This is a genomic window from Parapedobacter sp. 2B3 (assembly GCF_041925275.1).
GTDB classification, from domain to species: domain Bacteria; phylum Bacteroidota; class Bacteroidia; order Sphingobacteriales; family Sphingobacteriaceae; genus Parapedobacter; species Parapedobacter pyrenivorans_A.
In genome coordinates this window covers 346,028-461,370 of sequence record NZ_JBHEUZ010000001.1, presented here as the reverse complement: position 1 = coordinate 461,370, position 115,343 = coordinate 346,028, and the positions used below count along the sequence as shown (strand labels likewise).

Below are 115,343 nucleotides of genomic sequence, written 5' to 3'. Positions count from 1 at the left end.
TTGGAAGAGTTGAAAGGGCGCATGGGTGATGAAGCGGTCATCATCAAGGTAGATGTGGATAGAAACCCGCAGGCGGCCGCCAAATTTGGCATACGCGGCGTACCTACACTGATCATTTTCCGCAAAGGGGAAATAAAGTGGCGGCAATCGGGCGTTTTCCCTACGAATGAACTTGAACGCCTGCTAAAGGAAAATCTGTAATACCTTCACCGATAAAAAAAGAAGTATCCATGACTATACCAACAAACACTTTGGCCTGCGGACTGCTGGCGGTGGCACTTTTGATAGCCTGTAACCAAGAACCCGATGTGCAACGGACACAATCGGGACTGGACAAGCGCGATTTCCAAACCGTGGTAAACGGCGATTCGACCAATTTGTACGTCATCTGCAACGCCAATGGGATGGAAGTGTGCATTACCAACTACGGCGGCCGTATTGTTTCATTGATGGTACCCGATGCAACCGGTGCCTTCCGCGATGTGGTGCAGGGGTTTGCCAACATAGACGGATATACCACCGAACCTTCTTCTTTTGGGGCCACCATGGGGCGATTTGCCAATCGTATCAATAACGGACAATTCGTGCTGGATGGCGATACCGTGCAATTGGACCGCAATAACGGCGCGCATACCATCCACGGTGGCGGTGATGGCTGGCGGGGGCAGGTGTTTGCGGCCCGCCAACCCGATGATAGTACGTTGGTGCTCACCTATACCTCGCCCGATGGCGAAAGCGGGTTCCCCGGTGAGGTGACCGCAAGCGTAACATTTGCGGTAAATAGCCGCAATGAGCTGGCCATCAACTACGAAGCGGAGACCACGGCAAAGACCATCATCAACCTGACCAACCACAGCTTTTTCAACCTTTCTGGAAATCTGGCCGAAACGGTGCTTGACGATATCTTGTACGTAAACGCAGCAGGGTATACCCCGTTGGATAGTACACTCATCACCACGGGCGAAGTAAGCCCCGTGGCCGGTACGCCTTTCGATTTTACCGAACCGGTAAGCATACGGACCGCATTAGCACGCGATCCGGCAAACACCCAACTGCAGATGGCCAGCGGCATTGACCACAATTTCGTGCTGAACACCGGTGGAAGCATCGATGAATTGGCTGCCCGGCTGTATGCACCCGGTAGTGGCATTGTGATGGAAGTGTATACCGACGAGCCGGGTATGCAGGTGTATACCGGTAATATGCTTGATGGCTCCCGTACCGGAAAGGGGAATGCGCGTTATGGCAAGCAAACGGCAATTTGCCTGGAAACCCAGCATTTTCCAGACGCACCCAATAAGCCGCAATGGCCAACCACCGTGCTGGAGCCGGGCGATCGCTACACAAGTACCTGTATTTATCGGTTTTCGTTGGTAAAATAATCGCTATCAACGATATCGGCGACAGCTCAAAATGTAAAAAAATGTTAAAAATTAAAACTTTTTAAACAAAAATGCGTTACTTGCGCTTTCGCAGCGTGTGACAGATTTGTGGTGGTGGCGGCGGCTACTGATTAACTTAGCGATATTCAGAATTGACTTTTGGAGATTCGAACTACCTGTAATAAGAAATGACCTCAAGAAAAAATGTACTTGCACTTGTTGTGCTTGGTGTGATTGTTTTGGGCGCCGGTTTTATTTCCCTTTCTTCTTTTGATGCTACTCCGGAGCAGCCGATGGCCTTGGCCGAGTCTGCCACCGCCGCCGATAACAGTGCGCTGCTGTTTGGATTGGCCATCGATGGGTTCGATATCGAAAAGGAAACCGTGAAGCGTAACGAGTTCTTATCGGATATCCTGCAACGCTACCAGATAGACCTGCCAAGCATATCGGTTGCTGCCGAAAGGTCAAAGGGAGTGTTTGACGTGCGGAAGATTGCTGCAGGACATGGTTATACAGTTTTCAAAGACCAAGCGGGCAAGGCCCATTATTTTGTGTACCAGCCCAACCCGATTGATTATGTGGTGTATGATTTGCGCGACGGCATTTCGGTATACAAGGCGCAGAAGCCAGTGGATACAAAGTTGGAAACCGTGGCAGGCGTGATCCAAAGCTCGCTCTACGAAACATTGGAAGCAAATGGTGCCAGCCCTGACCTGGCTGTACAATTGGCGGAGATCTATGGATGGGCGGTCAATTTTTACCGCATCAATAAGGGCGACTGGTTTAAGCTGGTGTACGAACGTAAGTATGTGGATGGCCAACCTGTTGGACCGGGACGGATCGAATCGGCGGTATTCGGGCACAACGGCAAGGAATACCAAGCTTTCTATTTTGAAGGTGCCGACGACGAGCGCGGATCCTATTATGATGAGAACGGGAAAAGCCTACGGCGCACATTCCTCAAGGCACCATTGAAATACAGCCGCATTTCATCGCGGTACACCATGCGGCGGTTCCACCCTGTGCAACGCCGGTGGAAGGCACATTTGGGTACGGACTTCGCAGCGCCACACGGCACACCCATCGTGGCAACGGCGGCGGGTGTGGTGACCGAATCAAGCTACGGAAGTGGTAATGGCAACTATGTGAAAATACAACACGATAACGTGTATACCACGCAGTACCTGCACATGAGCAAGCGCGCTGTAAAACGCGGCCAACGGGTGAGCCAGGGACAGGTGATCGGCTATGTGGGAAGCACCGGGTTGGCCACCGGCCCCCATGTTTGCTACCGATTTTGGAAGCATGGCAAACAGGTAGACGCGCTGGCGCAGGTCTTTCCGCCCTCGGAACCCATCAATGAGAAATACCGGGTGGCTTTTAACCGCACCTTGAATACCCAACAGCAGGTGCTGGCATCGATAGGTTTCGAGAAGCAGAGCAACTTGGAAGTGTATAGTGCGTTGGCATTTCGCATCGATCAGCTTTTTGAACCCGTTGAAAAAGATAGCCGCTTGTTGGAGGGGTTCTCCGCACAGATGCTCTAGCTTGGAGCTTACTAGCTATTGCGTTTTCTAATCAAGATTTTCTTTCCCTTTACAAGCATCCGCATGCTCGACCGAATGATGGAAATGTTGGTTTCCCGTTGCTCATTCAGCGTGTCGGCCGCATCGTAGGCAGCCAGGATATTTTTGTAATGCAGCAACCCGACTACCGTGCTGCCCCGGGCAGCAAGTACCGGCAATACGTCTACATTCTCTTGCGTCATCTTACGGATGGCTTCTTTCAGGCTGTTTGTTGCTCGCAGGTATGCCGGTTGCCTTTTGATAAGTGATTTGATGGTCTTTCCACGGTCCTGATGGTGGGCCAATATACTGGATGAACTCACAATGCCGATGTATTGGTAATCCGAATCGACCACGATGTAATAGTTTTCGGCCAGCCCCTCCGCGGTCGACCAGTTGCGCAGCTCTTCAATCGTATTGTCGCCCTCGATAACCGTTCCGGCCTGCTCGATGGCTTGACCAACGGTTAGCTGGTTAAGCTGGTCGGGCTGGTACGAATCGGGGGTGTGGATACCCCGCCGCGTGATTTTCTCCGTCATGATGGTGGTATCCATAAACAAATAGGACACGAGGTATGCGCCCACGCACGATCCCAGCAACGGTAGCATGGCATTGAACTGTCCCGTGGTCTCCAGCGCAAAGATGATGGAAGTGAGTACGGCGCGGGAGGCACCGGCAAACATGGCAGACATGCCTACCAGCGCCGCCAGCGGAAGGCTGATGCCACATGCAGGGAAGAGGGTAAGCAATACGTGGCCGCATAATAAGCCAATGGCGGCCCCGATGGTAAGCAATGGCGCCAGCGTACCGCCCGATGTGCCGCTGCCGAGGGCGATGACCCACGATAGGAACTTGAGCAGACACAACGACAATACCACGGCCAAGGGGAGACTGTTGTTGAGCAGATCGGTGATGTTTTCATAGCCTACACCTAGTGTGCGCGGGGCAAAGTAGCCAACGATACCTACCGCAAGCCCACCGATGGCCGGCCACCACATCCAGTGGAGCGGTAAGCGCTCAAACGCATCTTCTACCCAATAAACCGCTCTGGTGATGCCGATGGATAGAAACCCGATAGCGATGCCAATGACGCTATAACTGAGGATAGCTGGATTGGATGCCGTAGGTATCACATGCTCCAACGCAAAAACAGGCGTGGCACTGAACAGGAAGTGATGCCCTGCGGCACCGGTGATGCACGCCAACGATACCGCAATAAGCGACTTGGGGGTGAATTCGAAAAGCAATAGCTCGATGGCGAGGAAAATGGCTGCGACCGGGCTACCGAATATGGCCGTCATACCCGCCGTGGCACCGGCGGCAAGCAAGATTTTGCGCTCGGAGTGTGAGATTTTGAGGAGCTGGCCCAACGTAGACCCCAGCGCACCACCGGTAGCAATGATGGGCCCTTCGGCACCGAATGGTCCGCCGGTTCCGATGGCGATAGCTGATGAGATGGGTTTCAAGTAGGTGATGGAAGGCCTGATTTTACTTTGGTTGGTCAGTACCTGCTCCATGGCTTCCGGAATGCCGTGGCCCCGGATGGCCTTGGAGCCATATAAGGCCATTAAACCCACCATCACCCCCCCGATAGCTGGCACAGCAATAACCCATATACCCAAATTGTTAGCCCAAGGGGTGCCTTCGTGAACGGAAAACGTACCGTAAAACGATAGGTTGGTAATCATGTTGATAAACAGTACCAGAAACTTAGCGATAAAGCTGATTAGCGCTGCGATGGCTACCGCGTAAGCGGCGATAACGATGATTCGGGTCTTGTTCGGTAGGGCTGATGAATTGATCCCTTCCGAATCGAGGGTGTCGTTGAGCGACATCGAGATGGGGATGCCCGCTTGATTTTTTGAAGCCATAGTTGGCTACAAAAGTAGGATTTATGACGTTTAAACCAAATAAAAAACCCCGGCGATTCACATCGGCGGGGTTTTACTAACTAAACTAAACAACTATATAAACAAACCATATATAGACTTTATAAATCGTGTGACTGCTTCAAAGATATAAATTATTTAGAAAGATTATAAATTAAATAAAAATCAGCCCGCAAGAGGCTGATTCATAAATACATAATTTAATGATATCGACTAAATGGTGACACTGTAATCTGCTACAACCTGCCGCCAATCTTCGCGTTCGGGAATGTGGGGTTTGCGTTTGCCGAAAAATTGGACGATGAGGTCGCCGTCGGCGTCAAATGCCTCAAGGCTGGTTACGATGCCGTCTTCGGTCGGTTTTTTGACCAGCCACACATCGGCGATGGCGTCCTCGCGCAGGTGCATGTTGAACTCCGGATCCAATACGTTGAACCAAGGGCCTGTCTGTAGTAATTTCTTCGTTTTTCCCGTATGGATCTGGATACAGCCACGGCTTCCGATAAACACCATAATATCCAAATCGCGCTCGGATGCACCTTCTATGATGCGTTTCAGCGATGCGACAGACAACTGCGTGGCGTGCCCTTCGGGTGCTAAACGCATGGACTGGTGGCGGGCCACGCCGAATTTCTGAAGCATGCCGAAGAAGGCGTGTGTATCTTTCAGCGCCAGCCATGCCGCTTGAAAACCGGCCACATCGATCTCGCTATCGGGCGTTTCGCTAATGGCCTTGTCGATCGGTGCGGTTTGGAGTGCTTGCCCTTGTACTTCAGCTTTGTATTTTTCTATTAAGGCGTCGTAGGCCGCAGTGTCACTTTGTTCAGTAAGGTAAATCTTGTGTACGGCTTCGCCGTCCTTGTCGAAGAACTGGAGGCTGCGACGGTCGCCTTCCTGCACGGCGAAACCGAAATGCCAGGCGTTCATAAACAAGCGCAAATCGATGTCGGGGTTGGCCACCAAGCCCACATGGCCGTGGAATGTAGCTTTGGTGTACACGCCTTTGCGTTCATGCACGGCGTGGTCGTTGCGTGTAAGCGCCATGACATAACCCAACGAACCGATTTCTTTGAGGATCTCCCGGAATTCGGACTTAAGGGCGATGTTCTGGTTGCCCGTGGCCACGAGCTCGGCCTCCGAAACCCCTAACTGTTTGGCCGCGTCGCGGATACGGGTTTTGGGATTTTCGGCTTTGAACGCTTCGTATTGTTCTTTAAGTGATAAGGTGGTATGTTCCATATTGTTTTTAGTTTTATGTTTGTTCAGCTAATATCATTGACGGGATGACGAGTGGGCACTTGAACTCATCGTCGTTGATCAACCGTACGTGGATGTTGAAAACCCGGTGGATATTGTCGCACGTAACCACTTCGTGTGGCTTGCCAAACGCGATGCGTTTTCCTTTTTTGAGCATCAGCACCTTATCGGCATAACGTGATGCGAAATTGATGTCGTGCAGGATGCTCACCACACAATAACCGCGATCGGCCAGGTTTCGCGCCAGTACGAGGATTTGCTGTTGATAGAGGAGATCCAGACCGTTGGTCGGTTCATCTAAAAAGAGCAGGCCCTGTGGTTGATCATAGATTTGGGCAATAACCCGAGCCAGTTGCACCCGCTGCTGCTCGCCCCCGGAGAGTGTATTGTAATCGCGGTGGGCAAATGCTGTGGTGCCCGTCTCTTCCATCACCGTTCGGACAATATCGATATCGGTATCGGTCGGGTTGTTGTCAAAATGCGGGTACCGCCCCATCATGATCAACTCGTGCACCTTGAAGGATATGGATAAGGTATTGCTCTGCGCCAATACCGCGCGGAACTTAGCGAGTTGGTTGAGCTTATAACTGGCGATGGGTTGTTGGCGGATATGAATTTCGCCAGCGGAGACCTGGATTTCCTTGCAAAGCAATTTGAGTAACGTACTTTTGCCGGCGCCGTTTGCACCGATGATGGCCAGCAGCTCACCGGGCTGGACGTCGAAACTTACGTCATCAAGTAGCTTGGCCTGACCTGCCGAATAGTGAATATGGTTAACTGTTATCATTTGCAATGATATTAGACGCTAAGCATTAGCATTGGGCGCCATCTATGGACTATGGTATAAAATTAATGATTTCTGACGAGAACCCGTAATCGCTCATTTTGCTTATTAACGTATTCCTCTTTTCCGTCGCTCTACCAAAATGATGTAAATAAATGCCGGAGCACCGATGATGGCTGTCAATATGCCAATAGGTAACTCCGCCGGCGCAAAAATGGTACGCGCCACCACATCAGCAAGTACCAGTACGGTTGCACCCAGTAGGGCAGACCCTGGTATAACAAGACGGTGGTCGGCAGAAAAGGCCATCCGGAGGATGTGTGGGATGACCAGGCCAATAAAGCCGATCATGCCCGATACCGCTACGGATGCGCCTACGCCCAACGTGGCCGTAATGATGATGAGCCTTTTAATCAACCCCACGTTGATGCCCATGTGTCCGGCCTGCGACTCGCCCAGGGACAACGCATTCAGCGGCTTGGCAAAAAAAGGCAATACGACCAGCGAGACCACCACGAAAGGCAAGATGCCGCCTAATGTGTGCCAGCTGGCGCCACCGAGACTGCCCAGCGTCCAGAACGTAATGTTGCGCAGCTGGTCATCAGTAGCCATATAGGTGAGTAGGCCGGTAAACGAGCCGGCCAGTGCATTGATGGCGATACCGGCCAGCAGCAGGGTGGTGATGTCTGCCTTGCCGTTTCCCACGGCGAGGCGGTAAACCAAGAAAGTGGTGATGCACGCACCCACAAAAGCCGCTATCGCTAACGCGTAATAGCCGAATGTGGCCGTTAGAAAGCTGAAATACCGTTGTTCAAGTACAATCACAAGAACAGCAAAGAGCGATGCACCCGATGAAATACCGATGAGCCCCGGTTCGGCCAGCGGGTTGCGGAACAGCCCCTGCAGCGCGGCACCGGCAATGGCCAGCGTACCCCCAACAAGCGCCCCGAGTAGTACCCGGGGTAAACGGATGTTGAGGAAAACAGCTTCCTGCTGCGGGGCAAAACCGATCTGGTCGCTTATGCCGGTGCGGTAGGCAATAATCGACCAGAACTCCGATGCGCTGATTTTTACCGCGCCCACGCAAATGGATAGGATGCAAGCAGCGATCAGCAGCAAGAGGAGGGCGGTAAGCAGGAGACTGTAGCTTTTCATTTCGCGTTGCGACCTGCCTTATTTATGGATTTTTTCGGCGAGTTCCAGAATGGCATCGCCCAGACGCGGACCAAATCCGGTGAGGAATTGCCCATCCATTTCGACCACATTGCGGTTTTTACCCGCATTGGTCTGGCTGATTCCCTGAACTTCCAGCAAGCCATCGATGCCACCGAGGCTCGATAAACCGCTATCGAACAGGAGGATCACATCCGGGTTGGCGGCAACCAGCGACTCGGCGGTGAGCGGTTTGAAATCTTCAAACCCCGACACGGCGTTTTCGCCACCGGCCAGTTTGATCATCTCGTCCAGCTGGGTGCGTTGGCCGGCTACCATCATGGTACCTGTTCCACGCGCATAGATGAACAGTACCTTGGGCTTTCCTTCCGATTGGGCAACGATGGAATCGGCCAATGCCAGGTCGTTGTTTAGGGCCGTGAGCAACGAGTCGCCTTTGGCAGACTGCCCCAGGCTATCGGCCACGGCACGGATAAGCTGTTTGGCGCCATCTACCGAATACTCGTGGTCGAAAAGCAGGAGCCGGGTACCGGCCCCCCGAATCTGCTCACCCACTTCGGGTTTCACCATGCCGGTGATGCCCAGTGCCAGGTCGGCATTCAACGCCAAAACGCCCTCGGCCGAAATTTCGCGATTGTGCCCGATCTTAGGCTTCTGCTGCAGGCTGGCGGGGTAGGTGCTCGCCACATCCACGCCCACGATGTTGTCTTCAAACCCCAGCGCAACCAATATTTCCGACAGGGTACCGTTGGTCGATACGATGTTGGTCGAATCGGTAACGCCCGACTCAGCTGTGGTAGAAACGTTGCACGAGCTGAGCGCGCAGATGACCAAACCAATAAGACCAAAGAAGCATGTGTTTTTAATCATGTTATCCTTGTTTTACAAGCTGGTACTCCAGTTCGGGGTAACCCCGTTGACCGCCGTCATCGCCAGCACCCATCGCGTTAAAACGTAATTTATATACATTGCCTGCGGCATCCTTGATGACGTAATAACGATCAGTAAATGCGCCAACTGCGTTAGGAGGGCTCGTTCCTCTCCATGTGGAACCGATTATGTTTCTTGAGTTACTAAACGTAATGCTATTGATATCAGACGTCGAAAAATCGGCGTACGTGGGTTTTCCCGTACTGCTTCCGTCTTCTTCAACGATTACCTCTGCGGTCGTCACCCCAGCGAGGTGGTTGACGAAAACCAAATCTGAAAAGCCGTAAGGGTAGGCCGTCTCACCTGCTCCGCCGAAATAAAGACTCCATGTCCATTGGATGTCCCAATCCGCTTTAGACGGCTCCACCGTTGCCGGACCGGTCGCAAAGGAAACGTATTTGAAGTTATAATCTGTGTCCTTTTGTATGGTCAACGTTTCAAAAGTAGAGGCGCTTAGTTTGGCATATTGTAGTGTGTAGTCATTCCCTGACCTTAATATTCGCACCTTGTAAAGGTTTTCTTCCAAAAGCGCATCACTATGGCTTCCGCCCTTGGGGTTAATGACATAAACTTTGTTTTCGGCCTCGGACGCAGCGATTTCTGCAATCACTGTTTTGGAGAGGTCCCCTGTCACATCATCGATATTATCGAATGCACCGGGCTGTCCCAAAGGTATCGCCAAATCATCGATGTTAATGTCACTGGCAGAAACCGCGTTAATATCTGTTTTATCAACCGCGATGGCTGACGAACCGTTAGTACTATTCAGGATAACGCGGAACTGGCTGCCTGAGTAAAAGCCTAGGTTCCAACTATCTCGTTTTACGGCAGATTGTTGCTCAGCGCTTAAGTCGACATATACGGAGTTTTCAGCACTTGAACCGCCTTCGCCTCCATTGAGTGTCATTTCCGTTCCCTCCGAAGGCGGGATAACCGGATCGGGATCATTGTCGCGCGTGCACGACATGCTTACAAGGGCAACACCCAAAGCTAGGCTAAGGTATGCTAATGTGTGGTGTTTTGTTTTCATTTTTGTTCGGATTTCTGTGAATTAAACGCTGTGTTTTTATCGTGTTTTGTTTTTTGACCATTGGAGGTTCAGCCCGAGAAAGAACGAACGCCCATAGCTTACGGGCAACGAACTGACTGCCGCGCTGTGTGCACTGCCATCGCCTACGAGCGAAGTGCTTTCGATACGGGTTACATCGAACAGGTTGCGCACGCCGCCTACGATCGTGACATACCGCGTGATGTTTTTATTGATGCTGATATCGGCATTGTGATACGCGTTAATCTCGGTTCGGCGTGGTGCGATGGTACCGTCAGTCTGCGTTACCGCTTCGTAATCCGGCCGTTTACCGTTGAACTTGTAAAAGAGACTCACCCCGGCACCCCATTTCGGGATGTAATACATGATGTTGGCGTTTGCTTCGGGCGACCATACCATGTCGGGAATGTTCGTTTCGGTTGCGGAGAGGCGGTTGTACCGGCCGATGTACGAAAAGCCAATCAGTGCTTCGACATTTTTCCAATATAGCGTGTTTTCCCAGGTGCTCCCCGCAGTACGGAATTTATCGATATTGATGTAGGTGTTTGCCGCCGGATTATCCGGGTGGGGACCGATGGTAATCAGGTTGTTAAACGCGTTGTAAAAGCCACCAATGGTGCTGCTGAGTTGCCAGACACCGAGGTCTACGCCATACCAGGTAAGGTACGTATTGAAGCTGTTGGAATACTCGGCTTTCAGGTTTTCATTGCCCGAAATGGAATGGTTGGCATCATAGAACGTAAAATAGAGTTCGCGTAATGCCGGCGAACGGAATCCCCGAGCGTAAGCGGCGCGGACATCAACCGAGGGGCTTAACTTGAATTTCGTATTGAGCGAGGGGATGACCGGCGGCGCATCGTATACCGAATTTTTGATGAAACGCAGGCCTGGCCTTATATTCATCCAAGCCGTGGGTTTGATTTCGGACGACAGGAAAAAAGCGTAGTCATTGATAGATGGATGGCCAACGATACGTTGGCCCGTACCACTGTTGCTGCTGATTTCGATACCCGGTTGCAAAGAAACCATGTCGGATAACCGGTATTGCAGCGTGCCGCGGAACATAGCCGACGTAAATCCCGCCGTATCCTGCTCGCCGGAGCCCGTGGTGAGCTCGGATGTACCCGTGCGGAAATCGTGGCGGACGGTCCGCGTGCGCCGTTCGTAATCCTGATAGGAAGCGGACCCCGAGAAACTGAGCCGCTCGCTGACGCCCCACTGGGCTTGCAGTGTATGGGTATATCGGCCGGAAAGGTAATTTTTGTCTACCGCCACACCCGTGTTTGGATTCATGGAACCCGGCGTATATATATCCTCATCCAGGAAATCCAACCGGTACCACGTATCTATCGAGCCGTTACGGTAGCCGAGTGTGCCCGATGCGAGCCATTGGTCTTTTGGATTCCAATCTAATGTACGGCCACTACTGAGGCCCTGCCAACCCCCGAAATTGTTGCGGCTTCCCGACGCTTTTACCAGCCAGCCGTGATGTTGCCAGTTGACGGCCAAGTTGCCATTGTGGGTACCTTCGTCATAAAAGGCACGGTATTCACTGCCGGCACTTTCTTCCTGGATACGGGCTGTAATCAGCAAGTTGTCGTCGGCCGGTCCTTTTTGGGTGATAATATTGATTACGCCCGCCAATGCATCGGTACCATAAGTAACGGACATCGGGCCCTCAACCACTTCAATACGATCGATGTTGTTTACATCGATCTGACTGAGGCTTTGTTTGGTCGCACCACGGTCTATCAGTGGTATCCCATCTACCAGCACTTTTACATTTTGTCCCGACATCCCCATGAGCTGGATGTCGGATTCGCCCAGCGTTAAGTCGTTCGAAAACCGCATACCCAACTGGGTGTTCAGGATGTTCTCTACAGAAGTCGACGCCCGCAAACGGATTTGCTCATTGCTGATGGTGCGCACCCGATAAACCGAGTTTTTGATAGACTGCGGCTCATACTGGCCAGTTACGACCACTTCTTCCAACGCCTTTGTTCGCAGGGAATCCCAGGCGGTGCTGGTTACTTGCGCGAGAGAGACGCCGGGGATGGCTAATACACACAGCGAAAAAAGAACCCGTCTATCCATTTATTTAGACTCTATATAAATAAAGGGGCAAACTTATGAGTTATTAAGACTAATTACAAATAATTTTCAGGCTTTGTGCGTGCATGCTTTGTAAAAAAGCTATTGAAAGTGCAACGAACCCGACTTGATTAAAATAATCATTAAGCACACAGGGCAATGATTATTGACAAGTATTCAAAATTAATAGGTGTCAATGAGCTTCGCTTTCGCTTCGGTTATTTTGATCATCAAAGGCTCCATCTGACAAATGGAAAACAAAAAATAAACAGATGAAAGCGATAAGGTTTTTTCGTGGGGGGCAAAGAAAAAGGCCCTGCCATCGCCATGACAGGGCCTGTTGTCGTATAATAAACGGGTGTTAATCGAACATGATATTAAAAGTGGTCCCGATACCTACCTGCTGCAGATTACCACCGTTTTCATCTTTCCGGAAAATGCCGTTGTAGAACCCGAAAATGTTCCACAACCGATTGTGGTAACCGATCTGCGGCCGTACATACATGCCGCCGTTGCCATTGAGGTCGCTCCCCGTCTGGAAACTGTAGCCCACGTCGGTGCCGACGAAAAACCCTTGGCTGGCCGGGTAATAACGGGCAAAGATGCCAACCGGCACCGACCCGAAGTTTTCGTGCCCCTCTTTTGGGAAGTAGTGCGTATAGCCAGATGCGAGGCCGAGCCCCCAATTGGGCGTAGACATGAGCTGCCCCTTGATATCGGCCCCAAGTGCAAAGCTGCTTTGGTCGGCCTGATCGGCAATTGGCAGGCCTACATTGATGCCGGCCTTTATCCAGGAGTTTTTTGGATTGATTTCAGTAGCGCGCTGTTGGGCATAGACACCCGGTGTAAATGCCATCACCATAACGGCGAAAAAAAGCGCTCGATTTGTATGTTGTTTCTGTTTCATACCCGTTATTATGCAAAGGGTATACCAAATTTACAATAATCGGTGACTCTTAAACCAGGAAATCGCGGCATCAATACCGTTTTCGATAGGAGTGAACGCCGTGCCCAACTCCGCTTTTGCTTTCTTATTGGTATAATAGTTATTGACACACAGAATTTTCATGTTTACGCTTGACAGGGCGGTATGGACACCAAGCCAGCGGAGCAGGTCGCCGAGGTACCCGGCCATGCGCAGTAATAGGGGAGGGACGCGCACCAGTAGCGTCTGCTGTCCGGTTTGCGCACTTAGCTTTTGGAAAAATGCCCGATAGGTGAGATTTTCGCCCGCCAACAAGTAAGCTTCCTTATGCTGGCCTTTCTCCAAAGCGTCCACCACGCCATTGGCTGCATCTTGGGCGTTGACAAAGTTTTTTCCACCCGGTGGGTGGAAAACCACCCGCTTGCCATAACCCATGCGGATGATGGTGCCTGAGCTGGGTTTCCCATCATACGGCCCGATCATGAAGGTGGGGCTCACGATGGTAGTGACGATTTTATCGGCAGCGGCGAGTATGCGGCGTTGCCCTTCGAGCTTGCTTTTGGCGTACCACGCATCGGCAAAAGGCGCGCTTGGGGGGAGGGCTTCGTTACCCGGTGCTTCCAAGGTGCCGTACCCGAAGGTATTGGCCGTGCCCACGTAGACGATTTTTTTGACACGGTGCTTAATCGCGGCCTGAATGATGTTCTCGGTGCCCTGTACATTGATGCGGTGATAGTCATCGTAACGGAGTAGGCGTTGGTCTGTCGTAGCGGCGCAATGAATGATATAATCGCAGCCGGTCACGGCCTGATCCAACGATACGGCATCGGTGATGTCGCCGACGGCCAACTCCAGGCGGTCATGGACGGGCAGGAGAAATTTGCGGGTGTCGCGGATAAGCCCTCGCACTTCGTAACCGCGGGATAGTAGGATGAGTATGGTATTGGTGGCGAGCAGGCCATTTGCACCGGTAACCAATACCTTCATACGCCTTTAACCTCCTTTTTCATCGCCCTGGTAAGTAGCGGAAGCCGGATGTAGATAGGAAGGAATTTCATGACCATCCATGTCAGTTTATTTACCCAGTTGAGCATGATCAGTGTATCCCGTTTGAAAAGCTGCCGAATGGCTATGGCGGCGACCTCTTCGGGGGTGAGCAAACCCATGGTGGCAAAAAAGCCCTGCTGCTGCAGGCGGGCTGATGAATCGGCGTTTGTCATCATGGGACCGGGATTGACCACACTGAAAAATACATTGCTATCGGCAAACTCTTGGTAAAGGCCGCGGCTGAGGCTGTGTACAAAGGCCTTAGACGCCGGGTACACGGTTTTGAACCCAATAGGGCTGTATGCAGCTACGCTGCCCACATTAAGCACATAAGCCTGATCGCTTTTCATGAGATTGGGCAGCAATTGGTGGGTGAGCAGGGCGGTGGCTTTGACGTTGAGCTGGATAATGCGGTCGAGGTAGTCGACGTCGACGTCCTGAAACCGCCGGGTGCCGCCGCAGCCCGCGTTGTTGACCAAGATCGATAGCGGGAACCGTTCGTTGACCCAATTGGCCAGCGCCACAATGCTCGCTTTCTGCGTGAGGTCAGTCTCATAGCAATAGGCCTCTTGGCCTAATTCGGCCACTTGTGCCGCTACGAAATCAAGCCCCTCACCTGGCAAACTAACCAGGATGATGTTGATTTGGCGCTTAGCCAATTCCAGCGCAAAAGCTTTGCCCAACCCTTGGCTCGCGCCCGTTACCAATGCATATGTTTTGCCCATCGCCGGTACTTAGATAAAGTTGCTTCGAAAATACGATATTTTTTGATAGGAGGCTTATTTACGCACCGCCTTTCTCCCTCGCCAGTTCGGCACAGAAGAGCGCAGCTGAAATGGCCACATTGAGCGACTCGGCGTGACCAACGCGCGGAATGGTGACGCGGTGGGTAATGTGTGGCAATACCGCCGGGCCGATGCCATTACCCTCATTACCGAGTACCACCAATCCCCGCACACCGAAATCCGTGTCGTAGATGGGGTTGCCGTCAAGTACAGCGCCGAAAACCGGTACCGGCGAATGGGCCACGAGCTTGGCAATATCTGTATAGTGTACTTCCATGCGTGCCAATGACCCCATGGTGGCTTGCACGGTTTTGGGATTGTAGGCATCCACGGAACCCATCGAACAGATTACGCGCGTGAGGCCGAACCAATCGGCCGTACGGATGATGGTGCCGAGGTTGCCGGGATCCTGGATATCGTCCAGTACCAAATGGAAATTTTTCCGCAGCATATCGCCGGTTAGAGGTAGATGATCGGGTATGGCCACCAATGCCAGTACGCCCTGTGGGGTCTTAAGGGCGCTGATGCGTTGCAACGCCTGTTCATCGATTTCGACCGATTTTATATTTTGCGGGATTTTAGGCAATTTTGCAGCCGCTTGGGCGGTATGGTAAATCGTTTGGACGCGATAGTCGGAACGGAGGAATTCCGTGACGGATTTTGCGCCTTCTACAATGAACAACCCGTGCTCCCGGCGGAATTTTTTTTGCTGAAGCGACGTAACGGCACGGATTTGCGGTTTTGAAAGCATTGTCAATGGTTAAACGGGATTGTCTTTTTACGTATGCAAGTATAATGCTTTTGCTGGTATTATTTGCATCGTGCCGTTCCACACGTTTGCTCGAGGCCGACCAAGCACTGGTAACCAAAGTAGAAATTGATGGCATCGACTCCCGGTTTGCTGAAGAGGCCCAGGCATATATTCCACCCGCAATACGTCCCAATTCGCACATAAATCTGTTTATATATAACCTAGCAAATGCCCGAAAAGGGCAGTACCGGACAACGAATATCCGCAACGTGGGGGAGCCGCCGCATATCCTTGATAGTGCCCTTGTCGATTTCTCTACCCAGCAGATCAGCCGCTACCTGGCATCGAAGGGTTATTTCAATGCTGCGGTAAACCAGAAGATCGTACGGCGGGGTAAACGCGCGCACCTGTATTTCCATGTGGCTCCCGGCGAACCGTTTACCCTTAGGGGCGTGGGGGTCGATATCGCCGATACGGCACTGGCGCGCCTGTATACCGAGCAGCTTAGTGCATCGAGCCCTATCAAGCCCGGCGTGCGCTACGATGCGGATTCGCTGGTGGTCGAGCGCGAACGGGTTTACCAGTTGATGCGCCAACGGGGGTATTACGACTACCTGCGGCAGTATATGCGCGTGGATGTCGATTCCGCCCTTCAACGCAACCAAGCCGATGTACGGCTTATCGTAGATAATCCTGAAGGACGGGCTAACCACGCCAAATTTTACATCGACAGCAGTTTTGTGGTCGTGCGGCATGATCGGCAGCACCTTAACCAAACAGTACCCGGCGAGGCCCGATTGGAGGGGCAGATCGCTTTTAAGGACTATACCGGCCGCTTCAGACCCGCCCCTATTGCGCGGTATCTGTTCCATCGGCAGGGAGATACCTACAATGCCAATTCGGAAAACCTTACCTACGATCGCCTCTATGAACTGAATGGCTTCCGCAATGTGAAAATCAATTATGAAAAGATAGATTCTAATCGGCTGAACGTACACTACGAGCTGGTACCAAGACCCTACATGGGCAACCAGATAGAAGGCGAGTATACGTTCAATGCCGGTATGAGCGGTTTCAACATGGGAAATACCTTTACCCACCGTAACCTTTTCGGCGGGTTGGAGCAACTGGAAGTGAAGTTGCGCTACGGTGTGTTGTTTGACTCACGGTTACCCGGTGGTCTGCTCGACAGGGTATTCAACAACGATTTCCAAGTGGGCGTAAACATTACCGTGCCCCGGTTGATTACACCATTCGCTGTGCCCCCTGTTGGTAGGAGCGGATTGCCACGGACGGTGTTTTCATTAAACGTACAGGCATTCGATCAATTCCAGACCTATTCAAATCGGTATTTCAGCGGCACGCTATCGTATAATTGGTTTGACACCCGGTACAAACAACATAATTTGACCCCCGTGGTGCTCGAATATCGCTATGGCCGGCTAGCCGGTGAATTTGCCCAGCGGCTGATTGACCAGGGTTTTTTGCTTTATGTGCGTAGCAACAACAGGGCTTATTTTGGGTTGGGCTCGCAGTATGCTTATACCGTAAATGCCATCCGGCTTTCGAGGCTCGAAAGTTTTCTCTACTTCCGCGGCGCCTTGGACTTGAGTGGTAATCTGCTGGGACTGGCGGGGAAGGTAATCGATTTCAAACAAAATGTAGACGGTGAGAAGGAAATCATGGGGGTGCCCTACCTGCAGTATGCAAAGGTGGAAACGGATATTCGGTATTATCGCTACCTGGGTGGCGATAGGCAACTTGTTGTGCGGCTCAATCCGGGGGTCGCCATCCCTTATGGCAACAACTCGAGCCTGCTGATTTTCGAGAAAAGTTTCTTTGGCGGAGGTATGAATGGTATAAGAGCATGGCAGGCGCGTACCCTGGGACCGGGCAACTATAACCGAGAGGTGCTTGATCCGAGCCTTCGCCTCAATTTCCGCAACCTTGACCAATTGGGCGAGATTAAGCTCGAAGGAAACGTGGAATATCGATTTAAGGTGGTAAACGATATTTTTGGTGCCAAACTGAAAGCTGCAACCTTTGCCGATTTCGGTAATATTTGGCGGATCAATGAAAATGAATTGAACCCGGGGGGCGAATTTAAGTTCGACCGCTTTCTCAGGCAGCTTGCCATTGGTGCCGGCGCGGGCCTACGGTTTGACCTGGATTATTTTGTTATCCGGCTGGACGCGGGGATAAAGGTGCGCGACCCGCAGTTTAGTGGGGCACGGCAATGGGTAATCTCGGAATTTTTCAATAGCCGGGTGTTTAAAGAACAATATCGCCTTACCAATGCTCCCGACCGGTACAATTTCATGCAGTATAATTTCGGGATCGGGATGCCGTTTTGATTTTAGTCGTAAGTCTTTTTTAGTCGTAAGTCTTTTTTAGTCCAAAGTGCTTATGACTTATGACTAACGACTTATGACTAAATGACTTATGATTAAATGACTAACGACTTAATCCCGTGCGCAATCGTTTCAAAGATATTCTCTAAATCCAACCCTTTACTATAATTATAGATAAACAAGCCAATCAACACCACCATTGCCAACACCATGATCCGTTTGAAGAGGTAGGCGATAAGGAGGATAATCGCTGGGATGATGATAAGGAAATACCAATTGATAGCGATAGGATTAAGACCTTGATCGCGTTTCAGCACATAGTAGAGTCTGCCATGCGAACCCTGCTGGTTGCGGTGTTTGATGAAAACGAAGGCCGACGTTTCAATGGGGTGCTGGGTCACGGCGACACCATCGCGGAACTGCAATTCCTGCTTAAAACCATTGATGACAAACTGATAGGTGCCCGAAATGGCCTCGTTCGGATGCTCCTCCGCGTCCGTGGCGATAACGGCTAGCTTGCCATTCTTAATCAGGTTTTCCCTCACTATGAAATGGTCTATATCGCCTGTTTCTTGTGCACGCACAACCAGGGCCGTAACCAAGGCAACCAGAAGGCAACCGAGCTTCAACATACTTTTTAGTTGATAATGAATGATGCAATGTTAGCGAAAAAATGTAAAAGTTGGTTGGGTATATGCATTTCCGCTGCAATTTATCTATGTTTGCTAGGTAACTACCCTCCCCATCAATGGACATCATTATCGGTGTAGACATCGGAACTTCAGCGACCAAGGCCGTGGCCTTCCGCACGTCAGGAAGTGTGCTGGCACACGAACAGGTCGATTACGAATTGTCGAACCCCCAACCGGGATGGTTTGAACAGGATCCGGCAGTGTTGTTTGGAGCGGTAACCAAAGCGATTAAAGGCGTGGTTAGTAAAGCCAAACAGAAGGAAGCCGACATCCGGCACGTTGCCATCGGGTTCAGTAGTGCCATGCACGGACTGATTGCCATGGATGCGAACCACCAGCCGCTAACCCACTGTATTACTTGGGCCGATACGCGCAGTGAACCGTTTGCCGCGGCCCTCAAACGTACGTCCGCGGGGCTTGATACCTATTCGAAAACGGGAACCCCCATCCACCCCATGTCACCGCTTGCCAAACTAGGTTGGCTGCGGAAGCACATGCCGGAAGTATTCAAGGCGGCTAGGAAATTTATTTCCATAAAGGAGTACGTTTTCCAGCGGTTATTTGGCCGCTACATCGTGGACGAGTCTATCGCATCGGCCACGGGACTATTTGACATCCACACGTTCCAATGGTATAGCCCGGCGCTCGAATTGGCCGGTATTTCGGCGGCACAGCTTTCTGAACCCGTGCCGATTACTCACATTGTATCGGGCCTGACTGACCGGCTGGCCAACGAAATGGGCATAGCGGCAGATACGTCATTTGTGGTGGGCGGCAGCGATGGTTGCTTGGCCAACCTGGGCGCAGGTGCTGTGAACCCCGGCGACGCGGCGGTGAGTATCGGTACCAGTGGAGCGATACGGATGGTGGTCGAAACGCCGCAGACCGACAACAAAGCGCGTACGTTTTGCTATGTGCTCACCAGGCGGCTATTTGTAATGGGCGGGGCCGTGAATAGCGGCGGTGTGGTGTTTCGGTGGTACCTGGACAACTTCGGTCCGGAAGGGGCATCGCGTACGGAAGCATATCGATCGCTCATCGCTGAGGCTTCGGCCACCCCGCCCGGTGCCGACGGCTTGCTGTTCTTGCCCTATCTTGCTGGTGAACGGGCACCGCATTGGAATGCGAATGCAAAAGGGCTTTTTTTCGGTGTACAGCTGCACCACACCAAAGCGCACTTTACGAGGGCCGTGCTGGAAGGTATTATATATGGGTTGTACAGTGTAGGAAAGGTACTCGAAGAACTTGCGGGCCCTATCCGGATTGTCCATGCCAACGGTGGGTTTGCGCAAGCCCCTTTTTGGGTACAGCTATTGGCCGATGTTTTCAATAAGCGCGTGGTGGTATCGGAAGAGAGTGTGCAGGATGCGGCAAAGGGGGCCTATCTCGTGGCGCTTCATGCATTGGGGAAGGCTACCGGGTTTGACGTTGCCGATAACCCATCGGCCAAAACCACGTACGAACCCGACGCCGTTGCCCATCGCCGTTATATGGAGAATTTTGAATTGTTCGAACGGTTGTATGTCCGGCTGAAAGATGAATTTTAACTAATTATATATCGTTGAATTATGGTGCCAATTGTTATTGTAGCGGGCAGTGTATTGTTGTTATTGCTGCTGGTAATCGTTTTTAAATTGAGTGCTTTTTTTTCACTCGTCATCACATCGCTGGTGGTGGGGGTTGCATTGGGCATGCCGGCCTCTGGTGTGGTTGTTTCCATCGAGAAGGGGATGGGTAGCACACTGGGGTCGTTAACGATGATCCTGGGCTTCGGCGTCATGCTCGGTAAGTTGATTGCCGATGGGGGTGGCGTACAACAGATATCAACCCGGCTGGTGGATGCCTTCGGTCTTCGGAATATACAATGGGCAATGGTTGTTATCGGGTTTGCCGTGGGCATTCCCATGTTTTATAACGTAGGTTTCGTAATTTTGGTGCCTTTTATTTTCGCGATAGCGGCACAAACGGGCCTGCCGCTTATTTATGTGGGGTTGCCCATGTTGGCCTCGCTATCGGTAACGCACGGATACCTGCCTCCGCACCCCGGGCCTACGGCTATTGGTACGTTGTACCAGGCAGATATGGGCCTCACATTGATTTATGGAATCGCTGTTGCCATCCCGGCCGTCGTGTTGGGTGGCGTGGTCCTTTCACGCATGTTAAAAGGCATACACCCCAGTCCCCCGGCACAGTTTATGGAGCTGGCAACACCCCCCATGTCCAGACCTCCTGGTTTTTTTGTTAGTTTATTCACCGGATTATTTCCTGTATTGCTCATTGCGCTGGCGTCTTTATTGTCGCTCGCTTTGCCGGCCGATTCGGCCATCATGGGTGTCGTATCCTTTGTGGGCAACCCGGTTATCGCCTTACTGATAGCCGTATTTGTAGCGGTTTTTACCATGGGTCTAGCGCGCGGGCGGACCATGAAAGAAGTGATGGATAGCGTGGAAGAATCCGCACGCAGTATCGTCATGATCCTGCTTATCATCGGGGCTGCGGGCTCATTCAAACAGGTGCTGGTTGATAGCGGCGTAGGCGACCACATTGCCGCATGGGCTGGGGCACTTTCGCTTTCGCCGTTGGTCTTGGTGTGGGTCATTGCGGCCATCATCCGGGTGGCGCTGGGCTCTGCGACCGTAGCGGGGCTCATGGCCGCAGGCATTGCATTGCCGTTGATCGGTACCACCGATACCAACGCCGAATTGATGGTGCTGGCCACGGGTGCGGGCTCGCTGATGTTTTCCCATGTCAACGATACCGGGTTTTGGATGTTTAAAGAGTATTTTGGCCTCAGCATCCGCGATACGATCGTATCGTGGTCGCTTATGGAGAGTATTGTGTCTGTGGTGGGGCTGCTGGGCGTGTTGGTATTAGATATATGGGTGTAGTTTCCAGGTAAAAAAAGTGATACAGCTACGAAATACTTGGGGATTCGAGTAGTTTTGGCTGGCAAAAGACCGTATATTTATATCTTTTGAGGTTGCGGGCATGGGCCAGCGCCTGGTTTTCAAATACTAGAATGAACAAAAAATACCTATATATTGCGATAGCCGTCGTTGCTGTGGCGTTTGTGAGTTATTGGCTCACGCGTGATACGAAACCCAAGGTTGCCGCGCCGGAACAAAATCAACGTTCGGGAACGATGGAAGTGAATGCTATTGTGGTGGCGCCCCGGGCATTTTCGAACACCATTACACTGTCGGGCTCGATTGAGCCGAATGAGCAGGTTCAAGTCCGCAGTGAAGTATCGGGCATCGTGAGGGCGTTGTCGTTCCGTGAAGGGTCCGCCGTGCAAAAAGGCCAGGTGCTGCTGCGTATCGACGATTCGGAATTGCAGGCCCGCCTCATCCAGGCCCAGAGCAGTGAGAAACTGGCGGAAGATAACGAAAAGCGGGCGCGGCTCCTTTTGGAAAAGGAAGCCATCAGCCAACAGGAGTATGACGTAGCACATGCCGATTATGAATCGGCCAAAGCCCAAACCGAGCTTATCCATGCACAGATAGCCAAAACTACCGTTCGTGCACCGTTCGGTGGTAAGATTGGCCTCCGTTCGATTTCCGAAGGCGAATACCTCACGCCATCCACGGTGGTAGCCAACTTGTTGAGTATCGATCCGGTCAAGATATTGTTCTCGGTACCCGAAAAGTACAGCGGACAGATTGAAGTAGGGCAGGGGCTGACCTTCGGTGTCAGCGGATCGGAAGCGCGGTACCACGCAGAAATTTACGCGATCGAGCCCGGTGTGGATGCGGCAACACGGACCATCAGTATCCGCGCCGTTGCAGACAATCCGGAAGGCCGGTTGTTTCCCGGTGCCTTTGCCCGCATCGAACTGGCACTGGACCACACGGAAAATGCAGTGCTCGTTCCGACCGAAGCTGTTATCCCGGTGCAAAACGGCAAACAGGTGTTCTTATTGAAAGATGGCAAGGCGACGGCCACCCCGGTGGAAGCGGAAAATCGGACCCGAACGGATGTGTTGGTTACCAGCGGTGTAGCTATGGGCGATACGGTGCTGACCTCGGGCATCATGTCGCTTACCGATGGAATGGCAGTCACGGTGAAGGTTGATGAATAGGACTAAATGACAATCGCATGAGTCTCTCCACTACCAGTATAAAAAGGCCGGTTCTCACCATCGTGATGAACCTGATGCTTATTCTATTTGGCATAATCGGGTACACATTTCTGGGTGTCAGGGAGTTTCCGTCCATTGATCCGCCCATCGTATCCGTACGTACCAATTATGCCGGGGCCAACCCCGACATCATCGAATCGCAGATTACGGAGCCGTTGGAGCGTTCGATTAACCAAATCGATGGAATCCGTAACATATCGTCATCCAGCAGCCAAGGGTCGAGCCGGATCAACATCGAATTTGTGTTGAGCAAAGATTTGGAAGAGGCCGCCAATGACGTACGTGATAAGGTTTCGCAGGCGATGCGCAGCCTGCCGCAGGATATCGACGCACCGCCGGTAGTGTCAAAGGCCGATGCCGATTCCGATCCGATTATTGTGATGACGGTGCAAAGCGATTCGCGGTCGCCCCTTGAGCTCGGTGAAATTGCCGATAATGTGATTGCCCAGCGGCTACAGACCCTGCCGGGGGTGAGTTCCGTACAGATTTGGGGTGAAAAGCGTTATGCGATGCGGCTGTGGATCGATCCGATGCGGCTTTCGGCATACGGGCTTACGCCATTGGATGTACGCAATGCGCTAACCCGCCAGAATGTAGAATTGCCATCGGGCAAGATCATGGGAGAGAATACCGAATTGGCAATAAAAACCGTGGGCAACCTCACCACCGAAGAGGAGTTTAATGATTTGATAATCCGGTCGGAAGGTGATCGGATTATCCGGTTTGGCGACATCGGCACCGCTGTGCTGGGCCCGGAAAATCTGGAAAGCGAGTTCCGGGAATCCAAATCGATTATGGCGGCCATGGCGATCATTCCCCAACCCGGAACCAATTACATCGATATCGCCAATGCGTTTTACGACCGGCTCGACCAACTCAAAAATGAAGTTCCGTCTGACATAGTGATGGATGTTGCGATAGACAATACGCTGTTCATCAAACGATCGGTCATCGAGGTTGCCGAGACCATCGTCATTGCGCTGATACTTGTGATTCTGATTATTTTCCTTTTCTTCCGCGATTGGGCCATTGCGTTCCGGCCGTTGATTGACATACCCGTATCGCTGATTGCTACATTTTTCGTGATGTACTTGTTTGGCTTTTCGGTCAATGTGCTGACATTGCTTGCGATCGTGTTGGCTACGGGATTGGTGGTTGACGATGGGATTGTGGTAACGGAAAATATCTATAAGAAAGTGGAGGAAGGCATGTCGCCGATTATGGCGGCCATAAAAGGGGCAAATGAGATTTTCTTTGCCGTCATCTCCATCTCGGTAACGCTGGCCGCCGTGTTTTTACCGGTTATGTTTATGGAGGGTTTTGTGGGGCGGCTATTCCGGGAATTTGGGGTGGTTATTGCCGCTGCCGTATTGATTTCGGCGTTTGTGTCGTTATCCCTTACACCCATGCTCAATGCGTATCTCATGCGCCGGGGGGCGAAGCATTCGTGGTTTTACACGGTTACAGAGCCCTATTTTGTTAAGATGACGAAAGGCTATGCCCACTCGTTGCGGCGGTTCATGCGTGCCAAATGGGTGAGCTTTCCGATTTTGGCGGTTTGTTTCGCCTTGATTGCTTGGTTTTGGGTGCATTTGCGTAAAGAGACAGCCCCCTATGAAGACCGTAGCTTGTTGCGGGCGAGCATTACTGGCCCTGAAGGGAGCACCTTTGAGTACATGGATCGGTTCATGCTGGAACTTATCCAGCTGGTAAACGACTCCGTTCCGGAGAAAAAGGTCAATATGGTCAATACGTCGCCCTCCTGGGGAGGATCTGGCTCGGCCAATACCGGCATGATGCGGATAGGCTTGGTGCCGCCGGAAGAACGCGAGCGCTCGCAGGATGAGATTGCCGAAGTGCTGTCAAGGCAAACTGGCCGATACACCGAAGCGCGTACATTTATTTCCCAGCAACCTACCATATCGGTAGGAAGGAGAGGGGGGATGCCCATCCAATACATCATCCAAGCCCCAAATTTCGCGAAGCTGGAAGAGAAAATCCCCGAGTTCATGGATCGTGCCGTGGCGGATCGGACCTTTGCCAACGTGGATGTCAACCTCAAGTTTAATCGCCCGGAACTGAATGTGAGCATTGACAGGGACAAAGCGCAAAGTCTGGGTGTTTCCGTACTGGATGTTGCGCAAACCTTGCAACTTTCGCTGAGTGGGCAGCGGTTTGCATACTTTTTGATGAATGGCAAGCAGTACCAGGTAATTGGGCAGTTCGCTGATCAAGATCGGAGCTCGCCGCTCGATTTGGCTACCATTTTCGTGCGTAGCAGTACGGGCGAGCTGATCCAGCTGGATAACCTGGTGGATATGGTTGAACAAAGTAGCCCCCCGCAGTTATACCACAACAACCGATTTATGTCGGCCACAGTCTCAGCATCGCTGGCCCGCGGACAAACCATCGAGGATGGCATCAATGCGATGGACCGCATTGCGGATGAGGTGCTCGACGATAGTTTTTCTACCGACTTAAGCGGCGAATCCCGCGATTTTCAGGAAAGTAGTTCAAATGCCCTATTTGCTTTTGGGTTGGCGCTATTGTTGGTATACTTGATCCTTGCCGCCCAGTTTGAGAGCTTTCTCGATCCAGTGATCATTATCCTTACCGTACCCATGGCCGTAGCGGGAGCAATGCTGTCTCTTTGGCTTACGGGGCAATCGTGGAATATTTTTAGCCAGATCGGCACCGTGATGCTCATCGGGCTGGTGACTAAAAACGGCATCCTTATCGTTGAATTTGCAAACCAGCTCAAGGAACGGGGTAAGCCTGTTCGGCAGGCCATTGTCGAAGCCGCTGAGGCTCGGCTTCGCCCCATCCTCATGACCAGCTTGGCCATTTCACTGGGGGCATTACCCATCGCCATGGCGTTCGGGGCGGCCGCCACGAGTCGCATCGGAATGGGGGTGGTCATCGTAGGCGGCACGATGTTTTCGCTGATACTTACCTTATACATCATCCCGGCGGTGTATGCGATGTGGTCGCGCGAATATAAGCCCAATGCCGATTTGGAAGAAGCGAAACGCGTAGAGGAAGTAATGGCCGGTGAACATTCGTTATGAACCGAGAGGTAAATAATATTGACACACAAGGCAATCATTATTTACTTCGAGCTCTCATCGGCCGATAAAAGAAAAATAGTTAGATGAAACGATTGATTGTTGTTGTCTTGTTTTTTATTCCCTTTGTGGGGGTAGGTCAGCCGGTGCTCACCATGGAAGAAGCGGTGGCGATTGCGCTGGAGAATAATTATGACATCCGGTTGGTAGCGAAAGATGCCGACGTGGCCACGAACAATGTGCATGTAGGCAATGCGGGGATGCTACCGTCGGTAAGTGGCGATGTGTCTGCGGCGGCAAGCATCCAAAATACTACGCAAACGCTGCTGAGTGGAGAAACCCGTGCACTACGTGGCGCGCGGAGCCGATCGATGGCTTATGGCGTGAGCTTGGATTGGACGATTTTCGATGGCCTCCAGATGTTTACCCGGTACGATCAGCTTAAGGCACTGAAGGCCCTGGGCGAAGCAAACCTGAAAGCCGCGATCCTCTCAACCGTGTACGAAGTAGTGAGCGGGTATTTTGACCTCGTGCAGCAACAGCAGCTTATTAAAGCCACACGGACCGCGTTGGAACTGTCGGCCTTTCGGCACCAAACAGCAGAAAACAGGTACCAGATTGGCCGGGCCTCTAAGCTGGAGGTACTGGCCGCCAGTGTCGATCTGAATACGGATACCACCAACTTATTGCGGCAGCGCGACCTTTACCGGACCACCCAAATTCGACTGAACGAGTTGCTTGCACGTGATGTAACGACCGACTTCAGGGTTGCCGACACCATCTTGATCGCTAACGACCTGCACTACGAGACATTGGCCGCACAGGCGAAACAATTGAACCCCTCCCTGCAGTCTGCATTGGTAAACCATCGGATCAGCCAGCTGGAATTGAAGCGCGTCAAAGGCGAGCGGTACCCGGTAGTGAGTGTTTCTTCGGCCTATACACGTTCGCGGTCTGCAGCGGAATTGGGCTTTTCCACCCAATCGCGAAACAACGGGCTCAACTATGGGATTTCTGCCTCGATGAATATATTCAATGGATTTATGCAACGTAGGAATGAGCGGAATGCCGAGTTGCTATTGGATGCCGCAGCCATCGAGGTGGATAGAGTCGAAGGGAATATCGGTGCCCAATTGTCGGCGGCATACCAAACATATCTGATGAATCTGGAGTTAGTAAGGTTGGAGGAACGGAACAAGGATATTGCCAGAGAGAATATGGATATTACGCTGGAGAAATTCAAGCTGGGCAGCATTGCCCCGGTAGAGTTCCGTGAAGCACAACGTAATTTCGTGGATGCCAGTACCCGCTATAGCGGTGCACAGTACCAAGCGAAACTGGCCGAAATAACGTTGAAACAGATAGCAGGCGTATTGGAAGCGGAATGAGGGTTCTTATTTTACGCAATTATAGTTGCATATCAATCCAGCTTTAGCTAAATTTGATACCCCCAAGTAAACTAATAAAGTGATTCAATGATATTGGTAGCAGATAGCGGTTCGTCACAATCGGATTGGATGCTGGCACTTCCCGATGGAAAGCGGTTGGCATTTACAACGAAGGGGTTGAATCCCTTTTTCGTGAACGAAAAGGATATCGCGAAGATTATCCAGAACGCGAATGAGATCCTTCCCCATGCGGAGCAGGTTACGGAGGTTTATTTTTTTGGCTCGGGTTGCACGAGCCCGGATAGGCGCGAAATGGTCTCCAATGCATTATCCCAGCTATTTACCAATGCATTCATTTCGGTAGAAACCGATTTGGTCGGCGCGGCATACGCCACGTGTGGCAATAGAAAAGGATACATCGCAACATTAGGTACCGGCTCTGACGTGAGCTTTTTCGATGGGGAGGAAGTGCTCCCCACGCGGCAAGGGATTGGCTATGTGCTCGGTGATGAGGGTTCGGGCGTCTGGTTCGGAAAGCAATTGGTAACAAAATTTTTGTATGGCGCGATGCCTACCGAGCTTGCCGCCAAGTTTGAGGCAAAATATCGGCTCAACAAGGAAATCGTTATCAAAAATGTGTACCAACGTGCTTCTCCAAACGCTTATCTGGCCTCGTTTGCCCCTTTTATGGCGGTGTATAGTGACCACCCTTTTATAGACGAATTGCTAAAGCGGGGTTTCACAGAATTTATTACGACGAACATCAAGCCCTTCCCTGACCATGGTGACTACGTGTGCCATTTCGTGGGGTCCGTGGCTTATTTTTTTGTTGAGCAATTGCGGGAAGTATGTGAGCAACGTGGTGTGAAGATGGGCAAGGTGTTGAGCAGACCCATCACGGAACTGTTCAATTACATTGTTCAGCGCGAAAAGAATTACGAAATACATGTTTGAACAATAAAACAATTATTATATGAACGTAACGATGTTAATATTAGGTGCGATGCTGGTTGGTGCTCCTGCAGACAACGTGTATCAGTTTACCATCACGTCGATAGATGGAAAGGAAATCAGTCTCTCCGAGTTTGAGGGAAAAAAATTGCTGTTGGTCAATACGGCTTCGGAATGTGGGTTCACGAAGCAATATGCCGGATTGCAGGAATTGTCTGAAAAATACGGTGACAAATTAGTGGTTATCGGTTTTCCGGCAAATAATTTCGGTGGGCAAGAACCGGGCAGCAATACGGAAATACAAGGGTTTTGTGAAAAGAATTTCGGCGTGACGTTTTTGCTGGCAGAAAAAAGCAGCGTAAAGGGTGAGGACATATCACCCTTGTTCGCGTACCTAACGACCACCGAAAACCCCGATTTTACCGGAGAGATCAAATGGAATTTCGAGAAATTCCTGATCGACGAACACGGTAACCTTGTTCATCGTTTCCGCTCGAAAACAGAACCGATGAGCAATGCCATCATCGGTAAGCTGTAGGCCATTCATGGCACCCGGTAGAAGCAGGGGCGGCACCGGGGCTCATAACGGTCTTTTTCGCCTACGAGCAACTGCTGGTCATCTGCAGTAATCCGGTAAGAGTAATTGGCAGGTGCGCCGCAGCGTACGCACACGGCATGTACCTTCGTCACATGCTCGGCAATGGCCATGAGGGCCGGCACCGGACCAAAGGGTTCTCCCTTGAAATCCATGTCTAGGCCGGCTACGATCACCCGGATTCCCGCGTTGGCCAGTTTTGTGCATACGTTGGGCAATTCGTCATCGAAGAACTGTGCTTCGTCAATACCCACCACTTTTGCCACACTTCCGAGCAGCAGGATGGTAGACGAATGGTCTACCGGTGTGGAAGCGATGCTGTTGCTATCGTGCGATGTGACATCTTTATCGTGGTAACGTGTGTCCATGGCGGGCTTGAAGATTTCCACGGGCAGCTTGGCAAGCTGCGAACGCCGTACCCTACGGATGAGTTCTTCAGTTTTACCCGAAAACATCGATCCGCAGATCACTTCAATACTTCCATATGAAGCATCCCTATGTACCAACCTATCTTCTGAAAAAAGCATGGTATGTATCGCTATCTGTATGCGGAAATCACAATAAATTGTGGTCCCGGGGCCCGCTAATATCAGAATTTAATGTTAATTTTGAATCATCTTTATCGGCATACGTTTTTATAGCATGGCAACAAAGCAGCAGGTTTTAGGAAAAATAGCGGAATTACTCAGGGATATTAATAGCCAATTTGATGAGCTGGAAAACGCTGCGGAGGCGGGGGACGGTCTGCAGGCCGATCTCTTTGAGGCTACGGTCAACTATTTCGCGGCGAATGTGACTGTTTACAATAAATTGCAGAAAGCGGAAAGTGAAGTGCCGGAAGAGCCGATACACGACGCCGAAGCCGACAATGCCGAATCGGAGACTGATGTCGATATGGATGAATCGGAAGAAATTGTTTTCACACCGGGTATCGACGCTGCGGAAACACATACGCCATCGGTAGACGGAACGGGAGCAACCGAAGGTCTACCGGCCGATCGTGACGATGAGGAACAAGATGAGCATGGCATGGTTGACGATGCTGTCGCAGCAGCCGATGATGAAATAGAAGCGGATGAAGTGGAGGGCGATGACACAGACACGGAGAGTAATGACAACGATACTTTTATGGAATGGGGTGAAGCTACGGAAAGTGATGCGGAGTTCGTTGCAGAGGAGGAAGTAGCGCCCAATGAAGAACCCGAGGAGGGTCCATTGGCTGAGGCTGAGCCTATTGCGGATGATGAGGAGGGTGAAGAAGCCGGAAGCGAATCGATTGCAGAGGAGATCGTGATACCGGAAAAATCCGTGGAAGTAGAAAATGAAAAGCCAGCACGGCCCCTTTCGCTCAACGAGCGCCTATCGGCACAACGGAAATCGGGCGGCGGCAACCCACTCGCGGCAGTGCGGGGTGGAGGCGAACGGATTTCCGATATCAAATCGGCCATTAGCCTCAATGATAAATTGCTTTTTATCAAAGACCTTTTCAATGGATATAGCTTGGCGTATAGCGAGGCGATCGAACTGTTGAATAGATACGATGATTTTGTTTCGGCCGACGGTTTCTTGCAGACAAACTATGCCCAGAAGAATAATTGGGCGGACAAGCCAGAAACGGTGGATAAACTATATGCGATTCTGCGGAAGCGGTTTGGCTAGCGAGGAGCAGCACGCTCTTCTATTTCAAGCTCACCGCACCATACCGTGCACTAACGCTTACCACATTATCCACGGCTTTGTTCCAATAACCCGAATAGCTGGCGGAAGTATGGCTCTCGGACTTACTGCCGATATTGATGTGGTTGCGATCATAATCAAACCCACCATAGCTCACTGCAACATCGAAATTGAAAGCGGCATCACTTGCCGGACGGATATGGATATTGGAGTAAGAAGCTGCTACACTTGCTTTTTGTATGGCGGGGCCAAGGCCCATCTCAAACCCGCTGCTGTACCGCAGGCTGATGTCAGCTCGTTGGTTGATTTTGCCGATTTTTCCACTACTCGAGTAGCTCATAGCCAATGTGAGTTTTTCGGCTTCGGATAAAGTAAATCCCCCATAACGCACGCTGACGTCTCCTTCGTTCAAGTATTCAACCGCCGCTTTCGAATAGGCAACTGACAGCGAATTACCCACTCCATTCAGGTGGCCGGCATGCAGGCTTCCATAGCTCACGGACACGTCTACTTTGCCGTCGCGATCGGAAAGTTCGATGGCACCGTACCGGTTTGCAAGTACCAGTTCATTTCTCTTGGGTAGGTAAATGTCGTAGTCCACGCGCAGTGCCCGGTCGCCCCCACCGCTGGTCAGCATCGACCACCAATTCGAATCACCCGATTCAATAGCCGTTTTGAAAGAAATAGCATTACCCGATTGGGATTGGTTGATGTGCACGCGGTCCAGCGCTTCCTGTGCCCGCCGCTCGGAATCTTCAGCCGTACGTATGGTAACGACTACCTTCACCTCATTTTTTGCCCAGTTATTGATCGTGATTTTGCCATAGCGATTATCGATGTTTACCGATTGGCGGCTATTGATCGGATAGGAATATTCGGTTACCTTTTCCTTCTGGTATCCAAAATTCATCATTGCATCCGGTTGTTCCAGCAATCGCTGCCAATCAAGCTGTGCAATTTCCTGCGCTAGCGACTCACTCTCTCGGATAAGTGGAGTCAACTCCACTTGTTCAAGCTCCCGTGTTATTTCGCGTGTACGCTGTTCGGATAGGGACGCCAGCTTTTCGGCATCCCGTGCCAAGGCTTCCACATCGATGGACTTCAGCACATTGCCGAGCTCATCGCCCAGGTCCGTTACCAACTGACCGATACTCCGAACGGTGGCCTGCAGCTCCCCTTGGTCTACCGACTGGGCCGATACAGTCATTGTAAACGATAACGGCAACACCGAAAGAGCAAGGTATGTCTTAAATCTGTTCATCTCTGGTCTGTTTTTTTGAGGCGCTGTTGATATAGTTCAGTACGTCTAGCTGCTGACTGAGTATGTCGATTTGTGCTTGTAGGTTACGTATCATAGCCTCCAAAGTCAGTTCCCTGTTCGGGCTTTTGGCGAATTCCTGTTTCAACATATCATAATTTGATTCCATTTGGTCGATCACTTTCGAAAATTCGCCGTATAGCGCGGGGTTTGACGTGGCGATAAATGCGATAGAATCTTTCTTTTGCATAACCAATTGGGCATATACCTGCTGCTCCGCAGCCAAATCGGGGTTTACCCGGCTATAGTCGAGGTAAGCATCCCTTTTTCCATAAAAGTAGATGAGGATACCGGCCATGCCCACTAGAAATGTCACGGCCGCTACTTTCAGTACCTGGGTAATCCATGCCGTCTTACCCCCCGGTTTTTTCGTGCTTCTTTGGTATCGGCTATCCAACTCTTCGGCAATCCCCTGCCAAAGGTATAATGGAGGGGTAGCCTCATCAAAAGCCTCCCGATTTTCTTGAATGAATGATTTCAAATCCTTTTTCATGTCAACTCCTATGCTTTTCCATTCAGTTTGTTAAATAATCCAATAACTTCCGCTTTCCCCGTAGGTATTGGCTCCGAGACGTCGCCTCACTGATTCGCAGGATGTGTGCGATTTCTTCGTGGTCATAGCCTTCCAGCAGGTAGAGCGTAAGCACCAGCCGATAACCCTCGGGTAACTTGTTGATCGCTTGTTTGATGGCGGCAACCTGTAGCTCGATGTCGTTCTCACCATCCTCCACGTCGGCGGGTTCTTCGCCGTCTCCCAGTGATTGCAATTCCAGCTTCCTTTTGCGCAACGTCGAGATGGACTTGTTTACCACTATTTGTTTCATCCAAAGACCAAATGTGCTCTCTTGGCGGAAACTATCCAAGCGGGAAAACGCATCGATAAACGCCTCTTGCAACACATCGGCGGCTTCAGCCTCATCCTGTACAATACGTAAGGCGGTATTATACATCGCTTTTGCGTATAAATTATACAATTTGAACTGCGATGGGCGGTCGCCTTGTTTGCAGGCCACTACCAATTCGTAATGCTTGTCAGTGAATGAGGCTTCCAACGAGTTTCTTATTATGATGCGCTAATTGTACAATTCGATCAATTCCTCCTATTAGTTTCCCTTTCCCTTTGTCAATAGACGCGGGTAAGCCTCGCAATGTTGCATCATGCGTGTAAATAAATCGGCGGTGCGTTGAAAACTATGCCGTGCTGGCGTAACGGTTATAGGTGGTCAAGCGCGTCCAAGATTACGCTGCAGGCCGCTGCTATGTCATCGTCTTTGATGATAAGCGGCGGAGAAACGCGCAAGGCAGTAGCGCAATGCAGAAACCAATCGATAATCACCCCGTTGTCCGCACAATACTTACTTACGTATGCCACCTGCTCAAAGGTGTCCAGCTGGATGCAAAACATCAGGCCGATGCCCCTTATTTCGCGGATCGACGGATGTTGCAATTGCCGGCGGAACAGGTGGGCTTTTCGTTCCACATCTTCCACGAGGCGCTCGTTCAGGATGACGTTGAGCGATGCGAGTGCAGCAGCACAACTTACGGGATGGCCACCAAAGGTAGTAATGTGGCCCAGCATCGGGTTGTCTTTGATCACGTCCATCACGGCTTTGTTGGCTACAAATGCGCCGATGGGCATGCCGCCACCCATTCCTTTAGCGAGGAGTAGGATGTCCGGTTCGATGCCGTAGTGTTGAAAAGCGAATAGCTTGCCGGTACGGCCGAACCCCGTTTGGATTTCGTCGAAGATAAGTAGGGTACCTGTTTCGTCACAGCGCTTGCGTATGGCACGCATGTATGACAGGTCGGGCACACGTATACCCGCTTCGCCCTGGACTGCTTCAAGAATCACCGCGGCGGTTGATGTGTCGATTTTACCGATATCATCGGGGTTGTTGTAGCGGATAAACGCTATCCCAGGCAATAGGGGCGCATAGGCTTGGTGGTACTCGGGGTTACCAATGAGGCTGAGGGCCCCCTGTGTACTGCCATGATAGGCTTTTTCGGCAGCGATGAGTTGGCGCCGCCCGGTAAATTTCTTCGCGATTTTCATGGCACCCTCGGTAGCTTCGGTGCCCGAATTCGTAAAATAGACGGAATCGAAGCGCTCCGGGAGGACAGCAAGGAGCTGCGTAGCCAAAGCGACCTGCGGCGCCTGCACAAATTCGCCGTACACCGTTACGTGCAAATACCTGTCGAGTTGATCAGCAACCGCTTCGAGTACCCGGGGATGGCGGTGGCCGATATTGCTCACCGCAAAGCCGGATACGAGATCGATGTATCGTTCGCCATTTGGGCCAAATAGGTATACCCCTTCGGCGCGGTCTATTTCGATGAGGCGGGGTGAAGCCGAGGTCTGCGCGGTATTAGCGAGAAAAAGTTGCCGGTTACTAAGCATGCGCGAAGTTACGGAATATTTTATGGATGGTCGCGGTCACGCCGCCGGTGCTGTAACTCGCGCAGCAGGTAGTTCCGAAACTCCTCTTCGACTTCGAAGAACCGCGATGCGCGAGCCTGGCCCACGATGGCAGCAAAACTTTTCCGGTAGGTTTTCTTCACCTCCAGTTCCTTGGCGTCGAATGCGAGGACATCCCGGTCGGAGAGGTTAAAGTTGTTTCCGGGGATGGTCTTGTTCTCCAATTGGGACTTATTGCCGAGTCGTCCCATTGAACGCCGTTCCTGTTTCAGTTTGGAAATTTCCCGATGGTATTGGTTATACACCGGGAAAAATTTCTGTGCTTCCGACGGGGTGAGGTTCAATTCCTTGGTGATAAAGGCGATTTTTTCCGATTCGATTCGTTCAAAGCGCTCGGCCCTGCTTTCCTGTGCCACCACGATGGTGATAGGAAGCAACAACGCTAATGCGATGAGATGGAATCGTTTTGCCACGGTCATTGTTATAACGTATGATTAAGGTATGCTTCAATATCTTCCTCGCTAATCCCTTCGCCGATGGTACGCTCATCGAAGTCGTCGAATTGCTCGGAGATATACATCATATCGTTCGGTGCCCCATAAAGTTCCAGGTAATCGAGGATTTGTTGGTCCGATACAGCGGCCAACGGACTCTTGGTTTCGGATGTGCCTGGAGCGATGCTGAACATGCCGACCCATCCCAGCACCACCGCAACACTGGCGGCGGCAGCGTAGGCCACCCATTTGGGGCGGCCGAGCCTGCGTGCGGGTATAGATGGCTGTTGGGCACGTTGCTTGATTTGATCGGACAGCCTGTCAAAATAATGCTCGGGGGCAGTGAATCCGGCGTCGGCCACGTGTCCATTGATTTTGTGATGGGCCATTAACAGCTGTTCCGACTCGCCGAAATAACCTTCGGGCACAGCAAATCCGGGGTCATTGACGACCGCTTTCAGCTTCTCTTCAGCGATTTTCGCCGTTATGCTTTCCGTCAATTGTTCAAAATAGCCCGCCGGAACGCCAAAAGTAGCCTGCATATCGCCCTGCTGACATCGTTGGATAGTATGGTGATACAAGCTTTCGAAGTAACCATTGGGCACGGTATACGGATTCGCACGCAATGCCTGGGGCAATTGTTCCGCGGCATCAGCGTGGTGGTATGTGTGTTTCTCCTTCATGGTACTTCCTTAGATGATTTTGTTACGTGAAGGTTTAATCGTTTTCTTCAAAAAAGTGGGCTATTTTCTTTACCGCTAGGTGGTATGACGCTTTCAGTGCACCCACGCTGGTGCCCACGATCTCTGATATTTCCTCGTATTTCAAATCGTCAAAATATTTCATGTTAAACACGATACGTTGCTTCTCTGGCAGTGTAAGCAACGCCTGCTGTAATTTCAGCTGCGCCTGGTCGCCGTTGAAATACGTTGTATCCGTCAGTGTCTCGGCCAGGTAAGCAGCGTTTTCGTCGTCAAGCGATACCTGTTGCCGTTGCTTCTTCTTATTCAAGAACGTGATGCATTCGTTGGTGGCGATGCGGTATAGCCACGTGTACAACTGCGCGTCTTCCCTGAAATTCTCCAGGTTTTTCCACACCTTGATGAATATATCCTGCACCAGATCGTCAGCATCATCATGGTCTATAACCAAACGCCGCACATGCCAATAGATTTTTTGCTGATACTTTTTTAGGAGCTGCCCGAATGCGTCATCCCGCGTACGTTTATCAGCAAAAAGGGCTAGTATTTGAGCGTCTTCCATAGGGTGCTGTGCGGCGTTCGTGTTTAGCGTTCTATTTCCGTTTGATTACACGCTGCGCAGCGGCCACGATATTGGCAGCATTAAGTCCATATTTTTCCATAAGCTGGGCTGGCGTGCCACTTTCCCCGAAGCTATCGTCAACAGCTACATATTCCTGTGGCGATGGGTTGTTCTTTGCCAGTACCTGTGCAATGCTATCACCGAGCCCCCCTAGCCGGTTATGCTCTTCTGCAGTAACCACGCATCCGGTTTTGGCCACCGACCTCAACACTGCTTCTTCGTCCAGCGGCTTGATGGTGTGGATATTGATGATTTCGGCATCGATACCCAATTCGGCCAATTGTTCGCCGGCTTGGATCGCTTCCCAAACCAGGTGGCCGGTCGCAAAGATGCTCACATCGGCGCCTTCATTCACCATCCATGCTTTGCCGATTTCAAACTTCTGGTCGGCATCGGTGAAGATAGGCACTACCGGGCGCCCGAAGCGCAGGTATACGGGACCATGATGGTCGGCAATAGCGATGGTAGCTGCCTTGGTTTGGTTATAGTCACATGGGTTGATCACCGTCATTCCCGGTAGCATTTTCATCAGTCCGATGTCTTCCAAAATCTGGTGGGTGGCGCCGTCTTCACCCAGTGTCAAACCAGCGTGGGAGGCACAGATTTTGACATTCTTGTCAGAGTAAGCGATTGACTGGCGGATTTGGTCATATACCCGGCCGGTGGAGAAGTTGGCGAACGTACCTGTATAAGGGATTTTCCCACCGATGGTCAGCCCTGCTGCAATCCCCATCATGTTCGCTTCGGCAATGCCGATTTGGAAAAAACGTTCCGGAAATTCCTTGATGAAGTCGTTCATCTTGAGTGAGCCCACGAGATCTGCGCAGAGTGCAACGACATTTTCGTTGTTTCTGCCTACTTCCAGCAATCCCGCACCAAAGCCCGAACGTGTGTCTTTTTTATCTGTATATGTGTACTTTTTCATTTTTGTCAGATTTGAGAGGTGAGATTTGAGACATCAGACGGTTGAGTAAAAAAACACGTGGCTGATAGTCTAAGTCTCGTGCCTGAAATTAATAGTCGCCCAATGTTTCTTCTAACTGGGCAAGTGCGGCAGCTAGTTGTTCGTCGTTGGGCGCCACACCGTGCCATTTATGAGATCCCATCATAAAGTCCACACCATTTCCCATTTCCGTTTTCATAAGGATCATGACGGGTTTGCCCTTGCCGGTGCGCAATTTAGCTTCGGCCAACCCCGCCAGCACTTCGCTCATCACATTGCCATTCATCTCAAGCACGTCCCAGCCAAAAGCCTCCCATTTTGCCTTCAAGTTGCCTAGTCCAAGCACTTGTTCCGTGGCACCGTCTATTTGCTGGCCGTTGTAATCGATGGTGGCTATGAGGTTGTCTATTTTATTGTGGGGTGCATACAAGGCCGCTTCCCATATTTGACCCTCTTGTTGTTCGCCGTCGCCCATCAACACATATACCAAATGGTTATCTTTGTTGAGTTTTTTGGCACGTGCGGCTCCGATCGCTACGGATAGGCCCTGGCCCAACGAGCCTGATGCAATCCGGACGCCGGGAAGCCCCTCATGCGTGGTGGGGTGCCCTTGGAGCCGTGAATCGATTTTCCGGAAGGTGGCCAATTCGCTCGCCTCGAAATAGCCCGAACGTGCCAGCGTACTGTAGAACACCGGTGAGATGTGTCCATTGGAGAGGAAAAATAAATCCTCACCGATACCGTCCATGTCAAACCCGGCCTTCCGCTCCATGGCGCTGAAATACAGGGCCACGAAAAAATCCGCGCAGCCCAGTGATCCCCCGGGGTGCCCCGATTGGCACGCGTGGACCATCCGGACGATGTCTCGTCTTACTTGTGATGCAACTCGTTCTAATTTGTTAATTTCTTCGCTCATTATAAAGTGGTTATTAACGATTTTGGCGCTAAAGTTAAGGATTAATTATGAAATTCGTAGTGATTTGAGTCGTGCGTTCTCGTCTTCGCGTCTATTTAGCTCTAACGTTGGCATTCTCCGTCTTCAGAGCATGGGCCGCAGCACCTCCCATACATGCTTAGCCAAGATTTGATGGCCTTCTTCGGTAGGGTGAATGCCGTCCTGTTGGTTTAGGTCGGGCTCACCGGCTACATCGGCCAACAGAAAGGGTACGAAACCCATGTCGTTCTCTTTGGCCAACGCCGGGAATACCGCCGTGAATGCTTTCCCGTAGGAACCCCCCATACTGGGTGGCACCATCATACCCGTAAGCACCATCTTACAGTCGGGGTATTTCGCTTTCACTTTGTCGATGATTTCTTGTAAATTTTTGCGGGTTTCTTCGGTTGGTATTCCCCGCAGTCCGTCATTGGCACCCAACTCCAACACGAATATATCAACCCGCTCCCGCAGCAGCCAGTCGATACGTGCTTTCCCGGCCGCCGATGTCTCGCCGCTCAATCCTCCGTTTATGGTCCGGTAGGGGAGATTCAGCGAATCTATCCATTGCTGGATAATGCCGGGAAACGCAAGCTCCTGCCCTTCGAGCCCGTAGCCGGCGGTGAGGCTATTCCCGAAAAAAAGAATGTTTTTGGTCTCTTCTTTGACGGGAGGGGTAGCGGCTTCTTGTCTTGCCTCGGTGTTTTCTTGGCTCGCCTGGTCCGATGGGCTACCGCATGCTGCAGCCAAAACAAAAAAAACCAGAAAAAATCCCCACTTCAAACACATCATTACATGGCTTCAGCTACGACTTCCTGTACTTCGGGCACCATCCGCTTAAGCAAGCCTTCGATGCCTGCTTTGAGGGTAATCATAGAAGAAGGGCAGCCGCTGCACGACCCCCGCAGTTCTACCAGTACCCGTCCGTCTTCGAAAGCGACGTAGCTGATTGCTCCACCGTCTTGTTCAACGGCTGGCCGCACATAATCGTGCAGGATCTGTTGTATCTTGATTTCCGTTTCCGATCCTTCAAATGCGACGTCCTCGTCTTTGGCCACTTCTTGCACTTTCAACTCGGACTCAACGGCGCCTTTGACGAAGTCTTTCAAGAGGGACTCTATATCTTCCCACTCGGCATCCTCCGTTTTCGTGATCGTTACGAAATTACTGGCGAAGAATACACCATTTACGAAATTGAACTTGAAGAGTTCACGGGCAAACGGAGATTCCTGCGCTTTTTCCCGGTCGGGATAATCCAAGCTGCCATTGACCAACAGTTTGTTGACCAAAAACTTCATTGTTGCCGGGTTGGGTGTATATTCGGTATATACGTTTATCGTTGCCATTGCTTCGTCGTTTTTACAAAAATATCAATATTTCCCCAAAAGTAGGGTCAGCGTACCGTCAAAGGTTAAACGCCGGTATAGTTCCATGGCGTTATCGCCTTCAGTTCCGCCTTTATTTCCTCGCTTACATTGAGGGTTTCTACAAACGCTGCAATAGTGCCTTGGCTCACCGCTTCGTTGGTACGGGTTAAGGCTTTCAATGCTTCATATGGTTTGGGATACCCCTCACGCCGCAGGATGGTTTGGATCGCTTCTGCTACCACTGCCCAATTTTGCTCCAGATCTGTTTTCAATGCCCCCTCGTTGAGGATGAGCTTCTGCAAGCCCCTTATTGCCGACTTGATGGCTACTAGGGTATGGGCCACTGGTACGCCGGTATTGCGGAGCACTGTAGAGTCGGTGAGGTCACGTTGTAAACGCGATATGGGCAGTTTGGATGCGAAGTGCTCCAATAGCGCATTCGCGATACCCAGGTTTCCCTCGGCATTTTCAAAGTCGATCGGGTTGACCTTATGCGGCATGGCCGACGAACCGATCTGCCCTTTGGTTATCTTCTGTTTGAAGTAATCCATCGAGATGTAGGTCCAAATATCCCGGCACAGATCAATCAAGATGGTGTTGATGCGCTTCAGCGTATCACACTGTGCTGCGAAATGATCGTAATGTTCAATCTGGGTAGTGGTTTGCGAACGGGTTAATCCCAAGGTTTCGTTAACGAACGAATTGCCGAAAGAGATCCAATCCAGGTGTGGGTAGGCTACGTTGTGAGCGTTGAAATTGCCCGTTGCTCCGCCGAATTTCGCGGCGTGGGGAATACGCTCAAGGAGTTCCACTTGGTTGTTAAGCCGTTCGGTAAATACCGTGATTTCCTTACCCAGCCGCGTAGGGGATGCGGGTTGGCCATGGGTACGGGCCAGCATAGGAACAGCCACCCATTCAGCTGCCCGTTGTTCCAGTGCGGCAATGAGACTCTTGAGTTGGGGGAGGTATACGTTCGCAAGCGCTTCCTTCCAGGCATACGGTATAGCGGTGTTGTTGATGTCCTGCGATGTCAATCCAAAGTGGATAAATTCCAACGAATCGGTTAGTCCCAGCGTTTCAAACCGATCTTTGAGGAAATATTCAACGGCTTTTACATCGTGGTTGGTTTCTTTTTCCTTTTCCTTGATCCACTGCGCGTCGGCTAAACTGAAATCTATATAAATTTCGCGGAGTTTTTCATTGAGGCTTCCGTCAAAATGGCGTAGTTGCGGTACACCATACCCACACAAGCTGATAAAATATTCTACTTCCACGAGTACCCGATATTTAATGAGCGCATATTCCGAGAAATAGGGGGACAGTTCTTGGGTAGCTTGATGGTAGCGGCCATCGACGGGAGAAATCGCAGTGAGTGGTGAAAGTGCCATATAGTTACTTTTGGGCAAAGGTAACTATTTGGCGCGCCAAATGCGAACTTAGAACAACTTAGCATTCGCGAACGTCGATTTGAGATTTCTCAAACATTTTACGTCGTTATTTGTCGTCTATAGCACATACACAGACAAAACCGCGGCCCGTCCCGCGGCGCCCTACAGCCGGGGGACGGTAGCCGGGCACATGCCGATATTGGAGAATCAGAAAAACACACAAAAAAGTAATACTGGCAAAATATTATTATGGATACGTTTGTACAATCTTTTTGAATGCATAGCGTTATCATGATAACGAGCGACCAGCGTAAGTGAGTAGACTTGATAGATCGTTGCCAGCTCATTAATTGACCTTTGTAGACGCCTGATGAGGAAAAAAATATTATATATTGAAGACGACCCTGATATGGCAGACATTGTCTCGGAAATTATGCAGTTTGAGGATTATGAAGTCCTTACCGATAGTGGCAAGTCCATGCACAGGCTTTTAAAAGATAACGATATCGGTCTTATTCTAATGGACGAAGGACTTAGCTGGTGTTGGGGTAGCACCCTCTGTAAAGAGCTGCGCTCGAATGAAAAAACGGCAAGTATACCGATTGTTATGATTTCTGCTGTTCGCGAAATCGATAACATCGCGGAACACTGCGGCGCCAATGCCTATATCCGCAAGCCATTTGAAATATACGATGTCATCGATGTTGTAAATGACCACTACCCGCATGGGTAACTGTTGTCGAATATTAAAATATTATGAAGAGAGCAAAAGTAAACGGCGGACCAGCGCTGGGCACTGGCCACCAAAACGAGATTCTTTCCGATAAAACGGATGAGGGAGGTACGAGCGATGGCAAAGGCCATGAAGTATCGCGCATGAGGATGCTTGAAAACCTAAAGCTCGCATTGTTTTTTTGCCGGGCCCAAGGCCGTATGGCGAGGGGTGAGCAGTAAACAGCTTCATGGCACATAACGCGTGGCAACTATCGCATTGGATCGAGATGCCACTGGAACTATCTTCAGGAATTTCAGTGTCCAGACGGTTGTAAATCTGTTCCATCGAGTTCAATATCCGTAGGCATATCGCTGTATCTATGGTTTTTACGAAAGTTGTTTCTGAACCTGCATCAGCAAGCTGTCTATTCCAAAGGGTTTGGCAACATAGCTGTCCGCTTCGCATGCAGATGCCATGGTATGCAGGTCGTGTTCGGCAGAAAAAAGGATTACAGGCATGTGCCGCGTATGTATGTTGGCTTTAAGGTCTTTGCAGATATCGGTTCCTTTCTTCTTTGACCCACCGATGCGGACATCCAACAGCACAATATCCGGGTGCAGTACGCTGATGAAATCGGCTTCGAGGCCTACCTTTGACAGGATAACCTCAAAGCCGGAATCTTGGAATACAATGTTGAGTATTTCCAAGATGTCTTCATCATCGTCAATAATCAGTATCGATTTTGCCATGGTACTAACTTACTTCGCTAACAAACGTAGTCCTCGTATTGTTTAGGCGAAGTGGTGTTGGGGCGGCCGGCCCGTCTACCTGTCAATGGCCTCGATGGCAAAGCCCGCCTGTTGTACGGCTTCGATAACTTGTTGGGCCGAAGCCCCGGTGGCTGCCACGGTCAATATTTTGTCTTTATCGTCGGTGTCTACCTTCCAATGTGCAATACCATCTAACCGGTCGAGGTATGGCGTCACGGTTGCCACACAGCCACCACAGTTGATGTTCGTTTTGAATTGCAAATGTTGATCGTTGTTTTCCATCTTGTTTGAATTTATTGTCGTTAATGAATGGTTTGTTTTTTTCCATTTCAGCCGCAAGCTGTTGCTCACTACGCTCACGCTGCTCAAGGCCATCGCCGCGCCGGCTATCATGGGATTCAGTAAGAAACCAGTTATGGGGTATAATATGCCAGCGGCGATGGGGATACCAATGAGATTGTAGATAAATGCCCAAAACAGGTTCTGTTTGATGGTCGCTACGGTTTGCTTAGATAACCGGATGGCCTGCGGTATTTTGGTCAGATCGGATGAGATAATGGTCATCTTGGCCACATCCATCGCAATATCGCTGCCTTTGCCCATGGCGATGCTTACGTCTGCCGTAGCCAATGCGGTACTATCATTGATGCCATCGCCCACCATCGCTACGGTTTTACCCTGCCGTTGGAGTTCCTTCACAAAATCCGCTTTATGTTGTGGCAAAACCTCCGCTTTATAATGCCCAATGCCGGTTTGCTGCGCAATGGCCTTGGCCGTAGCCTCATTGTCGCCCGTAAGCATGTAAAGCGCGATACCCATTTCCTGCATTTGTTTGATGGCCGATACGGAAGTCTCCTTAATCTTGTCCGAAATGGCCAATACGGCCAGCGCCTGTGTGCGGTTTGCAAACCAGATGACTGTTTTCGACTGTCTACCCCATTCGTCGGCATGCTGTTGCAGTTCGTCGGCAATGGAAACACCATGCTCCATTAAGAGCCCTTTGTTCCCAGCAAAATAGGTTTCGCCGTCGTAGGCCGCTTTCACGCCCTTGCCGGTAATGCTCTCAAATTCCAGTAAGTCCACGGCGTTCGTTCCGGCGAGCTGGTTGGTCACCGCAGCGGCCAATGGGTGCTCGGATTGTTTTTCCAAGCTAAACAAAACCCGCTTTGCCGTATCGTCGTCGTTCAGCCATTTCGCACCGGTTACTTCCGGTTTACCTTCGGTGATGGTCCCGGTTTTGTCGAGCACCATGGCGTTTACTTTTTTTGCCAGCTCCAGGCTTTCAGCATCTTTGATGAGTATCCCGTTTTCGGCACCTTTGCCCACACCCACCATGATCGCGGTGGGGGTGGCCAGTCCCAAAGCACAAGGGCATGCGATGACCAATACCGTAATGGCTGCCAAAAGCCCATGTACTACACCATGGTCGCCGCCCAATGCCATCCACAGTATGAACGTAAGCAGGGCGATGCCCATCACAATGGGAACGAAAATGCCAGCAATCTTATCAACTAGTTTCTGTACCGGGGCTTTGCTGCCCTGCGCATCCTGTACTGTTTTAATGATTTGGGCAAGCATGGTTTCCTTGCCAACCTTCACCGTTTTGAACCGGAAGCTCCCTTTTTGGTTGATGGTGCCCGCAAAAACCTTTTCGTCTGCCGCTTTAAGCACAGGCAGGGGTTCTCCACTCAACATGCTTTCGTCTACATACGAGCTGCCCGACAAGACCATTCCATCCACCGCAATCTTTTCACCCGGCTTCACCAAAACCACGTCGTCCACATGCACATCTTCAATGGGTGTTTGCTGTTCACGGCCGTCAGGCAGTACCAATGTTACTGTTTTCGGTTGCAAGCCCATCAGTTTCTTGATGGCTGATGAGGTGTTGCCTTTTGCCCTTTCTTCCAATAGTTTTCCAAGCAGTATAAAGGCAACGATGACCGCCGCTGCTTCGAAATACACGTGGGCCTCAAGGCCCCGTTGGTGCCAGAACTCGGGCATCAGCATATTAAAAACACTGAATACGTACGCGATACCTGTGCTCAATGCCACCAAGGTGTCCATGTTGGCTTTACGGTGCTTGGCCTGTTTCCAGGCATTACGGTAGAAATCCCGGCCCAGCCACAGCACCACGGGCGTGGTAAACAACCACATGATTTCATTGGCGTAGGGTATGGTCATGAAAAACATACCAATAGCCACCACGGGTAAGGAGAGGGCAACGGCCCAAATCGTTTTTTGTTTTAACGACCGGAACTGTTGTTCGTGGAGGGCTTCCAACGTTTCCTGCCGTGTATCCTCGCTTTCGAGGAGTAAATCATAACCCACGGAGCGGATGGCTTTCTGCAGGGCAACCGGGGTAGTGATGCCTGGCTGGTATTCTACCGACAGTGTCGCCGTAGCAAAATTAACCGACGCATCGACCACCCCATCGGTTGATTTAGCCATGCTCTCCACGCTGGCTGCGCAGGATGCACAGGTCATGTTCAGTACCGGGAAAGATTGTTTTACCGAATTTTTAGCTGCTGTTGCCATTGCTTATGCTTTTATTGTACCCTACAAAGGTGGCAACTATATCTGTGCAAGTCGTTGTGGAATTCTGGAATTGTTTTGTAAGATTTATACCTTATCCAGCGGTTTTCGTTTGTCTTCCTTGATTTTCTTGAAATGGCTAGGGGTAAGCCCGGTTACTTTTTTGAACTGGTTGCTTAGGTACGCCACACTGGAGTAGTTGAGCCGGTAGGCTATCTCGCTAAGTGTCAGTTCATCATACACCAATAGTTCCTTCACCTTTTCGATTTTCTGGGCAATGAAGTATTTTTCAATCGTGATACCCCCCACTTCTGAAAACAGATTGGAGAGGTAGCTGTAATCGTGGTTGAGGGCATGGCTGAGCACATCCGATAGGTTGTATTTGTTATCACTCTCCCGGTGATGCACCAGCTCAATAATGACCGTTTTGATCTGCTCGATGATGCGGCTCTTCCTGTCGTCGATGAGTTCAAACCCCACATTGGTCAACGCGTTATCCAGTGCCGTTCTTTTTTTGTCGGATAAGTTGTGGTTGAGTGTAACCTCCCCCAGTTTGATGTTGCTTATGGGGATGCCAAGTTTATCCATTTCGTTCTGTACCACCATGATACAGCGATCGCAGACCATATTTTTTATAAATAGCTTATCCATCGTCTTACGCCAATCAAAGGTACGAAAAGAAATACCATTTTATTACCTTGATATAACTCCGTGTTGCGGCAACTGCTATCGCCATTTGGATGCTTGTCTATTAAAAAAAGGGCCGGAAATTCGGTCTGCTGGTAAATGGCGAAAATGCCCAGGGAATCGATGCCAGGATAATCAATAGGCCTATCGTATACCAGATGGCCATGGTTTTAAATTTTTCATTGTCCGTTGCTTTCCGCTTGGCTTTGGCCGAACCGACGGTAATCAACACGACGGCTACGACCATCATTAAACTGTGCTCCATGCCGAAGAAACGGAAATGCCGCTGATGGACTGTCTCCGGGAGGTGTTGTAGAAAATGATTGGAAAACGGGCTGATGACGTAGAGCCAGAGACCCAATAGCAGCTGGATATGGATAATGGTTGCTGTCCAATGGCGTACGGCATTATCAAATCGGGAGAATGTCCTTTTAGAAAACCAACCGGTGTAAGCGCAGGCAATGGAAATAAGCAATGCAGCCAGCACAAGCCACCGGACCAATGAATGCGTTGCTAATAGCGTAGGGTACATGATGTACCGGCAATAGTACGAAATTTATTTTTTTACAGTTTAACACATCTTAACAAATTAATTGCAACAAAACAGGGGCGGCGTGCGTTAAAAATGATTTTTATCACCTAAAGCAATGGCCCGAAGAAAGGGAGGGTTACAGAAGTATATCGGCAAATAGTGGAAATATTCAAGATCCAAAAATCTATTCTTGGCGTACCAATATGGGCACGGAGCGAAAAGGATAGATTGCCCTTGGGCAGGACAGTGCAGTACGGAACATCGATTATTGTATTTATATTAGCGGCGCCGTTTAACCAATTTGCATGATCTTGAACAAACCCATATTTCAATACCGTACGTTATTTCTGGTCGCCATTACGGCTAGCCTAGTGATTAGGCCTGCGCTTGCACAGCAACACGACTATTATGCGCTGCGCTGCGAGTACCTAATAAATCCCTTAGGTATTGATGAGACGAATCCCCGCCTTACGTGGAAATTAAAAGACTCGGAAGAAGGGGCGCGGCAAACGGCATACCGTATCATCGTTGGAACAGATTCCATCGCGGTGGCCAACGGAACGGGCAACCAGTGGGACAGCGGAGAGCTGCTATCCGACGCTAATTTAATCCGTTATGATGGTGTGCCGCTAAAACCATTTACCCGTTACTATTGGAGTGTGGCGGGACGGGGCATGGCGGGTAGTCAATACAGCCGGGCACCGGTCGCGTTTTTTGAGACCGGAATGATGAGCTCCCGATGGCATGGTGCCTGGATTTCGGATGGCCATGGGATAGACCATCGCCCTGCTCCATTTTTTCGCAAAGAATTTCAATCCAACAAGCCAATCAAGTCGGCCCGGGCTTATATCGCCGCCGCTGGACTTTACGAATTATACCTGAACGGTAGGCGCGTTGGCGATCACCGGCTTGATCCGATGTATACCCGTTACGATCGGCGTATATTGTACGTCTCCCACGATGTGACAAGCGTGGTCCAACAAGGTGCGAACGCCGTAGGCGTTGTGCTTGGCAACGGATGGTATAATCACCAAGCCATGGCCGTGTGGAACTTTGACAAGGCACCCTGGCGGAATCGACCCGCCTTCTGTTTAGATATCCGCATCACTTACGAAGACGGTACAGTAGAAACCATCAGCTCCGAGCGCGATTGGAAAACAAGTGGCGGAGCGATTACATCCAACAACATTTATACAGCCGAACATGTTGACGCCCGGTTAGAGCAAGCAGGTTGGCATGCGGTCGGCTTCGATGACAGCGATTGGCGGGGTGTCTCCTATAGGTCGGCACCAGCTAAGCATATCGTGACACAAGCACTTCATCCCATTCGGAATGTGGAAGAAATCCAACCGGAAACGTTAACACGCGTGGATGATACAACCTACCTGTTTGATTTGGGCCGGAATATCGCAGGCGTAACCAAACTTACGGTTGCGGGGCCTGCCGGTACGGTGCTGCGTCTTAAACACGGCGAGCGCTTAAGCGAAAATGGCCTTGTGGATCTTTCAAATATCGATGTGTATTACCGGCCAATAGACGATTCGGATCCATTCCAAACCGATATCGTGACGCTGAAAGGGGAGGGAACAGAGACGTTTATGCCGAAATTCAACTATAAAGGTTTCCGATACATCGAAATCACCAGCAGTCAGCCCGTGCAGCTCGACCGGACCAGTTTGGTAGCGTATTTCATGCATAGCGATGTGCCTGCTGTCGGTGCAATCCGCTCGTCAAACCCGCTTCTGGATCGTATCGCTTGGGCCACGAACAATGCTTACCTTTCCAATCTCTTTGGCTATCCCACCGACTGCCCGCAACGCGAGAAGAACGGCTGGACGGGCGATGGCCATTTTGCTATCGAAACGGCATTGTATAATTTCGATGGCATCACCATCTATGAAAAATGGTTGGACGACCATCGTGATGAACAACAACCCAACGGTGTGCTGCCCGATATCATACCGACAGGCGGATGGGGATATGGAACGGCCAATGGAACCGATTGGACAAGTACCATTGCCATCATTCCATGGAACCTGTACCTTTTTTATGGCGATACCAAACCGTTGTCGGAGAATTACGAAGCGATTAAGCGGTATGTGGATTATGTCACCCAAATCAGCCCTAATGGATTGACCACTTGGGGGCGGGGCGATTGGGTGCCGGTGAAATCCCAATCATCGCTCGAACTTACATCGTCTATTTATTACTACGTAGATGCGGTCATCCTGTCTAAAGCTGCCCAATTGCTTGGAAAACAGGAAGACCACGAACAATACAGCCGGTTGGCCGGGTTTATAAAAAAGGCGATCAATGATAAGTACCTCGATCAGGAAACCGGGGTCTACGCTTCCGGTACGCAGACGGAACTTAGCATGCCGTTGATGTGGCACGTCGTTCCCGAGCCATTGATAGCTAAGGTTGCCCAACGGTTGGCGGAACGTGTGGAAGCGGATGGCAGCCACATTGATGTGGGCGTATTGGGGGCAAAGGCCATTCTCAACGCGCTGAGCGAAAATGGATACGCGGATCTTGCGTATACGTTGGCTTCCCGCGATACGTATCCCTCTTGGGGAGCATGGGTTGCCGCTGGGGCGACCACCCTACTTGAAAACTGGGACCTTAATGCCACGCGCGACATTTCCGACAACCACATGATGTTTGGCGAGATCGGTGCCTGGTTTTTCAAAGGGTTGGGGGGCATCAAGCCCGATGAACGGCAGCCGGGATTCAAACACGTGCGGCTGGAACCGCATTTCGTGCAGGGGCTGGACCACTTCGAGGCAACGTTCGACGGGCCTTATGGAAAAATTGAGAGCCGTTGGACGCGAAATGGCAGGCGCGTGGACATCGACGTTGTCATCCCCGCCAACAGCACCGCCACATTGATGCTGCCGGATGGTGAGCAACGGGAATTGCCCGCCGGTAATCATGCGGTGCAATGGCGGAGCAGGCAGTAGCCCTGAAATGACAAATGGCAATATGATGATCGGTCTTCAATGAAACAGCAAACAGACAACGAACTTCTCGCATTGCTTGCCACAGGCGATGAATCGTCTTTTGAAGCCCTCTATCAAAGGTACTGGAAAAAAATGTTTGTCATCGCCTCCAATCGTCTGGATCATCCGGAAGATGCCGAAGAAATCGTACAAGACATCTTTGCTTCGTTGTGGCATAGGCGTGCAACCCTCAAGCAGCACCTCAATTTGCCCGTGTACCTGGCGGTTTCCGTGAAATATCGCATCATAAAAGTGTTGGGAAAGCAACGCCTGCAACAACGATATGTCGATTCGCTGCCGGCAGACAATCGGACGGACGATTCAACGCAAGAATGGTTGGCGTTCGATGAACTTCAGGAACAGCTTGCCGTATATGTAGCACAGTTACCTGAAAAATGCCGTTTGGTGTTTCGCCTGAGCCGTGAGGAAGGCCTTTCCCAGAAGCAGATTGCCGCGAAGCTCGGTATCGCTGAAAAGACGGTCGAATCGCATTTGGCTAAAGCCTTCAAAGTTCTACGTACAAAGCTAGCCAGCTTTATGTTCACGTTGCTCTGAACGTGATTTTTTTCTTTTTTTTCTTCTGGGGATAGGGGATTGCTCTTCCTGCGGGTATCTATTAATAAAGGGCCCTAAAAATGAGCGAAAAGGAACGGTACGAAAAACTAGCGTTAAAGTGGCTTGACGGCACAATCTCTGCTGATGAGAAAGACGAGTTTGCCGCATGGTATAATAGCCATGATGATAGTGAATCGATACTTCCTGCATCTTTTGTAGAGAGCGAGCAGGCACTTGAAGCTCGGATTTACGCCCGTGTGAAATATTCGGTAGCTCATGCCGAGCCGATAGCCACTACCAGAAAAAGTAAAAAGCTGAAATGGGTATTCCCTGCTGCTGCGGTGCTGCTGATGGGCCTGTCGATGGGGTTATACGTTTGGCTCTCTTCCGTGGATAATGCGGAACGTTCACCGTATGACATAGCGCCCGGCAGTAACAAAGCAATGCTGACTTTCTCCGATGGCCGGTCGGTTGAACTCAGTGAGGCACAAAACGGCATTGTTATCGCCGATGGCGAAATCCGATATCAAGACGGAGAACAATTGGTCAACTCACAGCAAGACGGGGAGAAGGGCTTGATTACCATGCGCACACCGAAAGGTGGCATGTACCGCGTTACGCTATCTGATGGTAGCATAGTGTGGTTGAACTCCGCTTCCTCGCTCCGGTACCCTGCCCGATTTACATCGGCCAAGCGTGTGGTGGAGCTGGAAGGTGAAGGCTATTTCGACGTGTCACGTAACGAAGAACACCCATTTGTTGTGAAATGCGACGGCCAGGAAATCGAGGTACTTGGTACAGCTTTCAACGTGAACGCTTATGCCGACGAGGGCGGAGCGCGGACAACGCTTGTAGAAGGAAAAGTGCGGCTCACGGCCCGTGGCCCCAACCTGGCGAGCCGTATACTGCACCCCGGCCAACAAGCAAGCCTACAAGACGCCGATTTTACAGTCGTGGACGTGAATACCGATGAATTTACTGCTTGGACGGAAGGGTACTTCCATTTCAACGATACCGATATGCATACCGTGATGAAGCGGTTTGCACGCTGGTATGACATCGAAGTAACGTATGAAGGAGCGATTGAGAATGCGGCATACGGTGGTAGGATACCGATGAATATGCCACTGGGTTCGGTATTGAACGTTTTGAAAATGGCAGGAGTGGAATACGAAATCAAGGAAGACCGTCAGCTCGTCGTCAAAGGGAAATAAGTAAACCAATTTAATAATCCAAAAACAACAGCGTTATGAACACAACATTCACTTAATCATTAAATCAGGATGCTTAAGAAATGGTCGGAAGTGCTGGTAACACATCCGACCGGGCCTGGTATGCCTGAATCCGCCAAGAGTAGTTCGAATAATCTTATTGAATGACAACCAAACAATGCAAAAGTATGCAATTTAACCGATTATTTAGATTTAGCAAAGGAGATATCATGCGCATAAATCTGACCGTTGCTATGTTAACATTATGTTGCGTGCAGCTTTCGGCCGAGGTATTCGGCCAACGTGTAACGCTAAACTTACGCGAGGTACCTTTTCTGGATGCGATCCGCAAGATAGAGAAGCAAAGTGGATATACCTTTTTCTATAAAATGAAGGATATCGATGGCCTTAATCCGGTGACGATTTCCGTAAAGGACAAACCGCTTACCGACATGCTGCACGACCTATTTGGCGATGCCTACAGCTTCAAGATTGAGGAGAACGTCATCGTCCTTACCAAAAATCCAGCTACGGCAAGCGCTGCGGGCTTCCATCCATCCAAACCCCGAGCGCGCAACGTGCTGCAACGGGAGGTTCGCGGCGTGGTCACCGACTCGCTGGGGGCACCTATAGCGGGTGTGTCCGTGCTGATTAAGGGTACGACAACGGGTACCGCCACCGACAACGACGGCCGTTTTCAAATCCTAGCCGTAGACGGCCAAGTGCTCGAGTTCAGCACGGTGGGCTACGTCTCGCAAGATGTATCTGTTTCGGGCCAGACCGTGGTAAATATCGTAATGAGACAGCGAGAAACAGGGTTGGACGAAGTGGTGGTGGTTGCCTTTGGCGAACAGAAGAGGTTGACGACCATCGGGGCCCAAAGTACCGTGAAAGCGGAAGAACTGAAGCAGCCCGTGGCCAACCTCACCAATGTTATTGCCGGGCGCATCGCGGGTATTGTGGGGGTGCAGCGAAGTGGTGAACCTGGTTATGATAATGCGGAAATCTACATCCGGGGTATCTCAACGTTTACCAGCAGTTCGCCATTGATATTGGTTGATGGAGTGGAGCGGTCGTTCAACAACATCGACCCGGAAGACATCGCTAGTTTCAGCGTGTTGAAAGATGCATCGGCAACGGCCCTCTATGGCGTACGTGGTGCGAACGGCGTTATTCTCATCCAAACCAAAAAGGGCAGAGCCGGCAAGCCTACCATCAATGTACAGTATGACCAGGGGCTCACTGAATTTACCCGACTTCCAGCATTTGCCGACGGGGTTACGTACATGGAAATTGCAAACGAAGCTTACAGAAGTAGCAACCCTTCAGACCCGAATCCACGCTACTCACCCGATCGCATCCAGCAGACCATCGAGCAGACGGACCCCGATCTCTATCCAAACATAGACTGGTTTGATGTCGTATTCAATCCCTACGGGCATAACCGCAGGGGGCGAATCAATGCCAATGGCGGGTCGGAGAAAGCACAGTATTACTTGTCGGTAGGCTATTACGACGAAACCGGGATGTTCAAAACCGATGAATTGGCCAACTACAACTCAACGATGAAATTCAGCCGGTTCAATTTCACGTCAAACCTCACGCTCGACGTCACCAAAACCACCAAAGTGGATTTCGGTGCCTCTGGCTGGATAAGCAATGGGAACTATCCCGGCAATTCCACCGGCTCGGTGTTCAACGCGGCTTATGTACTGCCCCCCATTACCATACCGGTACGCTACTCGAATGGCTTGTTGCCGCGGATACGGACGGGTGACGTGTCTAACCCGTACACGCTCCTGACACAATCGGGGTACGCCACCGAGTTCCGTAACCAACTCTGGAGCAATATACGGCTCACCCAAGATTTCGGTTTTTGGTTAGACGGCCTGTCCGCTACGGGGATGTTCGCCTTCGATACGTATAACAACCACTATATCCGGCGAACGAAATCGGTGGATAGCTACCTCGCATCCGGGCGCGACGAAGATGGGAACCTCATCCTGGAACAAACGCAGATCGGTACCAACTTTTTGGGGTACAGCCGAGAAAATGGGGGCTCCCGGCAGTTCTACCTCGAAGGGGCCATTAACTATACGAAATCCTTCGGCCCCCATGACATTACCGGCATGCTGTTGTACAACCAATCGGATCGTGTTGAAGCCTTCGCCGGAGATTTTGTCGGGTCAATCCCGTTCAGGTACATGGGGTTGGCAGGGCGCTCTACCTATGCGTATGCTAACAAGTACCTGGCAGAAGTCAATTTCGGTTACAACGGCTCAGAGACCTTCGAACCGAGTCAGCGTTTCGGCTTCTTTCCATCGTTCGGCTTGGGCTGGGTCGCTTCGGAAGAACAGTTTTTCGAACCCGTAAAAGACTACCTTTCCTTCCTGAAGTTCCGCTTTTCGTACGGTATGGTGGGGAATAGCAGCATCGGCGGAAGGCGGTTTGCTTACATTTCTACCATCGACGTGGATAGAGGCGCAGGCTATGGTTACGGAAATAATGTCTCCAATGACATTGACGGGCTGAGCATTGGCGATTATGCTGTATCGGTGTCGTGGGAGCGCGCCAATAAATATAACCTAGGGCTCGAATTCAAGACCTGGAGAAATGCCATATCATTTACCGCAGACGTTTTCCGCGAAATCCGCACGGGCATATTTCGTCAGCGGGGCGACGTGGCTACCTTTGTGGGGATACCCAACCTGCCCTGGGCCAACCTTGGCCAGATCAATAATACGGGCGTTGACGCTACGCTCGACATCCAGAAGCAAGTCGGCCCAGATCTTCGATTGGGTTTCCGCGGCAACATCAACTGGAACCGCGCCATCATTATCGACGACGCCAACGCGCCCTGGCCATACCCGTGGCAGCAGCGCATAGGCCGAAAGTACGGCCAACGCTTTGGTTACATCGATCTGGGCTTGTTCCATAGTGAGGAGGATGTGTTGAACAGCCCCTATCAAACCGGTACCAACAAACCGGGCGACATCAAGTATAAGGATTTGAACGGCGATGGAAAAATCGATTCGTACGATCAGGCACCTATCGGCTACGGCAGTATGCCGGAAATCGTTTATGGATTCGGGCCCACCATCAATTGGAAGAATTGGACGATAGCCGCATGGTTCAAGGGAATCAGCAATGTCGATATCATGCCGAATGGGGACGGCTTTAGGCCGTTTATGTATGGTGGCGAGCGGGGTAACCTGTTATCGAAGATTACCGACCGCTGGACACCGGATAATCCCGATTCACGGCCATTCTACCCTAGGATTACCTACGGAAACGACAATATGAATTTCGAGGGAAGCTCCTGGTGGGTGAAAAACGGTGCTTTCCTGCGGCTACAAACCGCCGAGCTCAATTATAACTTTGCCGGCCAGCAATGGCTCTCAAAAGTGGGTGTAACGAACCTTAATTTATATTTTATAGGTTATAACTTGCTTACTTTTAGTGAGTTTGATCTTTGGGATGTGGAGTTGGGTGATGGCAGGGGGTCGCAGTATCCGCTGCTAAAAACCTATAACCTGGGGTTGAGGTGTACGTTTTAAATGCGTAATACATTAAATAGAATAAGCATGAACAAGCAATTGTTAGTTACTATAGGAGCCGTTATATGCGGTGTGTATTTTACTGCCTGCGAAAGTTTTCTGGACCAGGTTCCGGACGATCGGATCACCATCGATGAGGTGTTCCAAAAGAAGGCTACATCCGAACAATTTCTGGCCAACGTTTATAATTTCGTCCCAGATGAGTCTAACGCCATCGACGGCTTTCCGTGGGTAGGAACCAGTGACGAGGCTGATCTAACGTGGTCGGGTGGCCCCAATTACCCAGTGAATATCGGGAATCTTGGACCCGCAAACCAGCAGTTTGAAAAATGGGGGCATTATTACCGCGGTATACGGGCAGCTACCTATTTCATGAGTCGCATCGATGAGAACGAGGAAATCCGTACGTTGGATGGTCAGCAGCGTATAGATCAGTACAAGGCGGAAGCCCGCTTTCTGCGGGCGTATTACTATTTTCAACTCATGCAGCAATATGGCCCCGTTATCTTACTTGGCGACGAGGTCATCAGCCCCGATGCGCCAGGCAGCGAGTTGCAGCTTCCGCGCAGTCCGTTTGATGATTGCGTGGACTATGTAGTGAGCGAACTTGACCAAGCGGCCACGGTGTTGCCTTTGGTGCCGCAGCGCAATGGGCAGGAGAGTGCTGCCGAGTACGGGCGGGCCACCAAGGGTTACGCACTGGCGGTCAAATCCCGGTTGCTCTTGTATGCGGCGAGCCCGCAATACAATGGCAACACCGAGGTGTCTGATTTTACCACATCGGATGGCGTGCCTTTGATTGCGCAGTCATACGACCAGGCGAAATGGAAACGGGCAGCCGATGCTGCGAAAGACGTCATCGACCTGGGTATCTACTCGCTATATAAAGATCCCAGCGGCGACCCGGTCAAATCGTTGGATGGCGTTTTCCTGCAACCGTGGAATTCCGAGCAGATTATGGTGCGCAAATGGAATGATGTGGCCCGCTGGGATGTACACTGCATGCCGCGACAGGCAGGCGGTTGGAGTGGCCTTGGGCCCACCCAAGAAACCATAGACGCATACTTTATGGCGGATGGGCTGCCCATCACGGAGTCGCCACTGTATGTAGAGAATGGATTTACGAATGTAGACGGCTTGGAGATTTATAACATGTACATGAACCGAGAACCACGGTTTTACCATGGTGTTACTTACAACAACAGCGTATGGCAGGGCGGCCGAATGAATGCGCCGGCGCCGATTACGTTCTATCGCTCCGGCCCCAATGGGCGGGAGGGGCACCCGACCGATTTCTCCAAAACGGGTTACCTTGTGCGAAAGAACGTTGGGCCGGGCACCAACGTGGGGTCGGGTGGCAACGGCCAGCGCCAAGAGCGGCCTATCATATTGTTTCGATTGGGGGAGGTATACTTAAACTATGCGGAGGCGTTGAATGAATATGAACCCGGGCATCCAGACATATTGGTATACTTGAACCTGATACGTGACCGGGCTGGAATCCCTACCTACGGGCCGGGAGAAGACCAGATACCCGTGCCGGCCAGTCAGGCGCTGATGCGTGAAAAAATAAGGGCCGAGCGCCGTATTGAGCTAGCATACGAAGGAAATCGTTGGTTCGATATCCGCCGTTGGAAAATTGCCCCGCAGGTAATGGGCGTCCTACACGGCATGGATATCAACCAAGATGGCAATGCATTCTATAACCGGGTACCCACCATGACACCGCACTTATTCCGGCCATCGTATTATTGGTGGCCCATCAGCCAATATGAGCTGGATAGGAATAGGAGTATCGTACAAAACCCCGGATGGTAACTTAAATCAAAAGAAAATGGATAGGAAAAACAATATGATAGCGTGCGGGTTGGCTGTGGCTTTGCTCGTAAGCCTAGGAGGCTGCGAAGACGAAGTGCAGTTGCCGAACCAAGACGAGTCGCAATACAATCAAGTGTATATGCCCTTGGCCGTAAACAATCCGGTTGCCCATACCCTTACCGTAGCTGATGAGCCGCAGGAACTTATATACGGTGCAAATTATGGCGGCCGGGGATACCCCGAAGCGGATATTGCCGTTCGTTTTTCGGTAAACCAAGCTTTAGTGGCCAGTTTCAATGAAGCAAACGGTACCGATTACGAGCTGCTACCCGAAGGAGCTTATACATTGGAAGCCGCCGAAGCGACTATACCCAAGGACGAGTTAGCTACGCAACCGTTATCCTTGTCAGTCAACACCACCGGTGAAGGGGCTGTGGCCATGTTCAAGACGTATTTGCTTCCACTCACGGTCCAATCGTCGTTTAAGGTAAATGAACAGCTGCAGACGACCTATTATTTGGTTACCGCCGAACCCGACATTGCCGATTATCCAGACTATGATCGGTCGGCATGGGAGATTGTCGATTTCTCATCGGAAGAGGCCAATGGCGAGGGCCCCAACAACGGGAGGGCCGTTTTTGTGCTCGATGGCGATAACCAGACGTTTTGGCATTCCCAGTGGCAGGGGGCAAGCCCGCCACCGCCACATCACCTCTCCGTGGATATGGGCGAGGTGACCACCTTGCATGGCATCAACACCATCGCTCGGCAAGTGTCTGGAAGTGGGGGGAAACCCGAACAGGTCCGCGTGGACGTAAGCCTGGACAACGAGCATTGGGATGAAATCGCCGTCTTAACGCTCTCCTCATCCAATAGCCAACAGAAAACCTGGCTGCCGGAGTTTGTGGAGGCGCGTTATTTCCGGCTGGTCATCCTCTCGGCGAATGGTTCGTCGCACGCCCATTTGGCCGAGCTAGGGGCTTATTAGTAGCTATTTGTAAGTATGAAGTAAAAAGTAGTTGTATGTCGTTTAACAATGTTGCATTAAAAAAAATAGGTGTATCAGTTAAGTGGGGTGTTTTGTTGGTTGTTTGGTGTTTTTTGGAGCTGGCTTTTCTGCCAGCCCAAAGCACCGAACGGCCGAAGCCGAAGGTGGTGAATATCGTTAATTTCATTCGGCTATTGGAGCCTAGGGATGCGCAGATTACCGAACAAGTATTGTATGAAACGGTCGTAAGCCAGGTGAAATTGATGGATGCGTATAACCTGAAAGGCACATTCCTGCTCCAATACGATGCGTTGATGGACGGGCGCTACCAGACGCTGTTGGGTGGGTTGCCCGGCGACCGCTATGAAATCGGTGCCTGGTGGGAAATACCGCAACCGCTGGTAGAGAAGGCGGGCTTGGAGTGGCGGGGCCGCTACCCGTGGGATTGGCATGCTGATGTTGGTTTTTCCACGGGATATACACCGGCGGAGCGCGAAAAACTCGTGGACGTATACATGGCCGACTTCAAGGCCATCTTCGGGGACTACCCGAAATCCGTGGCTTCTTGGTTCATCGACGCTCATACGCTCAATTACATGTACGAAAAATACCACATTGTAGCATCGGCCAATTGCAAGGACCAGTACGGTACCGATGGCTACACCTTATGGGGTGGCTATTGGAACCAGGCATACTACCCCAGCAAAATTAATTCGTATATGCCTGCCCAAACGGTCGAAAACCAAACTCCGGTACCCATTTTCAGGATGCTGGGCAGCGACCCCGTGCGGCAATACGATACGGGTGTGGGCCATAACCGGCAGGGGGTGATTACGCTGGAACCTGTTTATAGTTTTGGTGGCGGTGACCAGGCGTGGGTCGATTGGTTTTTCCGCGAATTGATCGAAGGGGAATCCATGGAGTTTGCGTATACACAGGCCGGCCAGGAAAACTCGTTTACATGGGCCGGAATGGCAAAGGGGCTCGAATACCAGTTCCCGCTTATTGCAAAATTGCGCGACGAAGGGAAGTTATCGGTGCAAACACTTGGTGAATCGGGCGCATGGTTTAGAGACACCTATGAGGTGACGCCGGCAACGTCGATGACGGTGAATGACGATCTTGGCGAAAGCAAGCTCAGAACCGTGTGGTTCAACAGCCGGTTTTATCGTACGAATCTGTTGTGGGAAGAAGACGGCAGCCTGCGTATCCGAGACATCCATCTGTTTAACGAACACTTTCCATCGGTTTACACCACGGGGGTAACTAAGACCAATGAATGCCATTTCTATACGCTGCCCGTGGTTGATGGCTACCTGTGGAGTGATGATGAATCGTTGGCAGGGATGCGATTGAAAGCATTGGTAGACGGTGAGGAGGTATTGTTGAAAGGGGGCACGCCCAAGATTACCAGCGCGAGGCGCGGCAGGCTGGATGTTTCGTGGCCGCTGACAAACGTAGCAGGCCAATTAGAAATGAGGTTTGTCGAAGACCAGCTAACGGTCAGCGTGAAGGGAAACAGCCAGCTTGATTGGTACTTCGATATGGAAGTGCCCAAGTATAATCAAGTGCCATTTACAGATGTGCTGGGTAGCGTGGTTCAGGCGGAGTTTGACGACTTTCGTTACGAGCTCCGGGCCCATAGGGGCACTTTTACGGTCGGTAAAGGGAAGGATGTCCTGCGTATATCGCCGCACCGTAACCGCATCCAGTTGGATATGGCAACACCGCTTGAAACGACTGGACGGTAATATTGGTTGTAAAAATATCGTGATCGGCCTTTTAGGGCTATTCGCTGGCGATACGGCGCAGCAAGCATATACATGAACACGGCGGTGCCACTTGGGGATCTATATGAAATTATCTGCTGGATGAAACAGTTGTTGGGTGAACGGTATTAAATTAAATGTTAGGACCATGATTTTAGCAAAATGTTTTTTCAAAATCTATCCCTATTTTTCATTGGGGGTCGCTTTGGTGTTTACGACATCTATGGGATACGGTCAAATTGATCATGATGTAAATGCAAAGGTTGTTCGTATTACCACGACCGATCAGCGGCTTTCTTTGCTTATAGATTATGCATCGGGAGCAAAGGTCACTAAACTCTTGTTAAACAATGGTAATACCTTGGCTCCTAAAGGGATTTTCACCGCACTACGCACCGCTAACAACGAATGGGTATCGGGGAAATCAGCGAGTGAGGTCCAGGTGTCAATTAATGACAATAAGGTGGAAATCAGTGGTATATCTCTTGGGGAGGCTGTCGAATCGTGGTCATTTTCGTTAACTGGTGATAAGGTGATGTGGACCATTAGTCGTACCTATCTTCGCGACATCGTGATAGAGGAAATGGGAATGCCTACGTGGCAGTTTGTAGACCTCAACACATGGAAAGGCGGAATATTGGACAATGGCGGGATGGTTTGGTGTAAGTACCTGGCCTCGCCCAACGATACGTATGGAGTGCATACCGGTGGGGTTACCTTTTGGAACGAAGACAAGGTGGACGCCTTACGGATAGCGGCTAAGACGGGTGCTCATCAAGAAATAGCGGCGAAGTTCACCCACGATGAGAGCGGTGCGTTTTCATACATGCACATTGTGTCTGAGCAAACAATGCAGCAGCGCCATAACTTGAGCCGCTTTGTTCATGGGAAGGATGATGTGTTCGCGCCGTTCGAAGCATCGCAGGGCACGGTGCGGGTAACATACGAGCTTTCTTATGTCGATTACTTAAAAACGTATGACCGTGGCCATTTGCCCGGTATTGATGTATCGGCCGTACGCGAACTGCTCAACACGACTGGACGATACGGGGTGGTTGACAATAACATCGTGGGAGCCAATGGATGGATTACGAATTGGAAATGTCTGCACGAACCTTTTTTTGCACAAATCGGGTTGGCGCTGAATGATAATAACTATACGGAAAACCTTGCCGCTACGTTAGACCGCGAGCGTGACTTCGCTATGCTGCCCAATGGGCGTGTGTTGTCCCGGTGGCACGATGTTCCCGGAGATGAGATTCCTGGAACGTATAACGCTGAAACAGGCTATTATGAGGCGATGTGGGGGTATACCGTCGATTCGCAGACAGGCTACGTTATCAATACAGCGGAACTGTTTCAGCAAACAGGCGACCTGAATTGGCTGCGCGGGCACAAAGCATCTGTTGAGCGAGCGTTAGACTGGGTAATAAAGCGAGATAGCAACGGGAATGGCGTTTTTGAAATGGTTAATAACAACGTTGCTGAAGAGAAGGCCAGCGATTGGATTGATATCGTGTGGGCTGGTTTTGAGAATGCTTTTGTCAACGCGCAACTGTACGAAGCTCTCCGGCTGTGGGGCGAATGCGAGTGGATATTGGGGGATACCGGAAAGGCCACGCACTATTTGGATATTGCCGAGAGGTTAAAAGAGGCATTCAATAAAGATGTGGCCGACGGTGGCTTCTGGTCGTCCGATAAAAAGCAATACGTCTATTGGCGGGACCAGGATGGTACCATACGTGGCGATAATTTGGTTACACCGGTCAATTTTGCCGCCATTGCTTTTGGTATATGCGATGATGAGCAACGAATCGACACGGTATTGGGACATATCGAGCAACGTATGGAGGCAGAAGATTTATTCCATTGGCCGCTGTGCTTCGATTCGTTCGAGCGTGAGGAGGTGCATGACAACAATTGGCCGTTCCCTCGCTATGAAAATGGAGATATTTTTCCAACCTGGGGCTATTTAGGCATACGTTCTTACGTGAAATATAATAAGAGCCTCGCCCTGAAATACATCAGAAATATTCTGGCCCAATATCGCAGGGACGGGCTTTCGTCGCAACGGTACAGCCGTATCGACCAGAAAGGCTTAGGGACGGATATTTTGGCGGGAATCAGTACGACCGTTACCGCACTCTACAGCGATATGTATGGCATCCGCCCCAAATGGAACCGGTTGGGGCTTGAACCGAATCTCGTAGCCGACCTCAACGGCACTCATTTTACCTATAGCTTGCGCGATACGGTATATGAGGTTTTACTAAATGCAGATGCCTATGAATTGCGCACATCGGAATATTCGGTAAAGAGCACGCAGGCGTTCGGTGTAGGTAAGTTGGGAAAAGACATCGTTTATTATCCCGGAAACAAAGAGTCGAATCGGCTGGTGATGCATGCTGACCGAGGTGGTTTTGCTGATTTGTCTGTGACTCGCTGGGAATCAGGTGTTTTTCAATGGTCTGTGGGCGACAAGCACAAGGGCGGGTTTACGATTCGAGGACTGAAGCCACAGGTGAGGTATCGGCTTATCACAAACCATGGGCAAAAAGAGCTGGTTGTGGGGAATGATGGAACGCTATCCATTCCTACACCCCGCACAGGTTCCCCTACCCGTCAGTATGAATTACGTTGCTGTGGTGCTTGAGCGGATAACTTGTTTGTGTCTTTGAATTTAAACCCACTTTATTTTGTCCGCTGTCTGGCTTGCAAAACAAGGAAGTCCGGCTGAAACCGGGCTTCTCTGTAATTGTATGGTGTTTGCCAATCTGCACCGAGGATTAATTGCCCGCCGGTGAATAGGATTTTAGTTTTTTCTTCAATTGCTGCCGTGCCACGTGAATCCGGGTTTTCACGGTACCGATGGGTATTTGGAAGTAGTCGGCAATCTCGTGGTATTTATAGCCTTCGTAATACATGGAGAACGGCGAATAGTATTCCTCGGATAACTTCGATAAAGCACGCTCTATATCATCCATCACAAATTTTCCTTCGGCATCGTTACGCAACGAACTTTTATATAAGTCAGACGATGAGATGGTATCGGATTTAAGGATGATGGAGTTTGTTTTCACCTTCCTCCGATAATAATTGATGAAGGTATTTTTGAGTATCGTGTAAAGCCAGGCTTGGAGATTGGTGCCCGATTTGAATTTGTTGTAGTAGGAAAACGCCTTTAGCATGGTGTCTTGTACAAGATCATGTGCGTTTTCCTCGTCGCGCGTGAAATACAGCGCATAACTGTTTAGCGAATTTACCTCTTGTACGACCCTGGTGTTGAATTCAATCTTATCCATAATCCATCGAATTTATCGTTTATGATATGCTTATGCTACATTTGGTGCGCCATTATCAGACCCGCGCCCGTGGTGCGGTAGTCTGTATGGCGTGTGATAAGAATGGAAACCCAGCACCTGCCAATACCATTTGGCTATTGGTGCGGTCAAGTTAATCGGTGTTTACAATCCCATCATTAATGATTCAAAGAAACAATAAAGCAAGTAGTCATTTTTTCCATAGTATAGTAGTAATAATCGTTGCTTCTTTATGATGGACTGTCTGTTTTAGTGTTAGTCGCAATCGCTTCGCAGTGATGCTAACATAGGACCACGTTATTTTGTTTGAAAAAAAATCAAAATAGTTCCGAAACCCCGTCTTTTCGTAGTGGCTCTGAAATACTAACGAATAGGATAGTCTTGTATTGCGTTGATTTTGAAAAGTATAGTGTTCTGGTTGTCTTTTATGGCTCATTTGTTAGTGTTTTTCGAGTTATGGTGTACGGGGGGTATTGATGGCGCTTACCCATTCGTGGTGTCCACAATGCTCACAACGGTACCGACCGGGCGCCAGCTGATTTAATGTCCCGCAGACGATACAGGCATACAAACCTGGGTCTACAATGGTATCTGAGTATTTATTATATAGATGAGGAAGGATCGGCAAGCCATATTTGACATCTTGATTAGGATAGAAAAAGATACTTAGGTTACCCTCCGTCTCTAGAATAGCAGTGCGTACCTGCCCAAGGTGCTCGACACCCTTCTCGCGCAGTTCGGCAAAAAATTCGTCTTTGGAAAGACTATCTTTCTGGTCGTGTTTGATAACCATTACACTATCTTCAATGATGTATACCGGCCTTCCTTCCAGCAATTGCTCCAAATAGCCGCTCTTCGCCATCACCCATGTAATTAGGCGATATATCCCAATGGCGATGAAGCACACAAGCACGGTAGCCAATAATGGCACGTCTTTATAAAACATTGCGTCGCCTGCTGCCGACCCCAATGTAAGGATGATGGCTAGTTCAAACACTGACAATTGCCGCACGCCGCGCTTGCCCGATAACCGAAGGACAACCAATACCACGATGAACATGAATGCGGTACGAAAGACGATTTCGAGAAAAAAAAGACCGTCCAGCTCGTGCAGAAAGATTCGATTCCAATCCAAGGAGTCTATAATTTACAGGTGGATAACTTACCAACCTATATACAATTGACTGCCCCAAAGGTTTTATAGCAACAACCTACCGGATGCCTGCCGCTATTCTTCCTGGATGCCTTCCACATGCGGCAAGAAAAGCCGGCATAGCAGACAGCTGAAATTTTTGAAACAATAAACGGCGATTGATTGTCAATAGCAAACACGCCCCAGCGACAGGGGACGAGAAAAAGATTTTTCAATATAAAAAGAGAACATGATGGACCAGATGAAAAAAACAGCCGAAGTGCTAAATGATCTTATCAAAATCAACAACGACAGGATTGCGGGCTATGAGAAAGCCATTGCCGAATTGCCGGCTGTGGACGTAGACTTGAAGGCCCTTTTCAGCAGCTTGATAGAACAAAGCCAAATGCTGAAAGACGAGCTGCAACAGCATATCAGTGCCTGGGAAGACCGGGTGGATGACCAAACCACCGCGGCTGGCAAAATCTACCGAGCATGGATGGACGTTAAGCAGGCATTTGCGGCCGATGACCGCAGAGCGGTGCTGGAGAGCTGCGAGTACGGGGAAGACGCTGCACAAAAAGCATACCGGCAGGCGGAGGAGGAGGTCGAAATATCTACGGCTGCCAAGGCGCTTATCTCAAGCCAGAAGACCCAACTACGGGCATCGCACGATCAAATAAAGCAGTTGCGGGATCGGGAGAAGGCGCTGTAGGCAAAAGATTGCCTAGCTCGTAATCAACAATGCATCATATACGGATGGAAATATGGGAGACCTAAAAATAACTGTGGAATGCCTCCGGGATTTGGCGGCATTCCACAATGAACGAGTGGCCGGTTATCAAGCCTTGATAGACAGCCTCGCAGACCACGACCGGCAATTAATCACCTTATTCAGGGCGTTTATCACCCAAAGTAAGGCAATGAGTGAAGAATTGAGGCAGGCAGCGGGAACATGGGGGTGGAGCGATGGGCAATTGCGCGACGAGGGCAAGTACGGACTGGCATGGTCGGTAGTCAAAGCCGTATTTTCAAGTAAAATGCCTTGTTACCCCGTAGATAGATGCCGCTCGGGTGAAAACGCGTTGCTCATCGCTTATCATAGTATTGAAGGTACCGACGGCCTCGCCGAGCCGGTTCGCTTGTTGATAAACAAGCAAAAACGGGCAGTAATTGCTGCGAGGGACTGGATCACTCATTTTGAAGCGCTGCCCGTGGACCAACCACAGCACGTACAGCCGCCAATCTTACACGTGCTGTAAAACTACCTGAAAAACCTGCTGAACCGCATAGCGGATTTTTTCTTGTGCCAACTGGTACACTATTTTGCGATATTGTGATAAAACAATTGTAATTTCGCTAGTAATCCAGTGAAAAACAACGAATGACTTAGCCCCTGGGCGAAAGAGGCACCTGAAAAATGAAAGAATCACACATCGGGGTTGATAACCGTATATACAAGGAGTTGTTTTTGGCCTCACCTGTGGCGAGTTATATATGTGATAGCGAGGGCTACATTGTTGGATTCAATGAAGCTGCTGTGTCGCTTTGGGGGCGTCGGCCACAAATCGGCAAAGAAAAATGGTCGGGTGCTATCGCAGTCTATTACGCTGACGGCCAGCCGATGCCAAGCGAGGCGATGCCGATGGCGAGGGCGATGTGCGGGCACACCGATGCGGGCGGTCAAGAGTTGATCATCGGCCGCCCCGATGGTACGCGACGCATTGTATTGGTTTTCCCGAAACCGATGCGGACAGACTCCGGTAAGGTAATAGGCGCATATAGTACGCTGGTAGATATTACCGAGCATAAGCAGTACGAAGAGAAACAGACGATCCTTACAGAGATTGTCCAATCGTCAGACGACGCGATTATCAGCAAGAACCTCGATGGCATCATCATGAGCTGGAATCATGGCGCGGAACGGATTTTCGGGTATAGTGAAGCCGAAATCGTAGGTAAGTCCATAAACACGCTTATCCCACCTTACCTCCATGAGGAGGAGCATACCATTATCAGCGAAATCAAAGGTGGTCGGACGGTTGATCACTATCAGACCATCCGCATCACCAAAGCAGGCAAAGAGATTCCCATCTCGCTCACTATTTCGCCTATGCGTAATAAGGCTGGGCAAATTATCGGTGCTTCCAAAATAGCACGTGATATTTCCGAAAAAATCAGGCGGGAGCAAACGATCAAATTCCATGCGAAAAAACTCGAGACCCTCCATGCGATCGGTAAAATCATTACCGAGAAATTAGATACACCCTCACTCATTCAAACAGTCATCAATTCAACGACCCACCTGGTTGCGGCCGACGTGGGCCTTTGTTTTTACAGAGTCTCTGATGAACAAGGGCATTCCACACTTTCAACGGCGGTGGCAGCGATGGGTGAGCTGAACGGTGATGCTACCCACCTTCAACTGGAAGAAGGATTAATCCATACCTTTTTTGTTGGAGAAAGTTCCATTAAATTCGATGATGTGGAGGCTGTGCCTCATATCCACGCCCTATTCGAACCGTGCCAGCCTGCGGGGGGGGCTGCCATTCGGCACAGCTTGGCCATACCGATCCGGTCTGGTGACAAATTGTTGATCGGGGCCATGTTTTTTGGCTATGCGCAAACGGACGTCTTCAATGCAGCGGATGAAGACATCATACACAGTATTGCCTCGTTGGTTGCCGTGACATTGGATAATGCACGCTTATTTGAAGAGGTGAACGTATTAAATCTACGGAAGAATGAATTTATCGCCTTGGCAAGCCATGAACTAAAAACGCCGCTTACTACTACCAAAGGCTATCTTCAGATATTGGAACGGTCAGAAATCGACCAAGTGGGGCGCCGCTTTTTGACCAAAGCACTCAAGCAGCTGGAACGGATCAACGCCTTGATTGCCGAGTTGCTGGATATTTCGAAAATAGAGGCAGGTAAGCTTAGTTTCCATTTCGAAACATTCGATATGAGTGAAATGATATTGGACGTAGTGGAGACATTCCACTTCAGCAGTCAAACGCATACTGTTTTCGTAAATAATATTCACGGTAACTATGTTGTAGAAGCTGATCGGCAACGGATGGAACAGGTAGTTATAAATTTGATTACCAACGCGATAAAATATTCCCCGGATGCGCATCAGGTACACGTGATGCTTGAGTCGTCGCCCGATGAGGTCCGCGTGCAGGTGATCGACGAGGGGGTGGGATTGACGCGTGAGCAACAAGAGAAGGTATTTACAAGGTTTTATCAAGTCGAAGGAACTTCCAAGATGACCGGACTGGGCCTGGGATTGTATTTGAGCAAGGAAATCATTGAACGGCACGGTGGTAGAATAGGTGTAAACAGCCATGTGGGAAAAGGATCTACCTTTTATTTTGCCATGCCACGCATCCCCCCTGCTTAACTCAGTACGCCTTGCTGGAGTGCCATCCGGATGACCGTGCCAATATCGGGGGCACCGGTCTTCTGAAGTAGGCTTTCCCTGTATTTCAGAATGGTACGTTTGTTTGTAAAAAGCTGATAGGCAATCTCTTGATTGGAATACCCTTCTAGAATGAGCTTTAGAATTTGCTCTTCCCTGGGAGAAAATTCCACCGCGGACCCTTTTTTCTTGAGTTCCAACACCGCAATCGATTCCAGTACTTGGAGGTAGAGGGCCGTGCAGATATAAGTGTTGCCCGCGAGGATATGTTTAATGGCGAAAATGAGCTCGTCTTTATTCGCTTCATTGACGATGTAGCCATCCGCGCCCGATTTCATCAAGCCGAGGATATCTTCGTCATATTCGATGCCCGACAGCACCAAGACTTTCATCAGAGGTGCAATTTCCTTGAGCGACAACAGTAGCCGTTCCCGGTTGCTAAGCAAAAGATGATCAACAACTAATAGGTTGGTGGTAGGTGCTGCATTGACTGCATCCTTCAGGTCTTCTTGTTCGGAAACAATCTCCGCAAAAGTGAAATCGGGCTCTTGATCCAAAAGAGCAATGATACCGTCGCGCGCGAGCGATTGAGGGGAAGCCCAAATAATTTTTGCTGAATTTTCCATATGCCTGACTAGCTAAATTTTATGGATGCTTTCGCTAATTGCATCGTAAGGGAATACGCTTCAACCGACAGAAAGGTTTTAGTTATTTTCAGATTCTTCGTTTTTTGGATACAGGATGTACAGTGTTTAGTACAATGAGCGAGTCGCCAGCAGCGGTACAAGAAAAGGGGCTAGTAGGGGGATTCCTATCTACGGCTGTTTGCGGTTTCGCCATCCAAGCATCAGCGATATCGCGCAGATAAATAATACTTGGATGCTCGCGTCTAAAAGGTAGATTCGATCGATTTTACCACGCATCACATACACGACATCCATGATAAGAAAGCTAAGCGAGGTGGTATAGCCGAGCAAAATAGGCAAGGGTTTCCGTCGGAGGTTTGCCGAGATATACGTCAATCCAATCGATGCGGATAAAAGGCCAACCATCTCAACGAGCCAGGTATCTTGCTTTGGCCCCGTTGCCGTAATGAAGCTAGCCATGTTGAGCAAAGGCCATATGCCGGTTACGACAAAATAAATCCCCTGTATAAGGAATGCATTGCCCAGCGCTTTGCTATGCTCCACAGTTGCCATGGTATTTTCCCTTTTAAAGCAGTCGTTGCGTACACCGTACCAAGGTAATCGGGATTGAAATATTGAATGGCTTTGGGTGGTTTTTTGCGCGATGCATGCCATTCAGACCCTGAATTGGAGGTGTGCATTTTTCCAAACAATAAACCCACAAAAGTAAACAGCGTGTCGGGAATAGTTGATGCACGGAAGGCAAAGCAATCCGGAAGGGGGCGATTGGTACATCGTAGGCATGCAAACTTAAATGGCGCAATATGTGGAGCTATTTGATCTTTAAAAAAGAAAATATATGGACACTAATAAGTATGTCACTAAATTGAAATGTTATGAAACCTCTACAGTTTTTTTGGGCAGTAGCCTTGGTATCAAGCGTGATGCTTGCATGCAACAACACCAATCGGCGGGCCGCAAGCGACAGTATCGAACAAGCACAGGGTGTAAACGATACATCGGCCATGGTTAATGAGCAAGATGCCGATTTTGCCGTTAAGGCTGCGGACGCGAACCATGCGGAAATCGAATTGGGTAAACTGGCATTGAAGAAAGTAACCGACCAGCGCCTCAAGGATTTCGCGCAGCGAATGGTTACGGATCATCAGCGGGCAAACGATGAACTCCTGGCAATCGCCACACGCCTCAACATTACGCTTCCGCCCGCCATCAGTGAAGACCACGTAGACAAGCAACGGAAACTCCGGGACAAATCGGGCGATGCCTTTGCAAAAGAATACATCGACATCATGGTGAAAGATCACGACCGGGCGGTTTCGTTGTTTGAGGATGCTGCTTCAGGCGCACGCAATACCGATCTGCAGGCGTTCGCCGCAAAGACACTTCCGGCATTGAAAAAGCACTTCGAAGAGGCAAAAATATTACGGGATTCGATAAGCCCGATGGATACAACGACGATACAGCGGGTGTTGCCTTAAAGGAAAAAGGAGCAGCTGTTGTAGCGTGCTATATCATGCGGTATCAGTGATGTGGTAGACCATGCCGTTAAAAGCGATCTCGTCGCGCGTTTTTACGCCGATGAGCCGTTGGCCCAATGGCGATGCCGGTGAAATAATCCAATAAGACACGCCGTCTATTTGCACGTGGCCCATGCTGATGGCAATAAAAAAGTTGCCATGGTTTGTCAGTACGAGGCTGCCGGGCTTCACAGGGCCTTCGTGCACGTTCACGTCCAAGTTGGTCAGTACCTGTTCCATACGCTTGGCGTCTGCCAATAGCTGTTGATGTCGGCTTAGTTCCTGTTGCATCATCTCGCGAGTCGTCTCAAATTTGTCACCTGCGCTGCTTTTTGTGTCATCGGCGGCCGCTTCGCTTGCCGAAGCGATGGCTTGCCGCACGTTGGCGAGCCGCTGGTCTACATATTGCTTGCACGTAGCTAGCAAAGAAGCCTTCTTGGTTCCATATAGTACCGCTTTTTTGTCCATGAGTGGATTTTCCTATCAATGACTTCCGACTATCCGGAATTGGATGTAAATATAAAAATCACCCGCTTACCTCGCATCCGAATAGCGCCTATTTAAGGAATTTAAACACCGTTGGGACTGCATAACCTTAAATTTTAAAATAATTTAAGCTTTTTTTAACTGTAAAAAAATTTTAAGTAATCGAAATATAATATATATTTGTCTACGACAAGCCGATGAAACAAACCAATTGATGGAGCGTCATCACTTGCTAATTAAAATAACCAAATATGAAGAAAAACAGACACATTTCAGGCCGTGTATTGCCTTGGCAACTATCGGTTACCATTCCCAAAATCAGAAACTTTAGCGGTTAATTGCCGGGGCGCCCCACCTCATTTCATTTGACGGGGCGTAGTGCTTTTCAACCAGAGAATCAGCAGGTGCTATTTGGGCAGTCGCCCGGTGGTGCGGTGCTTAGAATGTTGTAGTTTGCCCCTGTTTGCGGCAAGCCAAGGACGTATTCACTTTTTTAATAACCATTTAGATACCATGAGAATTATTGTAGTTTTGTTTTTGCTGCTAGTGCATGGCGTGTGCGTAGCCCAAACCAAGCGCGTTTCCGGGGTTGTGAAAGATGCGAGCGATGGGTCAGCGCTGGCGGGAGTCAGCTTATCGGTGCAAGGAAAAGCCATCGCTACCCAGACCGATGTCAATGGGGAATTTTCCATTGAGGCAGCCATTGGCGACTCGCTGGTTTTCTCTTTTGTAGGGAAACTCCCGGCACGTGAGGTTGTAGGGGAACGCAATGTATTGGAAATCCTGTTGTATGACGATGCCAGCCAATTGGATGAAGTTACCGTTGTGGCGTTCGGTACCCAGAAGAAAACCAGTGTAGTTGGGTCGATCACCACGGTGAAGGCTTCCGACCTGAAAGTTGCATCCGCCAACCTGACCAGCTCATTTGCCGGTCGCATCCCGGGGATGGTTTCGTTCCAGACCACGGGTGAGCCAGGTGCGGATAATGCCCAGTTCTTTATACGGGGCGTCACCACGTTCGGTTACCAGACCTCCCCCCTTATCTTGATCGATGGGTTCGAAGCCACGACAGATGCGTTGGCACGGCTAAGGCCAGATGATATCGAAAGCTTTTCCATTCTAAAAGATGCGTCGGCCACGGTGCTTTACGGTGCGCGTGGAGCGAACGGTATCATCATGATCACGACGAAGTCGGGCCGTGAGGGGCCAGTTCAGGTAAATGCACGGGTCGATTTCAATGTGAGTACACCTGTGCAGATGACCAAGCTGCTCGATGGGGTGGAGTATATGCAGCTTTACAACGAGGCGAGGATTACCCGCGATCCCCTATTGGGCGCTCTCTACTCACAACAAAAAATTCAATCTACCATCGATGGCGTGAGCCCCATGCTATTCCCGAATGTGGACTGGCAGGAAACATTATTCAATAAATCAACGAATAATACCAAGGCCAATGTGAATCTTTCGGGTGGCGGGCAGGTAGCCAATTATTATGTGTCTGCCGGTTGGGAGAAAGAAACAGGCTTGCTGAAGGTGGATAACCGCAATAATTTCAACAATAACATTGATATTAACCGGGCATTTATCCGGTCGAACGTTATTTTCAAATTGACACCTACGACCACATTAGATACTCGGATTCAGGGCCAATTCGAACGCTATAACGGCCCCTGGGCGTCGGCGACTGATATCTTCTACCAAATCATGCAAAGTAATCCGGTTGATTTCCCCGCAGTTTATGAGCCCGATGCAGCCAACCAGTTCGCCGACCATACGCTGTTTGGCAACACCTGGGTGGGTGGTGGTATGAAGGCCAACCCCTATGCGTCTATGGTAAGGGGGTACAACGATCGGAACGAAAGTAGATTGACTACCCAAGCCACATTGATGCAGGATTTCGATTTTATTACACAAGGGCTTAAATTCCAAGGCCGTATCTCGGCCAATATCTGGAGCCAGTACCAGAGCCTGCGTACCTATAGTCCGTTCTTCTATTCGTTACAGGATTACAACCAGGTAACGGGTGACTATACACTGTATTCACTGAATCCAAATTCAGGGTCGGTCTTCCTAGGTAATGTTGAACCCGGACGGAATGCCGATGGGCATTATTATTTCGAAGGCCGTTTTAATTGGGATCGTGTATTCGGTAAACATTCCGTAGGCTTGATGACCGTGGGAATGATGGAAGAGAAACTGCTGACTGCCGGTAACAGTACCTCGATTTACGAAACGTTGCCCGAACGCAACATGGGTAACTCCGGAAGGGCTACCTACGATTACGATAATCGGTATTTCTTCGAATTTGCCTACGGGTATAACGGCTCGGAGAAGTTCGACGGTTCCAAGCGCTACGGGTTTTTCCCTTCGGTAGGTGGGGGCTGGATGGTTTCCAACGAGAAATTCTTTGAGCCTGCAACGGATATTTTCAGCACCTTGAAGCTCCGCGCTACTTGGGGGCTGGTGGGCAACGACGCCATCGCTCAACGTGCAGACCGGTTTTTCTACCTATCTGATATCGGCCTTACCGGTGGCACCAATACAACAAATAACGGATACCGGTGGGGTACCAATTTCATGAATGCCTACAGTGGCTATTACATCAATCGGTATGCCAACGCCGACATTACCTGGGAAGTCTCCGAAAAATACAATTTAGGTGCCGAAATCGGGATGTTCAACGAAGCGCTGAAAATCGAGGGTGATTTCTTCAGGGATATCCGGAGCAACATTTATATGGTACGTCAGAACTTTCCTTCAACGGCGGGCTTGGAAGCCAGCATCAGCGGCAATGTAGGCAAAGCGATGTCGCAGGGTTTTGATGGTTCCATCACCTACCAGCACTTCTTCAACAACGAATTTTGGCTCAATGGCCGCGCCAATTTCACCTATGCCTCCAATGAATACCTGGAACTCGATGAACGTGATTATGCCGATGAGTACCTGAGCCGATTGGGCCATAACATCAACCAGCAATGGGGGCTGGTAGCCGAACGGTTGTTTGTGGACGAAGCTGAAATCGCTAATTCGCCTCGCCAAGACTTTGGTGAGTACATGGCTGGCGATATCAAATACAAAGATGTCAACGGCGACGGTGTGATAAACGGGAATGACCAAGTGCCACTGGGCTTTCCGACGGTGCCGGAAATACAGTATGGTTTCGGTTTGTCTGCCGGTTACAAGCGGTTCGATTTCTCGTTCTTTTTCCAAGGCAACGATCGGGTGTCGTTTTTTATCAATCCCGGTGTAGGTGGCGGGGATGATAATGACGAAGGCATTGCGCCATTTGTTAACCGTCGGAATGCGCTGGAAGTGGTGGCAAGGGATTATTGGACGGAAACCAATCCGAATGTGCACGCGTTCTGGCCCCGTTTGTCTACCGAGCCGGTTGTGAATAACCTCCAGCAGTCGTCGTGGTGGTTGCGTGATGGTTCATTCCTCCGTTTGAAAAGCGTGGAAATAGGCTACAGTCCCAAAGGGCTTAAACACATTGGCTTGGGCGAGGGAACGCGGATTTATGTGAGTTCGGAAAATCCATTGGTGTTCAGTAGCTTCAAGCTGTGGGATCCGGAGATGGGTAGGCGTGGATTACGCTATCCGCCGAATAAAAGGTTTAACATAGGAATTCAGTTGTCGCTTTAATATAAAATGAAGATGAAGACGTTTTTGAAAGTAGGGTTAGTGGTGTGTGCAACGCTGTTATCACAGTCTTGTACCAAGTACCTCAATGTGGTTCCAGACAACACCATGACCCTGGAAGATCTATTTGATACGCGGGAGACAGCCTATGAGGCATTGGCACGGGTATATAATTACATTCCCCGGGTAGACGATACGCACTTATCCACTTGGTCGTTGGGCGATGAATTTGTAGGTCGGCTCGACCTCAATAATAACCTGGGTAACCTGCGGGCCATTCGCATTATGCGCGGTCTGCAAAGTGTTACCAGTCCGCAGTTGGGCACTTGGTCCGGTACCGAGGGCGCGAAGAGCCTGTACGACGGCCTTCGCCAATGCGATGTGTTCCTGCAAAACATTAACAGTGTACGGGATATGGGTGATTTGGAGAAGGCTGAATGGGCTGCTCAAGTTACATTCTTGAAAGGATACTATGCGTTTTTGTTGGTACGGCAATATGGTCCCATCGTACTCCCAACCGAGATGGTCTCGCCCGAAGCCTCGAAAGAGGAACTGTTCCTGCCGCGTTCTAAAGTGGAAGATTGCTTCAATTACATCCTTGCGCTGATGGATGAGGCAATCCCTAACCTCACGGAAAGGGCCACCGAGAGTAACATGGGGCAAGTGGATCAGGTGGCGGCAAAAGCCATTAAGGCCCGGGTATTGTTTTATCGTGCCAGCCCGTTCTTCAACGGTAACCAGGAGTACTTCGGCGATTTCGTGGACCACGACGGCCAGCCTTTCTTCCCGCTCCAATACGATAACGAGAAGTGGAAGCAAGCCCTTGATGCCATCAATGAGTCCATTGCGATTGCCGAGCAGAACGGTTTGGGGATTTACCACTTCCAGAAAGAACCGTTTATATATGATCGTCCGGCCTTCGAAGCAAATGGGGAAAACATGCGTACGCTCTACGATCTGCGCATGGTCGTATGCGATCCTTGGAACAATGAGCTGGTATGGGGTTATTCCAATCACAATTACTATGACCAGGGAGAACTCGCCCATTCTACGAATATCCGCCTTCCGGCAGGTTATGGCGATGGGGTTATCAATACCGCGGCGTATTCTTGGCAATGGATGGCCGCCACCTACAAGATGGTTGAGCGCTATTACACCCGCAATGGGCTACCCCTTGACGAGGACCTTACGTTCAATATGAGTACCATGCATGAGCTTACCCAAACACCCGGGTTGCTTGATCCCGAGTATGCCGAGTTGAATGGCATCATGCAGCCGGGGGCCGAGACCATCAATATGTACCTCAACCGCGAACCCCGTTTTTATGCCAACTTGGGGATTACCGGTGGATTTTGGCGGGCACACACCGTGCGGATAAATACCAAGATGTACAACGGTTCCGACGGTGGGTACAATTCGTCTACACATGCTACCGATTTCCTGGCTACTGGCATCGGCGTTCAGAAGTTGGTGCACCCCGAGTCGCAATCGAATGCGTGGCAACGGGTTATCCGTTTCCCATACCCGCTGGTGCGCATGGCCGATCTTTACCTCATGAAGGCCGAAGCACTCAACGAGTACAGCGGCCCTAGCCAAGAGGTGTATGATGCTGTCAACTTGGTGCGCGAGCGCGCAGGTATCCCAGACGTTGAGGCTGTATGGTCCGATGCCAGCTTGGCAAAGACAGTCAACAAACACCTCACGAAAGAAGGGATGCGCGACATCATTCTCCAGGAGCGGTCGGTTGAACTTGCCTTTGAAGGCCAGCATTTCTGGGACATGTGGCGGCATAAGCGGGCCGTTGCCGAGTTTTCGTCGCCCGTGTGGGGGTGGACGCACACCGGCTCTACGGGTGAGTCGTTCTTCGTGCTTGAAGTTAAACAAGCTCGACGGTTTACCATTACCGATTACCTGTGGCCCATCGATTTGAATGAATTGAATACAAACGGAAATCTGATCCAAAACCCAGGATGGTAACCATCCACAACATAAGGAGAGTTATGAATAAGAGAAAATATGTTGCAATGCTAGTGGGCACCCTGCTTATCATCGGGGCCTGTAAGGAGGAAAACCGCTATGCGAGCCACGTTGGTGATAGTGACGCGCCAGGTAAGATCACCATCGTAAATCAGAAGCCCTTGTATGGCGGTGCGCGGTTCTTTTATGACCTGCCAGCAGACGAAGACCTGCTGCAGGTGGAGGCCGTGTATAAGGCTAAAAATGGAAAAGCGTATACGTTTTCGTCGTCTTATTTTGTCGATTCGCTGGACGTATATGGATTCGGTAGCACCGACCCGCATGAGGTTACGCTCTATGCAGTCGACCGTTCCGGCAACCGTTCGGATCCGGTCACGGTATCGATCACGCCGCTGGAGCCCGCCTTTAGCCGGGTGGCCTCTTCCATCGAAGTCAAATCGGGATTCAGCTCGTTTTTCCTCGATTGGACCAATGAGTTGGAGCAGAATGTCAATGTGTATGTCGATTACAGCTTCACCCTCAATGGCGAGGCGCGTCAGTTGACCACGGTATTCTCGTCCAATTTGGCGGAAGACCGACGGTTCATCAATGACCTTTTCCTTTCGCCCCAAGATCCGGTAAAGGTGAGCGTACGCGTAGAAGACCAGTTTGGCAATATCACCGACCCGGTTGATAAGGGTTCCCTCACGTTGTACGAAGATATCGAGATACCCAAGGCGAACTGGGTATTGCCAAATGCGAACGACAGCGTCGGAGGCGTGCCTATGGTTTTTGGGGATGGTCTCGAAGGGCGCTCGGCGAAAGTCATCGATGGGATCATTGACCGAGGGGATAACCTCAACTTCATGCATACCCACAGCCGTGGGCGTACCGGCCGGACGGCCGACGGAAATATGCCGTGGAACTTCATTATTGATTTGGGCGGCTATTATGAACTGAGCCGTATCGTTACCGTGCAACGGCACTCCGGCGGGTTGGCCAATATCAGCAGGGGGCAGTTCTACCAATCAGAAAACGTAGGGAGGTATAACATGTATGCGTGGGATGACGATACCGATGAGTGGGTGTTTATTTCCCAGCATACGATACCCGTTCCGGTGGGCCTCAGTGAGTTGGAATACGTACAGGCCGGTGAGGCAGGCGATGAAGCGTATATGTACCCGAATGATCCGCAGTATACCAAGCCCACACGTTGGTTCAGGTACGAAGCAATCAAGAGTTTTAACGGAAATTATACACTTGAAGACGCAAACTGTTTGTCGGAAATCACCCTCTTTGGGCGTAAGGTCAATTAGTAATCCGTTTTTTGAGTAAAAACACAGTTGATATGTTGAACAGAATATTATTTTTCTCCGTGCTATCTGTCGTCTTGTTAGGCGCGTGTGATGGCATGTACGATAGCCTGGACGAATACTCGGGCGAAGTCGTTTACCCCGCTAAATATGATACCATTGTGGGGCATATCGGATATGAGCGGGTTGAGATCGATTTAATGAAGGCCGGCCGCATACCCGCCAGCCAGATCAAACTAGGTAAGGCAAAAAAGACGGTGGTGGAATATGACGACCAGCAGATTGTCATTGACGGACTGGTATCGTGGGTGAACATAACGGGGCTTACCCAACCCAAACTTTACCGTTTCCAGGTTTATACCATCGATGAATTTGAAAATAAATCGGTGCCCCTCGAGATTGCGCTCATCCCGTATTCAGCTAGCGACGTGGCAGGTTTGGCAGTCAGTACGCCACGCGTACTCACTTCTCCTACCTCTGCGGTGGTTGATTGGCCCAACGGTCTCTCATCTGTATTGCTCGACTACAAAAACCTATCGTTCAGTTATACGGACAAAGACGGTGAGACGCGGACCGGGGAGCGGGAGGCAGATTCCCGTTTCTTTATGGCCAATTTGCAATCGGGGCAACCTACCACCGTAACGGTGACCTACAACGTCGTACCCAAGGTCAACAACGTGCCGATTCTCGATGTTATTACAATTGAAAAGGATTTGGTCATCAATATGCCTACGGGAAGCACTCCATTTGCGCCATCTGAACGGACCATCTTGGAAGCCAACGGCGTTACCACATTTACCGCAGACGGTGTGTCGGCAATCACTAAGCTCGTCTATCCCGTCCATGCAAATTCGTTGCAGGATATGTTTTACTTCCCCAACCTGAAGGAAGTCGACCTGACGGGCGGCGGCTTGTTTGCGATGCCCACCCTGGGCTATGACCGCAACGGCGTTCAGGCAACGGTGGGCGGAGGTGAATGGGTTCCCTTTGCACGGAAGGTGTCCAACGTACCGTCGGCAAATGCACAGACACTTAAGGACATGCTAGAGGCTGGCCTCCTTGAGAAAGTGCGTTATGCGCCAAACAGCATGGGCTTGGACGATCTGTTGAATCCCTATGTAGAAAGTGGTGTGGTTGAATTGGTGACGATGCCTAATGATGCGCTGATTCCCATGAATTATTTTCTTGATGGTGTGGTGCAAGATAACAATTGGCGGATAGATTTTACCGTTCCAGCAACAGATGCTCCTGCCGGTACCGGATTGCAAAATGTGTTGAAGACGGTATTGCGTAATCGCAGTGCATCTTTCGTATTTGCGCTACCGCGCGAATACCGATTTAATATACAAGAGTATAAATACCTGAAATTCAAGGTGTACGCGCCCACCAAGAGTACGTTTGCCGGGGCTTATGCACCTTATCAGCGGCTTTGGCCCCGGTTTATGAATTCCATGTGGTCGTTTGGGCAAAACAGTGATTTCGGGCAGGAGTATTGGGCGCCCAATGCCGATGATTTCCGGATTAACGATGCGGACTTGGAAAAATGGACAGACGTTACTGTAGACTTGTCGCAGGCATTGAACCGACACAACCGGGTCATCGTAATGAATATCGGCGGCGAACCATCGCTGACATTCGAGCCCGATGAAGACATTGTGTATTACTTTTCCAATTTCAGGTTCGCCAAAGAATAGGTTGCGGACCATCGTTGTTTCGATCGGCCATCCCTGCACCAAGCAAGGATGGCCGATTTATTTACGCCTTGCCAAGCCGATAGATATGCCGAAGGTGCGATGCAAACGCGCGCGACATGGTGCGGTGCTCGAGGTAGGTCACCCCGAATTCCTTGCAAGTAGCCTTGACCAATTTATTGATGGCGGGGTAGTGCACATGGCTGATGCGGGGGAAGAGGTGGTGCTCTACCTGGAAATTAAGCCCGCCAAGCAGCCAGGAAACCGTGCGGCTACCGGTTGCAAAATTGGCCGTGGTACTTAGTTGATGGACCATCCACTCCTGTTCGATCTTGCCGCTATCTTCGTCAGCAACCGGAAACTGGGTTGCCTCCACGACGTGGGCGAGCTGGAAAACAACGGCCAAGCAGAAACCGCAGGAAACCCCGGCGATCAGCCAGCCAATCACCGCCGGAACCCACCCTGCTGCCATAATGGGAATAATGAAATAGACCGCGACGTAGCTGATCTTTGTAGTCCAAAAGATCACGTGCTCACGTAACGGCATGGTTTTCCTTTCTGCCTGCTGACCCATCTTGCCCGAGAAATATTTCTCAAAATCCTGAAATAATACCCAAGCGATATAGGAAATACCATACAATACAAACCAATAGGCGAACTGAAACCGATGAAACCAACGGTGGGGCTGATCGGCATGCATACGCATAAACTTGACGTCAATATCATGGTCCAAGCCGTCTATATTCGTGTACGTATGGTGATTGATATTGTGTTTCTGTTTCCAGAAATAGATGGTGCCCCCGAGCATGTTTAACGTATAGGCCGACAACGTATTCAACCACCCAATTTTAGAAAAACTCTGATGGCCCCCTTCGTGCATGATGTTGAAACCGATGGCAGCGAAATTAACGCCGAGTACTACGCACAGCAGGCAGGAGAGCCATACAGGCATCGTAAGCCCAAGCAAAACCGTGTAAAGCGCAATGGCCGTGGCTACCAACGTTATACTTTTGATATATAGCCGCCGGTTGCCGGTATTGGCAAGCTGGCGGGTCTTGAAATAATCATTCACACGTCCACGAAGCGTGGCGGCGAAAGGTTTGTTGATGCTATTGAAACTGGTTTTGGACATGTATGGGTGAGTGAATTTTAAAAATATTGCGCTCGAATATACGGATTAGGAAGGGGTATTTCGGGTATTCATAAAAAAAACCATCCGGTACTGAATGCCGGATGGTTCCTGTACAATATTTGAAAAATGGATTTAAATCAATTTGACATTTACTGCGTTGAGCCCTTTCTGGCCCTGTGCCACTTCAAATGAAACATTGTCATTCTCACGGATACGGTTTTTCAACCCGGAGGTGTGGACAAATACATCGTTTCCACCGTCATTGGGGGTGATGAAACCGAAACCTTTGGTTTCATTGAAAAATTTTACTTTGCCTTCTTGCATGGCATGCTGGATAAAAAATGAATAAAATAATTAATTGCGGGCAAATATAGATATAATTTATTGGTATTCAGTAATTTTTATTTTGGCTTGCTGGCGCCCTACACGGGGTATACCCACAAATACCTAAATCTAGGTATTGCGCCGTCGCAGCAACCATCCTATCTTAGCGCTTACCAACTTAGGGTAGGTTTACAAACCGCTGACATAGTTGATACAATACGGCATGGTAATTGGTCATTTGAAACAATAAGATTGTCTTTTCATACATTAGGTTTATAATTGGTTAGTTTGAAAGCCCCGATCCTCCCCGTTTCGGGGCTTTCTGTTTAAACCTCGTTTGCCACCCGTGCAAACTTATTCCGGTACTCGATTGGCGTAAGGCCGGTGATTTTCTTGAACGTATCCCTGAAGGCTTTGGTATCCGTATAACCCACATCAAACATGATTTCGGTTACGTTTTTCCTTGCCGCTTCAAAGAATTTTTTGGCAGCTTCTATCCGCACCCGTTGTATATATGCAATGGGCGTATTATTGGTGGCCTCCTTAAACCTTCTTTCAAATGTCCTCCGGCCCGTATTGATCAGCCTTGCCAATGTTTCTATGGATATTTTATCACAATAATGTTCCTCAATGTAATCCTGTACCTGTTGTATACCATCGTCACCGTGATTCCGTTGGCCTTTGAATATGGCGAATTGGGATTGGCTGTCCCGCCCGATATCCAATGCGAAATATTTGGAGATCATGACGGCGGTTTCCCGATCGGCAAACTTTTCAACCAGGTATAAGATCAAATTCCATAAGCTGCTTGCCCCGCCGCTGCTATAGATATTGTCGTGTTCGGTTATTATCGCACCATCTTCTACCTCCACTTGCGGGTAGCGTGCTTTGAATTCATTGATGTACGCCCAATGGGTAGAACATTTTTTGCCATCCAGTAAACCCGTTTCGGCCAAAAGGAAAGCCCCTATACATAAGCTAGCGAGGCTCGCACCCGTTTCGTGCAGCTTTTTGAAATAGGGTATCGCTTCCGCGTTGGCCTCAATCCCTTTGGCAGCATCGCCAAATGTGGGCGGTATGATCAGCAGGTCCGTTTGGGCCACATCTTTGAGCAACCTGTCGGTTTTAATCGTGTATTCGCCGTTGTTTGCCGGCACGTATTCGTTGAGGCCCACATATTCCACTTCGAAGATGGGTTTTTTACCAAAGGTGGTTAAAAACTCATTGGCGGTATGAAAGGTTCTGAATGGGGGCGTAACGGCCTCAATTACCCCGTATGCTGGCACAAAGACAGAGATTTGCATATCAATCATTGGTTATTGCAACGCAAGGTAGAAATAGTTTGTCATAATTCACCCCTAAGAATGTCGTTTTTATAACAGCCGCTTTTGGGTAGCCCGTTGTAATTTTGAAATGTAAAATTAGATAGACAAAAATTAACTCCCCATGGCACAAGTAACAAGAATTACCGTAGAAACAACTGTAAATGCACCCCTAACGAAAGTTTGGAAAGCCTGGAATACACCGGTCGACATTATGCAATGGAATACGCCCGATCCAAGTTGGCATAGCCCGAGCAGCGAGAATGATCTGCGGGTAGGTGGTTCGTTTAAGAACAGAATGGAAGCGAAGGATGGCAGCTTCGGTTTTGATTTTGAAGGCATTTATGATAAGGTAGATGAGCACAAAGAGATCGCTTACACGATGCCCGACGGCCGAAGGGCGGCGACGGTATTTACCGAGCAGGGTGGAAAAACCAGTATTGCCACCACCTTTGACGCAGAAACAGAAAATGACCCTGAATTTCAGAAGCAAGGATGGCAGGCCATCTTGGATAACTTCGTGAAATACGTTGAATCAAATTAATTTGTAGACCGTTAATAATTAATCAGATGAAGAAGAGTAAAATTATCTTTTGGGTGGCAACAACGATCATCATTTTATGGGAAGGGGTGATGCCGCTTAGCACGCTGCTTTTTGCACCAGACCAGGCAACAGTGGGTACCGCACCTTTGGGCTACCCCGATTACTTTGCCTATACACTTATCATTTGTAAAGTACTCGGTGTTTTGGCGATTTCGGCCCCGGGCGTATCGGCTAAGTTACGGGAATGGGCGTATGCCGGGCTTACGTTTAACTTGATCTTTGCCTTCATCAGCCATGCCTGTGTGGATAAAAACATCGCGTTTATGCTGATGCCGCTGGTCGTGTTGGGTATTTTAGCCGTCTCTTACTTTTACAACCCTAAAGTCCGGACAAATGGCTAAGACAAATTTTCAGACCATCGACGAATACCACGAGGCTTTCGATGGGGAACCGTTGATGCGGATGCAGGCCGTCCGGAAGATCGTCCACGAAGCGGTGCCTGGCGTAGAGGAGCATATCAGCTATCAAATTCCTTGTTTTAAATACAATGGCTATCTGTTATACTACTGCGCATTTCCCAAACATGTCTCGTTGTCGCATCCCTATAGCGATGCATTTTGGGAGCACTTCAAGACGGACCTAGCGGGGTACAAAACCAGTAAATCGGTTATCCAGATCCCAACGGATAAGCCGTTTCCCGAGGCACTGGTCAAGAAGATCGTCGCGTTCAGGAAACAGGAAAATGAGGAAAAAGCAACACATGGCAAGAAATAATTAATCACAAACTAACTTTAAAAGAGATGGAAAATCAAACGGTTTCATTACATCGGGTCATCAAGGCGAGCCCTGAGAAAGTCTTCCGGGCATTTGCCGATCCGCTGGCACATTCAACCTGGCTGCCGCCCTATGGCTTCCTATGCACTGTCCAGCACATGGACTTCAAAGTAGGAGGGAAGTACCATATGACGTTCGTGAACTTCAGTACAGGTAACGGGCATTCTTTCGGCGGGTCATACCTCGAGATAAAGCCCAACGAGTTCATCAAGTACAGCGATGCATTTGACGATCCCAATCTGCCCGGTGAAATGATAACCACCGTATGGTTAAAAGCGGTGTCGTGCGGCACTGAACTTACCGTAGTGCAGGAGGGCATTCCCGCGGCCATACCGGCGGAGATGTGTTATTTAGGTTGGCAGGAATCGCTGGAAAAGCTGATCAAGTTGGTAGAACCCGAAATCCCCGACGCTTAGTGCAATCCGGTATGGCTGATCCTAATGATGGTAGGTCCGTGAGCGCGATTTTCATTACTTTTTCCGGTAATTGCAGGAGTGCGCTCACGTATTACCAATCCTGCTTTGGTGGCACGTTGCGATTCCAAATGTTTGGGCAAGCGTTGCAAGGATACAGAGAGATGCCGGTCGTTAGTGGGTCGCTGGTTTCCGACCGTATTATTATCCACGGTTCGGACTTGGTGCATGACGAAGGGCGAACACTGGGAAACTATATGTCTATTTTCCTACACTGTAAAGATGTAGGCGACAGGGAATCACTTATTGGGAAACTGGGATATACCAGAAAGGATCCGGTTGACACCCGTGATTCCGGTCAGAAACTCGTGGAAGTAACCGACCCGTTTGATGTACGGTGGGTGTTGGGGGTTTAAATAATCGGCCCCGATAAGGTGCGGCAGCCTTAAATGCCCGGTAAACCAATAGGCGAATGCTTCAGACTGCCAGGAAATAGGTAGTCGACACCGACAGGCTCCCGACTGCTATCCAGGTAGGCCTTTAGCTCTATCAAATACAATCGGTCTTCCCTCAATTCCCATAAAGCTTAATGGAAGAACGAAAGTTGAACCTTGTAAAAAGGTTCAATCGAAGCCGTTCTGCCCCGCTTTTGACAATACCTTGTTAGGTCCAGGCGTTTTGTTTTCTATTCATCTATTTTTCAGTTAAGCCTAATATTCTTAAAGATGTTGTCGAAACATCCATCATAATTGGCAACATTTCTTCAATACTCCATTCTGTTGCTTTTGTGAAAATTGATACGGCTTGCAGCATAACTGATTTGCCGTCAACAGTGATGACGATATTTTCACAACTATTTTGATTGATAGGTAAACTGTAATTTGCAGAAGTCAATCTGTCAATTCTGTTTAAAGAACCTGCATCGTGTTTCAAAATCACTTCGGTTCCGTCTGGTCTTAATACCGCAGTTGGTTCTGTCAGAAAGTTTGAGCCTTGCAAAAATAAAATGTAAGGAAAGTGTTTTTCATCAATCATTATGTTTCTGATTTCGTTGATGTTTTTATGAGAACGCTCAATGGCATTTCCTGCAACCATTAAATCTTGATTGCTGTTTTTGCCTACCAATATTCCTTTTGTAATATTTTCAATGTCTTTGCCTTGATGTTTAGCTTCACAAACTAATACAATACGCCATTTATCGTCCTTGTCTTTCACTTCAATAATTCCACCGTCGGGTCTTATTGATGCATTCGCAACAAATACCGTCAATCCTAATCGCTTATCAACCGAATTCAGTTTTTCATTTATTTCCTTTTTCGTGATTTTCTCTCTAAAACGAAACTCAAGGCTCGGAAAATCCTTTTTCAAAGTTTCAAAAATGGTTTTTGAAAAACTGTTTACCGATTTGTCGTGTATTTGTGCGTTCTCTCCGAATATTTCTTTCGGACCTTGTCCTCTTATTTTTTCTACTCGTAGTCTCTCTGTTTGTTTTTTCGCCATTTACTTGATACGCTTGTTTTTGATTAAAATTCTGAAATAAGGACACTTTCCGTTTATTGATAAATCTTTATCGTCATTACCTTTTCTGAATTTAATCAATTCAAATTGTTCCGGATTGTATTTATGCAAAAATGTAATTGGAACGCCCATAACTCCTTCATAATCCAACGGAATATCTTGGGTCTTATTTACGTTAATTGCTTCGTAATTATCAAACTTTGGATATTCGAATTCGTTTCCGTAATATTTTTTGGTTAGAACAATATCCTCGTGTCGTTTAAAGGTCTCCAAATTGGTTAGCCATAAACAATTGTTGGGTGAAATTATTCTATTTCCAAAATCATCAATGCGAGTTTCTGTTCCATAAAGTTCATAACGGTCAGGAACGATAAAACCCGAAATTCCTCGTCCCATATTGATACCTAACCACGCTTTATTTTCTTTAATGAGTTTAAAGATTTCTTTGTAGGTTATTGCATTGATGTTTCCGATTATTAGAAATTTCTTTTCGTACTTTACTAATTGGTCAACATATTCTCTAAACAACGAAAACGGGGGATTGGTAACGACAATATCGGCTTGCTTTAGCAAGTCGATACTTTCTTTACTACGAAAGTCGCCATCGCCTTTTAGTGGTGTCAATCCTATTTCTTCTGCATCAGGAATTTTGTTCCCGTTTTTGTCGCCTGTGTATTCAAGAAATACAGCTTTTTCATTTTCTTCTTGAAAAAACAAATCAGTTTCTTGATTTATATAGCAGGTTGTTATGAGTTTTTTCAAGCCTAATTTTTCAAAATTGTAGGCAAAATAATTGAAGAAATTGCTATTTCGTGGGTCGTCACAATTACAAAAAACCACTTTATTTTTAAAGTGTTTTTCATAATGTTTCAACTCACTTTCTATGTCTGATAGTTGGGTATAGAACTCATCTTTCTTAGCAGATTTTGCTATGTGTAGAGTTTGGTTTAAGGTTTTTTCCGCTATCATTTTTATTATTTATTAGTTAATTGTCGTAAAGATACAGATTTTTTTGGTGGGATTTTCCTGGGTGTCGCTGTTTTACGCTTACACCTAACGGGCCGCGTATTGGCGATGGGCGGGATTTTTAGTACTGAAGCTGATACGAAGAACAGGAGTTGAATTTAAGACTTCGCTTGATACGAAGCCGTTCAGCCCGCCTATTGCCAATACGATGTTGCAGGCTGGCGTTCTTGTCTTTGTGTTGTTTTCAATTTGCATTTTGTCCACTTGTTAAGTTGTCCAAAATTCGTCTATTTCTTTTGTTTATCAAATGCAATGTATGGTCTTTGTATTGTTTATACTCGTCAATATTCTGAGGTAACGGCGGTCTTGTGAAATTGATTTCGCCTTATCCTGCAAACGGTCTATATATTCAAAAATCAGTTCGATATTCTGGTCGTGTCCTTTCTGTTTCTTGGCGATCTGCTCTACGGTATACTTTATTTCGGCCATCTCCAGGCGGATGTCGGTTGTTCCAATAAGAGAGGTTCGAATTTGGTTGAGTACCCGCATAGTACGAATGTTTACTTGTATTGCACGTTGGCTGTTTAATACACTGGATAGCATTAATACCCCATGCTCCGTAAATGCAAACGGTTCTCTCCGCCCATTCATCCTTGGTCAATTGGAACATAAAGTCTTCGGGAAATCGGTCCAAGTTCCTGCTTACAGCTTGGTTAAGAACACGCGTTTCCACACCGTATAAATCGGCTAGGTCGCTATCTAACATAACACTGAGGCCGCGAATAAAATATATTTTGTCTTGTACATCAGTTTCAAGAAGCACGCTTTCTTTGTCGTTGGTTTGGGTTTTTGCCATAGGTCTGTGTTAGTTTTTGATATCACAATTTATGATATCAAGATTCGCTTATGTCATTCTGTTCCTTCTTTACCACCTTTTTCTCAACATTATCCTTATTCACCTCTGCAATTTTGTCTTTTGCCTCCTTTAATACTTTTGGTGGTACCCTTCTTACCAGTTTAAAGTAAAAAGGTTTTGGGCCTCGGCCTTTTCTATCCCTATCTTGCCTAGTGGTCTTTATTATGTAATCATCCATAGATTCGGTAAGACGCTTTCCGACTTCGCTCGTACTAAAATTTTCTTTGAACGTCTCCGATAAGGACTTTACTATATGCTCAGCGAGAAACTCGTCATCTTTTTTATAGTTGTTCAATACTACTGTAATCTTTTCATTTAGAAGAACTGCGTTGTATGTGGTATCCTCGTGTGGTCCTTCTTTTTTCCGAAATGCGATTCTATCTTTGGTTGTTTCTGGGAGAGAGTCAAAGAAAGGCATTTCAAAGTCAGGATTCCCCAATTGGTAATAACGCAGGCCGAAGATTAACGAAATTTCGTCTACGGATTCCAATTCAATGCCACCGGTTCCCGCTAGAAGTGCATCAATTGTTTTTCTATTCACCTTTGATAAGTATGCGACGTCGATAGGCTCTAGGCCGAATTTCTCGGTGTACTTTAGTAGTATCTCAATAAGCTCTTGAAGGGCCCTCATTCTCAATATAAATTAATTGATATAAAATCCTTGGATTTTGAATTTATAATATTACCTTTGCCTATGTATTGTAGCGACACAAGTGAATAGAGGATAAAACCTCCAATTCAAAATGAAGTCTCTCACACGAGAAAACCGCCAAGTTTACCCGTGAGATGACCGTATGTTCGCCCATTAAAACTGGATATACTATCTTTGCGATATTATGCCAGTAGGGCGAACTAACGTGAGTCTTTAGGGTAACTAATCCTTGGATTAGAATGGGCTACTTGGCGGTGCCTCTCGTTAAAGCAGTTAGTTCGCCCTATTGGTGTTTTTAATCCAATCCGATCTAATATGCTTTTTGAGGTACTTCGTTTACATAACCAAAAAAGATTATGGAAACGACATCCACCAAACCGTCAAAGCTCCCATACCGCAAGCCACTTGCGGAAGGCATCGCAATTTGCGATATCAAAAGGGTACAACCCCAATCCCTACAATCCAACTTAAAAAACGTTAAACGCGGCCCCGTATAATCCCACGGAAAAATACCACAGCCAACAGAAGTGCATAGGGGAGAGGGTAAATCAAAATCCTCACCCGAAAGCAAGGACTATAAACCCACCTTCCTCGGCTGCCACCGACCCCAATGCTGAAAGAAAAACCCGTTTTTAGTTCAGGTTGGAGAAGGCGTCTATTTTCGGTTACTTCGCAATAGCTAAAAGTAGGCGCTTTCTTTCATACTTACAAATAAATTCGAGAAATTTCTTCGGCATCGGTTGGTCGGATTGTGAAATGAATTTTTCTTAAACCGTTAAAAACCAATGATAAATGAAGCGAAAATTACGCTTAGGGGATAGCTATGCCCTAACCACACATAAACCGAAATACCATTATATACGATACATCAGCCTGCTGGCTGTATTGACGAGCATGTGTTTGTATGCCGTGAAGCAGGTCTCCGCCCAGCAGGCGGAGCCTGTGGCTACGGCAGTTGCAGAAATCAAACCGCTGCAAATCGGCGACACCATCCCCGAATGGCTTTGGCACCATCCGTTGCAAGTGGTAAACCATTCGCCCATTGGCGGAAGAGATACGGTCACGCTCGATGATTACCGGGGGAAACTAATCATCCTTGATTTCTGGGCTACATGGTGCAGCCCCTGCATTGCATCCATAGAAAAGCTTTCTGCCATCCAACAAATATACCCTGATAAAGTCGCGTTGATTCCCATAGCTTCCCACGAGGCAATTGATAACCAATCACTGGCCAACTTCATGAAAAGTAAGAACTGGCCTGTTGCATCGGTAATAGACCGTGATAAGTTCTTTTTCGACGGGGTATTCCGCCACGGTGAGAGAAACGGCATACCGTATGTGGTTTGGATAAAAGATGGAAGAGTTGCCGCAAAGCCAAAGATTGCCTACGTGACCGAAGAGAACATCCTACGGTTTTATGAGGGCAAACCCGTGGATATCGAGATGAAACTTGGAAATGTAAGAGCCATTGACCGCTCAAAACCGCTGTTTCTGCCTGACAATGGTTTCACAAAAGTATACCAACGCCTTTCGCCATATTCTGTGATTGGCGGATACATTCCTAATTATGGCACCGGGCGCAAGATGGAGATCAGCACGCAGGATGATACCGTCGCGGTAATTTCCATAAACCGGACCCTTGAAGACCTGATATTCGATGCGTTCTCGACAGCTATCATGCCAAAGTTGGACAAAACAAATGGCATCTACTGGTACATAGACTCCGGATTAAGAAAGAGATTGTTCGTGGACCGCCCGGGATACGATAAAACAAACGATCTCCAGCATTATTTAAGGCGGATGAAATGGCTTGAAGAAAACACATACAGTTATAATCTCAGGGTCCCGGACGATACTCTACAAGGGGAAGTACTCAAAATGGTCCGACATGATATCACGATGTTTTTTAAAAAACATCTCGGCGTTAATATCGCGGTTGAGCCGGCGATGAAGCATCGGTATGCGGTATTAAAAACCATCGAAAGCCCTCAGGAAACGCTGGCACTATTGAACGCAAACGACGAAGGCCGGCGGCTGGTGGACACACCGTCGCATTATCAGCGGCAACATTTCGAACAGGTTTTCTTAAAGGAAATATACAACAGATTATCGCCGTTGACCATCAATGCGGTTATAGACAGTACGGGTATTCCGTCGGGCACCTTCGTCAGTTTCGACCTGCCAAATGATACGTGCGGTGACGACAATGTCATTGTTAACGCACTTAAACGCTATGGACTCTCTCTTTCAATCCGCGAGACCTACGTACCCGTGATCACAGTCAGGCAGTCAACGCAGAACAATTTAGAGAAATGCTTATGAAACTAATATATTTAACTATTATCTTCGTGATTGTCTTAACGGTTACCGCAGCAGCGCAACCATATCAAGGGCGGGTGCTGGCATCCGACACAAAGGCCCCGTTAGCGGGAGTCAATATAGAAAGTACAAATAGCGGACGGATAGACGTCTCGGATTCCAACGGATACTTCCATATAGCAATCCAACATCAGGCAGACACCTTTATCGCGAAACATCTTGGCTACGAAAGCCAAGAATTTACGCTGGCTACCATGGGCAACCCCCTTACGTTATACCTGACCCTGTCGTCAGCCGTATTGCAGGAAGTCATTGTCAATACCGGTTATTACGAAATACCCCGCGAAAGGGCTACCGGCTCATTTGCGCATGTAGACCAACAAACACTCAGTAGGAGTGCAAGCACAAATATCCTGGATCGGCTGGAAGGGGTGACCAATGGGTTGCAATTCGATCGAAGTTTGGTAACCGGAGAGAACGCCGGTTCTGCTGCGCCACGTTTGCGCGTTAGGGGGCTTTCAACTATTGAAGCCGGGTCTGACCCGCTCGTTATTGTGGATAATTTCCCTTATGACGGGAACATCTCAACCATAAATCCAAATGATGTGGAAAGTGTGACCGTCCTCAAAGACGCCGCATCAGCTTCCATCTGGGGTGCACGTGCTGGAAACGGTGTTATCGTCATCAATACAAAAAAAGGACGCCGCAACCAGCCTTTCACCGTAAACCTTGTCGCGAATATCTCTTTTTTGAAGAGCCCGGACTTGTTTTACTCACGCAATTTTCTCCCCTCCGAGACGGTGATGAAAATCCAGGAAGAGTTTTTTTCCAAAGGCGGATACGTGGAGGATGAATCTATATACCTCCCACTGTATGTGGAAATGCTAATCAAAAAACGGGATGGTCTTATTACTGATGAGGCATTCGATTATATGCGTAACCAGTATAGTCAAGCTGACCTGAGACAGCAAGCACGCAGCTATCTATACCAGACCGGGTTGACGCAGCAATATGCGGTAAATGGCAGTGGCGGCGGTGAGCGATACACCTATTATCTGGCCGGTAATTACGACAATAACAAAGGGAATGTTATCGGCAATTCAGGCAGGCGGGTAAACGTGAACATGCGGAATGAATTCAAGATAAATAAGAAAATCTCCATAGAAGTCGGAATCTGGTACACGTCCAAATCCGCGGTAAACAACGGACTGACCTATACGGCGATGGGTAATGGCGCAACCGAGCCTTATCTTTTGCTTGCAGATGAACAAGGCATTCCCTTACCGACGGGTTATTATTCTAGACGGTTCTCCTATTCGGAAAACGCGATTGAACATGGATTGTTGGATTGGCAGTATTATCCACTGGAAGAAATGGGATTGCACAATCGGATAAGTGATGATAGGGAAGTGAGGGTGACTGGCGGCTTTAATTACAAAATTTGGAATTGGCTGGATGTGAGGGCCAATTACAGGTTCCTATCCGGACAGTCCGGGGGAAGCACCTATTATGATTCAGGGAGTTTCTATGTTAGGGATTTGGTCAACAGATTCACGCAGCCCGATGGCAGACAGGTTATTCCCCACGGTGGAATAAACGACGTCATGCCAAACAATGCATATTCCACCCATTCCGGTAGGGTGCTGCTCAATCAGGAGCGGGAATGGAGCGGTTCACATCGCCTGTCGGCGTTGGCTGGGATTGAATTGTCCGAGCACCGGATATCGCAAACACCCGGCTTGAGGCTATATAACTTCAGCAGCGATTTTCTGGGTGGAACGCAGGCGTTCGATTTTACGACATGGTATCCGGTATTGCCCCGGGGAAGCGCCAGGGTTGAGGGCGGTCAGGGTAATGTGGAAAGGAGACTTAACAGGAATCTTTCTTACTTTTCAAATGCAGCATACACCTATCTGGAACGTTATATCATTTCCGGTAGTGTAAGGTGGGACGGCAGCAACCTACTGGGGGTGAAAACGAATCAGCGGGGCACAGTCCTGTGGTCTTCGGGCGTGAGTTGGCGTATCGATGAAGAGAAATTCTACAATAAAGATGGGATATTTCCCCGTTTACGCTTAAAAGCGACCTACGGGAGTGGCGGGATTATCGATAAATCGCAGGGGCACTACCCAACCGTTTCCTTCCAGATCAATTCGGATACCGGTTTACCGTATGCTGATCTGCTACATCCCGGCAATCCAAGTTTGAGATGGGAAACGGTTAATACACTGAACCTTGCAGCGGAGTGGGGGACGAAAGGGGAGCGCCTTTCGGGGAGCGTAGAGTGGTATAACAAAGATGCAAAAGACCTGCTGGGAAGTTTCATGATCGATCCTACGACAGGTGCCGGCCCGAACTATCGACGCAATTACGCCAGTATGCGTACGCGTGGCCTTGATCTGCAGATCAGCAGCCTGAATATCAAGAAAGCAGGTTTTCACTGGAAAAGTGTCGCGATGGTGAATTATTCATCCAACAAAATAGTATCCTACGATACCCCGGAAAGTGTAAATGTATTCGATTATTTCTTTCTCAATGGCAGGCCCCCGGTTGTCGGGCGTTCCTTGGACGCGATTTATGCATTTCCGTGGTATGGTCTTAACGGAAATACCGGGCTACCGAACCTTCCTGGTTACGAAGACGGAAATGTGGACTACGACGAGCATATTCTGAATTTCGACCCTAACGATTTGTCGTTGATGGGCGTCGGGGTGCCCCCTTTGTTTGGCTCGCTCCGAAATGATTTCTCGTTTAAAGGATTCGACTTGAGTGCGATGATTTCCTTTAGCCAAGGCGGGTTGTTTAGGAGAACGTCCATGGTGCCCGGGGGAGAATACCTAACTACGCCAAGATACCACCAGGACTACTTCAGGCGTTGGAAGCAACCGGGAGACGAAGCATTCACCGATGTCCCGGCCCGGGTGGAGCGTTACCACGCAAATCTTGCTGATTTTTATACCTATTCCGAAGTACTGGTAGAAAGCAGTGACCATATCCGGTTGCACGATATTAATCTTAGTTATACGGTAGACGGGATAAAGGCGGGAGTCTTATCCTTTCAAAGCCTCCGCTTAACCATAAATGCCCAAAACCTTGGAATCCTTTGGCGGAAGAACCGAAGTGGCGTAAACCCGCTATATCCCAATGCGGAATTTCCTGCCCAGCGATCAGTCACTCTGGGCTTTCAATTGACATTATAAAGTTTGACAATGAAGAATTTAATTTATCTAATCGTCTCGGTTACCCTCTCCGGTTGCGGTTCATCATTTTTGGATGTGCGCCCGAACCAAGGCCAGCGCATTCCGAAAAGTATCGCTGACTATAACGCGATGATGGACAACACTTCGCTACTGAATACGTTTTCTTCCCACGCGCTTGGAATGATAGGTTCGGATGAGTACTTCATGCTAGACGCGCGATATGACGCATTTCCAGTAGGTAGCGCTACCAATTACATGAAAAGGGCTTATACTTGGGAAAAAACCATTTATGAAGGCGGGGAAATCGTTACGGATTGGTCGCGCGGATATAGCAGGATTTTGCAATGTAACATTGTTCTGGATGGGTTGTTGAAAATGGATGCCAGTAAAAAGGAAAATGAGCTATGGCGCCAGGCGAAAGGTAACGCACTATTTTTCCGTGCGTTAAACTATTACTGGCTCGCCCAATTGTACTGTGACCCGTACCTCGCAGATTCGGCGTCCCAAGCGTTGGGGTTGCCACTCCGTGTGGAGGCCGATGTTACCATTTCCGTTGCTCGCTCTACAGTGGAAGAAACCTACAGACGCATCGTCGATGACCTGCTGGAAGCCGAATCTTTGCTCCCCGAGCTTCCGGACAATATGTGCCAAGCGTCAAAATGTGCTGTTTTTGCACTTTTAGCAAAAACATATATGCAAATGGGGCGCTATGATGATGGTCTGATTGCTGCATCCCGAAGCCTATCAATTAAGCGGAATTTGATAAATTTCAATCACTTGGATCTGGATGTACGATACGTATTTCCCGCGAACGGAGAAGGGAATCCGGAGATTATTATGTTTACATCTGCCACGAACATGACGCCGTTAACGACTGCACGGCAATGTGTGGACACGGCACTTTTTGCTTCATATGGGGATAACGACCTTCGGAAAACAGCATATTTTCATCACAACTCCGACGGCAGGATTCTATTCAAGGGAAGCTACGTGGGAAATCCGGCATTTTTCACGGGTCTGGCGGTCGATGAAGTTATCCTCAACAGGGCTGAATGCAGTGCCCGCCTGGGGGATTTTGAAGGAGCAAAAGCGGACATGCAATATCTATTTGATCATCGGATTGACGATGTGGTGGACCAAAAGATGTCAAAAATCAATAATGACAACCTCTTGGACCTGATTGTTAGTGAACGGCGGAAAGAGCTTGTGCTGCGCGGCACCCGATGGGAAGATTTGCGCCGTTTTAACAACGAGGGGGCATTTAGGGAAAAAATCGAGCGACGCATTCACGATACGACCTATGAACTGCTGCCCGGTTCCAAACGTTACACATGGCCATTGCCCGTGGAAGCTATTGCGGCGGGCAAGTATGAGCAGAACAGCCGTTGACAAAGGGCGGATAGTGCAAACACTTCGTTGAGATGAAGTTCTTCGATTTCAATGTAAGCTTCGCTGGACCAAAAAATCCCCAAAATCACAATCTATAAGAGGTTGGATTTTGGGGATACTAAAGGCATTGACCATCGTTATATATCGGGTTGCCTTGCATAGCCCAGAGAGGCCTTGCTCGTTACAACGGAGCTGCCGGGATGGGCAGTCAGCGCATCTTGAACGGAACCGGAGGTTATGTTGGGAGCTGTCGTTCCGGGGAATTCAATCAGCACTGTGCAGAAATCACCCTCATTGTCAAGCTGCGCACACCCCTCACTATCGTATTCTTCCGGCTCGTCCGATAGTCCTGTAATCATTTGATTATTCGGGTTACTAGATGCGGTTGCATTGAGACTATACCATTGCTGAACAGTCTGAACATGCGTCTTATTACTGGTAAGCGATGGTAAACTCCTCACCCAATCAGGGTTAGCCTTGGTTATGGCGACGACCACCGCGTCCAAATTGATATCCACCGTTTCCAGCTGGGCCTTCTCAATGGTTGGGCCAACTGGAGTTTCCGTGGCGTAAGATGCCATGCTTACACCACCTACCAATGCGCCGAGCAATACCGTTTTTCGCACGGTTTGGGCGACTTTTTTGATTATTTCTGATCTGTTGCTCATGATCGTAATGTTTTTTAGTTTTGTCCTTCAGGATACCTTGGGGCTTAACCATCCGGCACGATTAGTTCTGATTGTTTATATGGCGGAATGCGGCCCGGCATTCCTGTTTTTGGTTCTTTTTTCTACGCACAGACCTCCTTTCTTTTTGGTGGTGTTTATACCAGCCAAATTAGCTCGAAAACAGCGTCTTGAATTTTAGGTTTCTATGGTGAATTCGTTTAGGTTTCTAAATTTTTGCTATTTCTCCCTGATCTGGCTGATGTATGCATAGGCCAGGTGCAGGTAGTTGCCCAGGTCTTTCCCTTTCAGGTGGGCGCGCAGTTGCCCGAAGGTCCGGTCAAACAGGGCCAGCTTCGCTTTGCCGGTTTGCTCCAGCAGCCAAAGCCGGGTGTCTAGCGCGTTTTCCTGCATGTCCCGGATTTTCAGATAGCTGCCCAGCAGGGAAGGGTACTCCAGCAGCAACCGGCGCAGCGTATGGCTGTCCCAACAGTATACCGTGCTCGGCTGGATGGTCTTGATGTAAACTGGATCTGGATCATGCGGCACCGCATACACTTCGCCCTGCCGGATGAAACGGTTGATGGCCGGCTGCGTTCGGCCGTGGCGGACATACTGCTTCAACAACCCCTCTCCCACGTAAAGCAGGCCGCCCGCCTCCAGCCGAATGGGCCGTTCGATGCCATACCGCGCGCTGCGCATGCTCCCCGTTACCGCAGCCCAGGCGCCCGCATCCACGGCACCCAGGCGACGCAGCAGGGTTTCCAATCCGGCGAGAGGCATGTCCATCCCACGAAACTAATGAACCCATCCTGCCGAACCAAGCGCGCTGTGACGAACGGTCGATTTTGGGGATAAGTGGTATCACCTGCCGTTTATTTCTTCCTGTATACCGATTATGGCTCTTTTCCGGTTATGTATCCCCCGGCATTCCAAATACGGTTTTTCCGGGTTATTCTTGCAGCGTTGATCGGCGAAATACCCTGCGGCCGCAGGTACGGGGAAGGTGTCCTGAGCCCCGGTAAAGTGCAAAGCGGACAATGGTTGAACACAAAATCGAACAAGCGATGAAATCGAATCATTTTAGTATCGACAGGCAGCAAGGTGGCGGTGCCATTCTGGAGCGTCCCATTCCGTTCAGTGCCACTTTCGGGTGGCTCAGCAACGACGATGAGGATGAACCGAAAGTGCCCAAGTGCAACTTTACGCCGTTGTAGGCTAAGACCTGTTTAGGAGCTGCGGGGGCCGCCGAGGGCCGGTTCCCGCATGCTTTTTACCTCAATTGCCAACATAAATCGTTTACCCTTACCAATATCATCATGATTAACTCTTTGAAAATCCGGGCCGACCGGATCGATGCGTACCTGCGCAGCAACCTCGCCAACGCAAGCCAGCGCATCGAACTTGAATTTGCGTACTTCAGTGCCAACCTGCACAACCTGCTGCCGCATGTACCGCGCGGCGATTATTTACCTCTTTTTAACGAATTGCAAGCCAACCGGATGCTGAGCGACTTGGATGTCCGTCAGGCTGAGGCCATAGATGTTACGGGCTGGGATGACAACTGGGTGGATGAGCTGCGGCATAACCCGGGCATCGTCTGCACCTTTCATACGGGTTCATACCGTTTCCTGAGTCTGTTGCTCGCCCGGGCGGGGGTTCCGTTTAGCCTGGTGGTGGCCGGGCAGGCGGTCAGCGACGAGCGGGAGGCCTTTTTGAACCGATACCTGCCGGTGGCAGATCAGCTGGGGTTCCGTCCAGATGTTTCCTTTATCGATGCGGGGCAGGCCGGTGTGCTGATCCGGATGATGCGGGAGGCAAAACGGGGCCGGTGCCTGCTGGTATACCTGGATGGCAACAGCGGTGCAGGCACCGGCGGCGTTGAGGCGGCCAACACCACCACGGTTCCGTTTTGCGGCGGCCGGCTTCGCGCGCGCAAGGGGATGGCCGTTTTGGCCTACCGGCTGGCAATCCCCATCTATCCGGTGCTTTGCCAGCGTGCGTTTCCCCGGCTTGGCCCCGAAACGAGTCACCGGCTGTCTTATGGGTTGCTGCATGCCATCCGTCCGTTTCCCGGTGAAAGTGAGTCCGCTTTTTCCAACCGCGCAACAACGGTGCTTTACCACATGCTGGGTCAGCTTGCCGGGCGGAGCCCGCACGAGTGGGAGGGGTGGCTGAATATCCACCGGCAATTGTTGCTTCAGGAAGCGGCACCGATAGGTGATCGCCTAGCAGTAGAAGAGTGGGCTATCTACCGTTGGGGCAAGCGGGCGTTTTTGCTGCACCGGCCCAGCTACAGTAGTTATGAGGTGTCAATGGCTGATTATCGGTGTTTTTTCGACCGATTGAATGAAGACTTTGTGAGTATTCACTCGTGAATGGAATAATTTGTATATCTTAAACGCTTTATCGTCCATCGAACTGTAACCATAACCTTATGAAAATGAAAAGAAAATTGTCGGATCGTTTCTATCGACTATTTTTCACGCAAGTTTTCGCCTCCGTCTTATTCATTGCCCTTACGTTCGCAGCCAACTTTTACCTGCACCGCAACACACAGGTGATGGCCGCTGTGGTAGTGGGCGGTTGCCAGATCGGTGCTTGCTATGGGTATTGTTATTTGATCAGACGTTGGTTTGATCAGCAGAAAAGCCGCCGGGCGTTTCGTGGCATATTGCTGCTTTCCGTACTCCTGCCGCTATCGGCCCCGCTGCTGATTTATCAGGTTTTTCCGGTGCTGGGCGTCAAACTGTGGAAAGAAGGTGCCGCCTTTCAATGGGGCGAGCTGGCTGTCAATGTTTTTCTCGCGCTTAAAACGGTTTGGATAGTCGCTGCCATATATTTCTACTTCTATCGCGAGCGGATGTCCCAGCGAAAGGTATATGCACTTCGGCAGCAGGCAGCAGAAAAGGAAATTGAGCAGCAACAGGCAAAAATCAATCGCCTATTGAGCATGATGCAGTCGCATTACATCCGGCGGGTGTTGATGGGTATCGTGGGGCGCGCAGAGTCGGCAGGCGAACCTTACATCGCCGCCCAGGCGATCCATATCCGCAAAACCATAGACTACGTGGCCGAGGCGATACGGGATCACGCTGCCGTTATATCCATCCAACAGGCATTGGCTTACTTCGAAGAAGTCGCGGTCTCTGTGCGGTTGCGCAATGGAGGTGACAAAGCATTGGTGCACGTGCATTACGATGGGATACCTACTATGCAGGTCATCGGTGCACTCACCCTCCCCACGCTGTTGGAAAATGGCGATACCCACGGTTGGGTCAACTTGGATCACCCCATTCGGGTGGCATTTGTTTTCAGGGAGGGTTATCTGCGGTTCACCTGCACCAATGCCAAGGATCCGGAAGGTAAGCAGGTGGCGAGTACCGGACAGGGACACGCGCTGGTGCGCGAGGAACTCGCCCTGCTTAGCAGACACGAGGTGGATCTGACTGTGGCCGAAGACGCCGAAACCTATGAAGTATGTTTAACTATAACTTATCAATGAATGGAACCAGTCATCTACTTTGTTTTATTGGAAGACGATCCGGAAGCACAGAAGCTCGTTATGGCCTATTTCAATGAATTTCCCAATTTTAAATGTGTCGGTTGTTTTACGCGTGCAGGCGATGCCCGGGCGTTTCTATTGGAAAACCCCGCTCACCTCATCGTGGCCGATATCCAGCTGCCGGATATGAACGGCATCGATATGATTGCATCGCTGCCCAAGCGACCTTTGGTAGTACTCATGACGGGGCACAACTCCAAGAAAAAGGCCACCAAGGGGTATGGGTTGGAAGCCGTGCATTACCTCACCAAGCCGTTTGCTTTCCGTGAGTTCCAGGAAGCCATGAACCGGGTGGTAAAGCGCGTGCAGGGAAAGCCGCAAACCGATCCGTCGCTCGGCGAACGTGTGGTATTTGGCGAAGGGAGCGAAGCATTGCAGATTTTACCGGCAGAAGTGAAGTATTTCGAGGTCGAGGGGAATGAAGTGACCTTCCACCTGTCTAACGACGAAACGCTTTCGATCCGCATTACGCTCGAAAAAGTGCTGGCCAAGCTTCCCTCCAGTCACTTCGTCCAAGTACACCGCAGTTACGTGGTCAATCTGTGGCATCTGAAACGGCTGAGGAGAGATACCGTTAGCTTTTATGGTTCGGATGAGACCGTTCCGGTAAGCCGGCGAAAACGAGGCGCGCTTAAGAAACGCTTGAATGACCTTAAGGCTTAGTCGTCTAGTGCATGGAGCAGCTTCCGCTCGCGCAGGAAATCGATCAGTTCGGAGAATCGGTCGGGTCCTAGGTTTTCGGTCTTCGAAATTTCCAGGGCTCCCTCGCGGCACAGTTGTCGCAACGTAGCATAGCCGCATGACGAGCAGCGCTTTTTGAATTTTCTGCTTAATCCGGGAATTTCTTCGATGGGATGTTTCAGGATGTCGGTAGGTAGGGTTATTCGCATAGAAAAAGGGCAGTGCCATCATTCCAGCTAACCAGGCTTCGTACGGCCCAACCCACAAGAAATCACCTGACAACTGCCCCAAAGGGCAGCATCCAGGCTATTTATCTGCGGGTTGTTCAGAGGTACGAATTCGGTTAACCTAACAAATAGCTTTCAGCTGTTTATCAATATATGTATTACAAAAACTAATCTATCATAAGCGTCAAATCTTTGCGCTAAGGTACTAAATATCCGGTTAATGCAAGCCTTGATTATGGAAACAAATCTACTCCGCGAGCTGGTAGCGCTGCAGCGCGAACAGGTTGCAGCATTGAACGAGACCAACTCGCACCTCATGGCCATTGTTACGCACGTGGCCATGCTTGCACCTCCCGTAAAACCTCAAGACCGGTCGCCATCGGTGGGAGATAACCCATATGTAGTTACCGATGACGGAATCGAAAATGGACTGTGGATAACGCGCAGGGAGGCTTGGCTGCACCTTGGCATCGTCAAATCCACGTTGGAGGGGATGGTCAATTCGGGCGAATTGGCGGCGTACCATAAAGTAGGCGATCGGCATAAGAAGAAACCTTATGTATGGCTAAAGCGCTCGGATGTGGAGGCGCTGTTCCGCTCGTACACGCTCCGCAAAGGGAAGGAAAAGAAGGCGCGTCCGTGATACTGGGTTACCGGGTCATGATACTACGGGGCAGGGGAACCGTACCATGGTACGGTTCCCCTGCATCCGAAAACGGCTCAACGATGTCCGAAAAAGAGTCAGCGGTGGCCGGATACCGTAATACGATGCCCCGGAGCAAGCCGGCGTCGCCGAAAAGCGGCTGCGCGTAATCGGGGAGTGGCTCAGGGGCATCCGGTTTTGGCTCAACGATACCAGGATGCGATTTAGCGTTGCCGGGGGGCGAATACCCGATGCCCGCAAGTGGCTCCATAATATCCGGGGGGCGCCCAACGGCGCCCGGAACTGATAAACCGGTGCCCCTAAACAATCCGATGATACCCCGAAGCCGTTAGACGATACCCGCAGACGGCAAACCGATACACTTAGGTGGTTGAACGATGCCCAGACGTGACCGGCCTATACCGGGAAGCCCCCAACCGGTACCCGGAGGCGGCAAACGGGCACCCGGAAACGGCAGAACGATACCCGTTTATCGGGCACATGGGGCCAATGTGCCCGAAAATACCCTCAATGTGCCCGATTTTTAAGTCAATGTGCCCGAATGTGCCCGATTTTTCGTCGGCCGGCCAATGGTTTTCCAGTTTTGCAGTGGAGTTACACAACAGGAATTATTAACTAAAAAGAATAGAAAAAATGTATACACCAAGAATTTATACAAGTTATGCCGACCTCGGCGACGCCGCATTGGCAACGGTGGCCGGCAAGACTTTGACAGACATGACCGCGAATGCCAACTTCGCGGATCCGGTACCGACCCTGGAAGACTACGGTGCTGTAGTAAACGATTACCGTGCCAAGCATGAGGCGGCGGCCGAAACGGGTGGGCGGTTTGCCACCACGGCCAAAGACATCGCCCGGCTGGCGCTGCTGCGGCAGATGAAACGGCTTGCCTCCTACGTGAATTTTACCGCGGAGGGTGATGCGCACAAATTGGTTAGCTCGGGCTTCACGCTTATTCCCCCGCCGGAAAGCCATACGGTACCGGGTGTTCCTCTTTGGGTGCGCATGCGCCGGGGTCCGCAGAAGGGGCAGCTGATGTTTGACGTGGCTAAGGTGAAGTTCGTCTGGCAGTACGAGTATCAGATCGGTACCCGAACAGAAGGATCGGAAAGCATCACCTGGGATGAAACCATCTATTCCACCACGCGATCACGGGGCAACGTGATTGCCGGATTAGAAAGCGTCAAGACGTACTGGGTGCGTGTGCGCGGGATGAATGGTCTCGGTGTCGGTGATTGGTCGGAAGCCGTAAGCGGATCGACGGAATGATACGGATTATCCGTGTGGCTGAGGGGAAGAACAGTACCCTCAGTCACTTGTATGTCGATGGCCTGTTTCGCTGTTACCTCTTAGAGGATAGCATTCGGGAAGAAAAGATTCAGGGACTTACTTGCATCCCGGAAGGGGAATACGGCCTTTCGCTCAACCATTGGGCAGGGATGAACGCTAAGTATGCACCGAAGTACCCGAAACTGCACGCTGGCATGATCGAGATTACCGAAATACCCAACTATCAACTGGTATTTATTCACATCGGTAATTACCATACGCAGACGGCGGGCTGCCCGCTCACCGGCTCGTACTGGCAGCGGTTGGATGGCGACTACCAAGTGATGGGGTCTGAAAATGCCTACAGGCAGGTTTACCCCCTATTGTTGGGGCAGATCGGCAAAGGCGACAACCGCGTCATTGTGGAAAACCGGATAAAGGAAACGTGGGCAGATGGGAACAGGATTTAGGAAAACAACAAAACCGAGAAAAAATGGAAGTAACAACAAAAACAAGCGGGCGCCCCGAAGCGGGGAAGCCTACGGTTTACGAACGGATCAAGGAAACGCTGGCGGTGGCCAGCCAACTTATCATTGCCTCACCGGTGAAGCTGCCGCCCAAGGTGGTGGTCGTGGCGCGTTACCTCGCCCTGGCACTCGGGGTGCTGGAGGCGGTGGAAGGCGCAGCAAATGAGAGGAGAACCGATGATGAAGTCGAGTAACTCGCATATTGGCGTTGGCACAGGCGGCGGTACGCTGCTGAGTGTGGTGGGGCAATTGGGCGTGCATGATGTGGTCAAAACCGCTGTGCTGGCTGCCATCGGCGCCGTGGTGAGTTTTGCAGTAAGCTGGGTGCTGCACCGGTGGCGACGAAGATAACCGGAAGCCATCATTTATCAATAGGGATGGCCATGTAACCGTGGCCATCCCTTTTTAATGGGGTTAAGCGTTTTTCTTCGGTTGGTTTTCCTGATTTACTGTGTGTTAATTTATTGTCAAGTATTTAAAAACCGCTGCTTTTCAGTTATCTTTGTATTTCGTTGTAAGCTGGATATTTTGTTGAGAAATAAATTACTGGATTCAATTGCCGCTTTCCGGTGGCGATACTGGAATAACTTGGTAGGTAAACCTGATGAACTGCCGCGCCAGAACCGTGGGTTTAACGTAGTATCAATATTCATATTCCTGCTGTTGGCCATTCTAATACCACTCAATTGGTATTTGGGGTTGACGGAGATTGCCATTGTACTACTTATCACGGAAGGATTGCTACTCGTGATGTATGGCCTTTCGCGGTATCGCGGGCTATACCAATTAGGTCTCCAGGTCTACATGGCTTGGAGCTATTTGCTGATTACGTTCGTTTTTCTCTACAACGGCGGAAGTGATGGGCCGGCGCTCTATTTTTTCCTGCTCACTTATCAGCTGGTCATCGTCTTTGCAAGCGAACGTCTGCAGCCGGTAGGCATGGTATTGCATCTTGTTTTTCCTGTTGGCTTGTTGGTGCTCGAATACGCCCATCCTGCGATTGTAGCGGGTGGTTACACCTCTGAAAGCGCCCGATATATCGATCTTGCGACGTCATTGCCTATCATCGTCGTTTCTATTTTTTTAACAACACGATACCTCCGGAGGGCTTACGACCGCGAACGGAATGCAGCCGAGGCACGGGCGAGGCTGATTGAACACCAAAGTGAACGTATCAAAAGTCAAAATCGGCTGTTGCAGGAAGCGAACCGTGAGAAGCTAGGGTTGATTTCTGTTTTGGGGCACGATTTACGAAATCCCCTGAATGCGATTACGGGTACGCTCGAAATCCTTTCACAAGCGGAGCTTCCCGCTGAAGAGGAACAGCGGGTGAAGGAGGATTTATTGATAGCGGCACGGAACACTTCCGACTTGTTGAATAATGTACTGTCATGGGTGCTTGCACAGGTAAAGGGAATTAACCCGGTATTTACCGAGGTAGAGCCGATGATTGTCATCGATCGCGTGTTAGACGTGCAACGGTTCATTGCCGAGAAAAAGGGAATAGCCATCCGCGTGGATGCGATCGCTGACGCCCGGGTGGCTGCAGACGCGGAGATGCTGGAGCTGATTGTACGTAACCTTGTAAGCAATGCCATCAAGTTTACGGAGCCGGGAGGGCAGATAACCGTTGGCGTGATCGAAAATGCGGAAAAGGAAGAATGGGCGATCTTTGTACGCGACAACGGTGTAGGGATGACAGAAGAAGATATCGAGGATGTTTTCAACGGGCAGATCCAATCGACCTACGGCACCGAAAGTGAGAAGGGGGTTGGTCTGGGCCTGTTCTTGTGCCGCGAGTTGACCCGGCGGCTAAACGGAAAGATAACGGTGGAAAGTGGACCGGGGGCAGGCTCTACATTTTACCTCTCCTTGCCGCGAGCTCAACTGGCTGCAGCCAATGTGAGGGAGGTCGCTATCCTGCCCGACGGCCGAGCCTATGCGTAGGTCGGGGGGCTTGAGCAACACCACTGGCCGATGTTATGACCGAAACATTACGGTCAGCTTAGGCTCCTTGTACATGGGGTACCCATCGCCGGGCACCCCATGTATGGAAAGGAATAGCAGCACGCTCAGTGTCGCCGTAACCCGAATAGTACCCGTAGGAATCCCACCCGCTTGATGAGCAGCTCATACAAGGCGAGGCAGCCCGCCGCCGTAAGCAACAGCACCAGGAAGAATTGTAGTGGAACGGCCAACGGCCACGGGAAAACAGCCATCGAAGCCAGGTATAAACATATCATGTGCACAATATAGACCGGATAGGCGGCTTGGCTGAGGTAGGCCAGTGCCCTGCTGGGGCGGTTGAGGTACCGATAACCGAAAGCGAATACCGCGAAAACCCAACTGTTTGACTCGATAGCGATCAGGTAAGTAGGGGGCATCGATCGGAAAAAAGTAAGCCGCAAAATAAAAAGACCGACGGCCAGCACCACAAACAGCCAACGCCAGCGGAGCAGCATGCGCCAGAACGGTGCGCCGCACCACACGAACAAGAACCCGCAGAGGAAGGCAAGCAAGCCGATGGCAAACCCGTGCTCCGTCATCGCATAGAGCTCGAATGGAACGGGGCGGACAATGAGTACTTCGGCAATGAAAAGGGCGTATACCGGTAGCAAAACCAACGGCGTACGGCATGCCTTGGCTACCCATGCGGGACACCGCAGCCCCTCGTGCCGCTTCAAATAGTAAAAGAGCGGCAACAGGATGACTACATAGCAAAACAGGTTGCCGAGGAACCAGAGATGGCCAGGCCCCGGCGTGTAGCCTGCTTCAAATGCATAATACCGCTGCCAAAGGTATACATGGATGGGCACGATGGCGGCCATGCCGAATGCGAAAGGCAGTAGGATACGCTGGGCGCGCTCCTTGATAAGCTGCGCCCAGCTCCTGCGGCGAAGGGCAAAATAGACACCCATGCCGGATACGAAAAACAGCAGTGGAATGCGCCACACATTAAGTAGCGACATGGGAAGCCAGAGTGACGCCCACGGTCGCTCATGGGTAATGAAGCCAATCATGATGCCCCACGGTTGGAAGCCGATGGCCACATGGTACACCAGCAGCAGGCCAATGGCAATGACCCGTATCCAATCGATATCGTATCGACGCTCCATTATTGCAGCATGTTGGCGATTTCGGGGCGTACTTTCTCCAGCTGCGCGTAATCGAGTTTGAGCCCCATCGGTGCCAGCGCTTTGCCCAGCATGTCATATGTGCCCTTGGCCTCACGGAAGGGCGTAGCGACCGATTCGTAGGCTGTGGCACCGTACTTGTTTTTGATGGTCTTATCGGCGCCGGCATCGAGGAGCAGCTGTACAATGTCGCGCCGTCCGAAAAATGCCGCCGAGATCAGGGCCGTGGAACCATCATTGTTTTGGAAGTTGAGGTCCGCCCCTGCATCGATGAGGATTTTGGCCATGGCCGCCTTGCCGAATACAGCGGCGCTAATTAACGGGCTCGATCCGCCGAACGGATCTTTGGCGTTGATATCCGTGCCGGCGGCGATGTGCTGCCGGAGGGCTTCCTCGTTACCGCTTACTACCGCTGTGTGGATATCGACTTGCGGCGCCTTCACTGCTGCGTTGGTTTGCGGGCCGGTCCGCTGTGAGGAATTTCCTTCGCCGGCACAGGCGGCGGTAATCGCTACGCAAATAGCCAGCATCCACCGGGTAGCTTGGCGAAATGAATTGATGTGTGGGTTGTTCATGATGTTAATGATTTAAATGATACAATAAGAGTCCATTCATCGGACGGAACAAAGGTCTGCCACGGCTGCCATTCAGGAAATGAGGTATGCGGATAAATGCATAAAGTTTGAACATAGCGATGAAAAATATGGTGCATGGATATAAATTATGATGCAAATACACCTGCAAAACCTATCTTTGCGTACGAACGCGTTGCTAACCCATGTCTGACAAATCATACCCCCTAGCTGACGATTTTATTGCCCGGAGTACCGCCGTGGTTCTGGCGGAGTTAGCTGACGAGCGGTTCGGCGTGTCTGAACTGGCAGCGCGGATGCATATGAGCCGATCGAACCTGCTGCGGCGCATTAAGCAAAGCACGAATCGTTCGGCGAGCCAATTTATACGCGACATCCGATTGGAACGGGGTATGGAATTGTTGCAGAACGGCGGATATACGGTTTCGGAAATAGCGTACCAAGTGGGGTTCGGCGGAACCTCTTATTTTATCAAATGTTTCCGCGAGCACTATGGGTACCCACCGGGCGACGTAGGGAAAAAGCAAGCGGGTGACAAAACGGACCCACCCGTGCCTAAGCGGCAACTGCATAAACGCTACTGGCTCCGTGCGGCGATCGCCGTGGCCGTTGTGATTGCCATCGGGGTGGTGCTTTACGTTGCCCGTAATCCCCTCCCTCCGCCGACTATCGAAAAATCCATCGTCGTATTGCCGTTTAAGAACGACAGCAGTGACTCTACCAACAGGTACCTCATCAACGGGTTGATGGAGGCCACCTTGAATAATCTCCAACGCATAAAGGACCTCCGGGTGGTAAGCCGTACATCGGCCGAAAAATATCGGAATACCTCGAAAACCATTCCCGAACTGGCCGGCGAGTTGCAGGTCAGCTACGTGGTGGAAGGCAGCGGCCAGAAAGCGGGAAACCGGATATTGCTCAACATCCAATTGATCGACGCGCGGCGCGATAGCCACCTGTGGGCCCGGCAATATGAACGCGAAGTGACCGATATCTTCCAGCTTCAGCAGGAAATAGCGAAAGACATCGCCAAGGAAATACAAGCGATTGTAACTTGGGAAGAACAAAAGGAGATCGAGCGGATACCTACCACTGACATGGCGGCGTATGACTTGTTCCTGAAGGCGGTCGAACGGATGCACCAAGGAGGGACGGCAAATCTAAAAGCAGCCATCGGACAGCTTCGGGCCGCTGCGGAGCGTGATCCGGAATTTGCACTGGCCTACGCTGTGACGGCGATAGCGTACCATTACCTCGATATTTTCCAGCAGCAACCTCAGTATACCGATTCGATCGGAAACTTTGCCGACAAGGCCCTGCTCCACGACGCTACATTGGCCGAGGCCTTGTTTGCTAAGGGATTGCACTACGTGAACCAAAAGGCGTTTGATGCGGCCATCCCGTATCTGGAGAAAGCGTTGGCGTATAAACCGAACTCATCGTTGATTATCCAGTTCCTCTCGGATTTTTACAACTGGCGGGTTCCGAATACCGCCAAATACCTCGAATATGCGTTACAGGGTATGCGGCTCGACCCGGCGGCGCACGATAGTGCCACCGCCAGCATGAACTACCTGCACTTGAGCAATGCATTGGTGCAAACGGGTTTCATCGATGAGTCGCTGCGGTATGTGGATGAATCGATTGCTTACAATCCGGATAATTCTTTTGCCCAATGGCTGAAAGCGGTGCTGGCATATGCCAAATACCACGACACGGCCAAAGCCGAGAAACTGTTGCTTGCGCAACTGGCCAAAGATTCCAACCAGATGCACATCCTGCAGGAATTGGGTAAGCTCTATTTCCACTCGGGGGATGACGAAACAGCGTTCGGCTACTACCAGCGCTTTTTCAAATTGCGCGAAGCGAACGAGCTGGATTTCTTCCAGACGGCCGATCTGGACATGGCCATTATCTGGTCGCGGCGGGGTGAGCTGGAAAAGGCTGCTGCATGCTTTGCGCGTTTCAAGCGGTTTGCAGATGCCGACCAATCCATTTATAAACACATGCACCTGGCATTGTATGCGGCTTACCAGGGTGATGAGACCGGAATGATCGACCACCTGCGCCGGTTTTCGAGAGAAGATAATTACCAATATTGGATTTTGTTGTTTAAAGAGGATACCATGGTGGCGCCTTTTACGGGCAACCCGGCATTTAAAGCGGTGTTCGGAACCATTGAGAATAAGTTTTGGGATAAAAATAGGCAGATCAGGGCGCGGCTGGAAGAAAAAGAGCTGTTGTAAGTTAGATGGTAAGTTATCATTAAGGAGTAAACCATGGAAGTAAAATGGGGAATAATAGGCGTGGGGGATGTGACCGAGGTGAAAAGCGGGCCGGCATTCCAACGGGTAGAACATTCGCGGCTGGTAGCGGTGATGCGGCGAGATGCGGCAAAAGCAAAGAGCTATGCCGAGCGGCACGGCGTGCCACGGTGGTACACCGATGCGCAACGGCTGCTCGACGACCCGGAGGTCAACGCCATCTACATTGCCACGCCACCCGATACGCACGCATACTACGCAACGGCTGCATTGCGGGCGGGCAAGCCGGTGTACCTCGAAAAGCCGATGACATTGAACAGCGGAGAGGCGAAGATGTTGATGGAGGCCCAACAGACATATGGCGTGAAGCTATCGGTAGCCCACTACCGCCGCGAACAGCCCTATTTCAAGAAAGTAAAAGAGTTGATTGATAGCCACATCGGTACACCGCGGATTGCCAATTTGCGGTACTGCCAGCAACCGCTCGCCGCAGAAGTGTTGCAGTCGCCGGGAATGCAATGGCGGCTGAATCCGGAGCAATCCGGCGGCGGACTGTTCCATGATTTGGCCCCCCACCAAATCGACTTGATGCACTGTTTTTTCGGTGGTATCGAATCGGCCAAGGGCATGGCCCGCAACCAAGCGAAACTGTATGGTGCTGCCGACGTGGTATCCGGTCAGATTTGGTTTGAGAGCGGCCTGCTGTTCAGCGGGCAGTGGGCCTTTAATGTAGCAGAACAGTGCGATGTGTGCGAAGTAATCGGCTCGGAGGGAAAGGTTTCGTTTTCTGTATTCGATTACCGGCCCATCGTACTCGCCAACGGACAAGGCACGCAGCAGTTCGATTTCGAACCGCTGCCGCATGTGCAGCAACCCATGATTGCGGCAGTGGTTTCGTATATCCGGGGTGTAGGCCCGAATCCATGCAGCGTGCAAGAGGGATACAACGTAATGCGCGTGTTGGATGATTTTATAACCGTATAACCGTCCCTTGATTTGCGTATGTTGCAAAACTTGACGACCTTCGCGCCGAAGACAAAAAACTAGTTGAACGATGCCAAATCCATGGACCGGGGTGGGTAACCCCTATACGAAGGGAGAAGTAAGGGAGCGTTTGCAACAAACGCTGGCGGAACAGAAAGCCATTATTGCCGCCGGTGCAGGCACGGGGATCAGCGCCAAATTCATCGAGCGCGGCGGTGCGGACCTCATCATCATCTACAATTCGGGCCGTTTCCGCATGGCCGGGCACGGCTCCACGGCGGGGATGATGGCTTATGGCGATGCGAATGCGGAGGCACTGGAAATCGGTGAATTTGAAGTGCTGCCCGTGGTAAACGAGGTGCCGGTGATCTGTGGGGTGCATGGGTCTGACCCGAGACGCCGTATGTGGCATCACCTGTTGAAGGTGAAAGATATGGGTTTTTCCGGTGTCAATAACTTCCCTACCCATTCCATCGTCGACGGGCATTTCCGGCAGGTACTGGAGGAAACGGGGATGGGCTTTGCCAAGGAAGTGGAGATGGTGCGGCTGGCCACGAAGATGGACCTGTTTTCGATTGTATATGTAGCCACGGCCGAGGAAGCTAAGCAGATGGCTGACGCGGGTGCCGATGCCATCATTTCGCATGTGGGCACCACCGTGGGTGGATCCATCGGGGTGGTCAATGCATCGCGCAGCATGGATTTTGCGGTGGAGCGCACCCAGGAAATCATCGAAGCGGGCCGATCGGTCAACCCCGATGTGTTCTTCCTTGCCCACGGCGGACCGATCAATACACCCGACGATGTCCGTTGGGTACTGGACCATACCGACGTGCAGGGCTTTGTAGGGGCTTCGTCCTTGGAACGGATGGGTGTGGAAGAGTCGCTCACCGAGTTGACACGTTCCTTTAAAGCGTTGACGTTGAAGTAACGATGCGATGAGCTGTAGCGTTTGAGGTGGCGGGAGCGTCTTACCCGAAACTTAACGTTATGAAATTGATTTATTTTCGTTGCTGGCTATGCGGGCTCGTGGTTGCGGTTACCCTCGGTGCTTGCAGTAAAGGCGAACCGGTCGACCTAACGGCCGACAACCTGACCGCATGTACCGGATGTAAATTCCACTACCGCGTAAACGCGCAATTGGAGGGTTGGAACATAGTAGACGGCAAAAGCCGGGTGTTCACCTATGACCAGGGTTCCGACAGTGAGCATTCCATGTATGAAATCGTGCATATTGAAATCCCAACTTCGCGGAAATCATTTGTAATGAAAGGGGAGGAGATCGGCAACGGCAAGGTGGCTTATCTGTTTGTGTGCCCTTTTTGCAATACCGTGGCGGTAAAGCCTATAGGCGGCTTCATACAGGGGCAAAAGATGGCGGATAACAAGTGGCTCGTGGATGCCACGGTGGAGTTGGCAGCTGTTCATTCAGGAGATCCTGCCGGCTCGATTTCCTTCAAACAATACTTCACACCGGTGCCTTAACTTCAGGCAGGTAATGACACAATAAAGCTGGTGCCGGTTTTTCCGTCGCTTTCCATCTCAATGGTGCCGCCATGCGATTCGATGATCGTCTTGGTAAGATACAATCCAAGTCCGGTGGTCGGTTCGCCGGATGTGCCCGGCCTCCTGGCTTTGGTAAACTTATCGAATATCCGATCCCGCATGGTGTCGGGGATGCCGATGCCGGTATCGCGGACGACAAGAAACACCCGGTTGCCGGGAGCTGCACGGGTAGAGAGCGTAATGGTACCGCCGGGATGTGAAAATTTGATGCTGTTTGAAAGCATGTTGTTGATGGCCCGTTTTAGTTTGAGACGGTCTACTTTGACCGTAAGGTTGCTGTACAACTGCTTGGACAAAACCAGTTGCTTACCCGCTAGTTGCTCCGTTAATGAGGCGGTACACTCGTCTACCAATTCATCGATGTTTTCTGTCTCAAGGGCAAGCGCTTCGGCAGGTGATTGCTCCGCACTGAGGATGTCTTGTATGAGTACCTGTGCGTAATCGCAGCTCTCGCCCAATTTGTCAATTAGCTCTTGGTGCTTCTGCAATGCCGGGTCGGCCTTGAGGATGGTGCCTAGCAGCGTAATGGAAGCAATCGGGCTGCGAAGGTCGTGGGCTGCAGCCAGCAGGGCGGCCCGTTGCTTCTCGTGGTCTACATGCAGGTGGGTTAGCAGGTCGATTTGCTTGATGATACCGTAAAAGCCGCCCCTGGATGTGACCGGCAGGGCGGTGGCACCGGTTGTCTTCATCCGCGCCAAAACCGAACTGACCGACTCCGTGGCGTTTACCGGTGGCCGGCTGACTACGCAGTCGGCAACAACTTGGTGCCGTTTCATCGCGAGATCCGACGCGGTTAGTAGACCGATAGGTTGGTTGTTTTCAACTACGACCAGCACGTCCTGCGTGCGTAGGAGGTCTGTCGCATATACCGCCCCGGCATATGCATCGATGGTAGTGTACTGTTTGGTAATCAGCGATTGTATATTCATTTCCCCGTTTCTCTACCTCGTATCAACTATTCAGGTTACTCATCGATATCCGTACGTGCATATCAACCTGTATCAGCTCGCCTTCGCCGACATGCTCAAAAACATGTTGCTGCAATATGCGCATGATTCGTTCAACCGGGATTTTAGTGAGGATGCGTCGATTGACGTAAACCGCTTCGATACCTCCGTGCCCTGCTTCAGCATCGATCGATTGGAAGGTGCCCGGCGCTAATAGCTCGAGCGATCTGCCCAACCCCCGCTTGCCCTGTGTCCCATTTTTGGCAAGGATCAACACGTCGTGCTGCAGGGGCAGCTCGAGCGTCTCGAAGCTGATATCAATTCCGTATGTTTTTCCGGTGTGCATCTCAGTTTGCCTTGGTGGGATGCTATGCATATAGCAACCCACCGTTTTCCTAAGTGATGACAAAGGTATAAACGGCCGGTCTTTATACAAGGATAAACCGCTTGATAATCAGATATTGTAGTGGATTGCCGACAAGGGCACAACTTATCTCACCCTCAATACTTGCTGGTGGTTTGTAATGTATATTGTTTTTTCGTCGGCCGATAAGGCAACGTTGGATGCCGCGTCTTCCAGTTTGATTTTCCCCAGCACACGGCCGTCGCGGTTAAATATCCATATCCCACCGGGGCCACTGGCGAATACGGTGCCATTCGATGTGATTTTCAATCCGTCAGGGAGCCCTTTTACCCCCTCGCGCTCGTTGGCGGCACTGTAAAATAATGTGGGCGTTGTTGGTGCCTCGCGGGCATCGAGTAGGTACCAGTTGGCGGCATCTGGATCGGAACTGGCAACCAACAGTGTTTGTTCGCCCGGGAAGAAAGCAATGCCATTCGGTCTGGTGATGCTATCGGTCAATAAAACGGCTTCGCCGTTGGGGTTTACCTTATAGACCCCGTTGAATGGGATTTCTTTGGCAGGATCTTCGTCGTTTTGCGCCGGCAGCCCATAGGGCGGGTCGGTGAAGAACAATTCACCGGTGGCGTTAAACACGGCATCATTGGGGCTGCTGAAACGCATGCCATTATACTGGTTGGCTAAGGTGGTAAACATAGTCGCCGGTCTATCCAACGGCGCTTCCATGCGCGCCATTTGGCGGTTTCCGTGCTGGCAAAGCACCAGGTTGCCGCTGCGGTCCAGCAGCAAACCGTTGCTGCCCGGCTCCTTGCTCTGGCTAGGCTCTGTGCCAGTGTAACCGCTTGGCTGCAAGTAAACTTCCGTACCGTTTTCTTCCGTCCATTTATAGATCGTATTTGCTGGCACATCCGAAAATAACAACATGTGCTCGCTTTCTACCCACAGGGGGCCTTCGCTCCATATAAAACCTTCGGCAATGATTTCAATCGTTGCGTTGGTGTCTAAGATAGCATCTAACGCCGGGTCGAGACGCTCGATACTGCCAGTGCTTTTGTAGGTGGATTGTCGGTGTTGAGGTGTATGGTTACAGGCTGTCATCATGATGAGCACACCTAGCCACCCAAGTTGTTGGGGGGTACGTCTATGAGGCGCAGTGGTTACATTTGGTATGGCGAACATAGCTGCCGTTTTATTATTCTCCGCTAAAGGTATTAAAATTAGTTGGAGATTTTACCACTCGGCAAGTAACGGAATCGTTTATCACGGCCTCCGGCTGCATTAATCGTAAAAAAGGGATATTTTTCTTGCAAATTTCAAAATAAAGGATTTCCTTTGTCGCGGAAATATCAATCATAGTGCATAGATACACGACCATTACAACAACGATTACCACCGGGTATAATACACGGAGGAAGTAAGTTTATGTTGTAGTCGTAACGATAAAAACCATAACACGCCTTCCTCGAATAGAGGGGGGCGTTTTTAGTTTCAACGGGTAGGTATAGGAAAGAACATGAAGATACTCAAATTTGGCGGGACATCCGTAGGGTCCGTAGAAAGCATCGGGGCGGTGCTCGAAATTGTAAAGAAATCATACGAGGCAGGTGAACGGCCCGTCGTGGTGCTCTCGGCCATGGCGGGAGTGACCAATCTGCTTACCCGGTTGGCAACGGACGCGGCCGAGGGCAAGGATTTTCTCGACGGATTGCAGGAATTGGAATCGCGCCATTTTTCGGTGGTGAAACAACTCATTGCCGTAAAGCGGCAAAATCCGGTATTTACCAAGTTGAAGATTTACCTGAACGAGTTGGAAGATTTGTTGCAGGGCGTTTACAACCTACGCGAACTGAGCTTGCAGAGCAAAGACCTGATTGTAAGCTACGGCGAACGTTGCTCGGTATTATTGGTCAGCAAAATAGCCGAGCAGCATTTCCCGGCGGTGCACTTCGTGGATACCACGCAGCTCATCCAAACCGATAGCCACTTCGGCAGTGCGCAAGTGAACCAACCTTTTTCGGAGCAATCCATCCGTGCGTATATGGCCGAGCACGAATCGACACTGTTATTTTTTACGGGATTTATCGCGGCCAATGAAAAAGGGCGGGTAACCACCCTGGGGAGGGGTGGCAGCGATTACACCGCGGCCATCATCGGCTCGGCCGTGGGAGCCAGTGCCATCGAAATCTGGACCGACGTGGACGGGATGCTGACGGCAGACCCCCGTATTGTGAAGAAGGCCTTTTCGCTGCCCGTGCTTTCCTACACGGAGGCCATGGAGCTATCTTATTTCGGGGCCAAGGTCATCTACCCACCAACGATGATCCCGGCGTTTCTAAAAAAGATTCCCATCGTGATCCGCAATACGTTTAATCCGGAGTTTGCAGGCACCGTAATCCAGTATGATAGTGGCAAAACATTACTGCCCATCAAAGGCATTTCGTCCATTCCCGAAATCAGTGTCATTAACGTAGTGGGTGGGGGCATGGTGGGTCGTGCAGGTTTCAGCGGCCGGCTCTTTACGCTATTGGCCCGTGAGCAGATCAACGTGGTGCTGATTACCCAGTCTTCGTCCGAACATAGCATCACATTTGCGGTGCATCCCGCCGATGCACAGCGGGCGAAAGCGCTGATCGAAAATGAATTTGAACTGGAATTGCAAGCCAACAAACTGGCGGAACCCCAGATTGAAGACCAGCTCGCTGTACTGGCCATCGTGGGTGAAAATATGAAACAGACGCCCGGCATGTCGGGTAAGCTATTCCATGCGTTGGGCCGCAACGGCATCAACGTGCGGGCCATTGCCCAAGGGTCGTCTGAGTACAATATTTCAGTCATCATTGGCCACGACGATCTGGCAAAGGCACTTAATGCCGTGCACGATGCTTTCTTTGCCAAGCTGAATAAAACGTTGCACGTATTTAGCGTGGGTACCGGCAACATCGGGTCGACCCTCTTCAGGCAGATCCGCGAACAGCATGGTTTCCTATTGGATAACAACGACATCGAAATCAAGGTGGTGGGTATCAGCAATTCACGTAAGATGCTCTTTAATGCTAACGGTATAGCGCTGGATAGTTGGAAAGAACAACTTCAGGAGTCAGGCGAACAGGCTGAGCTGGAATTGTTCGTTCGGCGTATGAAGCAGATGAATCTGCCCAACTGTGTATTTATAGACAACACCGCAAGCGATCAGCCCGTTCCGTATTACGAAGGGCTGTTCCAGTCGAACATATCCGTGGTGACCTGCAATAAAATCGCCAACTCGGGCCGTTTCGACCAATACCGGTTGCTACGGGATACTGCCCGCAAGCATGGTGTTGATTTCTTTTACGAAACCAACGTAGGGGCCGGGCTGCCCATTGTACGGGTACTCCGCGACCTGATGATGAGCGGTGACCGCATTGTCCGTATCGAGGCAATCCTTTCGGGTACGATTTCTTATATCTTCAATAACTTTACGGGTGATGCGTCGTTTTACGAGGTGGTCAAAACTGCCCAGCAGCTCGGTTACACCGAGCCCGATCCACGGGACGACCTCAAAGGGACCGATTTCATGCGCAAGATGCTGATACTGGCCCGCGATGCGGGATATCCGCTCGAACCCGAAGCGGTACAGCTGGGAGCCATCCTGCCCGAAGCCTGCATCCATGCAGCCTCGGTGGATGACTTCTACAACGAGCTGAAAGCCGCTGATGCGCATTTCGATGCGTTGAAGAAAAAGGCACAGCAGGAAAGCAAAGTGCTTCGCTACATCGGCAAACTGGAGGAAGGCAAAGTAGATATCGCGCTGGAAATGGTGGACAGCAGCCATCCTTTTTTCGCCTTGTCGGGCAGTGATAACATCATCTCGTTTACCACGGAGCGGTATAAGGAGCGGCCGTTGGTGGTTAAAGGTCCGGGGGCTGGTGCGGAAGTGACCGCGGCGGGGGTATTTGCCGATCTGGTAAATGTAGGTGCATAATAGATAGTATAATTCAATGGAAAAAGATCAGGTACATGTGTTCGCGCCCGCTACGGTAGCTAATATGGTTTGCGGGTTTGACGTGTTGGGGTTCGCACTGGATAGGCCGGGCGACGAGGTGCGCATCCGGAAAGTCGACAAGCCGGGGGTTCACCTGGTAGATATAACGGGCGATGACGGGCGGCTGCCCCGCGAGGCGACGAAGAATACGGTGAGTGCCAGTGTGCTCACCTATCTGCAGCACCTGGGGCGTAGTGACGTAGGCGTGGAGATCGAACTGCACAAACAGATGCCTATTGGCAGCGGTTTGGGGTCAAGCGCGGCAAGCACCGTGGCCGGCCTGTTTGCCATCAATACGCTGCTTGGTAACCCGTTATCGAGGGAGGAACTGCTGCCATTTGCGGTGCAGGGCGAGGAACTGGCCTGTGGCCATGGACATGCCGACAACGTGGCGCCCGCATTGATGGGCGGGATTACCTTG

At 50.2% G+C, this 115,343-nt stretch carries 106 protein-coding genes and 1 pseudogene (2 of these 107 running past the window's edge); 55 read left to right on the top strand and 52 right to left on the bottom strand.

Annotated features, from left to right (window positions below; translation table 11 throughout):
• From trxA to ACEVG1_RS01830, 3 genes are all read left to right on the top strand, one after another.
• Positions 1–201: the 3' portion of a thioredoxin gene (gene trxA / locus ACEVG1_RS01840; RefSeq protein WP_374741843.1), read on the top strand. Its footprint begins 93 nt before the window's first position; only the last 201 of its 294 coding nucleotides appear in the window; its start codon lies off the left edge, out of view; the stop codon is at positions 199–201.
• Positions 202–230: 29 nt separating this feature from the next.
• A complete protein-coding gene (locus tag ACEVG1_RS01835; RefSeq protein ID WP_374741842.1) occupies positions 231–1,382 on the top strand; it encodes an aldose epimerase family protein in 1,152 nt (383 codons plus the stop codon).
• Between the two features lie 188 nt (positions 1,383–1,570).
• Complete coding sequence (locus ACEVG1_RS01830; RefSeq protein WP_374741841.1) at positions 1,571–2,929, top strand: peptidoglycan DD-metalloendopeptidase family protein; 1,359 nt, start codon at positions 1,571–1,573, stop codon at positions 2,927–2,929.
• 11 nt (positions 2,930–2,940) lie between these two features.
• On the opposite strand, the gene ACEVG1_RS01825 is transcribed toward ACEVG1_RS01830, so the two are convergent.
• The 11 genes from ACEVG1_RS01825 to ACEVG1_RS01775 all read right to left on the bottom strand — a co-directional run bounded on the left by ACEVG1_RS01825 (position 2,941) and on the right by ACEVG1_RS01775 (position 15,627).
• Positions 2,941–4,818: a chloride channel protein gene (locus ACEVG1_RS01825; RefSeq protein ID WP_374741840.1), complete on the bottom strand. Its 1,878-nt coding sequence runs from the start codon at positions 4,816–4,818 to the stop codon at positions 2,941–2,943.
• 231 nt (positions 4,819–5,049) lie between these two features.
• A complete protein-coding gene (locus ACEVG1_RS01820; protein WP_374741839.1) occupies positions 5,050–6,075 on the bottom strand; it encodes a hemin-degrading factor in 1,026 nt (341 codons plus the stop codon).
• A 13-nt stretch (positions 6,076–6,088) separates the two neighbouring features.
• Positions 6,089–6,880: a heme ABC transporter ATP-binding protein gene (locus tag ACEVG1_RS01815; protein WP_374741838.1), complete on the bottom strand. Its 792-nt coding sequence runs from the start codon at positions 6,878–6,880 to the stop codon at positions 6,089–6,091.
• A 105-nt stretch (positions 6,881–6,985) separates the two neighbouring features.
• A complete protein-coding gene (locus tag ACEVG1_RS01810) occupies positions 6,986–8,032 on the bottom strand; it encodes a FecCD family ABC transporter permease (RefSeq protein ID WP_374741837.1) in 1,047 nt (348 codons plus the stop codon).
• Between the two features lie 18 nt (positions 8,033–8,050).
• A complete protein-coding gene (locus ACEVG1_RS01805) occupies positions 8,051–8,920 on the bottom strand; it encodes a hemin ABC transporter substrate-binding protein (protein WP_374741836.1) in 870 nt (289 codons plus the stop codon).
• Position 8,921: 1 nt separating this feature from the next.
• On the bottom strand, positions 8,922–10,010 hold the full coding sequence (locus ACEVG1_RS01800; RefSeq protein WP_374741835.1) for an HmuY family protein: 1,089 nt from the start codon (positions 10,008–10,010) through the stop codon (positions 8,922–8,924).
• A gap of 36 nt (positions 10,011–10,046) precedes the next feature.
• Complete coding sequence (locus ACEVG1_RS01795) at positions 10,047–12,122, bottom strand: TonB-dependent receptor plug domain-containing protein (RefSeq protein ID WP_374741834.1); 2,076 nt, start codon at positions 12,120–12,122, stop codon at positions 10,047–10,049.
• Between the two features lie 358 nt (positions 12,123–12,480).
• Positions 12,481–13,026: a hypothetical protein gene (locus ACEVG1_RS01790; RefSeq protein WP_374741833.1), complete on the bottom strand. Its 546-nt coding sequence runs from the start codon at positions 13,024–13,026 to the stop codon at positions 12,481–12,483.
• Between the two features lie 30 nt (positions 13,027–13,056).
• Positions 13,057–14,031: an NAD-dependent epimerase/dehydratase family protein gene (locus ACEVG1_RS01785; RefSeq protein WP_374741832.1), complete on the bottom strand. Its 975-nt coding sequence runs from the start codon at positions 14,029–14,031 to the stop codon at positions 13,057–13,059.
• Complete coding sequence (locus ACEVG1_RS01780) at positions 14,028–14,816, bottom strand: SDR family NAD(P)-dependent oxidoreductase (protein ID WP_374741831.1); 789 nt, start codon at positions 14,814–14,816, stop codon at positions 14,028–14,030. The genes ACEVG1_RS01785 and ACEVG1_RS01780 overlap by 4 nt, the downstream gene beginning before the upstream one ends.
• Positions 14,817–14,874: 58 nt before the next feature.
• Positions 14,875–15,627, bottom strand: a complete 753-nt coding sequence (locus ACEVG1_RS01775) for a TrmH family RNA methyltransferase (protein WP_374741830.1) — start codon at positions 15,625–15,627, stop codon at positions 14,875–14,877.
• Positions 15,628–15,671: 44 nt separating this feature from the next.
• Here ACEVG1_RS01775 and ACEVG1_RS01770 point away from each other — a divergent pair, with 44 nt between their 5' ends.
• On the top strand, positions 15,672–17,981 hold the full coding sequence (locus ACEVG1_RS01770) for a BamA/TamA family outer membrane protein (protein WP_374741829.1): 2,310 nt from the start codon (positions 15,672–15,674) through the stop codon (positions 17,979–17,981).
• 92 nt (positions 17,982–18,073) lie between these two features.
• Here the strand turns inward: ACEVG1_RS01770 and ACEVG1_RS01765 are convergent, their stop codons facing one another.
• The gene (locus ACEVG1_RS01765) at positions 18,074–18,610 is read right to left on the bottom strand and encodes a hypothetical protein (protein ID WP_374741828.1); all 537 of its coding nucleotides are present in this window, start codon (positions 18,608–18,610) and stop codon (positions 18,074–18,076) included.
• Positions 18,611–18,726: 116 nt separating this feature from the next.
• Between ACEVG1_RS01765 and ACEVG1_RS01760 the strand changes: the two genes are divergently transcribed.
• The 7 genes from ACEVG1_RS01760 to ACEVG1_RS01730 all read left to right on the top strand — a co-directional run bounded on the left by ACEVG1_RS01760 (position 18,727) and on the right by ACEVG1_RS01730 (position 28,750).
• Positions 18,727–20,217, top strand: coding sequence for a gluconokinase (locus tag ACEVG1_RS01760; RefSeq protein ID WP_374741827.1), 1,491 nt, complete (start codon positions 18,727–18,729; stop codon positions 20,215–20,217).
• A gap of 21 nt (positions 20,218–20,238) precedes the next feature.
• Positions 20,239–21,558: a gluconate:H+ symporter gene (locus tag ACEVG1_RS01755; protein ID WP_374741826.1), complete on the top strand. Its 1,320-nt coding sequence runs from the start codon at positions 20,239–20,241 to the stop codon at positions 21,556–21,558.
• Between the two features lie 131 nt (positions 21,559–21,689).
• Positions 21,690–22,748 (top strand): efflux RND transporter periplasmic adaptor subunit, encoded by a 1,059-nt coding sequence (locus tag ACEVG1_RS01750; RefSeq protein ID WP_374741825.1) that lies wholly within the window; start codon positions 21,690–21,692, stop codon positions 22,746–22,748.
• Positions 22,749–22,765: 17 nt separating this feature from the next.
• Positions 22,766–25,876: an efflux RND transporter permease subunit gene (locus ACEVG1_RS01745; protein WP_374741824.1), complete on the top strand. Its 3,111-nt coding sequence runs from the start codon at positions 22,766–22,768 to the stop codon at positions 25,874–25,876.
• Between the two features lie 83 nt (positions 25,877–25,959).
• Entirely contained in the window at positions 25,960–27,261 is a 1,302-nt protein-coding gene (locus tag ACEVG1_RS01740; protein ID WP_374741823.1) for a TolC family protein, read from the top strand.
• Positions 27,262–27,348: 87 nt separating this feature from the next.
• The gene (locus ACEVG1_RS01735; RefSeq protein ID WP_374741822.1) at positions 27,349–28,215 is read left to right on the top strand and encodes an N-acetylglucosamine kinase; all 867 of its coding nucleotides are present in this window, start codon (positions 27,349–27,351) and stop codon (positions 28,213–28,215) included.
• A gap of 19 nt (positions 28,216–28,234) precedes the next feature.
• On the top strand, positions 28,235–28,750 hold the full coding sequence (locus ACEVG1_RS01730; protein ID WP_374741821.1) for a glutathione peroxidase: 516 nt from the start codon (positions 28,235–28,237) through the stop codon (positions 28,748–28,750).
• 5 nt (positions 28,751–28,755) lie between these two features.
• Here the strand turns inward: ACEVG1_RS01730 and ACEVG1_RS01725 are convergent, their stop codons facing one another.
• Entirely contained in the window at positions 28,756–29,334 is a 579-nt protein-coding gene (locus ACEVG1_RS01725; protein ID WP_374741820.1) for a thymidine kinase, read from the bottom strand.
• Positions 29,335–29,449: 115 nt separating this feature from the next.
• Here ACEVG1_RS01725 and ACEVG1_RS01720 point away from each other — a divergent pair, with 115 nt between their 5' ends.
• Entirely contained in the window at positions 29,450–30,466 is a 1,017-nt protein-coding gene (locus tag ACEVG1_RS01720; RefSeq protein WP_374741819.1) for a hypothetical protein, read from the top strand.
• 19 nt (positions 30,467–30,485) lie between these two features.
• Here ACEVG1_RS01720 and ACEVG1_RS01715 read toward each other — a convergent pair whose 3' ends face one another.
• The 12 genes from ACEVG1_RS01715 to purB form a co-directional block, all read right to left on the bottom strand.
• Positions 30,486–31,745, bottom strand: coding sequence for a hypothetical protein (locus tag ACEVG1_RS01715; protein WP_374741818.1), 1,260 nt, complete (start codon positions 31,743–31,745; stop codon positions 30,486–30,488).
• On the bottom strand, positions 31,732–32,295 hold the full coding sequence (locus ACEVG1_RS01710; RefSeq protein ID WP_374741817.1) for a hypothetical protein: 564 nt from the start codon (positions 32,293–32,295) through the stop codon (positions 31,732–31,734). The genes ACEVG1_RS01715 and ACEVG1_RS01710 overlap by 14 nt, the downstream gene beginning before the upstream one ends.
• A 22-nt stretch (positions 32,296–32,317) precedes the next feature.
• Positions 32,318–32,854: an RNA polymerase sigma factor gene (locus ACEVG1_RS01705; RefSeq protein WP_374741816.1), complete on the bottom strand. Its 537-nt coding sequence runs from the start codon at positions 32,852–32,854 to the stop codon at positions 32,318–32,320.
• A 161-nt stretch (positions 32,855–33,015) separates the two neighbouring features.
• On the bottom strand, positions 33,016–34,200 hold the full coding sequence (locus ACEVG1_RS01700) for an aspartate aminotransferase family protein (protein ID WP_374741815.1): 1,185 nt from the start codon (positions 34,198–34,200) through the stop codon (positions 33,016–33,018).
• 20 nt (positions 34,201–34,220) lie between these two features.
• Complete coding sequence (locus ACEVG1_RS01695; RefSeq protein WP_374741814.1) at positions 34,221–34,691, bottom strand: hypothetical protein; 471 nt, start codon at positions 34,689–34,691, stop codon at positions 34,221–34,223.
• Positions 34,692–34,699: 8 nt separating this feature from the next.
• A complete protein-coding gene (locus ACEVG1_RS01690; RefSeq protein WP_374741813.1) occupies positions 34,700–35,395 on the bottom strand; it encodes a hypothetical protein in 696 nt (231 codons plus the stop codon).
• Positions 35,396–35,429: 34 nt separating this feature from the next.
• Positions 35,430–35,975, bottom strand: a complete 546-nt coding sequence (locus ACEVG1_RS01685; protein ID WP_374741812.1) for an RNA polymerase sigma factor — start codon at positions 35,973–35,975, stop codon at positions 35,430–35,432.
• Between the two features lie 31 nt (positions 35,976–36,006).
• Positions 36,007–36,960: a transketolase family protein gene (locus tag ACEVG1_RS01680; protein WP_374741811.1), complete on the bottom strand. Its 954-nt coding sequence runs from the start codon at positions 36,958–36,960 to the stop codon at positions 36,007–36,009.
• Positions 36,961–37,048: 88 nt separating this feature from the next.
• Positions 37,049–37,894 (bottom strand): transketolase, encoded by an 846-nt coding sequence (locus ACEVG1_RS01675; RefSeq protein WP_374741810.1) that lies wholly within the window; start codon positions 37,892–37,894, stop codon positions 37,049–37,051.
• 123 nt (positions 37,895–38,017) lie between these two features.
• Complete coding sequence (locus ACEVG1_RS01670; RefSeq protein ID WP_374741809.1) at positions 38,018–38,662, bottom strand: arylesterase; 645 nt, start codon at positions 38,660–38,662, stop codon at positions 38,018–38,020.
• 41 nt (positions 38,663–38,703) lie between these two features.
• A complete protein-coding gene (locus ACEVG1_RS01665) occupies positions 38,704–39,258 on the bottom strand; it encodes a NifU family protein (protein WP_374741808.1) in 555 nt (184 codons plus the stop codon).
• 65 nt (positions 39,259–39,323) lie between these two features.
• Complete coding sequence (gene purB / locus ACEVG1_RS01660; RefSeq protein WP_374741807.1) at positions 39,324–40,667, bottom strand: adenylosuccinate lyase; 1,344 nt, start codon at positions 40,665–40,667, stop codon at positions 39,324–39,326.
• 370 nt (positions 40,668–41,037) lie between these two features.
• Between purB and ACEVG1_RS01655 the strand changes: the two genes are divergently transcribed.
• Complete coding sequence (locus ACEVG1_RS01655; RefSeq protein WP_374741806.1) at positions 41,038–41,400, top strand: PleD family two-component system response regulator; 363 nt, start codon at positions 41,038–41,040, stop codon at positions 41,398–41,400.
• 23 nt (positions 41,401–41,423) lie between these two features.
• Complete coding sequence (locus tag ACEVG1_RS01650) at positions 41,424–41,621, top strand: hypothetical protein (RefSeq protein ID WP_374741805.1); 198 nt, start codon at positions 41,424–41,426, stop codon at positions 41,619–41,621.
• 147 nt (positions 41,622–41,768) lie between these two features.
• Here ACEVG1_RS01650 and ACEVG1_RS01645 read toward each other — a convergent pair whose 3' ends face one another.
• The 4 genes from ACEVG1_RS01645 to ACEVG1_RS01630 form a co-directional block, all read right to left on the bottom strand.
• Positions 41,769–42,131, bottom strand: a complete 363-nt coding sequence (locus ACEVG1_RS01645; RefSeq protein ID WP_374741804.1) for a response regulator — start codon at positions 42,129–42,131, stop codon at positions 41,769–41,771.
• Between the two features lie 75 nt (positions 42,132–42,206).
• On the bottom strand, positions 42,207–44,687 hold the full coding sequence (locus tag ACEVG1_RS01640) for a heavy metal translocating P-type ATPase (protein WP_374741803.1): 2,481 nt from the start codon (positions 44,685–44,687) through the stop codon (positions 42,207–42,209).
• An 84-nt stretch (positions 44,688–44,771) separates the two neighbouring features.
• Entirely contained in the window at positions 44,772–45,335 is a 564-nt protein-coding gene (locus ACEVG1_RS01635) for a helix-turn-helix domain-containing protein (protein ID WP_374741802.1), read from the bottom strand.
• Positions 45,336–45,435: 100 nt separating this feature from the next.
• Positions 45,436–45,903 carry a hypothetical protein gene (locus ACEVG1_RS01630; RefSeq protein WP_374741801.1) on the bottom strand — a complete coding sequence of 156 codons (468 nt, stop codon included), beginning with the start codon at positions 45,901–45,903 and terminating at the stop codon, positions 45,436–45,438.
• A gap of 305 nt (positions 45,904–46,208) precedes the next feature.
• Here ACEVG1_RS01630 and ACEVG1_RS01625 point away from each other — a divergent pair, with 305 nt between their 5' ends.
• From ACEVG1_RS01625 to ACEVG1_RS01590, 8 genes are all read left to right on the top strand, one after another.
• On the top strand, positions 46,209–48,863 hold the full coding sequence (locus ACEVG1_RS01625) for a glycoside hydrolase family 78 protein (protein ID WP_374741800.1): 2,655 nt from the start codon (positions 46,209–46,211) through the stop codon (positions 48,861–48,863).
• A 39-nt stretch (positions 48,864–48,902) separates the two neighbouring features.
• Positions 48,903–49,457, top strand: coding sequence for an RNA polymerase sigma-70 factor (locus ACEVG1_RS01620; RefSeq protein WP_374741799.1), 555 nt, complete (start codon positions 48,903–48,905; stop codon positions 49,455–49,457).
• 80 nt (positions 49,458–49,537) lie between these two features.
• Positions 49,538–50,671: a FecR domain-containing protein gene (locus ACEVG1_RS01615; RefSeq protein WP_374741798.1), complete on the top strand. Its 1,134-nt coding sequence runs from the start codon at positions 49,538–49,540 to the stop codon at positions 50,669–50,671.
• Between the two features lie 251 nt (positions 50,672–50,922).
• On the top strand, positions 50,923–54,225 hold the full coding sequence (locus ACEVG1_RS01610) for a TonB-dependent receptor (protein ID WP_374741796.1): 3,303 nt from the start codon (positions 50,923–50,925) through the stop codon (positions 54,223–54,225).
• Positions 54,226–54,252: 27 nt separating this feature from the next.
• Entirely contained in the window at positions 54,253–56,043 is a 1,791-nt protein-coding gene (locus ACEVG1_RS01605; RefSeq protein WP_374741795.1) for a RagB/SusD family nutrient uptake outer membrane protein, read from the top strand.
• Between the two features lie 16 nt (positions 56,044–56,059).
• On the top strand, positions 56,060–57,031 hold the full coding sequence (locus ACEVG1_RS01600; protein ID WP_374741794.1) for a BT_3987 domain-containing protein: 972 nt from the start codon (positions 56,060–56,062) through the stop codon (positions 57,029–57,031).
• 35 nt (positions 57,032–57,066) lie between these two features.
• Complete coding sequence (locus ACEVG1_RS01595) at positions 57,067–58,782, top strand: hypothetical protein (RefSeq protein ID WP_374741793.1); 1,716 nt, start codon at positions 57,067–57,069, stop codon at positions 58,780–58,782.
• Positions 58,783–58,948: 166 nt separating this feature from the next.
• The gene (locus ACEVG1_RS01590; RefSeq protein WP_374741792.1) at positions 58,949–61,453 is read left to right on the top strand and encodes a hypothetical protein; all 2,505 of its coding nucleotides are present in this window, start codon (positions 58,949–58,951) and stop codon (positions 61,451–61,453) included.
• A gap of 133 nt (positions 61,454–61,586) precedes the next feature.
• Here the strand turns inward: ACEVG1_RS01590 and ACEVG1_RS01585 are convergent, their stop codons facing one another.
• Positions 61,587–62,102 carry an RNA polymerase sigma factor gene (locus ACEVG1_RS01585; protein WP_374741791.1) on the bottom strand — a complete coding sequence of 172 codons (516 nt, stop codon included), beginning with the start codon at positions 62,100–62,102 and terminating at the stop codon, positions 61,587–61,589.
• A 472-nt stretch (positions 62,103–62,574) separates the two neighbouring features.
• The gene (locus tag ACEVG1_RS01580; RefSeq protein ID WP_374741790.1) at positions 62,575–63,255 is read right to left on the bottom strand and encodes a YetF domain-containing protein; all 681 of its coding nucleotides are present in this window, start codon (positions 63,253–63,255) and stop codon (positions 62,575–62,577) included.
• A 247-nt stretch (positions 63,256–63,502) separates the two neighbouring features.
• On the opposite strand from ACEVG1_RS01580, the gene ACEVG1_RS01575 reads away from it, so the two are divergent.
• The 3 genes from ACEVG1_RS01575 (at position 63,503) to ACEVG1_RS01565 (ending at position 66,658) form a co-directional block, all read left to right on the top strand.
• Positions 63,503–63,967: a PA2169 family four-helix-bundle protein gene (locus ACEVG1_RS01575; protein WP_374741789.1), complete on the top strand. Its 465-nt coding sequence runs from the start codon at positions 63,503–63,505 to the stop codon at positions 63,965–63,967.
• Positions 63,968–64,019: 52 nt separating this feature from the next.
• A complete protein-coding gene (locus ACEVG1_RS01570; RefSeq protein ID WP_374741788.1) occupies positions 64,020–64,514 on the top strand; it encodes a hypothetical protein in 495 nt (164 codons plus the stop codon).
• Between the two features lie 158 nt (positions 64,515–64,672).
• Positions 64,673–66,658 (top strand): PAS domain S-box protein, encoded by a 1,986-nt coding sequence (locus ACEVG1_RS01565; RefSeq protein ID WP_374741787.1) that lies wholly within the window; start codon positions 64,673–64,675, stop codon positions 66,656–66,658.
• Here the strand turns inward: ACEVG1_RS01565 and ACEVG1_RS01560 are convergent.
• Positions 66,655–67,302: a LuxR C-terminal-related transcriptional regulator gene (locus tag ACEVG1_RS01560; RefSeq protein ID WP_374741786.1), complete on the bottom strand. Its 648-nt coding sequence runs from the start codon at positions 67,300–67,302 to the stop codon at positions 66,655–66,657. The two genes, ACEVG1_RS01565 and ACEVG1_RS01560, sit on opposite strands and share 4 nt — an antisense overlap.
• A 189-nt stretch (positions 67,303–67,491) precedes the next feature.
• The gene (locus tag ACEVG1_RS01555; RefSeq protein ID WP_374741785.1) at positions 67,492–67,875 is read right to left on the bottom strand and encodes a hypothetical protein; all 384 of its coding nucleotides are present in this window, start codon (positions 67,873–67,875) and stop codon (positions 67,492–67,494) included.
• 323 nt (positions 67,876–68,198) lie between these two features.
• Here ACEVG1_RS01555 and ACEVG1_RS01550 point away from each other — a divergent pair, with 323 nt between their 5' ends.
• Positions 68,199–68,801 (top strand): DUF4142 domain-containing protein, encoded by a 603-nt coding sequence (locus ACEVG1_RS01550; protein WP_374741784.1) that lies wholly within the window; start codon positions 68,199–68,201, stop codon positions 68,799–68,801.
• Positions 68,802–68,834: 33 nt separating this feature from the next.
• Here the strand turns inward: ACEVG1_RS01550 and ACEVG1_RS01545 are convergent, their stop codons facing one another.
• Entirely contained in the window at positions 68,835–69,308 is a 474-nt protein-coding gene (locus tag ACEVG1_RS01545) for a 3-oxoacyl-ACP synthase (protein WP_374741783.1), read from the bottom strand.
• Between the two features lie 531 nt (positions 69,309–69,839).
• On the opposite strand from ACEVG1_RS01545, the gene ACEVG1_RS01540 reads away from it, so the two are divergent.
• The 4 genes from ACEVG1_RS01540 to ACEVG1_RS01525 are packed head-to-tail and all read left to right on the top strand — an operon-like array spanning position 69,840 to position 77,928.
• Positions 69,840–72,968, top strand: a complete 3,129-nt coding sequence (locus ACEVG1_RS01540) for a SusC/RagA family TonB-linked outer membrane protein (RefSeq protein WP_374741782.1) — start codon at positions 69,840–69,842, stop codon at positions 72,966–72,968.
• Between the two features lie 12 nt (positions 72,969–72,980).
• Complete coding sequence (locus ACEVG1_RS01535) at positions 72,981–74,942, top strand: RagB/SusD family nutrient uptake outer membrane protein (protein WP_374741781.1); 1,962 nt, start codon at positions 72,981–72,983, stop codon at positions 74,940–74,942.
• Between the two features lie 23 nt (positions 74,943–74,965).
• On the top strand, positions 74,966–76,237 hold the full coding sequence (locus tag ACEVG1_RS01530; protein WP_374741780.1) for a DUF4959 domain-containing protein: 1,272 nt from the start codon (positions 74,966–74,968) through the stop codon (positions 76,235–76,237).
• 32 nt (positions 76,238–76,269) lie between these two features.
• Positions 76,270–77,928, top strand: a complete 1,659-nt coding sequence (locus tag ACEVG1_RS01525) for a DUF4998 domain-containing protein (protein ID WP_374741779.1) — start codon at positions 76,270–76,272, stop codon at positions 77,926–77,928.
• A 61-nt stretch (positions 77,929–77,989) separates the two neighbouring features.
• Here the strand turns inward: ACEVG1_RS01525 and ACEVG1_RS01520 are convergent, their stop codons facing one another.
• The 3 genes from ACEVG1_RS01520 to ACEVG1_RS01510 all read right to left on the bottom strand — a co-directional run bounded on the left by ACEVG1_RS01520 (position 77,990) and on the right by ACEVG1_RS01510 (position 80,685).
• Complete coding sequence (locus ACEVG1_RS01520; RefSeq protein ID WP_374741778.1) at positions 77,990–79,057, bottom strand: fatty acid desaturase; 1,068 nt, start codon at positions 79,055–79,057, stop codon at positions 77,990–77,992.
• A 132-nt stretch (positions 79,058–79,189) separates the two neighbouring features.
• Entirely contained in the window at positions 79,190–79,381 is a 192-nt protein-coding gene (locus ACEVG1_RS01515) for a cold-shock protein (protein ID WP_374741777.1), read from the bottom strand.
• A gap of 326 nt (positions 79,382–79,707) precedes the next feature.
• Entirely contained in the window at positions 79,708–80,685 is a 978-nt protein-coding gene (locus tag ACEVG1_RS01510) for a GlxA family transcriptional regulator (RefSeq protein ID WP_374741776.1), read from the bottom strand.
• Positions 80,686–80,827: 142 nt separating this feature from the next.
• Here ACEVG1_RS01510 and ACEVG1_RS01505 point away from each other — a divergent pair, with 142 nt between their 5' ends.
• The 5 genes from ACEVG1_RS01505 to ACEVG1_RS01485 are packed head-to-tail and all read left to right on the top strand — an operon-like array spanning position 80,828 to position 82,910.
• The gene (locus ACEVG1_RS01505) at positions 80,828–81,247 is read left to right on the top strand and encodes an SRPBCC family protein (protein ID WP_374741775.1); all 420 of its coding nucleotides are present in this window, start codon (positions 80,828–80,830) and stop codon (positions 81,245–81,247) included.
• Between the two features lie 26 nt (positions 81,248–81,273).
• Entirely contained in the window at positions 81,274–81,648 is a 375-nt protein-coding gene (locus ACEVG1_RS01500; RefSeq protein ID WP_374741774.1) for a DoxX family protein, read from the top strand.
• Positions 81,641–82,021, top strand: coding sequence for an iron chaperone (locus tag ACEVG1_RS01495; RefSeq protein WP_374741773.1), 381 nt, complete (start codon positions 81,641–81,643; stop codon positions 82,019–82,021). Before ACEVG1_RS01500 ends, ACEVG1_RS01495 begins: the two co-directional genes overlap by 8 nt.
• Positions 82,022–82,047: 26 nt before the next feature.
• Positions 82,048–82,497, top strand: a complete 450-nt coding sequence (locus ACEVG1_RS01490) for an SRPBCC family protein (protein ID WP_374741772.1) — start codon at positions 82,048–82,050, stop codon at positions 82,495–82,497.
• 11 nt (positions 82,498–82,508) lie between these two features.
• A complete protein-coding gene (locus ACEVG1_RS01485) occupies positions 82,509–82,910 on the top strand; it encodes a VOC family protein (RefSeq protein WP_374741771.1) in 402 nt (133 codons plus the stop codon).
• 277 nt (positions 82,911–83,187) lie between these two features.
• Here ACEVG1_RS01485 and ACEVG1_RS01480 read toward each other — a convergent pair whose 3' ends face one another.
• From ACEVG1_RS01480 to ACEVG1_RS01455, 6 genes and pseudogenes are all read right to left on the bottom strand, one after another.
• Positions 83,188–83,994: an EcoRI family type II restriction endonuclease gene (locus ACEVG1_RS01480; RefSeq protein ID WP_374741770.1), complete on the bottom strand. Its 807-nt coding sequence runs from the start codon at positions 83,992–83,994 to the stop codon at positions 83,188–83,190.
• Positions 83,995–84,981 (bottom strand): adenine-specific methyltransferase EcoRI family protein, encoded by a 987-nt coding sequence (locus tag ACEVG1_RS01475; protein WP_374741769.1) that lies wholly within the window; start codon positions 84,979–84,981, stop codon positions 83,995–83,997.
• 241 nt (positions 84,982–85,222) lie between these two features.
• Entirely contained in the window at positions 85,223–85,324 is a 102-nt protein-coding gene (locus ACEVG1_RS01470; RefSeq protein ID WP_374741961.1) for a hypothetical protein, read from the bottom strand.
• On the bottom strand, positions 85,282–85,527 hold the full coding sequence (locus tag ACEVG1_RS01465; protein ID WP_374741965.1) for a hypothetical protein: 246 nt from the start codon (positions 85,525–85,527) through the stop codon (positions 85,282–85,284). Before ACEVG1_RS01465 ends, ACEVG1_RS01470 begins: the two co-directional genes overlap by 43 nt.
• Positions 85,528–85,675: 148 nt before the next feature.
• A pseudogene (locus ACEVG1_RS01460) lies at positions 85,676–85,744 on the bottom strand (ORF6N domain-containing protein); the annotation flags it as partial.
• Positions 85,745–85,871: 127 nt separating this feature from the next.
• On the bottom strand, positions 85,872–86,525 hold the full coding sequence (locus ACEVG1_RS01455; protein ID WP_374741768.1) for a hypothetical protein: 654 nt from the start codon (positions 86,523–86,525) through the stop codon (positions 85,872–85,874).
• Between the two features lie 813 nt (positions 86,526–87,338).
• On the opposite strand from ACEVG1_RS01455, the gene ACEVG1_RS01450 reads away from it, so the two are divergent.
• Genes ACEVG1_RS01450 through ACEVG1_RS01440 form a run of 3 tightly spaced genes read left to right on the top strand, consistent with a single transcriptional unit; the run spans position 87,339 to position 93,454 of the window.
• A complete protein-coding gene (locus ACEVG1_RS01450) occupies positions 87,339–88,868 on the top strand; it encodes a TlpA family protein disulfide reductase (protein ID WP_374741767.1) in 1,530 nt (509 codons plus the stop codon).
• Positions 88,865–92,065, top strand: coding sequence for a SusC/RagA family TonB-linked outer membrane protein (locus ACEVG1_RS01445; protein WP_374741766.1), 3,201 nt, complete (start codon positions 88,865–88,867; stop codon positions 92,063–92,065). The genes ACEVG1_RS01450 and ACEVG1_RS01445 overlap by 4 nt, the downstream gene beginning before the upstream one ends.
• A gap of 9 nt (positions 92,066–92,074) precedes the next feature.
• A complete protein-coding gene (locus ACEVG1_RS01440) occupies positions 92,075–93,454 on the top strand; it encodes a RagB/SusD family nutrient uptake outer membrane protein (RefSeq protein ID WP_374741765.1) in 1,380 nt (459 codons plus the stop codon).
• A gap of 137 nt (positions 93,455–93,591) precedes the next feature.
• On the opposite strand, the gene ACEVG1_RS01435 is transcribed toward ACEVG1_RS01440, so the two are convergent.
• Positions 93,592–94,122 carry a hypothetical protein gene (locus tag ACEVG1_RS01435; RefSeq protein WP_374741764.1) on the bottom strand — a complete coding sequence of 177 codons (531 nt, stop codon included), beginning with the start codon at positions 94,120–94,122 and terminating at the stop codon, positions 93,592–93,594.
• A 237-nt stretch (positions 94,123–94,359) separates the two neighbouring features.
• Positions 94,360–94,908 (bottom strand): hypothetical protein, encoded by a 549-nt coding sequence (locus tag ACEVG1_RS01430; protein WP_374741763.1) that lies wholly within the window; start codon positions 94,906–94,908, stop codon positions 94,360–94,362.
• Positions 94,909–95,186: 278 nt separating this feature from the next.
• Here ACEVG1_RS01430 and ACEVG1_RS01425 point away from each other — a divergent pair, with 278 nt between their 5' ends.
• From ACEVG1_RS01425 to ACEVG1_RS01410, 4 genes are all read left to right on the top strand, one after another.
• A complete protein-coding gene (locus tag ACEVG1_RS01425; RefSeq protein WP_374741762.1) occupies positions 95,187–95,336 on the top strand; it encodes a hypothetical protein in 150 nt (49 codons plus the stop codon).
• A gap of 102 nt (positions 95,337–95,438) precedes the next feature.
• Positions 95,439–96,497, top strand: a complete 1,059-nt coding sequence (locus ACEVG1_RS01420) for a hypothetical protein (protein WP_374741761.1) — start codon at positions 95,439–95,441, stop codon at positions 96,495–96,497.
• 65 nt (positions 96,498–96,562) lie between these two features.
• Entirely contained in the window at positions 96,563–97,624 is a 1,062-nt protein-coding gene (locus ACEVG1_RS01415) for a hypothetical protein (protein ID WP_374741760.1), read from the top strand.
• On the top strand, positions 97,625–98,347 hold the full coding sequence (locus ACEVG1_RS01410; RefSeq protein WP_374741759.1) for a LytR/AlgR family response regulator transcription factor: 723 nt from the start codon (positions 97,625–97,627) through the stop codon (positions 98,345–98,347).
• Here the strand turns inward: ACEVG1_RS01410 and ACEVG1_RS01405 are convergent.
• The gene (locus ACEVG1_RS01405; RefSeq protein WP_374741758.1) at positions 98,344–98,574 is read right to left on the bottom strand and encodes a hypothetical protein; all 231 of its coding nucleotides are present in this window, start codon (positions 98,572–98,574) and stop codon (positions 98,344–98,346) included. The two genes, ACEVG1_RS01410 and ACEVG1_RS01405, sit on opposite strands and share 4 nt — an antisense overlap.
• Positions 98,575–98,827: 253 nt before the next feature.
• Between ACEVG1_RS01405 and ACEVG1_RS01400 the strand changes: the two genes are divergently transcribed.
• Complete coding sequence (locus ACEVG1_RS01400) at positions 98,828–99,235, top strand: hypothetical protein (RefSeq protein WP_374741757.1); 408 nt, start codon at positions 98,828–98,830, stop codon at positions 99,233–99,235.
• Between the two features lie 7 nt (positions 99,236–99,242).
• On the opposite strand, the gene ACEVG1_RS01395 is transcribed toward ACEVG1_RS01400, so the two are convergent.
• Positions 99,243–99,506: a hypothetical protein gene (locus tag ACEVG1_RS01395; protein WP_374741756.1), complete on the bottom strand. Its 264-nt coding sequence runs from the start codon at positions 99,504–99,506 to the stop codon at positions 99,243–99,245.
• A 127-nt stretch (positions 99,507–99,633) separates the two neighbouring features.
• On the opposite strand from ACEVG1_RS01395, the gene ACEVG1_RS01390 reads away from it, so the two are divergent.
• From ACEVG1_RS01390 to ACEVG1_RS01365, 6 genes are all read left to right on the top strand, one after another.
• On the top strand, positions 99,634–99,783 hold the full coding sequence (locus tag ACEVG1_RS01390; RefSeq protein ID WP_374741755.1) for a hypothetical protein: 150 nt from the start codon (positions 99,634–99,636) through the stop codon (positions 99,781–99,783).
• Between the two features lie 106 nt (positions 99,784–99,889).
• On the top strand, positions 99,890–100,525 hold the full coding sequence (locus ACEVG1_RS01385; RefSeq protein ID WP_374741754.1) for a hypothetical protein: 636 nt from the start codon (positions 99,890–99,892) through the stop codon (positions 100,523–100,525).
• Positions 100,522–100,995, top strand: coding sequence for a DUF5675 family protein (locus tag ACEVG1_RS01380; protein WP_374741753.1), 474 nt, complete (start codon positions 100,522–100,524; stop codon positions 100,993–100,995). Before ACEVG1_RS01385 ends, ACEVG1_RS01380 begins: the two co-directional genes overlap by 4 nt.
• A gap of 23 nt (positions 100,996–101,018) precedes the next feature.
• Positions 101,019–101,246, top strand: coding sequence for a hypothetical protein (locus ACEVG1_RS01375; protein WP_374741752.1), 228 nt, complete (start codon positions 101,019–101,021; stop codon positions 101,244–101,246).
• Positions 101,230–101,403, top strand: a complete 174-nt coding sequence (locus ACEVG1_RS01370; RefSeq protein ID WP_374741751.1) for a hypothetical protein — start codon at positions 101,230–101,232, stop codon at positions 101,401–101,403. The genes ACEVG1_RS01375 and ACEVG1_RS01370 overlap by 17 nt, the downstream gene beginning before the upstream one ends.
• Positions 101,404–101,583: 180 nt before the next feature.
• Entirely contained in the window at positions 101,584–102,999 is a 1,416-nt protein-coding gene (locus ACEVG1_RS01365) for a sensor histidine kinase (protein ID WP_374741750.1), read from the top strand.
• Between the two features lie 125 nt (positions 103,000–103,124).
• Here ACEVG1_RS01365 and ACEVG1_RS01360 read toward each other — a convergent pair whose 3' ends face one another.
• Both ACEVG1_RS01360 and ACEVG1_RS01355 read right to left on the bottom strand, forming a co-directional pair.
• A complete protein-coding gene (locus tag ACEVG1_RS01360; RefSeq protein WP_374741749.1) occupies positions 103,125–104,168 on the bottom strand; it encodes an acyltransferase family protein in 1,044 nt (347 codons plus the stop codon).
• Positions 104,168–104,761 carry an ankyrin repeat domain-containing protein gene (locus tag ACEVG1_RS01355; protein ID WP_374741748.1) on the bottom strand — a complete coding sequence of 198 codons (594 nt, stop codon included), beginning with the start codon at positions 104,759–104,761 and terminating at the stop codon, positions 104,168–104,170. The genes ACEVG1_RS01360 and ACEVG1_RS01355 overlap by 1 nt, the downstream gene beginning before the upstream one ends.
• 203 nt (positions 104,762–104,964) lie before the next feature.
• On the opposite strand from ACEVG1_RS01355, the gene ACEVG1_RS01350 reads away from it, so the two are divergent.
• From ACEVG1_RS01350 to ACEVG1_RS01335, 4 genes are all read left to right on the top strand, one after another.
• Positions 104,965–107,025, top strand: coding sequence for a helix-turn-helix domain-containing protein (locus ACEVG1_RS01350; protein ID WP_374741747.1), 2,061 nt, complete (start codon positions 104,965–104,967; stop codon positions 107,023–107,025).
• Between the two features lie 33 nt (positions 107,026–107,058).
• The gene (locus tag ACEVG1_RS01345) at positions 107,059–108,027 is read left to right on the top strand and encodes a Gfo/Idh/MocA family protein (protein WP_374741746.1); all 969 of its coding nucleotides are present in this window, start codon (positions 107,059–107,061) and stop codon (positions 108,025–108,027) included.
• A 70-nt stretch (positions 108,028–108,097) separates the two neighbouring features.
• A complete protein-coding gene (locus ACEVG1_RS01340) occupies positions 108,098–108,958 on the top strand; it encodes a phosphoenolpyruvate hydrolase family protein (protein ID WP_374741745.1) in 861 nt (286 codons plus the stop codon).
• Between the two features lie 59 nt (positions 108,959–109,017).
• Positions 109,018–109,512, top strand: a complete 495-nt coding sequence (locus tag ACEVG1_RS01335; RefSeq protein WP_374741744.1) for a hypothetical protein — start codon at positions 109,018–109,020, stop codon at positions 109,510–109,512.
• Positions 109,513–109,514: 2 nt separating this feature from the next.
• On the opposite strand, the gene ACEVG1_RS01330 is transcribed toward ACEVG1_RS01335, so the two are convergent.
• The 3 genes from ACEVG1_RS01330 to ACEVG1_RS01320 all read right to left on the bottom strand — a co-directional run bounded on the left by ACEVG1_RS01330 (position 109,515) and on the right by ACEVG1_RS01320 (position 112,080).
• Complete coding sequence (locus ACEVG1_RS01330; RefSeq protein WP_374741743.1) at positions 109,515–110,522, bottom strand: ATP-binding protein; 1,008 nt, start codon at positions 110,520–110,522, stop codon at positions 109,515–109,517.
• Between the two features lie 22 nt (positions 110,523–110,544).
• On the bottom strand, positions 110,545–110,886 hold the full coding sequence (locus ACEVG1_RS01325) for a hypothetical protein (RefSeq protein ID WP_374741742.1): 342 nt from the start codon (positions 110,884–110,886) through the stop codon (positions 110,545–110,547).
• A 144-nt stretch (positions 110,887–111,030) separates the two neighbouring features.
• Entirely contained in the window at positions 111,031–112,080 is a 1,050-nt protein-coding gene (locus ACEVG1_RS01320) for an SMP-30/gluconolactonase/LRE family protein (RefSeq protein ID WP_374741741.1), read from the bottom strand.
• Positions 112,081–112,414: 334 nt separating this feature from the next.
• On the opposite strand from ACEVG1_RS01320, the gene thrA reads away from it, so the two are divergent.
• Together thrA and ACEVG1_RS01310 are read left to right on the top strand one after the other, a co-directional pair.
• Entirely contained in the window at positions 112,415–114,862 is a 2,448-nt protein-coding gene (thrA, locus tag ACEVG1_RS01315; RefSeq protein ID WP_374741740.1) for a bifunctional aspartate kinase/homoserine dehydrogenase I, read from the top strand.
• Positions 114,863–114,878: 16 nt separating this feature from the next.
• Positions 114,879–115,343 carry the 5' end (the start) of a homoserine kinase gene (locus ACEVG1_RS01310; RefSeq protein WP_374741739.1) on the top strand. It continues 477 nt past the right edge of the window, so 465 of the gene's 942 nt are visible here — the first part of the coding sequence; its start codon is at positions 114,879–114,881; its stop codon lies off the right edge, out of view.

Excerpts from the sequence above, each read along its gene's own strand:
- ACEVG1_RS01325 (WP_374741742.1), bottom strand. The coding sequence starts at position 110,886 with ATGCACACCGGAAAAACATACGGAATTGATATCAGCTTCGAGACGCTC.
- ACEVG1_RS01590 (WP_374741792.1), top strand. The coding sequence starts at position 58,949 with ATGATTTTAGCAAAATGTTTTTTCAAAATCTATCCCTATTTTTCATTG.
- ACEVG1_RS01710 (WP_374741817.1), bottom strand. The coding sequence starts at position 32,295 with ATGAAAAAGGATTTGAAATCATTCATTCAAGAAAATCGGGAGGCTTTT.
- ACEVG1_RS01500 (WP_374741774.1), top strand. The coding sequence starts at position 81,274 with ATGAAGAAGAGTAAAATTATCTTTTGGGTGGCAACAACGATCATCATT.
- ACEVG1_RS01475 (WP_374741769.1), bottom strand. The coding sequence starts at position 84,981 with ATGATAGCGGAAAAAACCTTAAACCAAACTCTACACATAGCAAAATCT.
- ACEVG1_RS01375 (WP_374741752.1), top strand. The coding sequence starts at position 101,019 with ATGGAAGTAACAACAAAAACAAGCGGGCGCCCCGAAGCGGGGAAGCCT.
- ACEVG1_RS01430 (WP_374741763.1), bottom strand. The coding sequence starts at position 94,908 with ATGGACATGCCTCTCGCCGGATTGGAAACCCTGCTGCGTCGCCTGGGT.
- ACEVG1_RS01830 (WP_374741841.1), top strand. The coding sequence starts at position 1,571 with ATGACCTCAAGAAAAAATGTACTTGCACTTGTTGTGCTTGGTGTGATT.
- ACEVG1_RS01540 (WP_374741782.1), top strand. The coding sequence starts at position 69,840 with ATGAGAATTATTGTAGTTTTGTTTTTGCTGCTAGTGCATGGCGTGTGC.
- ACEVG1_RS01820 (WP_374741839.1), bottom strand. The coding sequence starts at position 6,075 with ATGGAACATACCACCTTATCACTTAAAGAACAATACGAAGCGTTCAAA.
- ACEVG1_RS01385 (WP_374741754.1), top strand. The coding sequence starts at position 99,890 with ATGTATACACCAAGAATTTATACAAGTTATGCCGACCTCGGCGACGCC.
- ACEVG1_RS01380 (WP_374741753.1), top strand. The coding sequence starts at position 100,522 with ATGATACGGATTATCCGTGTGGCTGAGGGGAAGAACAGTACCCTCAGT.
- thrA (WP_374741740.1), top strand. The coding sequence starts at position 112,415 with ATGAAGATACTCAAATTTGGCGGGACATCCGTAGGGTCCGTAGAAAGC.
- ACEVG1_RS01790 (WP_374741833.1), bottom strand. The coding sequence starts at position 13,026 with ATGAAACAGAAACAACATACAAATCGAGCGCTTTTTTTCGCCGTTATG.
- ACEVG1_RS01545 (WP_374741783.1), bottom strand. The coding sequence starts at position 69,308 with ATGGACAAAAAAGCGGTACTATATGGAACCAAGAAGGCTTCTTTGCTA.
- ACEVG1_RS01535 (WP_374741781.1), top strand. The coding sequence starts at position 72,981 with ATGAAGACGTTTTTGAAAGTAGGGTTAGTGGTGTGTGCAACGCTGTTA.
- ACEVG1_RS01600 (WP_374741794.1), top strand. The coding sequence starts at position 56,060 with ATGGATAGGAAAAACAATATGATAGCGTGCGGGTTGGCTGTGGCTTTG.
- ACEVG1_RS01815 (WP_374741838.1), bottom strand. The coding sequence starts at position 6,880 with ATGATAACAGTTAACCATATTCACTATTCGGCAGGTCAGGCCAAGCTA.
- ACEVG1_RS01570 (WP_374741788.1), top strand. The coding sequence starts at position 64,020 with ATGGGAGACCTAAAAATAACTGTGGAATGCCTCCGGGATTTGGCGGCA.
- ACEVG1_RS01765 (WP_374741828.1), bottom strand. The coding sequence starts at position 18,610 with ATGTTGAAGCTCGGTTGCCTTCTGGTTGCCTTGGTTACGGCCCTGGTT.
- ACEVG1_RS01795 (WP_374741834.1), bottom strand. The coding sequence starts at position 12,122 with ATGGATAGACGGGTTCTTTTTTCGCTGTGTGTATTAGCCATCCCCGGC.
- ACEVG1_RS01410 (WP_374741759.1), top strand. The coding sequence starts at position 97,625 with ATGGAACCAGTCATCTACTTTGTTTTATTGGAAGACGATCCGGAAGCA.
- ACEVG1_RS01345 (WP_374741746.1), top strand. The coding sequence starts at position 107,059 with ATGGAAGTAAAATGGGGAATAATAGGCGTGGGGGATGTGACCGAGGTG.
- ACEVG1_RS01435 (WP_374741764.1), bottom strand. The coding sequence starts at position 94,122 with ATGAGCAACAGATCAGAAATAATCAAAAAAGTCGCCCAAACCGTGCGA.
- ACEVG1_RS01395 (WP_374741756.1), bottom strand. The coding sequence starts at position 99,506 with ATGGAGCCACTTGCGGGCATCGGGTATTCGCCCCCCGGCAACGCTAAA.
- ACEVG1_RS01445 (WP_374741766.1), top strand. The coding sequence starts at position 88,865 with ATGAAACTAATATATTTAACTATTATCTTCGTGATTGTCTTAACGGTT.
- ACEVG1_RS01390 (WP_374741755.1), top strand. The coding sequence starts at position 99,634 with ATGCCCAGACGTGACCGGCCTATACCGGGAAGCCCCCAACCGGTACCC.
- ACEVG1_RS01730 (WP_374741821.1), top strand. The coding sequence starts at position 28,235 with ATGAACGTAACGATGTTAATATTAGGTGCGATGCTGGTTGGTGCTCCT.
- ACEVG1_RS01785 (WP_374741832.1), bottom strand. The coding sequence starts at position 14,031 with ATGAAGGTATTGGTTACCGGTGCAAATGGCCTGCTCGCCACCAATACC.
- ACEVG1_RS01675 (WP_374741810.1), bottom strand. The coding sequence starts at position 37,894 with ATGAGCGAAGAAATTAACAAATTAGAACGAGTTGCATCACAAGTAAGA.
- ACEVG1_RS01415 (WP_374741760.1), top strand. The coding sequence starts at position 96,563 with ATGAAAAGAAAATTGTCGGATCGTTTCTATCGACTATTTTTCACGCAA.
- ACEVG1_RS01405 (WP_374741758.1), bottom strand. The coding sequence starts at position 98,574 with ATGCGAATAACCCTACCTACCGACATCCTGAAACATCCCATCGAAGAA.
- ACEVG1_RS01755 (WP_374741826.1), top strand. The coding sequence starts at position 20,239 with ATGGTGCCAATTGTTATTGTAGCGGGCAGTGTATTGTTGTTATTGCTG.
- ACEVG1_RS01455 (WP_374741768.1), bottom strand. The coding sequence starts at position 86,525 with ATGAGGGCCCTTCAAGAGCTTATTGAGATACTACTAAAGTACACCGAG.
- ACEVG1_RS01725 (WP_374741820.1), bottom strand. The coding sequence starts at position 29,334 with ATGCTTTTTTCAGAAGATAGGTTGGTACATAGGGATGCTTCATATGGA.
- ACEVG1_RS01585 (WP_374741791.1), bottom strand. The coding sequence starts at position 62,102 with ATGGATAAGATTGAATTCAACACCAGGGTCGTACAAGAGGTAAATTCG.
- ACEVG1_RS01565 (WP_374741787.1), top strand. The coding sequence starts at position 64,673 with ATGAAAGAATCACACATCGGGGTTGATAACCGTATATACAAGGAGTTG.
- ACEVG1_RS01335 (WP_374741744.1), top strand. The coding sequence starts at position 109,018 with ATGAAATTGATTTATTTTCGTTGCTGGCTATGCGGGCTCGTGGTTGCG.
- ACEVG1_RS01700 (WP_374741815.1), bottom strand. The coding sequence starts at position 34,200 with ATGCTTAGTAACCGGCAACTTTTTCTCGCTAATACCGCGCAGACCTCG.
- ACEVG1_RS01735 (WP_374741822.1), top strand. The coding sequence starts at position 27,349 with ATGATATTGGTAGCAGATAGCGGTTCGTCACAATCGGATTGGATGCTG.
- ACEVG1_RS01645 (WP_374741804.1), bottom strand. The coding sequence starts at position 42,131 with ATGGCAAAATCGATACTGATTATTGACGATGATGAAGACATCTTGGAA.
- ACEVG1_RS01605 (WP_374741795.1), top strand. The coding sequence starts at position 54,253 with ATGAACAAGCAATTGTTAGTTACTATAGGAGCCGTTATATGCGGTGTG.
- ACEVG1_RS01745 (WP_374741824.1), top strand. The coding sequence starts at position 22,766 with ATGAGTCTCTCCACTACCAGTATAAAAAGGCCGGTTCTCACCATCGTG.
- ACEVG1_RS01575 (WP_374741789.1), top strand. The coding sequence starts at position 63,503 with ATGATGGACCAGATGAAAAAAACAGCCGAAGTGCTAAATGATCTTATC.
- ACEVG1_RS01555 (WP_374741785.1), bottom strand. The coding sequence starts at position 67,875 with ATGGCAACTGTGGAGCATAGCAAAGCGCTGGGCAATGCATTCCTTATA.
- ACEVG1_RS01320 (WP_374741741.1), bottom strand. The coding sequence starts at position 112,080 with ATGTTCGCCATACCAAATGTAACCACTGCGCCTCATAGACGTACCCCC.
- ACEVG1_RS01620 (WP_374741799.1), top strand. The coding sequence starts at position 48,903 with ATGAAACAGCAAACAGACAACGAACTTCTCGCATTGCTTGCCACAGGC.
- ACEVG1_RS01370 (WP_374741751.1), top strand. The coding sequence starts at position 101,230 with ATGATGAAGTCGAGTAACTCGCATATTGGCGTTGGCACAGGCGGCGGT.
- ACEVG1_RS01595 (WP_374741793.1), top strand. The coding sequence starts at position 57,067 with ATGTCGTTTAACAATGTTGCATTAAAAAAAATAGGTGTATCAGTTAAG.
- ACEVG1_RS01800 (WP_374741835.1), bottom strand. The coding sequence starts at position 10,010 with ATGAAAACAAAACACCACACATTAGCATACCTTAGCCTAGCTTTGGGT.
- ACEVG1_RS01685 (WP_374741812.1), bottom strand. The coding sequence starts at position 35,975 with ATGGAAGACGCTCAAATACTAGCCCTTTTTGCTGATAAACGTACGCGG.
- ACEVG1_RS01715 (WP_374741818.1), bottom strand. The coding sequence starts at position 31,745 with ATGAACAGATTTAAGACATACCTTGCTCTTTCGGTGTTGCCGTTATCG.
- ACEVG1_RS01835 (WP_374741842.1), top strand. The coding sequence starts at position 231 with ATGACTATACCAACAAACACTTTGGCCTGCGGACTGCTGGCGGTGGCA.
- ACEVG1_RS01635 (WP_374741802.1), bottom strand. The coding sequence starts at position 45,335 with ATGGATAAGCTATTTATAAAAAATATGGTCTGCGATCGCTGTATCATG.
- ACEVG1_RS01550 (WP_374741784.1), top strand. The coding sequence starts at position 68,199 with ATGAAACCTCTACAGTTTTTTTGGGCAGTAGCCTTGGTATCAAGCGTG.
- ACEVG1_RS01680 (WP_374741811.1), bottom strand. The coding sequence starts at position 36,960 with ATGAAAAAGTACACATATACAGATAAAAAAGACACACGTTCGGGCTTT.
- ACEVG1_RS01490 (WP_374741772.1), top strand. The coding sequence starts at position 82,048 with ATGGAAAATCAAACGGTTTCATTACATCGGGTCATCAAGGCGAGCCCT.
- ACEVG1_RS01630 (WP_374741801.1), bottom strand. The coding sequence starts at position 45,903 with ATGTACCCTACGCTATTAGCAACGCATTCATTGGTCCGGTGGCTTGTG.
- ACEVG1_RS01350 (WP_374741747.1), top strand. The coding sequence starts at position 104,965 with ATGTCTGACAAATCATACCCCCTAGCTGACGATTTTATTGCCCGGAGT.
- ACEVG1_RS01480 (WP_374741770.1), bottom strand. The coding sequence starts at position 83,994 with ATGGCGAAAAAACAAACAGAGAGACTACGAGTAGAAAAAATAAGAGGA.
- ACEVG1_RS01775 (WP_374741830.1), bottom strand. The coding sequence starts at position 15,627 with ATGCTTTCAAAACCGCAAATCCGTGCCGTTACGTCGCTTCAGCAAAAA.
- ACEVG1_RS01810 (WP_374741837.1), bottom strand. The coding sequence starts at position 8,032 with ATGAAAAGCTACAGTCTCCTGCTTACCGCCCTCCTCTTGCTGCTGATC.
- ACEVG1_RS01510 (WP_374741776.1), bottom strand. The coding sequence starts at position 80,685 with ATGCAAATCTCTGTCTTTGTGCCAGCATACGGGGTAATTGAGGCCGTT.
- ACEVG1_RS01610 (WP_374741796.1), top strand. The coding sequence starts at position 50,923 with ATGTTAACATTATGTTGCGTGCAGCTTTCGGCCGAGGTATTCGGCCAA.
- ACEVG1_RS01485 (WP_374741771.1), top strand. The coding sequence starts at position 82,509 with ATGGCTGATCCTAATGATGGTAGGTCCGTGAGCGCGATTTTCATTACT.
- ACEVG1_RS01465 (WP_374741965.1), bottom strand. The coding sequence starts at position 85,527 with ATGCGGGTACTCAACCAAATTCGAACCTCTCTTATTGGAACAACCGAC.
- ACEVG1_RS01805 (WP_374741836.1), bottom strand. The coding sequence starts at position 8,920 with ATGATTAAAAACACATGCTTCTTTGGTCTTATTGGTTTGGTCATCTGC.
- ACEVG1_RS01690 (WP_374741813.1), bottom strand. The coding sequence starts at position 35,395 with ATGAAGGAGAAACACACATACCACCACGCTGATGCCGCGGAACAATTG.
- ACEVG1_RS01505 (WP_374741775.1), top strand. The coding sequence starts at position 80,828 with ATGGCACAAGTAACAAGAATTACCGTAGAAACAACTGTAAATGCACCC.
- ACEVG1_RS01770 (WP_374741829.1), top strand. The coding sequence starts at position 15,672 with ATGCTTTTGCTGGTATTATTTGCATCGTGCCGTTCCACACGTTTGCTC.
- ACEVG1_RS01495 (WP_374741773.1), top strand. The coding sequence starts at position 81,641 with ATGGCTAAGACAAATTTTCAGACCATCGACGAATACCACGAGGCTTTC.
- ACEVG1_RS01520 (WP_374741778.1), bottom strand. The coding sequence starts at position 79,057 with ATGTCCAAAACCAGTTTCAATAGCATCAACAAACCTTTCGCCGCCACG.
- ACEVG1_RS01530 (WP_374741780.1), top strand. The coding sequence starts at position 74,966 with ATGAATAAGAGAAAATATGTTGCAATGCTAGTGGGCACCCTGCTTATC.
- ACEVG1_RS01760 (WP_374741827.1), top strand. The coding sequence starts at position 18,727 with ATGGACATCATTATCGGTGTAGACATCGGAACTTCAGCGACCAAGGCC.
- ACEVG1_RS01615 (WP_374741798.1), top strand. The coding sequence starts at position 49,538 with ATGAGCGAAAAGGAACGGTACGAAAAACTAGCGTTAAAGTGGCTTGAC.
- ACEVG1_RS01780 (WP_374741831.1), bottom strand. The coding sequence starts at position 14,816 with ATGGGCAAAACATATGCATTGGTAACGGGCGCGAGCCAAGGGTTGGGC.
- ACEVG1_RS01360 (WP_374741749.1), bottom strand. The coding sequence starts at position 104,168 with ATGGAGCGTCGATACGATATCGATTGGATACGGGTCATTGCCATTGGC.
- ACEVG1_RS01650 (WP_374741805.1), top strand. The coding sequence starts at position 41,424 with ATGAAGAGAGCAAAAGTAAACGGCGGACCAGCGCTGGGCACTGGCCAC.
- ACEVG1_RS01340 (WP_374741745.1), top strand. The coding sequence starts at position 108,098 with ATGCCAAATCCATGGACCGGGGTGGGTAACCCCTATACGAAGGGAGAA.
- ACEVG1_RS01750 (WP_374741825.1), top strand. The coding sequence starts at position 21,690 with ATGAACAAAAAATACCTATATATTGCGATAGCCGTCGTTGCTGTGGCG.
- ACEVG1_RS01740 (WP_374741823.1), top strand. The coding sequence starts at position 25,960 with ATGAAACGATTGATTGTTGTTGTCTTGTTTTTTATTCCCTTTGTGGGG.
- ACEVG1_RS01425 (WP_374741762.1), top strand. The coding sequence starts at position 95,187 with ATGAAATCGAATCATTTTAGTATCGACAGGCAGCAAGGTGGCGGTGCC.
- ACEVG1_RS01825 (WP_374741840.1), bottom strand. The coding sequence starts at position 4,818 with ATGGCTTCAAAAAATCAAGCGGGCATCCCCATCTCGATGTCGCTCAAC.
- ACEVG1_RS01560 (WP_374741786.1), bottom strand. The coding sequence starts at position 67,302 with ATGGAAAATTCAGCAAAAATTATTTGGGCTTCCCCTCAATCGCTCGCG.
- ACEVG1_RS01720 (WP_374741819.1), top strand. The coding sequence starts at position 29,450 with ATGGCAACAAAGCAGCAGGTTTTAGGAAAAATAGCGGAATTACTCAGG.
- ACEVG1_RS01625 (WP_374741800.1), top strand. The coding sequence starts at position 46,209 with ATGATCTTGAACAAACCCATATTTCAATACCGTACGTTATTTCTGGTC.
- ACEVG1_RS01655 (WP_374741806.1), top strand. The coding sequence starts at position 41,038 with ATGAGGAAAAAAATATTATATATTGAAGACGACCCTGATATGGCAGAC.
- purB (WP_374741807.1), bottom strand. The coding sequence starts at position 40,667 with ATGGCACTTTCACCACTCACTGCGATTTCTCCCGTCGATGGCCGCTAC.
- ACEVG1_RS01640 (WP_374741803.1), bottom strand. The coding sequence starts at position 44,687 with ATGGCAACAGCAGCTAAAAATTCGGTAAAACAATCTTTCCCGGTACTG.
- ACEVG1_RS01330 (WP_374741743.1), bottom strand. The coding sequence starts at position 110,522 with ATGAATATACAATCGCTGATTACCAAACAGTACACTACCATCGATGCA.
- ACEVG1_RS01450 (WP_374741767.1), top strand. The coding sequence starts at position 87,339 with ATGAAGCGAAAATTACGCTTAGGGGATAGCTATGCCCTAACCACACAT.
- ACEVG1_RS01525 (WP_374741779.1), top strand. The coding sequence starts at position 76,270 with ATGTTGAACAGAATATTATTTTTCTCCGTGCTATCTGTCGTCTTGTTA.
- ACEVG1_RS01420 (WP_374741761.1), top strand. The coding sequence starts at position 95,439 with ATGATTAACTCTTTGAAAATCCGGGCCGACCGGATCGATGCGTACCTG.
- ACEVG1_RS01355 (WP_374741748.1), bottom strand. The coding sequence starts at position 104,761 with ATGAACAACCCACACATCAATTCATTTCGCCAAGCTACCCGGTGGATG.
- ACEVG1_RS01665 (WP_374741808.1), bottom strand. The coding sequence starts at position 39,258 with ATGGCAACGATAAACGTATATACCGAATATACACCCAACCCGGCAACA.
- ACEVG1_RS01400 (WP_374741757.1), top strand. The coding sequence starts at position 98,828 with ATGGAAACAAATCTACTCCGCGAGCTGGTAGCGCTGCAGCGCGAACAG.
- ACEVG1_RS01440 (WP_374741765.1), top strand. The coding sequence starts at position 92,075 with ATGAAGAATTTAATTTATCTAATCGTCTCGGTTACCCTCTCCGGTTGC.
- ACEVG1_RS01515 (WP_374741777.1), bottom strand. The coding sequence starts at position 79,381 with ATGCAAGAAGGCAAAGTAAAATTTTTCAATGAAACCAAAGGTTTCGGT.